108 protein-coding genes (1 of these 108 cut by a window edge) are annotated in these 112276 nt (G+C 62.7%); 60 read left to right on the forward strand and 48 right to left on the reverse strand.

The window, feature by feature from the left end; translation table 11 throughout:
• Positions 1-301 precede the first annotated feature (301 nt).
• Positions 302-1522 carry a CaiB/BaiF CoA transferase family protein gene (locus tag AC19YX_RS29565; RefSeq protein WP_421548109.1) on the reverse strand — a complete coding sequence of 407 codons (1221 nt, stop codon included), beginning with the start codon at positions 1520-1522 and terminating at the stop codon, positions 302-304.
• 13 nt (positions 1523-1535) lie between these two features.
• Positions 1536-2717, reverse strand: coding sequence for an acyl-CoA dehydrogenase (locus AC19YX_RS29570; RefSeq protein ID WP_020296247.1), 1182 nt, complete (start codon positions 2715-2717; stop codon positions 1536-1538).
• A gap of 158 nt (positions 2718-2875) precedes the next feature.
• Between AC19YX_RS29570 and AC19YX_RS29575 the strand changes: the two genes are divergently transcribed.
• The 17 genes from AC19YX_RS29575 to AC19YX_RS29655 all read left to right on the forward strand — a co-directional run bounded on the left by AC19YX_RS29575 (position 2876) and on the right by AC19YX_RS29655 (position 24380).
• Complete coding sequence (locus AC19YX_RS29575; RefSeq protein WP_078470235.1) at positions 2876-3775, forward strand: LysR family transcriptional regulator; 900 nt, start codon at positions 2876-2878, stop codon at positions 3773-3775.
• Positions 3776-4226: 451 nt separating this feature from the next.
• The gene (locus AC19YX_RS29580; protein ID WP_500607667.1) at positions 4227-5348 is read left to right on the forward strand and encodes a Re/Si-specific NAD(P)(+) transhydrogenase subunit alpha; all 1122 of its coding nucleotides are present in this window, start codon (positions 4227-4229) and stop codon (positions 5346-5348) included.
• A gap of 15 nt (positions 5349-5363) precedes the next feature.
• Positions 5364-5684, forward strand: a complete 321-nt coding sequence (locus tag AC19YX_RS29585) for an NAD(P) transhydrogenase subunit alpha part 2 (protein ID WP_003187417.1) — start codon at positions 5364-5366, stop codon at positions 5682-5684.
• On the forward strand, positions 5684-7120 hold the full coding sequence (locus tag AC19YX_RS29590; RefSeq protein WP_201128819.1) for an NAD(P)(+) transhydrogenase (Re/Si-specific) subunit beta: 1437 nt from the start codon (positions 5684-5686) through the stop codon (positions 7118-7120). Before AC19YX_RS29585 ends, AC19YX_RS29590 begins: the two co-directional genes overlap by 1 nt.
• Positions 7121-7300: 180 nt before the next feature.
• Positions 7301-8794 carry a succinyl-CoA:acetate CoA-transferase ScpC gene (gene scpC / locus AC19YX_RS29595; RefSeq protein ID WP_078470238.1) on the forward strand — a complete coding sequence of 498 codons (1494 nt, stop codon included), beginning with the start codon at positions 7301-7303 and terminating at the stop codon, positions 8792-8794.
• A gap of 319 nt (positions 8795-9113) precedes the next feature.
• Positions 9114-9329, forward strand: a complete 216-nt coding sequence (locus AC19YX_RS29600; RefSeq protein WP_020296242.1) for a DUF1127 domain-containing protein — start codon at positions 9114-9116, stop codon at positions 9327-9329.
• 455 nt (positions 9330-9784) lie between these two features.
• The gene (locus tag AC19YX_RS29605; protein WP_421548110.1) at positions 9785-10102 is read left to right on the forward strand and encodes a DUF2388 domain-containing protein; all 318 of its coding nucleotides are present in this window, start codon (positions 9785-9787) and stop codon (positions 10100-10102) included.
• A 122-nt stretch (positions 10103-10224) separates the two neighbouring features.
• Positions 10225-10518 carry a DUF2388 domain-containing protein gene (locus tag AC19YX_RS29610; RefSeq protein ID WP_274522637.1) on the forward strand — a complete coding sequence of 98 codons (294 nt, stop codon included), beginning with the start codon at positions 10225-10227 and terminating at the stop codon, positions 10516-10518.
• Between the two features lie 28 nt (positions 10519-10546).
• Positions 10547-10867, forward strand: coding sequence for a DUF2388 domain-containing protein (locus AC19YX_RS29615; protein ID WP_020296239.1), 321 nt, complete (start codon positions 10547-10549; stop codon positions 10865-10867).
• A complete protein-coding gene (locus AC19YX_RS29620) occupies positions 10864-12825 on the forward strand; it encodes a DUF7844 domain-containing protein (protein WP_500607668.1) in 1962 nt (653 codons plus the stop codon). Before AC19YX_RS29615 ends, AC19YX_RS29620 begins: the two co-directional genes overlap by 4 nt.
• 215 nt (positions 12826-13040) lie before the next feature.
• Positions 13041-14498 (forward strand): hypothetical protein, encoded by a 1458-nt coding sequence (locus AC19YX_RS29625; protein ID WP_500607669.1) that lies wholly within the window; start codon positions 13041-13043, stop codon positions 14496-14498.
• Positions 14486-15961 (forward strand): hypothetical protein, encoded by a 1476-nt coding sequence (locus AC19YX_RS29630; protein ID WP_500607670.1) that lies wholly within the window; start codon positions 14486-14488, stop codon positions 15959-15961. Before AC19YX_RS29625 ends, AC19YX_RS29630 begins: the two co-directional genes overlap by 13 nt.
• A gap of 32 nt (positions 15962-15993) precedes the next feature.
• Positions 15994-16410, forward strand: coding sequence for a hypothetical protein (locus AC19YX_RS29635; RefSeq protein ID WP_078470245.1), 417 nt, complete (start codon positions 15994-15996; stop codon positions 16408-16410).
• Between the two features lie 113 nt (positions 16411-16523).
• A complete protein-coding gene (locus AC19YX_RS29640; RefSeq protein WP_500607671.1) occupies positions 16524-20201 on the forward strand; it encodes a tubulin-like doman-containing protein in 3678 nt (1225 codons plus the stop codon).
• A gap of 22 nt (positions 20202-20223) precedes the next feature.
• Positions 20224-21195 carry a hypothetical protein gene (locus AC19YX_RS29645; RefSeq protein WP_500607672.1) on the forward strand — a complete coding sequence of 324 codons (972 nt, stop codon included), beginning with the start codon at positions 20224-20226 and terminating at the stop codon, positions 21193-21195.
• Between the two features lie 37 nt (positions 21196-21232).
• Positions 21233-21946, forward strand: a complete 714-nt coding sequence (locus AC19YX_RS29650; RefSeq protein ID WP_078470248.1) for a hypothetical protein — start codon at positions 21233-21235, stop codon at positions 21944-21946.
• 67 nt (positions 21947-22013) lie between these two features.
• On the forward strand, positions 22014-24380 hold the full coding sequence (locus AC19YX_RS29655) for a tubulin-like doman-containing protein (protein ID WP_500607673.1): 2367 nt from the start codon (positions 22014-22016) through the stop codon (positions 24378-24380).
• Here the strand turns inward: AC19YX_RS29655 and AC19YX_RS29660 are convergent.
• Positions 24377-24778: a GFA family protein gene (locus AC19YX_RS29660; protein WP_500607674.1), complete on the reverse strand. Its 402-nt coding sequence runs from the start codon at positions 24776-24778 to the stop codon at positions 24377-24379. The genes AC19YX_RS29655 and AC19YX_RS29660 overlap by 4 nt on opposite strands.
• 318 nt (positions 24779-25096) lie before the next feature.
• Here AC19YX_RS29660 and AC19YX_RS29665 point away from each other — a divergent pair, with 318 nt between their 5' ends.
• The 9 genes from AC19YX_RS29665 to AC19YX_RS29705 all read left to right on the forward strand — a co-directional run bounded on the left by AC19YX_RS29665 (position 25097) and on the right by AC19YX_RS29705 (position 35271).
• The gene (locus AC19YX_RS29665) at positions 25097-26404 is read left to right on the forward strand and encodes a CitMHS family transporter (RefSeq protein WP_020297740.1); all 1308 of its coding nucleotides are present in this window, start codon (positions 25097-25099) and stop codon (positions 26402-26404) included.
• A gap of 77 nt (positions 26405-26481) precedes the next feature.
• The gene (locus tag AC19YX_RS29670) at positions 26482-27249 is read left to right on the forward strand and encodes a TerC family protein (RefSeq protein ID WP_078470251.1); all 768 of its coding nucleotides are present in this window, start codon (positions 26482-26484) and stop codon (positions 27247-27249) included.
• A gap of 212 nt (positions 27250-27461) precedes the next feature.
• Positions 27462-29120: a Na/Pi cotransporter family protein gene (locus AC19YX_RS29675; protein WP_500607675.1), complete on the forward strand. Its 1659-nt coding sequence runs from the start codon at positions 27462-27464 to the stop codon at positions 29118-29120.
• 56 nt (positions 29121-29176) lie between these two features.
• Complete coding sequence (locus AC19YX_RS29680) at positions 29177-30550, forward strand: M16 family metallopeptidase (protein WP_500607676.1); 1374 nt, start codon at positions 29177-29179, stop codon at positions 30548-30550.
• Between the two features lie 108 nt (positions 30551-30658).
• Entirely contained in the window at positions 30659-31702 is a 1044-nt protein-coding gene (locus tag AC19YX_RS29685) for a DUF5924 family protein (RefSeq protein ID WP_078470254.1), read from the forward strand.
• A 54-nt stretch (positions 31703-31756) separates the two neighbouring features.
• Complete coding sequence (locus AC19YX_RS29690; RefSeq protein ID WP_078470255.1) at positions 31757-32905, forward strand: ABC transporter permease; 1149 nt, start codon at positions 31757-31759, stop codon at positions 32903-32905.
• Positions 32899-33705 carry an ABC transporter ATP-binding protein gene (locus AC19YX_RS29695; protein ID WP_178102930.1) on the forward strand — a complete coding sequence of 269 codons (807 nt, stop codon included), beginning with the start codon at positions 32899-32901 and terminating at the stop codon, positions 33703-33705. The genes AC19YX_RS29690 and AC19YX_RS29695 overlap by 7 nt, the downstream gene beginning before the upstream one ends.
• A 1-nt stretch (position 33706) precedes the next feature.
• Complete coding sequence (locus tag AC19YX_RS29700) at positions 33707-34645, forward strand: MlaD family protein (protein ID WP_020297733.1); 939 nt, start codon at positions 33707-33709, stop codon at positions 34643-34645.
• Positions 34642-35271, forward strand: coding sequence for an ABC-type transport auxiliary lipoprotein family protein (locus AC19YX_RS29705; protein ID WP_078470256.1), 630 nt, complete (start codon positions 34642-34644; stop codon positions 35269-35271). Before AC19YX_RS29700 ends, AC19YX_RS29705 begins: the two co-directional genes overlap by 4 nt.
• A gap of 48 nt (positions 35272-35319) precedes the next feature.
• On the opposite strand, the gene AC19YX_RS29710 is transcribed toward AC19YX_RS29705, so the two are convergent.
• The 5 genes from AC19YX_RS29710 to AC19YX_RS29730 form a co-directional block, all read right to left on the reverse strand.
• The gene (locus AC19YX_RS29710) at positions 35320-36549 is read right to left on the reverse strand and encodes a nucleoside recognition domain-containing protein (RefSeq protein WP_020297731.1); all 1230 of its coding nucleotides are present in this window, start codon (positions 36547-36549) and stop codon (positions 35320-35322) included.
• A 151-nt stretch (positions 36550-36700) separates the two neighbouring features.
• Entirely contained in the window at positions 36701-38029 is a 1329-nt protein-coding gene (gene gltP / locus AC19YX_RS29715) for a glutamate/aspartate:proton symporter GltP (RefSeq protein WP_500607677.1), read from the reverse strand.
• Between the two features lie 736 nt (positions 38030-38765).
• Positions 38766-39230: an inhibitor of vertebrate lysozyme family protein gene (locus AC19YX_RS29720; protein WP_500607678.1), complete on the reverse strand. Its 465-nt coding sequence runs from the start codon at positions 39228-39230 to the stop codon at positions 38766-38768.
• Between the two features lie 2 nt (positions 39231-39232).
• Positions 39233-39397 carry a DUF1328 domain-containing protein gene (locus AC19YX_RS29725; RefSeq protein WP_003170804.1) on the reverse strand — a complete coding sequence of 55 codons (165 nt, stop codon included), beginning with the start codon at positions 39395-39397 and terminating at the stop codon, positions 39233-39235.
• An 81-nt stretch (positions 39398-39478) separates the two neighbouring features.
• On the reverse strand, positions 39479-39766 hold the full coding sequence (locus AC19YX_RS29730) for a hypothetical protein (protein ID WP_078470259.1): 288 nt from the start codon (positions 39764-39766) through the stop codon (positions 39479-39481).
• Between the two features lie 428 nt (positions 39767-40194).
• Here AC19YX_RS29730 and algB point away from each other — a divergent pair, with 428 nt between their 5' ends.
• The gene (gene algB / locus AC19YX_RS29735; protein ID WP_201128799.1) at positions 40195-41541 is read left to right on the forward strand and encodes a sigma-54-dependent response regulator transcription factor AlgB; all 1347 of its coding nucleotides are present in this window, start codon (positions 40195-40197) and stop codon (positions 41539-41541) included.
• A 10-nt stretch (positions 41542-41551) separates the two neighbouring features.
• Positions 41552-43339, forward strand: coding sequence for an ATP-binding protein (locus AC19YX_RS29740; RefSeq protein ID WP_201128797.1), 1788 nt, complete (start codon positions 41552-41554; stop codon positions 43337-43339).
• 6 nt (positions 43340-43345) lie between these two features.
• On the opposite strand, the gene AC19YX_RS29745 is transcribed toward AC19YX_RS29740, so the two are convergent.
• From AC19YX_RS29745 to AC19YX_RS29775, 7 genes are all read right to left on the reverse strand, one after another.
• Entirely contained in the window at positions 43346-44965 is a 1620-nt protein-coding gene (locus AC19YX_RS29745; RefSeq protein ID WP_078470262.1) for an EAL domain-containing protein, read from the reverse strand.
• Between the two features lie 76 nt (positions 44966-45041).
• The gene (locus tag AC19YX_RS29750) at positions 45042-45821 is read right to left on the reverse strand and encodes an N-acetylmuramoyl-L-alanine amidase (protein ID WP_500607679.1); all 780 of its coding nucleotides are present in this window, start codon (positions 45819-45821) and stop codon (positions 45042-45044) included.
• Positions 45822-45926: 105 nt separating this feature from the next.
• Entirely contained in the window at positions 45927-48104 is a 2178-nt protein-coding gene (locus AC19YX_RS29755; RefSeq protein ID WP_500607680.1) for a GGDEF domain-containing protein, read from the reverse strand.
• The gene (locus tag AC19YX_RS29760; protein WP_078470265.1) at positions 48101-48979 is read right to left on the reverse strand and encodes an endonuclease/exonuclease/phosphatase family protein; all 879 of its coding nucleotides are present in this window, start codon (positions 48977-48979) and stop codon (positions 48101-48103) included. The genes AC19YX_RS29755 and AC19YX_RS29760 overlap by 4 nt, the downstream gene beginning before the upstream one ends.
• A 12-nt stretch (positions 48980-48991) precedes the next feature.
• Positions 48992-49621 carry a thiol:disulfide interchange protein DsbA/DsbL gene (locus AC19YX_RS29765; protein WP_500607681.1) on the reverse strand — a complete coding sequence of 210 codons (630 nt, stop codon included), beginning with the start codon at positions 49619-49621 and terminating at the stop codon, positions 48992-48994.
• A 197-nt stretch (positions 49622-49818) separates the two neighbouring features.
• Positions 49819-50424: a c-type cytochrome gene (locus tag AC19YX_RS29770; RefSeq protein WP_020295041.1), complete on the reverse strand. Its 606-nt coding sequence runs from the start codon at positions 50422-50424 to the stop codon at positions 49819-49821.
• A 46-nt stretch (positions 50425-50470) separates the two neighbouring features.
• Entirely contained in the window at positions 50471-50761 is a 291-nt protein-coding gene (locus AC19YX_RS29775; RefSeq protein ID WP_078470267.1) for a c-type cytochrome, read from the reverse strand.
• 191 nt (positions 50762-50952) lie between these two features.
• On the opposite strand from AC19YX_RS29775, the gene yihA reads away from it, so the two are divergent.
• The gene (gene yihA / locus AC19YX_RS29780; RefSeq protein ID WP_020295039.1) at positions 50953-51594 is read left to right on the forward strand and encodes a ribosome biogenesis GTP-binding protein YihA/YsxC; all 642 of its coding nucleotides are present in this window, start codon (positions 50953-50955) and stop codon (positions 51592-51594) included.
• Between the two features lie 326 nt (positions 51595-51920).
• Here yihA and polA read toward each other — a convergent pair whose 3' ends face one another.
• Positions 51921-54719 (reverse strand): DNA polymerase I, encoded by a 2799-nt coding sequence (polA, locus tag AC19YX_RS29785; RefSeq protein ID WP_500607682.1) that lies wholly within the window; start codon positions 54717-54719, stop codon positions 51921-51923.
• A gap of 74 nt (positions 54720-54793) precedes the next feature.
• Here polA and AC19YX_RS29790 point away from each other — a divergent pair, with 74 nt between their 5' ends.
• Positions 54794-55081: a DUF2782 domain-containing protein gene (locus AC19YX_RS29790; protein WP_020295037.1), complete on the forward strand. Its 288-nt coding sequence runs from the start codon at positions 54794-54796 to the stop codon at positions 55079-55081.
• Between the two features lie 61 nt (positions 55082-55142).
• Entirely contained in the window at positions 55143-56093 is a 951-nt protein-coding gene (locus tag AC19YX_RS29795) for a homoserine kinase (protein ID WP_078470269.1), read from the forward strand.
• Between the two features lie 102 nt (positions 56094-56195).
• Here AC19YX_RS29795 and AC19YX_RS29800 read toward each other — a convergent pair whose 3' ends face one another.
• Entirely contained in the window at positions 56196-57125 is a 930-nt protein-coding gene (locus AC19YX_RS29800) for a zinc ABC transporter substrate-binding protein (RefSeq protein WP_500607683.1), read from the reverse strand.
• A gap of 57 nt (positions 57126-57182) precedes the next feature.
• Between AC19YX_RS29800 and zur the strand changes: the two genes are divergently transcribed.
• From zur to AC19YX_RS29820, 4 genes are read left to right on the forward strand one after another with little or no spacing between them, the layout of a single operon-like run.
• The gene (gene zur / locus AC19YX_RS29805; RefSeq protein ID WP_020295034.1) at positions 57183-57665 is read left to right on the forward strand and encodes a zinc uptake transcriptional repressor Zur; all 483 of its coding nucleotides are present in this window, start codon (positions 57183-57185) and stop codon (positions 57663-57665) included.
• Positions 57665-58453, forward strand: a complete 789-nt coding sequence (gene znuC / locus AC19YX_RS29810; protein ID WP_500607684.1) for a zinc ABC transporter ATP-binding protein ZnuC — start codon at positions 57665-57667, stop codon at positions 58451-58453. The genes zur and znuC overlap by 1 nt, the downstream gene beginning before the upstream one ends.
• Positions 58446-59234: a zinc ABC transporter permease subunit ZnuB gene (znuB, locus tag AC19YX_RS29815; RefSeq protein ID WP_020295032.1), complete on the forward strand. Its 789-nt coding sequence runs from the start codon at positions 58446-58448 to the stop codon at positions 59232-59234. The genes znuC and znuB overlap by 8 nt, the downstream gene beginning before the upstream one ends.
• Before the next feature lie 37 nt (positions 59235-59271).
• Positions 59272-59991, forward strand: a complete 720-nt coding sequence (locus AC19YX_RS29820; RefSeq protein ID WP_500607685.1) for a PA5502 family lipoprotein — start codon at positions 59272-59274, stop codon at positions 59989-59991.
• Between the two features lie 77 nt (positions 59992-60068).
• On the opposite strand, the gene katE is transcribed toward AC19YX_RS29820, so the two are convergent.
• Positions 60069-62207: a catalase HPII gene (katE, locus tag AC19YX_RS29825; protein ID WP_500607686.1), complete on the reverse strand. Its 2139-nt coding sequence runs from the start codon at positions 62205-62207 to the stop codon at positions 60069-60071.
• 270 nt (positions 62208-62477) lie between these two features.
• On the opposite strand from katE, the gene AC19YX_RS29830 reads away from it, so the two are divergent.
• From AC19YX_RS29830 to AC19YX_RS29840, 3 genes are read left to right on the forward strand one after another with little or no spacing between them, the layout of a single operon-like run.
• Positions 62478-63485 (forward strand): methionine ABC transporter ATP-binding protein, encoded by a 1008-nt coding sequence (locus tag AC19YX_RS29830; protein WP_500607715.1) that lies wholly within the window; start codon positions 62478-62480, stop codon positions 63483-63485.
• A complete protein-coding gene (locus tag AC19YX_RS29835) occupies positions 63485-64150 on the forward strand; it encodes a methionine ABC transporter permease (protein ID WP_078470273.1) in 666 nt (221 codons plus the stop codon). The genes AC19YX_RS29830 and AC19YX_RS29835 overlap by 1 nt, the downstream gene beginning before the upstream one ends.
• Positions 64151-64197: 47 nt before the next feature.
• Positions 64198-64971, forward strand: a complete 774-nt coding sequence (locus tag AC19YX_RS29840) for a MetQ/NlpA family ABC transporter substrate-binding protein (protein ID WP_078470274.1) — start codon at positions 64198-64200, stop codon at positions 64969-64971.
• An 88-nt stretch (positions 64972-65059) separates the two neighbouring features.
• Here the strand turns inward: AC19YX_RS29840 and AC19YX_RS29845 are convergent, their stop codons facing one another.
• From AC19YX_RS29845 to AC19YX_RS29865, 5 genes are read right to left on the reverse strand one after another with little or no spacing between them, the layout of a single operon-like run.
• On the reverse strand, positions 65060-65692 hold the full coding sequence (locus AC19YX_RS29845; protein ID WP_020295026.1) for an SCO family protein: 633 nt from the start codon (positions 65690-65692) through the stop codon (positions 65060-65062).
• Complete coding sequence (gene cyoE / locus AC19YX_RS29850) at positions 65689-66588, reverse strand: heme o synthase (protein WP_020295025.1); 900 nt, start codon at positions 66586-66588, stop codon at positions 65689-65691. The genes AC19YX_RS29845 and cyoE overlap by 4 nt, the downstream gene beginning before the upstream one ends.
• Positions 66576-67655: a COX15/CtaA family protein gene (locus tag AC19YX_RS29855; RefSeq protein WP_421548124.1), complete on the reverse strand. Its 1080-nt coding sequence runs from the start codon at positions 67653-67655 to the stop codon at positions 66576-66578. The genes cyoE and AC19YX_RS29855 overlap by 13 nt, the downstream gene beginning before the upstream one ends.
• 10 nt (positions 67656-67665) lie before the next feature.
• On the reverse strand, positions 67666-68253 hold the full coding sequence (locus tag AC19YX_RS29860) for a PA_0111/PP_0108 family redox-active disulfide protein (RefSeq protein ID WP_078470276.1): 588 nt from the start codon (positions 68251-68253) through the stop codon (positions 67666-67668).
• A complete protein-coding gene (locus tag AC19YX_RS29865) occupies positions 68219-68959 on the reverse strand; it encodes an SURF1 family protein (protein WP_500607687.1) in 741 nt (246 codons plus the stop codon). The genes AC19YX_RS29860 and AC19YX_RS29865 overlap by 35 nt, the downstream gene beginning before the upstream one ends.
• Before the next feature lie 71 nt (positions 68960-69030).
• Here AC19YX_RS29865 and AC19YX_RS29870 point away from each other — a divergent pair, with 71 nt between their 5' ends.
• Positions 69031-69234, forward strand: a complete 204-nt coding sequence (locus tag AC19YX_RS29870) for a twin transmembrane helix small protein (protein ID WP_020295021.1) — start codon at positions 69031-69033, stop codon at positions 69232-69234.
• A 7-nt stretch (positions 69235-69241) separates the two neighbouring features.
• Here the strand turns inward: AC19YX_RS29870 and AC19YX_RS29875 are convergent, their stop codons facing one another.
• The 4 genes from AC19YX_RS29875 to coxB all read right to left on the reverse strand — a co-directional run bounded on the left by AC19YX_RS29875 (position 69242) and on the right by coxB (position 73611).
• Positions 69242-70129, reverse strand: coding sequence for a cytochrome c oxidase subunit 3 (locus AC19YX_RS29875; protein ID WP_020295020.1), 888 nt, complete (start codon positions 70127-70129; stop codon positions 69242-69244).
• Between the two features lie 34 nt (positions 70130-70163).
• A complete protein-coding gene (locus AC19YX_RS29880) occupies positions 70164-70721 on the reverse strand; it encodes a cytochrome c oxidase assembly protein (protein WP_020295019.1) in 558 nt (185 codons plus the stop codon).
• Positions 70722-70805: 84 nt separating this feature from the next.
• Complete coding sequence (ctaD, locus tag AC19YX_RS29885) at positions 70806-72401, reverse strand: cytochrome c oxidase subunit I (RefSeq protein WP_078470278.1); 1596 nt, start codon at positions 72399-72401, stop codon at positions 70806-70808.
• Positions 72402-72483: 82 nt separating this feature from the next.
• Entirely contained in the window at positions 72484-73611 is a 1128-nt protein-coding gene (coxB, locus tag AC19YX_RS29890; RefSeq protein ID WP_078470279.1) for a cytochrome c oxidase subunit II, read from the reverse strand.
• Positions 73612-73982: 371 nt separating this feature from the next.
• Here coxB and AC19YX_RS29895 point away from each other — a divergent pair, with 371 nt between their 5' ends.
• The gene (locus AC19YX_RS29895; RefSeq protein WP_500607688.1) at positions 73983-74633 is read left to right on the forward strand and encodes a hypothetical protein; all 651 of its coding nucleotides are present in this window, start codon (positions 73983-73985) and stop codon (positions 74631-74633) included.
• A gap of 46 nt (positions 74634-74679) precedes the next feature.
• Here AC19YX_RS29895 and AC19YX_RS29900 read toward each other — a convergent pair whose 3' ends face one another.
• The 3 genes from AC19YX_RS29900 to AC19YX_RS29910 form a co-directional block, all read right to left on the reverse strand.
• A complete protein-coding gene (locus tag AC19YX_RS29900) occupies positions 74680-76248 on the reverse strand; it encodes a SulP family inorganic anion transporter (RefSeq protein ID WP_500607689.1) in 1569 nt (522 codons plus the stop codon).
• Positions 76249-76337: 89 nt separating this feature from the next.
• Positions 76338-77066: a carbonic anhydrase gene (locus tag AC19YX_RS29905; RefSeq protein WP_078470282.1), complete on the reverse strand. Its 729-nt coding sequence runs from the start codon at positions 77064-77066 to the stop codon at positions 76338-76340.
• Positions 77067-77325: 259 nt separating this feature from the next.
• On the reverse strand, positions 77326-78384 hold the full coding sequence (locus AC19YX_RS29910; RefSeq protein WP_078470283.1) for a PA0069 family radical SAM protein: 1059 nt from the start codon (positions 78382-78384) through the stop codon (positions 77326-77328).
• 137 nt (positions 78385-78521) lie between these two features.
• Here AC19YX_RS29910 and AC19YX_RS29915 point away from each other — a divergent pair, with 137 nt between their 5' ends.
• Both AC19YX_RS29915 and AC19YX_RS29920 read left to right on the forward strand, forming a co-directional pair.
• Positions 78522-78950, forward strand: coding sequence for an SMI1/KNR4 family protein (locus AC19YX_RS29915; RefSeq protein ID WP_500607690.1), 429 nt, complete (start codon positions 78522-78524; stop codon positions 78948-78950).
• Positions 78951-78955: 5 nt separating this feature from the next.
• A complete protein-coding gene (locus AC19YX_RS29920) occupies positions 78956-79285 on the forward strand; it encodes a hypothetical protein (protein WP_201128755.1) in 330 nt (109 codons plus the stop codon).
• A gap of 50 nt (positions 79286-79335) precedes the next feature.
• Here the strand turns inward: AC19YX_RS29920 and AC19YX_RS29925 are convergent, their stop codons facing one another.
• The 3 genes from AC19YX_RS29925 to AC19YX_RS29935 are packed head-to-tail and all read right to left on the reverse strand — an operon-like array spanning position 79336 to position 83183.
• On the reverse strand, positions 79336-80640 hold the full coding sequence (locus AC19YX_RS29925) for a c-type cytochrome (protein ID WP_421548126.1): 1305 nt from the start codon (positions 80638-80640) through the stop codon (positions 79336-79338).
• Between the two features lie 12 nt (positions 80641-80652).
• Entirely contained in the window at positions 80653-82437 is a 1785-nt protein-coding gene (locus AC19YX_RS29930) for a GMC family oxidoreductase (protein WP_020295010.1), read from the reverse strand.
• 2 nt (positions 82438-82439) lie between these two features.
• The gene (locus tag AC19YX_RS29935) at positions 82440-83183 is read right to left on the reverse strand and encodes a gluconate 2-dehydrogenase subunit 3 family protein (RefSeq protein WP_500607691.1); all 744 of its coding nucleotides are present in this window, start codon (positions 83181-83183) and stop codon (positions 82440-82442) included.
• Between the two features lie 292 nt (positions 83184-83475).
• Here AC19YX_RS29935 and AC19YX_RS29940 point away from each other — a divergent pair, with 292 nt between their 5' ends.
• Entirely contained in the window at positions 83476-84132 is a 657-nt protein-coding gene (locus tag AC19YX_RS29940; RefSeq protein WP_500607692.1) for a phosphatase domain-containing protein, read from the forward strand.
• Between the two features lie 85 nt (positions 84133-84217).
• Here the strand turns inward: AC19YX_RS29940 and AC19YX_RS29945 are convergent, their stop codons facing one another.
• Both AC19YX_RS29945 and prlC read right to left on the reverse strand, forming a co-directional pair.
• Entirely contained in the window at positions 84218-84508 is a 291-nt protein-coding gene (locus tag AC19YX_RS29945; RefSeq protein ID WP_020295007.1) for a YheV family putative zinc ribbon protein, read from the reverse strand.
• Complete coding sequence (prlC, locus tag AC19YX_RS29950; RefSeq protein WP_078470288.1) at positions 84505-86556, reverse strand: oligopeptidase A; 2052 nt, start codon at positions 86554-86556, stop codon at positions 84505-84507. The genes AC19YX_RS29945 and prlC overlap by 4 nt, the downstream gene beginning before the upstream one ends.
• A 102-nt stretch (positions 86557-86658) precedes the next feature.
• Here prlC and AC19YX_RS29955 point away from each other — a divergent pair, with 102 nt between their 5' ends.
• Both AC19YX_RS29955 and AC19YX_RS29960 read left to right on the forward strand, forming a co-directional pair.
• Entirely contained in the window at positions 86659-87204 is a 546-nt protein-coding gene (locus tag AC19YX_RS29955; protein WP_500607693.1) for a gamma carbonic anhydrase family protein, read from the forward strand.
• A 31-nt stretch (positions 87205-87235) separates the two neighbouring features.
• On the forward strand, positions 87236-87886 hold the full coding sequence (locus AC19YX_RS29960) for an HAD family hydrolase (RefSeq protein ID WP_500607694.1): 651 nt from the start codon (positions 87236-87238) through the stop codon (positions 87884-87886).
• A 142-nt stretch (positions 87887-88028) separates the two neighbouring features.
• On the opposite strand, the gene AC19YX_RS29965 is transcribed toward AC19YX_RS29960, so the two are convergent.
• Entirely contained in the window at positions 88029-89105 is a 1077-nt protein-coding gene (locus AC19YX_RS29965) for an aminopeptidase (RefSeq protein WP_201128746.1), read from the reverse strand.
• A 59-nt stretch (positions 89106-89164) separates the two neighbouring features.
• Here AC19YX_RS29965 and AC19YX_RS29970 point away from each other — a divergent pair, with 59 nt between their 5' ends.
• Together AC19YX_RS29970 and AC19YX_RS29975 are read left to right on the forward strand one after the other, a co-directional pair.
• Positions 89165-89578 (forward strand): PA0061/PA0062 family lipoprotein, encoded by a 414-nt coding sequence (locus tag AC19YX_RS29970; protein WP_201128745.1) that lies wholly within the window; start codon positions 89165-89167, stop codon positions 89576-89578.
• A gap of 42 nt (positions 89579-89620) precedes the next feature.
• A complete protein-coding gene (locus tag AC19YX_RS29975) occupies positions 89621-90040 on the forward strand; it encodes a PA0061/PA0062 family lipoprotein (protein ID WP_078470293.1) in 420 nt (139 codons plus the stop codon).
• An 11-nt stretch (positions 90041-90051) separates the two neighbouring features.
• Here the strand turns inward: AC19YX_RS29975 and AC19YX_RS29980 are convergent, their stop codons facing one another.
• Together AC19YX_RS29980 and AC19YX_RS29985 are read right to left on the reverse strand one after the other, a co-directional pair.
• The gene (locus AC19YX_RS29980; RefSeq protein WP_020295000.1) at positions 90052-90285 is read right to left on the reverse strand and encodes a DUF1161 domain-containing protein; all 234 of its coding nucleotides are present in this window, start codon (positions 90283-90285) and stop codon (positions 90052-90054) included.
• 184 nt (positions 90286-90469) lie between these two features.
• A complete protein-coding gene (locus AC19YX_RS29985; RefSeq protein ID WP_078470294.1) occupies positions 90470-90901 on the reverse strand; it encodes an OsmC family protein in 432 nt (143 codons plus the stop codon).
• Positions 90902-91142: 241 nt separating this feature from the next.
• Between AC19YX_RS29985 and AC19YX_RS29990 the strand changes: the two genes are divergently transcribed.
• Positions 91143-92144: an LLM class flavin-dependent oxidoreductase gene (locus AC19YX_RS29990; protein ID WP_500607695.1), complete on the forward strand. Its 1002-nt coding sequence runs from the start codon at positions 91143-91145 to the stop codon at positions 92142-92144.
• Between the two features lie 165 nt (positions 92145-92309).
• On the opposite strand, the gene AC19YX_RS29995 is transcribed toward AC19YX_RS29990, so the two are convergent.
• Together AC19YX_RS29995 and AC19YX_RS30000 are read right to left on the reverse strand one after the other, a co-directional pair.
• Positions 92310-92534 (reverse strand): DUF1161 domain-containing protein, encoded by a 225-nt coding sequence (locus tag AC19YX_RS29995; protein WP_078470296.1) that lies wholly within the window; start codon positions 92532-92534, stop codon positions 92310-92312.
• A gap of 133 nt (positions 92535-92667) precedes the next feature.
• Positions 92668-92883 (reverse strand): dodecin, encoded by a 216-nt coding sequence (locus tag AC19YX_RS30000; RefSeq protein ID WP_078470297.1) that lies wholly within the window; start codon positions 92881-92883, stop codon positions 92668-92670.
• A 157-nt stretch (positions 92884-93040) separates the two neighbouring features.
• On the opposite strand from AC19YX_RS30000, the gene AC19YX_RS30005 reads away from it, so the two are divergent.
• Positions 93041-93367: an ElaB/YgaM/YqjD family protein gene (locus AC19YX_RS30005; RefSeq protein ID WP_020294995.1), complete on the forward strand. Its 327-nt coding sequence runs from the start codon at positions 93041-93043 to the stop codon at positions 93365-93367.
• Here AC19YX_RS30005 and AC19YX_RS30010 read toward each other — a convergent pair.
• Positions 93364-94257 carry a LysR family transcriptional regulator gene (locus tag AC19YX_RS30010; protein WP_201128740.1) on the reverse strand — a complete coding sequence of 298 codons (894 nt, stop codon included), beginning with the start codon at positions 94255-94257 and terminating at the stop codon, positions 93364-93366. The two genes, AC19YX_RS30005 and AC19YX_RS30010, sit on opposite strands and share 4 nt — an antisense overlap.
• Before the next feature lie 127 nt (positions 94258-94384).
• Between AC19YX_RS30010 and trpB the strand changes: the two genes are divergently transcribed.
• The 3 genes from trpB (at position 94385) to AC19YX_RS30025 (ending at position 97007) form a co-directional block, all read left to right on the forward strand.
• Complete coding sequence (gene trpB, locus AC19YX_RS30015; protein ID WP_421548132.1) at positions 94385-95620, forward strand: tryptophan synthase subunit beta; 1236 nt, start codon at positions 94385-94387, stop codon at positions 95618-95620.
• Positions 95620-96432, forward strand: a complete 813-nt coding sequence (trpA, locus tag AC19YX_RS30020) for a tryptophan synthase subunit alpha (RefSeq protein ID WP_078470300.1) — start codon at positions 95620-95622, stop codon at positions 96430-96432. Before trpB ends, trpA begins: the two co-directional genes overlap by 1 nt.
• A gap of 119 nt (positions 96433-96551) precedes the next feature.
• Entirely contained in the window at positions 96552-97007 is a 456-nt protein-coding gene (locus AC19YX_RS30025; protein WP_078470301.1) for an anti-virulence regulator CigR family protein, read from the forward strand.
• 79 nt (positions 97008-97086) lie between these two features.
• Here AC19YX_RS30025 and AC19YX_RS30030 read toward each other — a convergent pair whose 3' ends face one another.
• Complete coding sequence (locus tag AC19YX_RS30030; protein ID WP_078470302.1) at positions 97087-97413, reverse strand: DOPA 4,5-dioxygenase family protein; 327 nt, start codon at positions 97411-97413, stop codon at positions 97087-97089.
• A gap of 82 nt (positions 97414-97495) precedes the next feature.
• Here AC19YX_RS30030 and AC19YX_RS30035 point away from each other — a divergent pair, with 82 nt between their 5' ends.
• A complete protein-coding gene (locus tag AC19YX_RS30035; protein WP_201128735.1) occupies positions 97496-98149 on the forward strand; it encodes an NAD(P)-dependent oxidoreductase in 654 nt (217 codons plus the stop codon).
• Positions 98150-98169: 20 nt separating this feature from the next.
• Here the strand turns inward: AC19YX_RS30035 and AC19YX_RS30040 are convergent, their stop codons facing one another.
• Entirely contained in the window at positions 98170-99120 is a 951-nt protein-coding gene (locus tag AC19YX_RS30040; RefSeq protein ID WP_500607696.1) for a choline sulfate utilization transcriptional regulator, read from the reverse strand.
• A 114-nt stretch (positions 99121-99234) separates the two neighbouring features.
• On the opposite strand from AC19YX_RS30040, the gene betC reads away from it, so the two are divergent.
• The 3 genes from betC (at position 99235) to AC19YX_RS30055 (ending at position 103417) form a co-directional block, all read left to right on the forward strand.
• Complete coding sequence (betC, locus tag AC19YX_RS30045) at positions 99235-100749, forward strand: choline-sulfatase (protein WP_078470305.1); 1515 nt, start codon at positions 99235-99237, stop codon at positions 100747-100749.
• A gap of 15 nt (positions 100750-100764) precedes the next feature.
• Positions 100765-101694 carry a choline ABC transporter substrate-binding protein gene (gene choX, locus AC19YX_RS30050; RefSeq protein ID WP_500607697.1) on the forward strand — a complete coding sequence of 310 codons (930 nt, stop codon included), beginning with the start codon at positions 100765-100767 and terminating at the stop codon, positions 101692-101694.
• A gap of 154 nt (positions 101695-101848) precedes the next feature.
• Complete coding sequence (locus AC19YX_RS30055; RefSeq protein ID WP_078470307.1) at positions 101849-103417, forward strand: SulP family inorganic anion transporter; 1569 nt, start codon at positions 101849-101851, stop codon at positions 103415-103417.
• Positions 103418-103588: 171 nt separating this feature from the next.
• On the opposite strand, the gene aroE is transcribed toward AC19YX_RS30055, so the two are convergent.
• Entirely contained in the window at positions 103589-104410 is an 822-nt protein-coding gene (gene aroE / locus AC19YX_RS30060) for a shikimate dehydrogenase (RefSeq protein WP_078470308.1), read from the reverse strand.
• An 18-nt stretch (positions 104411-104428) separates the two neighbouring features.
• Positions 104429-105346, reverse strand: a complete 918-nt coding sequence (gene hemF / locus AC19YX_RS30065) for an oxygen-dependent coproporphyrinogen oxidase (protein ID WP_078470309.1) — start codon at positions 105344-105346, stop codon at positions 104429-104431.
• Between the two features lie 168 nt (positions 105347-105514).
• Between hemF and AC19YX_RS30070 the strand changes: the two genes are divergently transcribed.
• The gene (locus AC19YX_RS30070; protein ID WP_500607698.1) at positions 105515-106492 is read left to right on the forward strand and encodes a quinone oxidoreductase family protein; all 978 of its coding nucleotides are present in this window, start codon (positions 105515-105517) and stop codon (positions 106490-106492) included.
• Between the two features lie 609 nt (positions 106493-107101).
• Positions 107102-108139 (forward strand): fimbrial protein, encoded by a 1038-nt coding sequence (locus tag AC19YX_RS30075; protein ID WP_500607699.1) that lies wholly within the window; start codon positions 107102-107104, stop codon positions 108137-108139.
• Positions 108140-108247: 108 nt separating this feature from the next.
• On the opposite strand, the gene tsaC is transcribed toward AC19YX_RS30075, so the two are convergent.
• The 3 genes from tsaC to AC19YX_RS30090 all read right to left on the reverse strand — a co-directional run bounded on the left by tsaC (position 108248) and on the right by AC19YX_RS30090 (position 111084).
• Positions 108248-108805: an L-threonylcarbamoyladenylate synthase type 1 TsaC gene (gene tsaC / locus AC19YX_RS30080; protein ID WP_078470313.1), complete on the reverse strand. Its 558-nt coding sequence runs from the start codon at positions 108803-108805 to the stop codon at positions 108248-108250.
• A gap of 55 nt (positions 108806-108860) precedes the next feature.
• The gene (dprA, locus tag AC19YX_RS30085; RefSeq protein ID WP_500607700.1) at positions 108861-109967 is read right to left on the reverse strand and encodes a DNA-processing protein DprA; all 1107 of its coding nucleotides are present in this window, start codon (positions 109965-109967) and stop codon (positions 108861-108863) included.
• 88 nt (positions 109968-110055) lie between these two features.
• Positions 110056-111084, reverse strand: coding sequence for a LysM peptidoglycan-binding domain-containing protein (locus AC19YX_RS30090; protein ID WP_500607701.1), 1029 nt, complete (start codon positions 111082-111084; stop codon positions 110056-110058).
• A gap of 155 nt (positions 111085-111239) precedes the next feature.
• On the opposite strand from AC19YX_RS30090, the gene def reads away from it, so the two are divergent.
• Positions 111240-111746, forward strand: coding sequence for a peptide deformylase (def, locus tag AC19YX_RS30095; protein WP_020294974.1), 507 nt, complete (start codon positions 111240-111242; stop codon positions 111744-111746).
• Positions 111747-111815: 69 nt separating this feature from the next.
• Positions 111816-112276: the start of a methionyl-tRNA formyltransferase gene (gene fmt, locus AC19YX_RS30100; protein WP_500607702.1), read on the forward strand. The gene runs 499 nt beyond the window's last position; only the first 461 of its 960 coding nucleotides appear in the window; it begins with the start codon at positions 111816-111818; its stop codon lies beyond the right edge, outside the window.

Below are 112276 nucleotides of genomic sequence, written 5' to 3' on the forward strand. Positions count from 1 at the left end.
TTTCACCGCTTTCGACCGAGAAGATCGAACCGCTAATAGAGCCAAACAACACTGCTCTATCAACTCCTTCTGGGCTTCGATGATCTGAAGCAGCTCACTGTCGAAAACCGCGTAACTCTTTGTTTACCAAGGAGTTTTCCGTTTCGACTGCGCCGGAAGTGGGGCGAATTATAGACTTCCAGAATCTGCCGTCAACCCCTAATTTGCACTTTCTATGAATAAGCTCAAAAACACCCAAAACAGGGTGTTTTTCCCTTCTATATAGGAGGGCGCAAGCGCCCCTCTATATAGAAGAAGAAACTTACAGCACTCCAGCCTGCCGCAACGCACTGACAGCTTCGGCCTCAAGCCCCAGCACACGCTGTAACACCTGCTGCGTGTGCTCACCCAATAGAGGAGGGGCATTGCGGTACTCAACCGGGGTTTCAGAGAGCCGGATAGGGCTCGCCACCTGCGGCACCATGCCGGCCAGCGCGTGAGGCAGCTCGATCGCCAAACCGCGCGCCTGCACCTGGGGATCAGCAAACACCTGGGCCAGATCATTGATAGGCCCGCAAGGCACCCCAGCCTGCTCCAACTGCACCACCCACTCGGCAGTGGTCTTGAAAACCGTTGCCTGGCGGATCAGCGGAATCAGCAGCGCACGATTGGCCACCCGCAGCTTATTGGTGGCAAACCGCGGGTCGTCCGCCCACTGCGGCTGCCCAGCCACTTCGGCAAACTTGCGGAACTGCCCGTCATTGCCCACGGTAAGGATGAAGTCGCCATCCGCCGTAGGGAAATCCTGATAGGGCACGATATTCGGATGAGCATTGCCCAGACGCTTGGGGGCAACCCCCGTGGTCAGATAGTTCATCGCCTGGTTGGCCAGACAGGCCACCTGCACATCGAGCAACGCCATATCGATATGCTGCCCACCACCGTCATGATCCCTATGGGCCAACGCCGCCAGGATCGCTACCGTCGAGTACAACCCGGTAAGGATATCGGTCAGGGCCACGCCGACCTTGACCGGCCCGGCACCTTCATCCCCCTCGGGGCGGCCGGTCAGGCTCATCAGGCCACCCAGCCCCTGAATCATGAAGTCGTAACCCGCGCGCTTGGCATAAGGCCCGGTCTGACCGAAGCCGGTGATCGAGCAATAGATCAACTGCGGGTTCAGCGCCTTGAGCGATTCATAGTCCAAACCATAAGCCGCCAGACCACCGACCTTGAAGTTTTCGATCAGGATGTCGGACTTGGCCGCCAGCTCACGCACCAGACGCTGACCTTCAGGCTGGGTGAAGTCGATGGTCACCGATTGCTTGTTGCGATTGGCCGACAGGTAGTAGGCGGCCTCGCTGGTGTTCTCACCGTAGGCGTCCTTGAGGAAGGGCGGCCCCCAGGCGCGGGTATCGTCACCATTGCCCGGGCGCTCGACCTTGATCACTTCGGCGCCAAGGTCGGCGAGTATCTGCCCGGCCCAGGGCCCGGCCAACACACGCGATAAGTCCAGTACCCGCAGATGCGATAACGCGCCCATGGTCGTTCTCCTATTAATAGAACGCCTGGAGACCGGTCTGCGCACGACCCAGAATCAGCGCGTGCACGTCATGGGTCCCTTCATAGGTATTCACCACCTCAAGGTTGACCAGATGCCGGGCGACACCGAACTCATCCGAAATGCCGTTGCCGCCGAGCATGTCACGCGCCATACGGGCGATGTCCAGGGACTTGCCGCAGGAATTGCGCTTCATGATCGAGGTGATCTCCACCGCAGCCGTGCCTTCATCCTTCATCCGCCCCAGACGCAGGCAGCCTTGCAGGGCCAGGGTGATTTCGGTCTGCATGTCAGCGAGTTTTTTCTGGATCAGCTGGGTGGCAGCCAATGGGCGACCGAACTGATGGCGATCCAGGGTGTACTGGCGAGCGGTGTGCCAGCAGAACTCCGCTGCCCCCAGGGCGCCCCAGGAGATGCCGTAGCGCGCCGAGTTGAGGCAGGTGAACGGACCTTTCAGGCCACGCACATCCGGGAAGATGTTCTCTTCCGGCACAAATACGTTGTCCATGACGATTTCGCCGGTGATGGATGCACGCAACCCCACCTTGCCGTGAATCGCCGGAGCGCTCAGGCCTTTCCAGCCTTTTTCCAGAACGAAGCCACGAATGTCGCCGGCATCATCTTTGGCCCAGACCACAAACACATCGGCAATCGGGCTGTTGGTGATCCACATCTTGCTGCCGGTCAGGCTGTAGCCGCCGTCGACCTTGCGCGCGCGAGTGATCATCGCACCCGGGTCGGAGCCATGGTTCGGCTCGGTCAGGCCAAAGCAGCCGATCCACTCGCCGGAAGCCAGTTTTGGCAGGTATTTCTGTTTTTGCGCCTCGGTGCCAAATTCGTTGATCGGCACCATCACCAGCGAGGACTGCACACTCATCATCGAGCGATAGCCCGAATCCACGCGCTCGACTTCACGGGCGATCAGGCCGTAGCACACATAGTTCAGGCCGCTGCCACCGTACTGCTCAGGGATGGTCGCACCCAGCAGGCCGATCTCGCCCATTTCACGGAAAATCGCCGGGTCGGTCTTTTCATGGCGGAAAGCTTCAAGCACACGCGGCGCCAGCTTGCCCTGAGCGAACTGCTCGGCACTGTCGCGCACCATGCGCTCTTCTTCAGTGAGCTGTTGATCCAGCAGAAGGGGATCGATCCAGTTGAAGCTTGCTTTGCCGCCCATGAGTGAGTCCTCGTGAAGTAGGTCAACTATCGTGGGCTGATCCTAGGCCGGGTTGCCGTGAACGGCAAACGAGGATTCCGCATACTGTTGTGCTAATTTCTCACTCCGTAATCGCCATAAACGGCATCAGCAGGTTGCACTGAGTGAGGTAGCTGTACATGCGCAGAAAGATCCCCAGCACCGTCGCCCTGGTCAGCTTCGAGGCAGCCGCCCGCCATGAAAGCTTCACCAAGGCCGCCCAGGAGCTGTCGCTGACCCAGGGCGCGATTTGTAGGCAGATCGCCAGCCTGGAAGAGTTCCTCAGTGTCGAGTTGTTCCGGCGCTCACGGCGCGGGGTCAAGCTGACCGAGGCCGGGCTTTCCTACAGCCGCCGGGTGGCGACTCAATTGGATGCAGTTGAACGCGATACGCTGTCGGTCATGGGCCAGCAGGGCGCCAATGTGATCGAACTGGCCGTGGTGCCCACCTTCGGCACCCAGTGGCTGCTGCCACGGCTCAAGGACTTCCAGCAGCAGCACCCGGAAGTCACGGTCAACCTGACCAACCGCACGCGCCCCTTTCTGTTCGCCGACACCGACTTCGACGGCGCCATCTACTTTGGCGACGCCGACTGGTCCGGCACCCAGTCCCACCGCCTGATGGGCGAGAGTCCGCTTCCGGTGTGCAGCCCGGCCATGCTCGGCACCCAGGGGCAGTTAAGCGCCGCCCAAATTGCCGATCTGCCCCTGCTGCAGCAAACCACGCGGCCTTATGCATGGCGGCAATGGTTCAACGCCCAGCACATGAATATCCCTCGCGACATGACGGGCCCGCGTTACGAGCTATTCTCCATGCTCGCCCAGGCCGCCATGCATGACATGGGCATCGCCCTGATTCCGCCTTTCCTTATTCAGCGTGAACTCGCCGAGAAACGCCTGGTGATTGCCAACCCTCAGCGCCTCTCGAGCATCAAGGCTTATTACCTGATGATTCCCGAGCGCAAGGTCGAATCAGCGTCTTTACGAGCTTTTCGTGACTGGCTGATCCACCAGGCACACAGCTACAGCCTCGAAGAATAAAGGGATAGCGCCATTAGCTGACCTCGTAGTCAGCTTATTTAAAGCACTACAGATATAACTATTTGTCGCATTTAGACAGACTGTACCGACAAGCTGAACAATCGTCCTACAAGCGGCTAACCACGTGGCTTGTAGGGTTTAATTAACAGCGATAACCGAGCATTCACACCACCGATAGAAAAAATATCGTTTCCCCGGATAAATCCTTGAAAGGCACGGCCTGTAAGGGATCTAGCCGTACCATTGCGACATTCGGTCACGGGGTGACTTGTAGTTAATTTTCCGTCACGCATCAGAATCCCTTGAAGGGTGCAAAGTTCGCCTGCAAAATGCCGCGCCCCGCCGTGATTTCGGTGGGATCGTGCTGATCGGCCGCCCCAGTCGCACCTTCCGCAGTGCGCTGGCCTTCTAAGAAAGATCGAAAGCAATAAGATCAAGCAGGAGATTTGACGTGCACATTGGTGTTCCTCTCGAAACCCAAACGGGTGAAACACGGGTTGCTGCAACCCCGGAAACCATCAAGAAGCTGATCGGCCAGGGTCATAAGGTCACTGTTCAAAGCGGCGCCGGCATTAATGCCAGCGTTGTCGACAGCGCCTATGAAGCGGCAGGCGCAAGCATTGGCAGCGCCAATGACGCCTTTGGTGCAGAGCTGATTCTCAAGGTCGTGACCCCTAGCGACAGCGAGCTGACCCTGATCAAGAGCGGCACCGTGCTGGTGGGCATGCTCAACCCGTTCAGCAATGAAACCATTGCCAAACTGGCCGAGCACGGCATTACCGCTTTCGCCCTGGAAGCCGCGCCCCGGACCTCTCGAGCCCAGAGCCTGGATGTGCTGTCGTCCCAGGCCAACATCGCCGGTTACAAGGCAGTGCTGCTGGCAGCCCATCATTACCCACGCTTCATGCCCATGCTGATGACCGCCGCCGGTACGGTGAAAGCCGCCCGTGTGCTGATTCTCGGCGCCGGCGTTGCCGGCCTGCAGGCCATTGCCACGGCCAAGCGCCTGGGTGCGGTGATCGAGGCTTCGGACGTGCGTCCGGCGGTGAAGGAACAGATCGAATCCCTGGGCGCCAAGTTCGTCGACGTGCCCTACGAGACCGATGAAGAGCGTGAATGCGCGGTCGGTGTCGGCGGTTACGCCCGCCCCATGCCGAGCAGTTGGATGCAGCGCCAGGCCCTGGCGGTGCACGAACGCGCCAAGCAGGCCGATATCGTCATCACCACCGCGCTGATTCCGGGCCGCAAGGCTCCGACCCTACTGAGCGCCGAAACCGTCGCGCAGATGAAACCCGGCTCGGTGGTCATCGACCTCGCCGCAGCCCAGGGCGGCAACTGCCCGCTGACCGTGGCCGACCAGGTGGTGGTCGAGCATGGCGTTACCATCTGCGGCCCGACCAACCTGGCCGGCGCTGTCGCCGCCGACGCCTCGGCGCTGTATGCGCGCAACCTGCTGGACTTCCTGAAGCTTGTCTTCACCAAAGAAGGGCAGTTCGAAGTCAACCTTGAAGACGACATCGTCGCCGCGTGCCTGATGTGCCGCGACGGGCAAGTCATCCGTAAAAACGCCTAAGCAGGGATTCAGACGATGGAAGAGCTTATCTCCCCCGGTATCTACAACCTGATCATCTTCGTGCTGGCGATTTATGTCGGTTACCACGTGGTCTGGAACGTCACACCTGCACTGCACACCCCCTTGATGGCGGTGACCAACGCGATTTCAGCGATCGTGATCGTCGGCGCCATGCTGGCTGCGGCACTGACCGTGACCCCCCTGGGCAAGACCATGGGCACCCTGGCCGTGGCCCTGGCGGCGGTCAATGTGTTCGGCGGCTTCCTGGTGACGCGCCGCATGCTTGAGATGTTCAAGAAGAAAGCCCCGAAAGTAAAAGAAGAGGCGCCCAAGTAATGAGCATGAACCTGGTAACGACGCTCTACCTGATCGCGTCGATCTGCTTTATCCAGGCCCTCAAGGGCCTGTCGCACCCGACCACTTCGCGGCGCGGCAACCTGTTCGGCATGCTCGGCATGGCGCTGGCGGTGCTCACCACCGTGGGCCTCATCTATAAGCTGGGCGCTGAGCTGGCCACCGCCGGTATCGGTTATGTGATTGTCGGCCTGTTGATCGGCGGCAGCGCCGGCTCAATCATGGCCAAGCGCGTCGAGATGACCAAGATGCCGGAGCTGGTGGCTTTCATGCACAGCATGATCGGCCTGGCTGCGGTGTTCATCGCTATCGCCGCCGTGGTCGAGCCGCAGTCCCTGGGCATCGTCAAACAGCTGGGGGACGCGATCCCTGCCGGTAACCGCCTGGAGCTGTTCCTTGGCGCGGCCATCGGCGCCATCACCTTCTCCGGTTCGGTGATCGCCTTCGGCAAGCTGTCGGGCAAGTACAAGTTCCGCCTGTTCCAGGGCGCACCGGTACAGTTCGGCGGCCAGCACAAGATCAACCTGGTATTGGGCCTGGCGACCTTGGGCCTGGGCTTGGCGTTCATGTTCACCGGCAACCTCAGCGCCTTCGCGCTGATGCTGGCCCTGGCGTTTGTGCTAGGCGTGCTGATCATCATCCCCATCGGCGGCGCCGACATGCCGGTGGTGGTGTCGATGCTCAACAGCTACTCCGGCTGGGCAGCGGCGGGTATCGGCTTCTCGCTGAACAACTCGATGCTGATCATCGCCGGCTCCCTGGTGGGCTCCAGCGGCGCGATCCTCTCGTACATCATGTGCAAGGCGATGAACCGTTCCTTCTTTAATGTGCTGCTCGGTGGCTTCGGCAACACCGCGGATGCCGCCGGACCTGCCGGTTCGAAAGAAGCGCGTCCGGTGAAATCGGGTTCGGCTGATGATGCAACCTTCCTCCTGACCAACGCCGACACCGTGATTATCGTTCCCGGCTATGGCCTGGCAGTGGCCCGGGCGCAGCATGCGCTGAAGGAGCTGACCGAGAAGCTGACCCACCGCGGCGTGACTGTAAAGTACGCGATCCACCCGGTGGCGGGGCGCATGCCCGGTCATATGAACGTACTGCTGGCCGAGGCCGAAGTGCCGTATGACCAGGTGTTCGAGATGGAGGACATCAACTCCGAGTTCGGCCAGGCTGACGTGGTGCTGGTACTGGGCGCCAACGACGTGGTCAACCCGGCCGCCAAGAACGATCCGAAATCGCCGATTGCCGGCATGCCGATTCTGGAAGCGTTCAAGGCCAAGACCATCATCGTCAACAAGCGCTCCATGGCCAGCGGTTATGCCGGCCTGGACAACGAGCTGTTTTACCTCGACAAAACCATGATGGTCTTCGGCGACGCGAAGAAAGTCATCGAAGACATGGTGAAGGCTGTCGAGTAAAACCTGCGCCAAGGCAATACCCCAAACCTCAGCCTTTAGTAGGCTGGGGTTTTTTATTGGCTGCACAATCCCGACAAAAGGCTCTAAATCGCGGCGCTGCATTCGACCATGGTAGCGCGCCGAATTTGTTCGAAATCACTAGACTGCGCATCTTGCTTCCGTTGCCCGAGATAACAATCCATGTACCGTGATCGTATCCGCTTGCCTTCGTTGTTGGATAAGGTGATGAGCGCCGCCGACGCTGCCGCTCTGATTCAGGACGGCATGACCGTCGGCATGAGCGGCTTTACCCGCGCCGGCGAAGCCAAGGCCGTGCCCCACGCGCTGGCCGAGCGTGCCAAAGTGACCCCGCTGAAAATTACCCTGATGACCGGCGCCAGCCTGGGCAACGACCTCGACAAGCAGCTCACCGAAGCTGGCGTGCTGGCGCGGCGCATGCCGTTCCAGGTCGACAGCACCCTGCGCAAGGCGATCAACGCCGGCGAAGTCATGTTTATCGACCAGCATCTGTCGGAGACCGTGGAACAACTGCGCAACCAGCAGCTCAAGCTGCCGGACATCGCCGTGATCGAGGCCGTGGCGATCACCGAACAAGGCCATATCGTGCCGACCACCTCGGTGGGCAACTCCGCCAGCTTCGCGATTTTCGCCAAGCAGGTGATCGTCGAGATCAACCTGGCGCACAACCCGAACCTGGAAGGCCTGCACGACATCTATATCCCGACCTACCGGCCGACCCGCACGCCGATCCCGCTGACCAAGGTCGACGACCGCATCGGCAGCACCGCGATTCCGATTCCACCGGAAAAAATCGCCGCCATCGTCATCACCAACCAGCCTGACTCGGCTTCAACGGTGCTGGCGCCGGACAGCGAGACCCAGGGCATCGCCTACCACCTGATCAACTTCCTCAAGCAGGAAGTGGACGCCGGGCGCATGACCAACAAGCTCGGTCCGCTGCAGGCGGGCATCGGCAACATCGCCAACGCGGTGATGTGCGGCCTGATCGACTCGCCGTTCGAAGACCTGACCATGTACTCCGAAGTGCTGCAGGATTCGACCTTCGACCTGATCGATGCCGGCAAGCTGAGCTTCGCCTCGGGCAGCTCGATCACCCTGTCGAGCCGGCGCAATGCCGACGTGTTCGGCAACCTGGAGCGCTACAAGGACAAACTGGTGCTGCGCCCGCAGGAGATCTCCAACCACCCGGAAGTGGTGCGGCGCCTGGGCATCATCGCGGTCAACACCGCACTGGAGTTCGACATCTACGGCAACGTCAACTCCACCCACGTCTGCGGCACGCGGATGATGAACGGCATCGGCGGCTCCGGCGACTTCGCCCGCAACGCGCACCTGTCGGTCTTCGTCACCAAGTCGATTGCCAAGGGCGGGGCGATTTCCAGCGTGGTACCGATGGTCAGCCACGTCGACCACACCGAACATGACGTCGACATCCTGGTCACCGAGATCGGCCTGGCCGACCTGCGCGGCCTGGCACCGCGGGAACGCGCCCGGGTGATCATCGACAACTGCGTGCACCCGTCCTACCGCGCCGCCCTGAATGACTACTACACCGCCGCCTGCGCACTGGGCGGACACACCCCGCACATCCTGCGTGATGCCCTGAGCTGGCACATCAACCTGGAAGAGCACGGGCAGATGCTGGTGAAGTAAATGCAACAGTTGGCCGCTGACGCAAACACAGTTTCGTCAGCTGGTCAGCCGTCTGAATAGGACCGGTAAAAACTGTACTACTGTACCGGTGGTTTTCCCGCCTAAAAACCCCTCCAATCTCAGCAAACCTTACAAAACGCACTAAATAAGTGCGCATAGGTACAGTTTCCTCATTTCCGAGCAGTACAGCCCCTATAAACAGTTAACTGGTCCCTCACAATACAGGTGAACTGTATCTACAGAGTCTTGCGTCAGAGGAGGATCATTGGCATCAGTTAAACCACTACCTGATCCCGCCACAAGCGGAAGGATGTCAACCATGGAACGTACAATCAGTTCCGAACTGTTCTTCGAAGAGAAAGCTGCAAAATCCCAGGCTTCCATGCCTCTGCGCGTTATCGCCAACCTGATGCTGTGGCAGCGCCGCATCTCCAGCCGCCATCAACTGGCTCGTCTGGATTCGCGTTTGCTGGCTGACGCCGGTATCAGCGAAGCACAACGCTACGAAGAGCTGAGCAAGCCGTTCTGGCGCTAAGTTAGCGTCGCTGGCCCTGACCCACCGGGTCCACCGCCAGCACCCCAGATTAAGAAAACAAAACCCGTCGCGGGCAACCGCGACGGGTTTTGTCGTTTAAGGGGACTCAGTTCCAGTGTGCAAAAACGATTTGCGTTAGACAGGTACAGTTTTAATATTGTATATATTGAACCAATACAGTTTTAAGGTTTGGCTATCTGTATCGGTAGCTCTGTGCCGAGCACCAGCGCGCTGCAACCCCCGGGATTGAGCCCACGCAAGGCCCCTACACTCCCGCCACCCATTGGCTTGAAGGGTGCGGGGCAGGCTGTTCGAAGCCTTGGCGCAGGCCTAATATCTCTGGATTATGTGGCGAGCAATCCTGAAGGCTCGTCTGATTTATCTGAACACCTCCACCCAGGCTGTCCGGTGCCCACTCAGCGCCCCCTTATCTGCTATTTACAGGAGCTTCATCCATGATCCGTCTTCGCCTGCTCAGCGCTGCTGCCTTGCTGGCCGTGGCTGCCAACGCGCACGCCACCAGCCTTATCGTGACCACTGATGCAATTGTCGGCGCACTCAAGGCCACCACCGACGCCACGTCCGATGCCACCTCGTCGCTGCGCGACAACAAGATCGTGCGCGCAGCCCGGGACGACGCCGCCAGCTTCGTCGCCACCGATGGCGCCATTCGCGGCGTGAAACTGGAAAGCGCGTTCGAGCACATCCGCCAACAGGTTCCGCAGCTGGACGTCAGCGACGCACAGTTGGCCCAGGCCATTCTGGCGATCTGATCACAGACCGATTCCGGCTCTGCCTCGCGCACCCGGAATCCCCGGCGCTGGCCCTCGCCCGGGCATTGCGCTAGCCTTGGCGCTGTTTTTTTTCAGCTGTCGAGAGTCTGGTTTTGTTCCGAATACCGCTTAGTGTGTTGCTGTTATCCATGGTCTGTGGGGTGGGCTCGGCTCAGGCTTTTGACCTGACCACCGAAGGCCTGGTCGTCACCGGTTACGCCACCAGCAAGGTGACCAGTGCCCCCTTCGACAGAAAACTGATACTGGCGGCCCAGGATGACGCCGCGGCCTTCGTTGCCAGCGATGGCGTCATGCGAGGCGCACAGCTGGAATCGGCCCTGGAATACCTGCGGCGCAGCCAGCCAAAACTTCATGCAAGCGACCTTGAACTGGCGCAAGCAATTCTCGTCCAATAATCATCCCCTGTTATTCCGGAGTCGTTCCATGCGCAGCCCGCTGATTGCCGCCACCCTAGGCCTGTTGTTGTTGGCCGATGTGGCCCAGGCACACACCCTGGTGGCCACCAGTAACATCATCGTCCGCGCCTTTGGCCGCACGATCGATTTCACCTCGGACACCACCACCTCCATCCGCGACTCGAAAGTCGTGCGCGAAGCCCACGACGATGCCGCCAGCTTCGTCGCCAGCAACGGCGAAATCCGTGGCGCCCAACTGGAAGCCGCCTTCGACACCTTGCGCACCCGCGTGCCGCAAGCTCGCGACGCCAGTGACCAGGTACTCGCCGAAGCTATCCTCGCACTGTGAGGCCATCAGTCACCTGGCTGCTGGCCGGGGCCCTGTCGCTACTGTGCGGCACGGCCCAGGCCGACCTGCAACTGCGCCTCAAGACCGACGGCTTGACCCCGGCGCAACAGCAGGCCAGCCAGGCGCTGCTGGATGAAGCGATGCAGGCCCTGCCGCCGCGTTTCATCCAGCAACTGGATCGGCGCATCGATGTCGGCTGGACCGACAAGATGCCCGAAAACGCCTATGGCCAAGCGTCGCTGGTGTCCGAGCTGGACCTCAATCGCAACCTGCTCGCCAGCCTCACCGACGGCTCGGCCGCGACCCAGAAGACCTATCGCCCACACGGCACCGTGCGCCGGGAAATGCTCGCCACCGTGCTCCACGAGCTGACCCACATTTATGACCGCTCGCGCTTGTGGTCCGCCGCAGAGCGCCCGCTGATCCAGCGCTGCGCCAGACAGAACGCCAACAGCGGCCTGGTCGGCCTGCGGGATGAGTGCCGCGGCCAGACCGAGCGCCGCTTCACCCTGAGCGATGACCCGCGCCTGCTGGACCTCGCCGGCTGGCCGCAATACGTCGGCCGCCGTGGGGCGCGCGAGGAACACAACCGGCAAGTGGCACGCAGCCCGGACATCTACGAGACGACCAACCCCAAAGAGTTCGTCGCGGTGAACATGGAGTACTTCCTCCTCGATCCGAGCTACGCCTGCCGTCGCCCCGGGCTGTACCGCTATTACCAGGAACACTTCGGCTGGGCACCGCCGGCCAAGGACAGCTGCGCCAAGTCGTTCGCCTTCCTCAATGCCGGCAACGACTTTGCCAAGCAGCCCCTGGGCCAGGTCGACCCCGAGCGCGTGTATGCGGTCGACTACCTGCTGGCCGAAGCCAACCAGAACTGGGTCAGCCGCTGGGGCCACAGCATGCTGCGCCTGGTGATCTGTGCCCCGGGCCGCCCGCGCGGACCCGATTGCCGGTTGGACCTGGATCAGCACCTGGTGCTGTCGTATCGGGCCTTTGTCGGAGACGTGCAGCTGTCGAGCTGGGATGGCCTGGTGGGCAAATACCCGTCACGGCTGTTTGTCCTGCCCCTGGCCCAGGTCATCGACGAATACACCAAGACCGAGCTGCGCAGCCTGGCCTCGGTGCCGCTGAACCTGTCGCGCACCGAGATCGAGCAGGTGGTGGAACACGCCGCGGAAATGCACTGGAGCTACGACGGCAACTATTACTTTCTGTCCAATAACTGCGCGGTGGAGAGCCTCAAGCTGCTGCGCAGCGGCAGCAACAATCCGCAACTGATCGGCCTCGACAGCATCGTGCCCAATGGCCTGCTGGAGGTGCTCAAGGGCAGGGGGCTGGCCGACACCAGCGTGCTCGACGACCCCCGTGAAGCCCTGCGCCTGGGCTATCGCTTCGACTCGTTCCGCGATCGGTACCAGGCCATGTTCGAGGTCATCAAGAAGCACCTGCCGATCAAACAGACCAGCGTCGAAGACTGGCTGTCACTCAGCGCCGAGGAACGTCGCCAATGGTTCGCCCAGGCCGACCTGCGCACCAGCGCCGCCTTGCTGCTGCTGGAACAGGCCAGCTTTCGCCGGCAATTGCTGCTGGCCCAGGATGAGGTCAAGCAACGCTACCTGGGCGCCCGCGAACTGAAAAACGGCGGCATGGACAACGCCAACAAGACCCTGCAGGAAATCCTCGCCAACAGTGGCTTCCTCAGCCGCCCGGCGGAGCTGCTGGGCAGCAGCGGCTACGGCCTGCCACAGCCCAGTGAATGGCAGCGCCTGGAAGCGGAGAGCAGCCTGCGCCAGAAACACCTGCAAGCCCTGACCGGCGACCTGGATAAAGAAGTCCGCGCCTTGCTCGAACCTGCGCGGGCTGCCGAAATTGCCGCCAACGAAGCCAACCTGAAGCAGGTAGGGGAACATTTAAGGGCATTGCACAAGGCAGCAGGGGGGCTGGAGCTGCCTTGATCCTTTGGTATAAGCAGGACTTTTGACGCCATGGAATAGTTGACAACACCCATCAATATGCCACTATTCCGCGATCGAAAAAATGGTGCCATGCCAGGCTCTGCGCCGCGTTTTTCACGGTGATCGAGCGCCTCGTACGACAATAACCCCCCTTATCAGAAGTGCTTGCCGGAGAGATCGGGCGCGGACTTTTACGCAGGTATCAGCAGGATTATATGGAGATAGTCGGTAATCGCGGCGGGTACCAGTGGCAGCTTGGCGACCAGCAATGGCAACAAACAGCAGAAGGTGGTTTTTCGCTCTCCAGCGTCGGCGGGGTAAAACCGGCAGCGACCCTGGTCGATCTCGACTACCTGGTCGGTGCGCGGCTCACTGAATCCGATACCTATCTGCCATCATCTTTCGCGTTCTGCCCGAACAGCGGCACCGCCCTCACAGCCATCGGCTACCAGGCGCAAAATCGCTGGCTGCCGCCCTATGGCGATGGCAGCGGATCGCGGGTAGTCAATGACGCCTGCCACCTGGACGGCGCGCAACAGACCGTCAAACAACTCTTCGAACGCCTGCAGAACTCCGCCGAGCGCGATCTCAATGACAGCAAGCAGATCATTGAGCTGCCGCGCAAGAATGGCCTGAGCTTCTTCGCTGCCAACCTCGGCGGCCACCGTGAGGCGCTGTTCGCCCTGGGCCGTGAAGGCAGCCTGTTTCTCTGGCAGCGCGGTTCCGAGAAGTGGCTGGAACTGCGCCCCGAAGGCCATCCGATCGGCCGCAACCGCCTGGAGAACTGGGCCAACTCGGTCAGCCTGTGCCCCGCCGAACATGGCCAGCACCTGCTGTTGGCCGGCGATGAAGGCGCGGTGCTGGTCAAGGTCGATCCGCTGAACCTCAAATACCGCTGCCAACGCCGCGACGGCCGAGCGCTGGCCGGCCCCGGCGACCTTGAGGAGCAGTCGTTCCTGCCCCTGGTGCTGGAAGACGGCAGCGTCTGCCTGGTCAGCCCCAGCGCCAATGGCTGGGAGCGCTACCCGGTAGAAGGTGCCGACGCCGCGCAGATGACCCGCCTGTCGGCGCCGATTCGTGACCACGCATCCCGCCGCCTGCTGTGGATTGGCGAGCATGGTTACCTGAGCATGCGCCAGGGCCAGGCCCTGCAAGCGCAGTGGCACCCGTGGCCCAACGGCGCCACCGCCATGCCCGAGCAGGGGCCGCCCTTCCAGGACGGCTACGGCCTGTGGCAACTGATCTTTACCGCCGAGGGCCAGAGCTATCTGCAACTGGACCCGGGGGCTACCGACCAGCCCAAGCCGATCAAGGGCTATCGCCTGGGCACCGGGCACCTGAGCTTCAAGTACAACATTCGCCTGGAACGTCCCTGGGACACCCACGACGAAAGCATCACCCCGACCACCCGTGAGGTGGTGTACCCGTTTATCGAGTTCAGCAGCGACAAGCTCCTGCTCTCGATGCGCGTGGAGCAGAACAGCACCCTTGACGATTTCTTCAAAAGCGAACAGCCGGTGGATGCGCAGTACCGCCTCGAGCAGGTCGGTGGCCGCGGTTTCGGGCTCAAGGCCCACGTCAGCCGACCGTGGAATGCCCAGTGGTTCTTTTTCGATAACGCGCTGTGGCTGTATATCGATTCTTCCGGAGCGCTTTACCGATGGAACGCCTGACCCTGATGCTACGCCGTGGCTTGTTGCTGATTCTGGCCCTGGGCAGCGCGGGCGTTGTCGCCGAGCCGATGCGCCAGGTGTTCCTGGTGCAGAACTCCGGCTGGATGGAGCCCTTCTATCTGGACCCGGCGTCGTCGTTCAAACCGCTGGTGATCAAGCTGGCCGCCGCGGCGGCGGGCAATTCGGAAGTGGTGATTGGCGGTTTCAACCAGGCCGATGCCCAGCACCCGTCGCCGGAGTGGACTTATCGCGGTCCCGGCACCCACGACAAGCTCGCCGCCAGCGTCAATCAGCTGAACCTGGTGCGCAAGGCCGGCGGCGCCTATGCCGACACCGACTTCAAGGAAGCGTTGCTGGCGGCCATCAAGACCGGGCTCGAGGGCCGGGAAGGGATTGTCTGGATCCTCACCAACAACAAGAACAGCCCCAACAACAGCAGCGAAACCTCGCTCAAGAACCGCGAGTTCTATGACCTGCTGCATAACGAAGCCAGCATCACCCGGATCGCCGCATTCCCGCAGAAAATGCCGGTGGCAGGCCCCAACTACCAAGCCAACGGCCTGATGATTTATGCGCTGGCCTACGGCGATAACGCCGGCAAGGCCCTGGAGCAGGTCCTGGCCCAGCCGGCCCTGGCGACCCTGCTCAAGGACAACCGGGTCCGGCTCAAGCCCCTGACCCAGTCGGCGGTACGCTTTATCCCCACCGGCGTGCAGGACACCCCGGACGTCAGTGCCGAACTGGCCCCGGACCAGCAGACCCTGATCCTCAATATCAACGTCGACAGCTCGCCCAAAACCGCGGTGCTGCTGGGCAAGTTCGAAAACCAGTTCAACCCGTACCAGATCCACGACGCGAAGATCGAGATGAACCTGGACATGCCGGGCGAAGCCCTGCAATCGAGCATCTCCCTCGACCGCCTGACGGACCTGGAACCCGGTGCGCGCTCCAGCGAAGCCGCGATCAGCCTGCAACTGCCGCCCCTGCCGTCCCAATGGTCGAGCGAGGTGATCCTCTCCAGCGGTTACCAACGCGCCGGGACCATCGAGGTGCGCCTGAGCGAGCAGCAACTGCGTATCTCCCAGGACTTCATCGCGAAGATGAACGAACTGTTCCCTGGCGATGCGCTGCCGGACGTGTTTATCCCGTCCAGCGAAGCCAGCACTTCTTCGACCGTTCTGCCGATCGTGCTGCGCATCAGCTACCCGCTGGGGCCGGTGCTGTTGCTGTTCGGGCTGTTCCTGCTGCTGTTGATCGCGGCCCTGGTGGGCAAAAGCATGATCGCCGGCAAGAAAGCCGTGACCGTGATGGTGGAGGGCGTGGCCCAGCACTATCCGCTCAAACCCTTTAGCAGTGCCAACGTCTACGACGCCCAGCAGAACAAGGTCGCGACCATCAAGCGCGGCCTGTTCGGGGTCAAGCTCCTGGACAAGGCTCCCGACACTGCTGTGCGTCTCAAGTAACCCTCACTCAAGAATCCCCAAGGAAGTTGAACATGGCCCAGACCAGCACACTGCCAGCCCCGATTGAAAGCGAAGCACCGGCAGCACCGGCCAGCACCACCAGCAGCACCTTGAGCGTGCCATCGCCGATCGGTCTGGACCTGGGTCCGAAAAAAGTCGACAGCCGCGACGCCCTGATCGGGGTGGCGGTGCTGGTGGTCCTGGCGATCATCTTCTTCGTGATCAAGAACGCCTACGCCAACTGGCGCGTACGTGAGCGTGTGGCACCGAGCCGCGCCAATGCTTCCGGCTGGTTCCTGTTCCTCGGCCTGCTGATGGTTGCGACCATGGCGGTGCTGGCGGTGATCAACTCCGGCCAGTTCCTGGCTCCGCTGTACCTGGCGCCGCTGGGCGGCGTTGCAGCCATCTCCCTGGTTGCCTGGCTGATGACCTTCTCGGCCAAGCGCTGAGTCATCGCTGCCTGATGGCCGGGGGTGCGCTGCGCACCCGGCCCGTCTCACCCCAATAGCGGATCAATTGCCAAGTTCACTTGGCCAGCCCACCCGGGCTCATGGAGTTTCTGATGAACGAGAGTGCACAACCTTCCGGCCAGGCAGCAGCCCCGCAGGTCAGTGAAAAGATCCACCCAACCTTGTTCATCGCCCTCGGCGGCACCGGCATGAAGGTCAACATCCGCCTGCGCCGGCGCATCCTCAATGCCATTTGGGGTGGCAACAACCAGGTGCAGCAGATTTCCGACTTCCCCCTGGTGCAGTTCGTCAACTTCGACCTCGATTCGGGTGAAGTGACCCAGGACGGCAAGTCGATCAAGACCGACGTGCTGGCCGAGCAGGTGGCCTTCACCTCCGAAGAAAAGATCATCGAGCCGCTCAACCTGAGCAAGTACACGCACTCCATCGATGAGCTCAACCGCCATCGCGAAGTGGCCGAGTGGTTCCCCCTGACCCCGGAAAAGATCAAGAGCCTGGGCATCGATCCGTCCAAGGGCGCCGGGCAGATCCGCGCCCTGTCTCGGCTGTACTTCTTCGACAAATACCCGAGCATCCGCGACAAGCTGCGCAGCAAGGTCGGGCGCCTGCTGAGCAACATCGGCGCCCAGGCCGACAAGTTGAAAAAGCTCGGCCTGGAAATCGACCCGGGCAAGATCCGCGTGGTGATCACCGGCTCTGCGGCCGGCGGCACCGGTTCGGGTTCGTTCCTGGACATGGGGTTCCTGGCCAAGGCCATCCTCAAGGAAAACAACATCGCCGGTAAGGTCGACCTGTTCCTGGTGCTGCCGGGCGGCTTCGGCTCGTACAACGCCGAGCGGGTCCAGGCCAACGGCTATGCGGCGCTGATGGAGCTGGAGACCTGCATGCGCGGCAACCCGCTGCTCAAGCACTGGGACGCCACCGACAACCTGTTTATCGACAACCGTCCCTACGACGACGTGTACATCATCGATAACAGCAACGTCGCCCAGGCCAAGACCAGCGACCAGGAAGACATCTACGAGATGCTCTCGGATGCGCTGTTCACCGACTTCACCTCCCAGGATTTCGCCAACAAGAAGCGCTCGATCGCGGTCAACCAGAACCAGCACAAGATCCGCTCCTACAGCGTGAGCCTGCCCCAGGACTACGGCAGCGACACCAAGCTGCACTTTCCGCGCTCGTACTCGTCCCTGGGCCAGGCGGTGCTCGACACCCAGGTCGACGCGCGCCAGCACGTTCGCCTCAATCGCCAGGTGCAGCAGATGCTCAAGGCGTTCTTCGGGGTGGCCAACGCCAATAACGCGGTCAACGACAATCGCCCGACCGACAAGGAACGCGACGAGTTCCTGCGCGAGCAACTGAACGTCACCCCACGGACCTTCACCGAGCTGCCGGACTTCCTGTCCCGCGTCGAGTTGACCCTGGCCACGGGCGAGTTCACCCACTACCAGATCGCCGACGACCTGTTGCAGGTCGAGGGCGACAACAGCATCACCGCGCAGATCGAGCAGAAAACCGAGAGCCTGTTCGAACGCCTGCAAAACGGCGGGGCAGACAAGGACCAGTGGCTGACCCACGTGCGGGAAATCCAGCAACAGCTGGAGCGCGACACCAAGGGCAGTTCGGTGGATAGCGCCGAGCGCAACCACGAAGTGCGGATCAAGGAAAACCGCAAGAAGCGCATCGCCGAACTGGTGCGTGAAGACGCCTTGCCCGAGAAGCTGTTCCGACGCCTGGACGATGACGAGCGCGGCGGCCTGGATTACACCCTGGCGCTGGTGGAAATGCTCAAGGACCGCCTGGAAAACGAAGGCACCGGGATCATCCCGGCCCTGGAAAAGAACGCCGCGCGCTTCAAGGAACTGTCGGAAAAACTCGAGTCCTCGGAGCTGGCCCGCGAGTTCGAACGCCTCAAGGAAACCACCGGTTCAGGCCTGCTGGCGCGCCTGAGCGGCAAGGACAAGCAAGCCGACACGGTGCTGGTCCAGGTCAAGGACACCCTGCGCGAAAGCCTGCTGTTCTACGTGCGCCATGTCGCCGCCCGTGAAGCCGCACAACTGCTGCGCGAGATCTCCGAGTGGCTGGGCCGCAAGGAATCGGTGGACCAGAACGGTCGCGCGATCTGGAACGGCTTTGTCGGCCGCCTGCAGGATGGCCGCAACGCGGTCGACAGCCTGCTCAAGCGCATCGACACCGACATCACCAAGATCGACGCCAGCATCAAGGAAAAACACGCCACCCTGATTCCCCTGGCGCCAGTGCAAGGCAACGAAGAGCCGGCCGCCAATGGCGCGGATGTGCGCGAGTGGGCCAAGGACGCGTTCAAGGATTTCGGCGGCTCGAAAGTGCTGTTCGGCAAGTTGCAGACCGAAGAGGGCCAGGAAGAGCTGCTGCTCAAGCTGCGCAATAAATCCGTGCAGCAACTGCCGAAGAACGCGCAGCGCATCGACCCGCTGATGAGCGCCCTGGCGGCCCTGAACCCGGAAGAGCAGCGCGAGAAATTCCGCCAGTTGCTGCAACGGGCCATGCCGTGGGTGCCGCTGAACCTCACTGGCGGTTTCGATATCGGCCAGAAGCTCTACACCTGCCTGATCGGCGTGCATGACCATGCCGAGTTCAAGCGCGTATACGGCGCGACCCTCGGCCAATGCCTGCCACAGGGTACGGCTATCAACGCCAGCGATATCCAGTTCGTGGAGTCGGGGATCCCCGGCAAACTGATCTGCTTCACCGAATTGAGCGGCTTCCCGCTGCCGGCGCTGACCCCGCTGTCGACCTACCTGGCCAGCTACCGCAAGGAAAGCGCGGCGATCCCGCTGCATGTGCACAAGCGCATCAGCCAGTTCGTGCAGCCGATCCAGTTCACCCAGGAGCAGTACCGCCAGTTCGCCGAGGACTTCAAACTCTACCTGCACGCGATTGCCCTGGGCGTGCTCAAGCGCCTGGACAACGGCCTGTACGAGTTCTTTATCGACAAGGAAGACTTCACCATCGGCGACGAATTCTCCATTCGTCAAAGCGGCCTGAAGCCGGTGCATCGCAGTGACATCGAAGCCCAGGTGCGTGACCGCACCCTGAGCCTCAACGAAGTCCAGATCGCGGCGCTGATCGCGCTGTTCGATGACATGAGCCGCAGCGCCTACAAGGCGCAGAAACGCATCGACGAGCAAGGCGCTTCGGAACCGTTCCAGGCCTTCCCGTACAAGATTGCCGAGCTGCTGAAAAAAGAGTACCTGGCCCGCCTCAAGCGTCAGGCCGGTGACCGCGACCAGGAGCTGGTGAAGTTGGCCGAAAGCTACCTGGGGCGCTTCAGCCAGCGCGTGATCGGCTCCCGGGCCGACGTCTACGCCGATGAAGTGCACGCCGACCACGAAGAAAAACTCAGCGTCGCCAAGGAGTTTTTCGCCGAGGGCTGGCTGGAGAACCTGCTCAAGCCGGCGGCGGCGCCGTTTGCCGGCCAAGCGCCTGCGGCCCCAGGCTTTGCCGCGCCACCGCCGATTGCCGGCGGCGCGCTACCACCGCCGGTGGCGGCGGTGCAGTACAGCTATCACCTGAACGTCGCCGGGACCAATTACGGCCCCTACACCTCGGCGCAGTTGCAGCAGTACGTGCAGACCGGGCAAGTGACCCGCGACAGCATGCTGTGGCGTGAAGGCATGGCCGCCTGGCTCAGCGCCGGGCAGATCCAGGAGCTGGCCCACCTGTTCGCCCCGGCGGCAGGCAGTCCACCGCCACTGGGCGGCCCAGCCATGCCGCCACCGCTCTGAACCAAGCGAAGACGAGAACCCTATGTCAGCGTCAGTCAAAGCCGCCGAGTTTCCCGCTACCTGCGCCAACAGCGCCTGTGGCCGGACACTCTGCGGGCCGGTGAAACACTGCCCGTACTGTGGCGTCGCCGTGCAACCGCCGATCTCCGCCAAGGCCCCCGTGGCCGTGGCCGCCAAGGAGCCCGCCAGCCCGCCGCCGGTGGTCGAACCCAAGGCCGCCGCGCTGAAGTTCGAGCTGCCGGCTGCCCCTGCGCCAGCCGCGCCGCAGCCCGTGGCACCCGCACCGGCCGCTCCGGCAGCCGCGCCGACCCCACCCGTGGCACCGCCTGCGGATAAACCCAAGGGCCTGCTGAAAAAAATCGTGATCGGTGCGCTGGTCCTGGCACTGCTGGCGTTCTATGGCATGAACCAGCTCGGCTCGCGCAACAGTCAGCGCGACCTGGAGCAAGTGCTGCTCGCTGGTCAGCAATGCCTGCGCCAGAGCGACTACAACTGCGCGCTGGATAAAGCCGAACAGGTCCTGCAGAAAAACAGCAAGGACCCGGCGGCCCTGAGCCTGTTGAATCGGGCCAAAGACGGCTTGAAGCAGGTTCAGCGCGACAAGGACCTGGCGGACCAGGCACGGCAGAAGGAGCAGGACCGCAAGGCTCAGCAAGACGCTGCCGACCAGCGCAAACGCGCCGAAGAGCAGGCCCGGCGCGAGCAGGAAGCCAAGGCCGCGGCGCAGGTCCAGTCGATCCCGGTACCCGCACCGCAGCCCAGCACGCCACCGCATTCCACCACGCGCATCGAGCAGAACAACGGCGCCGCCAGCATGGTCGGCCGCTCGCTGAACGAGGCACGCAAGGCCTTGATCCGTCGCGACTACCAGAGCGCGATCACCGTCGCCCGGTTGGTGCTCAACATGGACCCGGGCAACCGCGAGGCGCAGAACATCATCAACCAGGCCACCCGCCAGCAATCCCAGGCCCTGAACCGGACCACCATCGAATGATGACGCCGGCCTCCCTTCGAACACTTGGAAGTCATCCATGACCCAGCACCCGCGTTCCCCCAATAAGCGTTTGCTTGCCCTGGGCCTCGTATCGATCTTCGGCCTGCAGAGCTGCGCCAACATCGACTCCAAGAGCATGAACCCGACCGGCTGGAGCGGCGGCGACTGGCTCAAGTGCGGCCTGGCCATCGCGGCAGGGGCGGCAGCAGGGGCAGCGGTCAGCGGCAAGAAGGATCGCGGGGTCGGCGTCGTAGCCGGCACGGCCGCAGGTATCGCCGTGTGCTTCGTGATCAACGCCAAGTCGGTGCAGACCCAGTCGCCCCAGGAAGTCGAGGCGCAGTACCGCAAAGGCGGCAAGAAGGCTCCTGCCGAGCCGCAAGTGGTCAGCTACCAGACCAGCATCCAGCCCGGCAGCACCATCAAGCGCGGCCAGCCGATCAAAGTGGTGTCCAACATCGTGGCCATCGATGGCAGCCGCCAGGCCGTCAACGAGATCAAGGAAGAAGTGCGCCTGTATGAGCCGGGCGCCACCACCGCGTTCAAGGAAGGCACCAAGGTCGCCAACGAGAAGCCCGGCAGCGGCGGTTACGAAAACACCTTCACCATCACCCTGGACAACCAGGTGCCGCAAGGCGTGTACCGCGTCGACACCTCGGTGCTGCTCAACGGCAAGCCGGTCAACACCCGCAGCAACAACGTGCAACTGGTGATGATCGACGCCGACACCTATCAGATCGCCTACCTCGACTGAAATGCCTGATGGGGGGCGCCCGTCGGGCGCCCCTGGGCAAACCGCATGGATCGCTGGAGACACACCCATGACCGAATCCGGGTATGAGGTTCGCCCCACGCTTTTTATCGCGCTGGGCAACACCGGCCGCCGGGTCGGCCTGCACCTGCGCAAGCGCCTGCTGGCCACCTCCTGGCGCGAGGGGCAACGCATCGAGCGCCTCGCCGACTTCCCCCTGGCGCGCTTTATTCGGTTCCACCCGAGTGACTTCCAGGTCTGGGAGCGGGGCCTGGAGCCCGCACAGCCCGAAGCCTGTTTTCGGGTCGATGAAATCATCAGTGGCCCGTTCGACCCCGAGGCCGAGCTGGACTCGCCCGACGTCGCCAAATGGTCGCCCCTGACCTCGCAGACCATGAAGCACTGGGGAATCGAGCCGATGAAATACCATCGGCTTCGCGGTTTTTCCCGCCTGTACTGCCTGACCCAGGCCGACCAGATCCGCGCCAGGGTGCGTCAGGCCCTGCACCACCTGCACACCTGCGACCCCACGCAAGACGCCGAGGCCCAGCGCCTTGGCCTCAAGGTAAGCCGGGACTGCGTCAATATCGTGATAACCGCTTCGGCGGCGGGCAGCTACGGTTCGGGGTCGTTTCTGCAGATCGGCGATCTGGTCCGGCAAACACTTGCCGAACAGAACATCCCCGGGCGTGTCGCCTTGCATCTGGTATTGGCCGGCGGGGCGATGCACATCGAACCGGAGCGGGCACAGGCCCACAGCTACGCCGCACTGATGGAGCTGGAAACTCGCGGGCGTGGTTATACGACCGCGCAGGACGACAACCCGGTGGGGCCGTTCGACGACCTCTATGTGTTCGACACCTGCAACCTCGCGCAACGTCGCTGTGAGGAGCCTGAAGACCTGCCGTTGATGCTCGGCGACATGCTGTTCAACGATCTGGCCAATCCGCCGCTGAGCGAAAAAAAATGGATCATGAGCAGCATCCATCGCCAGTACACCATCCGTAGTCATAGAGTGGAACTGCCGGAAGAATTCGAAAATACCCCCGCCCTGCGGAACCCCATGAGCTATTCCAGCCAGGGGCATGCCGAGCTGTACGCGACGTACCGGCCCGACGGCCTGGCCGACCTGCACCTGAGCGGCCACACCCAGCCGCTGCTCAGCGGGTTGATGGCGCCACAGGAGGGCGAAGACCCACTGCTCGCCCTGTTGGCCGGCCTGACTGCGCAAGACCTGCGCCGGGTATTGAGCCTGTGGCTGGAACAGGCCATGCCCTGGGCCAACCTGGAGCTTGAACCCGGCCGCGGAACCAACCCCGACGCTTACCTGTGTCTGCTCAGCGTGCCGCAACCTGCCGAGTTCAGGCGCCTGTACGGTGAGTTGCTGAGTCAATGCCTACCCGCACTGCCAGGCCTGCGCCCGAATGACCTGCAATTCATCGATTGTCAGGTCCCTGGGCGGCTGGTCGCCTCCATGCGCTTGAGCGGCTTTGCCCTGAATGCCTTGCGCGACCTGCCCGTCTACCTGGCCAACTACCGCAAGCAGGCACAGCAGCGTCCCTTGCACGTGAACAAGCACGCCAACTGCCATCCGCTGATCTTCGACCAGGCGCACTACCTGGCCTTGGCGCGCGACCTGCGCCTGTATCTGCAAGCCATTGCCCTGGGCGAATTGACCCGCAACCCGGGGCAGGCCTACGAACTCATCGACGAAGGCGAGGCCTTTGGCATCGGCACCGAGCCGGCCATTCGCCAATACGGGCTGCGGGCCCCTCATCGGCAGCTGCTCTCGACGCGGGTGCAGGCGCGTTTGAGCCAGCCGCGCCCGGCACTGCTTGCCGCGCTGTGCGCGCTGTTCGAGCACTTAAGGCACGACGCTTACAAAAGCCTGAGAGTGGTCGATGAAAAAGGGATAGCCGAGCCGGCGTGCTCATTGCCCAGGGAGCTCAGCGCCATCCTCCGCAGCGAATCCTTCAGGCTCTTGCACGAGCAGGCGCCTGAACACGCCGAAGCCCTGATCGAGCAGGCGCGAAATCACTTGCCGGCGTTCACCCGTTCGATCAGCGGCTCCAAAGGCGATGTCTATGTCTCTGAAGTCGTCCCGCACCACGGCGAGAAACTCCAGCTGCGCCCGGAGTGCTTCGACCCTGGCTGGCTGGAGGCCTTGTTCAACCCAGGCATTCAGGCAGCACAGACCACGGCGCAGCATGCCAGGGACAGTCAGGCGCGCTATCACCTCAACGTTGGCGGCGTCGAATACGGCCCTTACAGCTTTCTTGAGCTGCAACACTACGTCAGCACCGGGCAAATCACGCGCCAGAGCTTGCTGTGGCGTCCGGGCTTGAGCCAGTGGTTTGTCGCCGAGACCCAGGCGGAGCTGGCGGGCCTGTTCACACCGCCTGCGGCGCCCCCCAGCGAGCCGCCGATGCCGGGCTAGAGCTGTTCTTGCGGCTCTTGCGGCAGTTGCTCATCCAGGTGCAGCCAGGGCAGGCGGCTGTCGGTCCAGATATGCCGGTCGGCCGGGGCCTGTTCCGGGTGGTCGAGGGTGGCGATGGTCACGTCGATGCTGCCCGGGCTCAGTTGGGTCTCCAGCGCCAACTGCGCACCGCAGTTGCCACAGAACAGGCGGGTGCAACTGGGGGAGGACTCGTAACGCGCAGGCGTGCCTTGGGTCCATTGGAAGGCCGGGGCGGGCAGGGTGATCCAGGTGGTCACCAGGCCGCCGCTGACCCGGCGGCAGGTCGAGCAATGGCAATGGGCAATATCCCGCAGCGGGCCACTGAATTGATAACGCAGCCGGCCACAATGACAGCCTCCGGTGTGCAATTCGCCCATGTGCCTTTCTCCCTTGCTGTGATGGCGGTCACTGTATGCCGCTCATCGGTTGCTTGAACATCCACCCATTCCTTTCACCGGCGAAAGGTAGCTGAAAGCTTCCCCGATTAGGATCGCCTCCACTTCCGGCAATAGACCGGTTGGCCACAGTGAGCGTTGCGACGCTTCCCGGCCCAATTAACAACAACAATGGTGATTCTGATGTTTGCTCCTACCCGCCTCGCTGCACCTACTCCACCCGTACGCCTCGCGCTTCCCGTTCTGCGCTGACCCCACCGGTTCGCCATTCCCTAGCCGCGCTACGCCTGGAGTATTCCCATGCTGACTTTCCTTGGCTTTGCCATGGTCATCACCTTCATGTTCCTGATCATGACCAAGCGCCTGTCCGCGCTGATTGCCCTGATCATCGTGCCCATCCTCTTCGCCCTGTTCGGCGGCTTTGCGCCGAAGATCGGCCCGATGATGCTCGAAGGCATCACCAAGCTGGCGCCCACCGGCGTGATGCTGATGTTCGCCATCCTGTATTTCGCCCTGATGATCGACTCGGGCCTGTTCGACCCGGCGGTGCGCAAGATCCTCAAACTGGTCAAGGGTGACCCGCTGAAGGTCTCGGTCGGCACGGCGGTGCTGGCCCTGGTGGTGTCCCTGGACGGTGACGGCGCCACCACCTACATGATCTGCGTGGCCGCCATGCTGCCGCTGTACAGCCGCATCGGCATGAGCCCGCGGATCATGGCCGGCCTGATCATCCTCGCCGGCGGGGTGATGAACATGACCCCCTGGGGCGGCCCCACCGCACGCGCCGCCAGTGCGCTGCACGTGGACCCTTCGGACATTTTCGTACCCATGATCCCGGCCATGCTGGCGGGCGTGGTGGCGATCCTGGCGATTGCCTATATGTACGGCAAGCGCGAGCGGGCGCGCCTGGGTGAACTGCACCTGGTGGGCGACGAGATCGACCACAGCGAAATCAGCGTCTCGCAATTCCCTGATGCCCGCCGTCCGAAGCTGATCTGGTTCAACGGCGCGCTGACCCTGGCCCTGATGTGCACCTTGATCGCCGGCTTGCTGCCGCTGCCGGTGCTGTTCATGGTGGCCTTCAGTATCGCGATGATCGTCAACTACCCGTGCCTGCAACAGCAGAAGGACCGCGTCGCCGCCCACGCCGGCAGCGTACTGGCGGTGGTCGGGCTGATCTTCGCCGCCGGTATCTTCACCGGGATCCTGTCCGGCACCGGCATGGTCGACGCCATGTCCAAGAGCCTGCTGGCGGTCATCCCCGACGCACTGGGGCCGTACCTGGCGGTGATTACCGCGCTGGTGAGCATGCCGTTCACCTTCTTCATGTCCAACGATGCCTTCTATTACGGCGTGTTGCCGGTACTGGCCGAGGCGGCCAGCCACTACGGCATCACCGCGGTGGAGATGGCCCGTGCCTCGATCGTCGGCCAACCCGTGCATTTGCTGAGCCCGCTGGTACCCTCGACCTACTTGCTGGTGGCCCTGGCCGGGATCGAGTTCGGCGATCACCAGCGCTTCACCCTCAAGTGGGCAGTACTGGTCTGCCTGTGCATAATGTTCGCAGCCTTGCTGATGGGGATCTTTCCACTGTTCAGCACTCTATAACTGCAATGACTCTTCGCCCGGGCCGGTTGGCTGATCAACCGCCCCGGGCGATCTAACACTCGCTCAAAGGAATACACATGGAATGGCTGACCAACCCGGAAATCTGGGTTGCCTTCTTTACCCTGACCGCCCTGGAAATCGTCCTGGGCATCGATAACATCATCATGATTTCGATCCTGGTCAGCCGCATGCCCAAGCATATGCAGGCCCGGACCCGGCTGTTCGGCCTGGCGCTGGCCATGGTCACGCGCATCCTGCTGCTGTTGTCGATCACCTGGGTCATGCGCCTGACCGCCGACCTGTTCGTGGTCTTCGGCCAGGGTATTTCCGGGCGTGACCTGATCCTGTTCTTCGGCGGCCTGTTCCTGCTCTGGAAAAGCTCCCAGGAGATGTACCACGCCCTGGAAGGCGAGGACGAGACGGCGGACGAACCCACCGGCAAGGGCGGCAACTTCCTCTACACCATCATCCAGATCGCGATCATCGACATCGTGTTCTCCCTGGACTCGGTGATCACCGCCGTCGGCATGGTGTCCCATGTGCCGGTGATGGTCGCGGCGATCGTGGTCGCGGTGCTGGTGATGATGCTCGCCGCAGGCACCATCAGCGACTTCATCGACAAGCACCCGTCGCTGAAGATGCTGGCGCTGTCGTTCCTGCTGGTGGTGGGTACCGTGCTGATCGCCGAAGCCTTCGAAGTGCACGTGCCAAAAGGCTACGTCTACTTCGCCATGGCGTTCTCCCTGGCGGTGGAAGCGGTCAACATCAAGATGCGCACCGCCATCGCGAAAAAGAAAAAACAGAGCGATCCAGTGAAACTGCGCAAGGATATTCCGGGTCAATAACCCGAGCGCGGACTGAAATAAAGGGGCTCACGGGCCCCTTTTTCACGTCTGCAGAAAGCTGTTTTCATGACAGTTTTATTTCAATGCGCACTTTAGCTATGCGATGCTGGCGCCCAGACCGTTAGCCAACTACAGCTTAAGTACAGAACGTAGATCGTCGCGCGGCACCGTCAACTTGCCCCTTTGGGGCGATTCACCCCAGGGGACCCTTTATGCTGACCCTGCTCAATCTGCTGTCCGCCGTGACCCTGTTGATCTGGGGCACGCATATCGTGCGTACCGGGATCCTGCGGGTCTATGGCTCGAACCTGCGTCACGTCATCGGCCAGAACATGGCCAGCCGCCCGCTGGCCTTTGTCGCCGGGATCCTGGTCACCGCCATGGTCCAGAGCAGCAACGCCACGGCGATGCTGGTCACCTCGTTCGTAGGCCAGGGCCTGATGGCGCTGACCCCGGCCCTGGCGACCATGCTCGGGGCCGACGTCGGCACCGCGCTGATGGCACGGGTGCTGACCTTTGATTTGTCGTGGCTGTCGCCGCTGCTGATCTTCCTCGGGGTCATCTTCTTCCTCTCGCGCAAACAGACCCGTGCCGGCCAGTTGGGTCGGGTCGGTATCGGCCTGGGCCTGATCATTCTGGCGTTGCAGCTGATTGTCGAAGCCGCCGCGCCGATCACCCATGCCCAGGGCGTGAAGGTCCTGTTCGCCTCCCTGACCGGCGACTTCCTGCTCGACGCCCTGATGGGCGCGGTGTTCGCCATGGTGTCCTATTCCAGTCTGGCGGCCGTGCTGCTGACCGCGACCCTGGCCGGCGCCGGCGTGATCAGCCTGCCGGTGGCCATCGGCCTGGTGATCGGCGCCAACATCGGCAGCGGCGTGCTGGCCTTCCTCAGTACCAGCATGCAGAACGCCGCCGGGCGCCAGGTGGCCCTGGGCAGCCTGTTGTACAAATTGTTCGGCCTGCTGTTGATCATCCCGGTGCTCGACCCCCTGGCGCACTGGATGGACAGCCTGGATTTCAGCCCGCAAGAGGTGGTGATCGGCTTCCACCTGCTCTACAACACCTTGCGCTGCCTGCTGCTCCTGCCCACGGTCGGGCCTATGGCCAAGCTCTGCGCCTGGCTGTTGCCCGAGCGCCCGCAAGACAGCGGCCGGGCCAAACCGCGACACCTGGACCCCACGGCCCTGGTCACCCCGAGCCTGGCCCTGGCCAACGCGGCGCGGGAAACCCTGCGCCTGGGCGACCTGATCGACAACATGCTCGAAGCCATGCTCGACGTGCTGCGCGGCAAACAGACCGCCGTCACCCAGGAAATGCGCAGCCTGAGCGACGATGTCGAAGCGCTCTATAGCGCAATCAAACTCTACCTGGCGCAAATGCCCCGGGAAGACCTCAGCGACCAGGACAGCCGGCGCTGGGCCGAGATCATCGAGCTGGCAATCAACCTCAAGCTTGCCGGCGACCTGATCGAACGCATGCTGCGCAAGGTGCAGCAGCAGAAAACCTCGCAACGCCGCCAGTTCTCCGAAGTCGGCCTGGAAGAGCTGGCCGGGTTGCACGCCCAATTGATCGCCAACCTGCGCCTGGGGCTGTCGGTCTTTCTCAGTGCCGATCCGGAAAGCGCGCGCCAGCTGCTGCGCGAGAAGCGTCGCTTCCGCGCACAGGAACGACGCCTGGCGCACGCCCACGTCAGCCGCCTTCAACGTAAAATCGTCCAGAGCATCGAGACCAGTTCGCTGCACCTAGAGCTGATCGCCGACATGAAGCGCTTGAACTCGCTGTTCTGCAGCAGCGCCTATGTGGTCCTGGAAACCTCCGAAACCGGTGCCCTGGCGGCGGAAGATCTCGCTGACATCACCCATTCACCCTGAACGTCCATGGTTGACTGAAGTCTGTAGAACTTACGCACGCCGTAAGGAAGCTCGCTATGCGTTGTCTGTTGTTCGCCTGTCTGTTGTTGAGTTGCGCTCATGTGTCGGCCCTGGACCGCTTTCAGGTCGAGGGCTACATGCTGCCCAACGGCCTGCAGCTGTTGCTCAAGCCCGGGACCGAGCGCGGCCATGTGGCCATCCGCCTGGTGGTCGGGGTCGGCCTGGATGACTTCGACTGTGCCGACAAGGAGCTGCCGCACCTGCTGGAACACCTGCTGTTCAGCGGTATCGATGGCAGCGGCGAAGGCGGCCTGGAAGAACGCATGCAGGCCTTGGGCGGGGAGTGGAATGCCTTCACCAGCAATGCCGACACCACCTTCGTCATCGAGGCCCCGGCCAAAAACCAGCGCAAGGTCCTCGACCTGCTGCTGGCCCTGCTGACCCGCACCCAGATCGACGACAACGCCATCACCGCCGCGAAACAGGTGGTGGAGCGCGAGGACGGCGGCCATTACTCGCACCTGCAGCGCTGGCTCGATCGTCAGGACCTGGGCCACAAGGCCGGCAATCAACTGGCGGTGGAACTGGGCCTGAAATGCGCCGAGCGCGCCGAAGTCGAACACCTCACGGCCGAGCAGCTGGATCAGGTGCGCAAGCACTGGTATGCCCCGAACAACATGACCCTGATCATCGTCGGCGACCTCGACCGCCTGCTCCCGGCCTACCTGGAGCGCACTTACGGCCAGCTCGAACCGGTGGAGCCCAGCGAACACCTGGCGCTGCCGGATATCCAGCAGCCGGCAGCGGCCGAGCGCAGCCTGATCAAGGGCTGGGTCGGCAACGGCGCAACCTTGCACTGGCTGTTTGCCGAGCCGGTGCTGGACGACGAGCACGACGCCACCTTCGACCTGCTCAAGGAGTACCTGGACTGGGCGCTCTACAGCCGGCTGCGGCTCGACCACGAATTGTCATACGGCCCCTGGAGCGACCGCGAGGTGTTCGGCGGTCAGGGCTTCCTCAGCCTCAACGCCGACCTGGCGCGCGATGACCTGGAGCAGGCGCAGCAAGTGATTCGCGAGCTCAAGGCGCAGTTGCTCAAGGACGGACTGGATGCCGCCACTTTCGAGCGCCTCAAGCAGGCCGCCATTGCCCGCCAGGCCTGGGCCGTGCAGGGCAACAGTGCCCTGGCCGACTACTACTGGAGCGCCCTGGGCGATTACGCCGATGGCCGTTTCAACGACCCGGCCAAGCGCCTGAGGGCCGTGAGCCTGGAGCAGACCAACCAGGCCATGCGCCAATTGCTGGCGGAGCCGGGCTACCTGCGCATCGAAAAACCGCTGCTCAGTGACGAGCAGGTGGTGTGGCTGCTGTGCGGGCTGCTGGCGCTGGTGCTCTTGATCGCCCTGGGCTGGCGCCTGCGGCGACGATGAAGCGGGGTCGCAGGCGCACGCGGTTTAATTGCCCGGGCGCCTCGCCACACCTGCGCGGCGACGCTATCCTGTCGCCGATTTTCCCCGCCATGACTGTGAACCCGCCCAATGCCTAACTGGACTCACCATATACAGCGCATCCTCGAACTGATGAAGCGCTACCCAGGGGTGATCGCCCTCGGCGGGTTCATTTCCGGGGTCGGCAGTTTCATCCTGGTGGACCGCCAGCAAGGCCTGGCCACCTGGATCGCGGTGATCATGCTGGTGAGCTGGGTCTGGCTGATGCTGGAAAACACCCTGACCCAACTCTTCACCCGGGTCTTCAAGCGCGAAATTCCCCAGCCGCTGTTGCGCTACGCGACGCAGATGATCCACCAGGAAAGCCTGTTCTTCGTCCTGCCGTTCTTCTTTATCACCACCGCCTGGAACAGCGGCCAACTGGCCTTTACCGGGCTGCTGGGGGCCGCGGCGCTGGTCTCGATCACCGACCCGCTGTACTACAAGTGGCTGGCACCGCGGCGCTGGCTGTTCCTGGCGCTGCACACCCTGACCCTGTTCGCGGTGCTGCTCACGGCGCTGCCGATCATCCTGCACCTGACCACCTCGCAGAGCTTCAAGCTGGCGCTGGGTATCGCCATGCTGCTGTCGTTTCCGAGCCTGGCCTCGATCTTCCCGATCCGCAGCCTGCGCAGCGGCCTGGCGGTGTTGAGCATCACCCTGGCGATTGGCGGCACCGGCTGGCTGCTGCGTTCCTGGGTGCCGCCGGCGACCCTGTGGATCACCGAAGAGGCCATCAGCACCCAGTTGCAGGACCGCACGCCCGGCGACAGCCTGGAAGACATCAGCGTCGCCCAGGTGCGCAGCAACGGCCTGTACGCCTACACCGCGATCAACGCCCCGCGCGGGCTCGACGAGCGGATTTATCACGTCTGGCAATTCAATGGCAAAGAGCTCGACCGCATTGCCCTGGATATCCATGGCGGGCGCAAGGAGGGATACCGCGCCTGGAGCCACAAGCAGAATTTCCCCGGCGACCCGGTGGGCCGCTGGCAGGTCAGGGTCCTGACCGAGGACGGGCAGGTGATCGGTGTGCTGCGCTTCAATGTCACCGGCACAGATCAAGCCGCCCCGGCTCAGGGCGAGGCAAAATAACCGGGATCGTGCTATTACGTAGCACTGCGTAATAGCCAGACAAGCACGGAGCTTATGACCAGCAGCGCAACGGCCGGCAGTGCCCAACTCGATACTTCCCAGACCCCGCCCCAGCTGCGCATCAGCGGGGACTGGACGCTTGCCCACTACACCGCACTCAAGCACCTCACCCAGCAGCTGGCCAGCCAGTACGACGCCAACACCCCTGTCGACCTCAACGCCCTGGGCGCCCTGGACACCGCCGGCGCTTCGCTGCTGGTGGAGCTGCTGGGGGCCGAGCGCCTGGGGCATAGCGCCGAGCACCAGGATTGCACCCTGTCGACCGCCGACCGCGCGCTGCTGCGCACCGTCTACTGCTCCCTGAGCGACTTCTGCATCCCGGTCAAGGAGCCGGAAGTCTCGGTCGGCATCCAACTGCTGTCGCGCATCGGCCGGGCGGTGGATGCGATCTGGCAGGACACCCTGCAACTGCTGGGCTTTGTCGGGCTGATTCTGGAAACCATCACCCGTGGCCTGCTGCGCCCCAAGCGCTGGCGCATCACGCCGATGGTGGCCCATATCGAACAGACCGGCCTCGACGCAGCGCCCATCGTGGCCCTGCTGACCTTTCTGGTGGGCGCAGTGGTGGCGTTCCTCGGGGCCACGGTGCTCGCCAGTTTCGGCGCCAGCATCTTTACCGTGGACCTGGTGGCGTTCTCCTTCCTGCGGGAATTCGGCGTGCTGCTGACCGCGATCCTGATGGCCGGGCGCACGGCCAGTGCCTTTACCGCGCAGATCGGCTCGATGAAGGCCAACGAGGAAATCGACGCGATCCGCACCCTCGGTCTCGACCCCATGGAGCTGCTGGTGGTGCCCAGGGTCCTGGCGCTGCTGGTGGCCCTGCCGATGCTGACGTTCCTGGCGATGCTTTCCGGGATCATCGGTGGCGGGGTGGTTTGTGCTTTGTCGTTGGGGATTTCGCCGGCGATGTTCCTGTCCCTGCTGCAAACCGATATCGGCGTACAACACTTCCTGGTGGGCATGGTCAAGGCGCCGATCTTCGCCTTCCTGATCGCTGCGATCGGCTGCCTGGAAGGCTTCAAGGTCAGCGGCAGTGCCGAATCGGTGGGCGCCCACACCACGTCCAGCGTGGTGCAGTCGATTTTCGTGGTGATTGTGCTGGACGCCGTGGCCGCGCTGTTTTTCATGGAGATGGGATGGTGAGTCGTCTACCTCGCGCCCCCGCCGAGGCGGTGATTGAAGTCCGTGGGCTGTGCAACCGCTTCGGCAAGCAGAGCGTGCACGAGAACCTCGACCTGGACCTGTACAAGGGCGAGATCCTCGCCGTGGTCGGTGGGTCGGGCAGCGGCAAGTCGGTGCTGCTGCGTAGCATCATCGGCCTGCGCCAGCCCAGCGAAGGTTCGGTGCGGGTCTTTGGGCAGAACCTGCCCAGCCTCTCCGAGCATGAACGCTCGATGGTCGAGCGACGTTTCGGCGTGCTGTTTCAGAAAGGCGCGCTGTTTTCATCGCTGACCGTCACCGAGAACGTCGCCTTGCCGCTGATCGAACACGCCGGCCTGAGCCGCGCCGACGCCGAACACCTGGCTGCGGTCAAGCTGGCCCTGGCCGGGCTGCCGCTGTCGGCTGCCGACAAATACCCGGCCTCGCTGTCGGGCGGCATGATCAAGCGCGCGGCACTGGCCCGGGCACTGGCCCTGGACCCGGACATCCTGTTTCTCGACGAACCCACCGCCGGCCTCGACCCGATCGGCGCCGCGGCGTTCGACCAACTGATCCTGACCCTGCGCGATGCCCTGGGCCTGAGTGTGTTCCTGGTCACCCACGACCTGGACACGCTGTACACCATCACCGACCGGGTGGCGGTGCTGGCGCAGAAGAAGGTGCTGGTGGCGGACGCCATCGACAAGGTCGCCGAGACCGACGACGCGTGGATACACGAATACTTCCATGGCCCTCGCGGCCGCGCGGCGCTTCTGGCCGCTACACAGCTCAACGAGGTATGACATGGAAACCCGAGCCCATCACGTATTGATCGGCCTGTTCACCGTGCTAGTGGTGGTCGGCGCCCTGCTGTTTGGCCTGTGGCTGGCCAAGTCCAGCGTGGACAAGGAGTTCAAGGACTACGAGATCGTCTTCAACGAGGCGGTCAGCGGCCTGTCCAAAGGCAGCGCGGTGCAATACAGCGGAATCAAGGTCGGCGACGTGGTCAGCCTGCGCCTGGACCCGAAAGACCCGCGCCGGGTCCTGGCGCGGATCCGCCTGAGCGGCGAAACCCCAATCAAGGAAGACACCCAGGCCAAGCTGGCCCTGACCGGGATCACCGGCACCTCCATCATCCAGCTCAGTGGCGGCACCCCGCAAAGCGAGCCGCTGCGGGGCAAGGACGGCAAGCTGCCGATCATTGTCGCCTCGCCATCTCCCATCGCCCGCCTGCTGAACAACAGCAATGACCTGATGACCAGCATCAACCTGCTGCTGCACAACGCCAACCGCATGTTCTCCCGGGAGAACGTCGAACACATCAACAACACCCTGGCCAATCTCGAACAGACCACCAGTGCCATTGCCGAGCAACGGGGCGACCTGCGCCTGGCCATGCAGCAGGTGGCCAACCTCGGCAAGCAGGCCAGCGGCACCCTGGAGCAGACCACCGCGCTGATGCGCACCGCCAACGGCCTGCTCAACGACCAGGGCAAGCAGATGTTCGGCAGCGCCGAGCAGGCCATGCGCTCACTGGAACAAAGCAGCGCCACCATCAACAGCTTGCTGAGCAACAACAAAGACTCGCTGAACAACGGCATCCAGGGCCTCAACGGCCTGGCGCCGGCGGTGCGGGAACTGCGCGATACCCTGAGTTCGCTGCGGGCCATCACCCGCCGCCTGGAAGCCAATCCCGGCGGCTACCTCCTGGGTAACGACACGAACAAGGAATTTACGCCATGACGCCTATTTGCCGAGCCTTTGGCCACCTCGCCCTGATCGGCGGTTTTGCCCTGAGCAGCGCCTGCTCGATCCTGCCCAAGGGCGAGCCGGTGGATGTCTATCGGCTGCCAGTGGCCCAGACCGCAGCGAAGGGCACAGGGCAGGTCCAGCACTGGTCGCTGCGGGTGGCCAAGCCGGTGGCGGGGGATGCACTGAACAATGCGCGCATCGCCGTGTTGCCCGAGGGCAACCTGATCAGCAGCTACAAGAACTCGCGCTGGAGCGATCCGGCGCCGATCCTGCTGCGCAATCGCCTGCTCGACGGCTTTCAGCGCGACGGTCGGGTGCCGTTGCTGAGCACCGACGACAGCAACCTGCAGGCGGACTTCGAACTGGGCGGCGAATTGCAGGCGTTCCAGAGCCAGTACCAGGGCAGCGCGGTGGAGGTGGTGATTGGGCTGGATGCGCGGCTGGTGCGCGGTTACGACCAGAAGATCCTCGCCAGCAAACGCTTTGAAGTGCGTCAGCCGTTGAACGACCCGAAAGTCCCGGCGGTGGTGGCAGGCTTTGGCCAGGCCGGGGATACCCTCAGCCGCCAGGTGGTGGACTGGGCCGTGGCCCAGGGCAGCGCCCTGTACAAACCCTAGTCTGATGACGCTGCAGGGGCGTTCACCCTTGCAGCGTCTTGCCCGGACTCAGCCAAAGAACCAGTAGCACACCCCGATGGCCGCCACGACCCCGGCAAACTCTGCCAGCAGGGCACAGCCCACGGCGTGCCGCGCACGCTGGATACCCACCGCGCCGAAATACACCGCCAGCACGTAGAAGGTGGTCTCGGTGCTGCCCTGGATAGTCGCCGCCACCAGGGCCGGGAAGCTGTCCACGCCCTGGGTCTGCATGGTTTCGATCAGCATCGCCCGTGCCGCACTGCCGGAGAACGGCTTGACCATGGCAGTCGGCAGGGCGTCGACGAAACGCGTGTCCCAACCTGCCCATTCCACCAGGTAGCGAATGCCGTCCAGGCCGAAGTCCAGGGCCCCGGAAGCCCGCAGCACACCCACCGCACACAGCATCGCCACCAGGTACGGCAGCAGGTTCTTGGCGACGTCGAAGCCTTCTTTGGCGCCCTCGACGAAGGCCTCGTAGACCTTGACCTTGCGCAGCGCGCCAATCACCAGGAACAGCATGATCAAGCCGAACAGGGTGAGGTTGCCGAGGATCGACGACAGGCTGGCCAGGGCGGTGGCCGAAAGGGTCGCCAGCAGGGCCATGAAGCCGCCCAGGACCAAGGCGCCGGGAATCAGGTACGCCAGCACCACCGGGTCCCACAGACGCAGGCGCTGCATCACGGCCACCGAGAGCAGCCCGACCAGGGTCGACGCGCTGGTCGCCAGGAGGATCGGGAGGAACACCAGGGTCGGATCGGCGGCGCCTTGCTGGGCGCGGTACATGAAGATGGTCACCGGCAGCAGGGTCAGGGAGGAGGCGTTGAGCACCAGAAACAGGATCTGCGCGTTACTGGCCACGGTCTGGCTGGGGTTGAGCTCCTGCAGCGCACGCATGGCCTTGAGCCCGATGGGGGTGGCCGCGTTGTCCAGGCCCAGGCCGTTGGCGGCGAAGTTGAGGGTGATCAGGCCGATGGCCGGGTGGCCGGCGGGCACCTCCGGCATCAAGCGGCGGAACAGCGGGCCCAGGACCTTGGCCAGCCAGTCGACGATCCCGGCTTTTTCGGCGATGCGCAGAAAACCCAGCCACAGGGTCAGGGTGCCGAACAGCAGCACCATCACTTCCACCGACAACTTGGCCATGGCGAAGATGCTTTCCACCATCGCCGCAAAGATCCCGGCGTTGCCGCCGATCAGCCACTGCGCCAGTGCCGAAACGGCCGCGACGATGAAAAAGCCAAGCCACAGGCCATTGAGCATCAGTTAATCCCCCGGAAGATGCGGCGAATGATAGCGGGGCGGGCAGAAACGACAAACCCCGGATTGACCGGGGTTTGTCGAACAACGCAGTGGCCGGGCTGAAGCAGCGCGCCGGACGTGAGGACCGGTGCCGCCTGCGACAGCGGCTAGATCAGCGGCTGGTTTCGCGGCTTGGCAGCGGTTCCTTGCTGCGCCAGTGCGGCAGGGAATTCCAGTAGCGCTGGCCCTTGGCGTCGTCGTACATGCCTTCCCAGCGGGAGATGACCAGCACGGCCAGGGCGTTGCCGATCACGTTCAGGGCGGTACGCGCCATGTCCATGATGCGGTCGACACCGGCGATGAAGGCCAGGCCTTCCAGCGGGATGCCAACACTGCCCAGGGTCGCCAGCAGCACCACGAAGGACACGCCCGGTACACCGGCGATGCCTTTGGAGGTGACCATCAGCGTCAGAACCAGCAGCAGTTGCTGGCTGATGGACAGGTCGATGCCATACAGCTGGGCGATAAAGATCGCGGCGATGCTCTGGTACAGGGTCGAACCGTCGAGGTTGAACGAGTAGCCGGTCGGCACCACGAAGCTGCAAATGGCTTTCGGCGCGCCGTAGGCTTCCATCTTCTCGATCACACGCGGCAGTACGGTTTCCGAACTGGCGGTGGAATAGGCGAGCACCAGCTCATCCTTGAAGATGCGCATCAGCTTGATCACCGAGAAGCCGAACAGGCGTGCGATCAGGCCCAGGACCACGAAGGCGAAGAAGACGATGGCCACGTAAACCAGGATCACCAGCTTGGCCAGCGGCAGCAGGGAGGCGAAGCCGAAGTTGGCGACGGTCACCGCGATCAGGGCGAATACGCCGATCGGGGCGTAGTTCATGATCATGTGGGTGACTTTGAACATGCTTTCCGAAACGCCCTGGAACATCTTCACCAAGGGTTCGCGCAGGTCCGATTGCAGGCTCGACAGACCGAGGCCGAACAGCACCGAGAAGAAGATGATCGGCAGCATTTCGCCGCGAGCCATGGCCGCGAAGATGTTCGACGGGATCAGGTTGAGGATGGTCTCGATGAACGCGTGTTCATGCTGCACTTCGGCGGCGGTCGCCTGGTACTTGGAGATATCCACCGTGCCCAGGGTGCTCATGTCGATGCCGGTGCCCGGGTGGAACACGTTCGCCAGGACCAGGCCAACGAGGATCGCGATGGTGGTGACGATTTCGAAGTAGACGATGGTCTTGAGGCCGATGCGCCCCAGTTTTTTCGCGTCGCCGACACCGGCGATACCGACGATCAGCGAAGAGATCACGATAGGAATCACGATCATTTTGATCAGACGGATAAAGATATCGCCCGCAGGTTGCAGGACGTTGCTGATCCACCAGGCTTTTTCCGCACTGAAGTGGTTGAGCAGCGCACCAATTGCTATCCCCAGAACCAGACCGATGAGGATCTGCCAGGCGAGGCTAAGCTTTGCCTTCTTCATATCATTACCCTTACTTGCGTTGGACTCGGGCTGATGCGCGAACTGGAACGCTCAATGGCGGAAAAGTCTGTGCATCGGCCCCCGTATAAGGTCACCCCGAGCGCGGATTCAGGGCTCTCGGCAGGCGAAAAAAGGCGCAACTATTCCGATGCAAGGGAAGCGCGTCTAATGCCGTAAACGCCTACCCTATGCCGAATCGGCATGAGATTTTCCAAACGAAACGAACGTCCCAACCGGTTCGAATACGCCATTTCGGCAGGCAATAATGCCGCGAAACGGCCATTTCAGGCGGTGTGCAGGGCTGTCGGGAAGGTCAGGAAAGAGCCTTGGAAACTTCTGGAATGCGCTGATTAAACAGCCTAAGACTGATCCGTATTTTTTGAGAAGTTTCTGGATATACGGTCGCAGAGAAACACCGTGAAACGTTTGATCGACGTCAACGGATGTTTTATCCCAAGGGCGATGCTGTCGAATTGAAGCCCATGGCCTCAGCGCGCGACGCGGCGCGTTCAAGCACGCCGCAAGTCCGTCAAGCCACGATTGGCTTGGGAACTTGCGCCGCCGCTCTTTCCTGACCCGGCCCTTGCGGAGGCACTCCCTGTACCCCTAGGTCACTCCGATCCTGAAACAATCAGAACGTCCCGGCCCCTTGGTCATGCCCAAGCCTTCCTCAGGCCGGGGCAAGAGTCAGAAGCGCCTGGGCCGGCGCCTCTGCCTGTCAGCAAAACCTCTGAACTCAGTACCAGTTCGGGTCTTTCTTGAGTTGCTCTTTCAACAGCGCCTGCATGCCTTCGTCCGGCTTGCCGAGGAAACGGTACTCGGCATGGCGGGTGGGCGACTTGTCTGCGGGCAGGCCCGCCGGCACTTCGACCAGCATCGCGTAGGCGTGTTTCTTGTCGAAGCTGACGGCGACGATCAAGCGCTTGTTCAGGCAGGTCTGCGCGGTTTCGCACAGCGGCCCGACCAGGTACTTGTCGCCGTCTTCTGCAACGGCGTTCATTTGCTGCGCATCACCCGAGAGGTTCATCACCCACTCCGGCAACCGCTCTTCCTTGTGCACAACCCCTTGCCAGGTCTCACGGTACTGCGGGTCCGAGCTGAGCAGCTCATTGACCCGCGCCTGGCCATCGTTGGCCGCCATTGCCAGGGTGCTGCTACCCAGCAACAGCGCGGCCGTCAATGTCTTGAACGAAAAGCTCATGGTCAGCCTCGGCCGCGACGGCCAAAGAAGAAGGAAGCGATAAACATCACCAGGAACACGACAAAGAGAATTTTGGCGATACCCGTGGCGGTGCCCGCGATACCACCGAAGCCCAGTACGGCAGCGACAATGGCGATGATCAGGAATGTGATTGCCCAGCTCAACATGGTGATTCTCCTTACTCTTCTATTGGGGATGCCGCTTGTGTTGCCAGCGCCGGTGCGCTGAATGCGCGCCGGGCCTTTTGCCTAGAACACCCAGCGCTGCTGAGCGGGCGCCTCGAGCGCAGGCTGAGCCTGGTCGACTGCCATCATCTGCATCGGCGCCGAGGCGGCAGATGCGCTGCCCGCCTGGCTGAAATGGGTCTGGGTGAATTGATGAGCCGGCACACGCAGCGCTTGCTGCTGCTGGGCGTGCTGCCACTGCTGAAACTGCTGGCCGCCAATCAGGGTCACCAGCAACGCGAGGCTGGCGAACAGACCCTGCTGCAAGTGCAGAGGCGAAATGCGCAATTGGGCAAGGCTTTGGCGGCTCATCCTGAAACTCCTCCCACACTGTGGTGATGTTATTAGCGGGGCCGTGCAAATCGCCCCTTGATAGTGACTACGTTGCAGCCCCCATGCCAGCTTCGAAAATGATTAAATAACCAATAAAATCAATAGGTTATGAAATACAAAAACACCTTGTTCGCACGCATCCTGCACGATGGCCCCCGGCACGCCGTGCGAAATGCACGATTCGTCGGGTTCTGGGCGCCGCCAATCACCCCCGGGGAACTTTGCTGGCCTTGGGCCAGACTGAACAACACCCCGGCAAAACCGCGAAAAATCCGCCAATTCAGGTCATTAGCTATTAGGTCGGGAGATAACTAACCTGCATGTCCTGGAATGGATCAGAATTAACATTGCAACTTGCCCGATTTTTCCGGGACTAAATAAGACAGTTCATTTAAGGAGAGTGGGAAATGGCATCAACGCCGGAAAAACAAGGTCGTATCCTTCTGGTGGATGATGAGTCCGCGATCCTTCGCACCTTCCGCTACTGCCTGGAAGATGAGGGCTATACCGTCGCCACCGCCAACAGCGCGGCCCAGGCCGACGCCCTGTTGCAACGCCAGGTGTTCGACCTGTGCTTCCTCGACCTGCGCCTGGGGGAAGACAACGGCCTGGATGTACTGGCGCAAATGCGCACCCAGGCGCCGTGGATGCGCGTGGTGATCGTGACCGCGCATTCGGCAGTCGACACTGCGGTGGATGCGATCCAGGCCGGCGCCGCCGATTACCTGGTCAAGCCCTGCAGCCCCGACCAACTGCGCCTGGCCACCGCCAAGCAACTGGAAGTGCGCCAGCTCTCGGCGCGCCTGGAAGCCCTTGAAGGTGAAGTGCGCAAACCCAAGGACGGCCTGGACTCCCACAGCCCGGCGATGAAGGTGGTACTGGAAACCGCGCGCCAGGTGGCCAGCACCGATGCCAACATTTTGATCCTGGGCGAGTCCGGTACCGGTAAAGGCGAGCTGGCCCGGGCCATTCACGGCTGGAGCAAGCGCGCGAAAAAGTCCTGCGTCACCATCAACTGCCCGTCCCTGACCGCCGAGTTGATGGAGAGCGAGCTCTTCGGCCACAGCCGCGGCGCCTTTACCGGGGCCAGCGAAAGCACCCTGGGCCGGGTCAACCAGGCCGATGGCGGCACCTTGTTTCTGGACGAGATCGGCGACTTCCCCCTGACCCTGCAACCCAAGCTGCTGCGCTTTATCCAGGACAAGGAATACGAGCGCGTGGGCGACCCGGTGACCCGCCGCGCCGACGTGCGGATCCTCGCCGCCACCAACCTCAACCTCGAGGACATGGTGCGTGACGGACGCTTCCGTGAAGACCTGCTGTACCGCCTGAACGTGATCACCCTGCACCTGCCGCCCCTGCGCGAGCGCAGTGAGGACATCCTGACCCTGGCCGATCGTTTCCTGGCGCGCTTCGTCAAGGAATATGCGCGCCCGGCCCGGGGCTTCAGCGACGAGGCGCGGGAAGCGCTGCTCAACTACCGCTGGCCCGGCAATATCCGCGAGCTGCGCAACGTGGTGGAGCGCGCGAGCATCATCTGCCCTCAGGAACGGGTGGAAATCAGCCACCTGGGCATGGCCGAACAACCCACCAACAACGCCCCGCGCATCGGCGCAGCGCTAAGCCTGGACGAGTTGGAAAAAGCCCACATCGGCGCAGTGCTGGCTACCAGCGACACCCTCGACCAGGCGGCCAAGACGCTCGGCATCGATGCTTCGACCCTGTATCGCAAACGTAAACAGTACAACCTGTGAGCTGCATTTCATGAAGTTAGCGATGAAACTGCGCACGCGGCTGTTCCTGAGCATTTCCGCGTTGATCACCGTGGCCCTGCTGGGGCTGCTGCTGGGACTGGTCAGCGTGATGCAGATGGCCAAGAACCAGGAATCGCTGATCCGCAGCAACTTCATCACCCTGGACCTGGGCCTCAAGCTGCGCCAGACCCTGGGTGATCAACTCATCATCATGCTCGGCGACAACCCCGACCTGACCGCCCTGGAAGCGTCCAAGCAGCACTACCTGGAACTGCTCGACCAGGGCATCGAGTATCAGCGCCAGGGCGATGCGAACGGCAACTTCCACCAGGCCCGCAGCGATTACCTGGGCTTTATGGAGGCCTACCAGAATGCCGAGCACGCAACCCTGGGGATCAAAGGCAATCAGCAACTGACCGACCGCTTCAATGCATTGCGCAGTGGTTTGATCAATGAACACAAGCAAGCCCTGGACAACATCAACCACATCGAGAGCAAGGCCCGTGATCGGGCGCTGCTGATCGCCGGCCTGCTGGGGCTGGTGGGCGTGGCGGTGCTGATCATCGGCTTTATCACCGCCCATGGCATTGCCCGGCGCTTCGGTGCACCGATCGAGGCCCTGGCCAAAGCGGCCGACAATATCGGACAGGGCAATTTCGAAGTGACCCTGCCGATCTCCTCGGCGGCGGAGATGAACCTGCTGACCCGCCGCTTCGGGATCATGGCCGAGGCCCTGCGCCAGCATCAGGCGACCAATATCGACGAACTGCTGGCCGGCCAGCAGCGCTTGCAGGCGGTACTCGACAGCATCGACGACGGCCTGCTGATGATCGACCGCCAAGGCCGCCTGGAGCACCTCAACCCGGTAGCGCAGCGCCAGCTGGGCTGGGACGAGGAACGCCTCGGCCAAGGCCTGGGCAGCGCCCTGGAACGCCCGGAGCTCGACGAACAACTGCAACTGGTGCTGCGCGGCGGCAACCTGGAGCGCGCGCCAGAGGACCTGGCCATTGAAGTGGACGGGGAATCGCGCCTGCTGACCTACAGCCTGACCCCGGTCAGCCATACCCAGGGGCATATTCTCGGGGCGGTGATGGTGCTGCACGACGTGACCGAACAACGGGCCTTCGAGCGGGTTCGCAGCGAGTTCGTGCTGCGTGCCTCCCACGAATTGCGCACCCCGGTCACCGGCATGCACATGGCCTTCGGCCTGTTGCAGGAGCGGGTGCATTTCGCCGAGGACTCCCGCGAGGCGGACCTGCTCAATACCGTCAACGAAGAAATGCAGCGCCTGATGCAACTGATCAACGACCTGCTGAATTTCTCCCGTTATCAGAACGGCCTGCAAAAACTCACCCTGGCGCCCTGCACCATCGAGAACCTGCTGGAACAGGCGCAACAGCGCTTCGCCGGCGAGGCCCGGGACAAGGACATCGAGCTGCTGGTGGAGATCCAGGCACCGCTGCCGCGCCTGAACGCCGACCAGCAACAGCTGGAGCGGGTGCTGGACAACCTGATCGACAATGCCTTGCGGCACACTGGCCCTGGCGGGCAGATCCGCCTGCAGGCCAGGCGCCATGGCGAACGGGTGATCATCAGCGTCGAAGACAATGGCGAAGGCATTGCCTATGGGCAGCAAGGGCGGATTTTCGAGCCCTTCGTCCAGGTCGGCCGCAAGAAAGGCGGCGCCGGCCTGGGCCTGGCGCTGTGCAAGGAGATTGTCCAACTGCACGGCGGGCGCATGGGCGTCTACTCAAGGCCGGGGCAGGGCACCCAGTTCTATCTGGCGTTGCCGCTCTAGCAGGCTTCAGGCTTCGTCGTCGATACGCCTTGGCGCCAGGCGCCGGCCGCGGGTGACCAACTCGATAAACTGCATGGCCGTCAGGGCGTGGGCGAACAGCCAGCCCTGGCCGTAGCTCACCCCCTCGCTGCTCAGCAGCAACGCCTGATCTTCATACTCGATACCCTCGGCAATCACCTTGAGTTGCAGGGCATGGGCCATGCGAATGATATGCGGGGCCACGCCACTGCTGGCGGCGTCGTGGCCCAGAGCGTCGATAAACGCCTTGTCGATCTTCAGGCAGTCCACCGGCAGGGTCTGCAAGTACGCCAGGCTGCAATAACCGGTGCCGAAATCGTCGATCAATACCTGATGCCCGACATCGCGCAATGCCTGCAAGTTGTCGCGGGCCACCACCACATCGATCAGCCCACGCTCGGTCACCTCGAACGCAATCTGCCGCGCCGCCACGTGATGCAAGGCCAGCAGCCGGGCCATTACCTGGCCAATGCGCGGCACCATCACATCGCAGGCCGCCAGGTTGACGGAGATGTACAGCTGCGGATTGGCCCGCAGCAGGTGCCCCAACTGCTCCAACAGGCGCTGCAGGACAAAGTCGGTGATCTGGCGGATCTGCCCGGTGTTTTCCGCCAGGGGGATGAACAGGTCGGGGCTGGTCAGGGTGCCATCCGGGCGGCGCCAGCGCAGCAGGGCTTCGGCACCGACGCAGCGGCGGGTATTGAGGTCGAAGATTGGCTGGTACAGCACCTGCAATTCATCGCGGCGCAGGGCTCCGTGCAACTCCCCACCCAACGATTGGCTCTGGCGCGCCAGTTGATAGACCAGGCCGCCGATAAAGGTCGATAACAGCAGGCTGATGGGCAGCAGCCACCACCAGTCCTCCAGCATCTCGGCCTGCATGCTCGCGCGCGGGGTGACCAGCACCAACTGATACTCGGGTGTGCGGGTGGGCATGCGATAGATCAGGCGGGTCGGGGTCACCTGCAGGGCATCGTGATTGCCCGGCGGCACCGGTTCGGCCACCGGCCATGGCAGGGCCTGGCCAAGCACCGGGATGGCGCGGGTGCCATGGTCCACTACCACCATCAGGCTGCTGTTGGCCGGCAGGTCCACGACATCGGTCAGATGCCCACGGGAGGTGGCGACTCGGAAGTTGCCACGCCCCAGCATCAGCGCCGCGAGGTTTTCGTTGGGTTGGGTCGAGGTGTTGAGCCAGTAGCTGTAGGTCGGGCCCCTGATATCCGGGGCACGGATCGCCGCCAGGCTGTCCTGGCGCGGCCAATTGGAGCAGGCCTGGGTGGCATCGATGTAGGCCGCCTCATAAATGAAGCGGTAGTTGAAGCTCACCTGCTGCAGCGCGGCGACCATATCGCCGCTGCATTCACGTAGGGGCTGCGCCTCCAGCACATCCAGGCCTTCGCGCAACTGGCCAAACAGTTGCTCCAGACGCTCCAGGAAGCGCTCGCCCTGGGCATTCATCTGCTCGCTTTCGCGCTGCTCGACCTGATGCATGGCCACCCCGGCGCTTCCGAGCAGCAGCAACCCCGCGCTCAACCCAGCCGCCAGCACCGCCAATAACCACGGGCGATGGAACCAGGTGCGCAAGAGCTCGCGAGCAGCGGGCATGATTGGATATCCGAAGGATTACCAATGAGTTATAGCAACTGATTGAGAAAACGCCCGGACCGTCTGGCGGGCGTCATTATTTTGTCTGGTTGAGTACCTGCAGGATTGCCGCGCTTTCGGCATCGGCGATGCCATCAAAGCGGCCCGGGCGGAAATGCATCTGGAATGCCGTCAATACGTGCCGGGTCGCCACGTCGAACTCGCCGGTCTGGGGGGTGGTGTAGCCCAGGCGAGCCAATTCCTGCTGGAACCAGGTCGCGCTGGGCAACGCCTGGGCATACATCGCCTGCTGTCGCGCGACCGACTGGGCATTGGGCCATTGGCCGAGGCCGGCATCCGCCAGGCGCTTCCAGGGGAACAGCGGGCCCGGGTCGAGCTTGCGCAGGGGGGCGATGTCACTGTGCCCGATGATATGGCGGGGCGAAATGTTGTTGCGCTTGCTGATGTCTTTGAGCAGCACGATCAGGTTCTGGATCTGCGCTTCGCTGTAGGGGTACCAGACGCGGCCGGTGGGAGTATCGCGAAAGCCCGGGTTGACGATTTCAATGCCGATGGAGCTGGAGTTGAGCCAGGTACGGCCTTGCCACTCGCTTTCTCCGGCGTGCCAGGCGCGGTAATTTTCGTCCACCAGCTTGAAGATGGTGCCCGCCTTGTCGTCGCCGATCAGGTAATGGCTACTGACCTGGCCATGGGTCAGCAGTGCCAGCGAACGTTCCAGGGAGGCCGAGGTGTAATGCACGACAATGAACTGCGCGCGATTGTCGAAGTTGACCGAAGGGTGGCTGGTGTCGATTCGTGGACCACTGGCGCAACCGGCCAGCAGTAAAAAGGAGAGGGCAAACACAAGAGATTTCATGGCAGAGAGCAGTACGCGGCAGACAATAATGCAACAGTGTAACGTACTGCTCCGGGCCGGGCCGGCGAAAGCCGGCGTTTTACACAAAAATAGGACAAATCCGGTTTAACCGATCTCCACCCGGTTGCGTCCGGCATCTTTCGCCCGATACAGCGCCTGATCGGCTCTTTTCAACACCTGCTCGCTGCGTTCGCCGCTTTTGAACGCACTCATGCCGATGGACACGGTAATGGTCACGCGCTCGCCCTTGAAGTGGAACGGGCAGGCTTCGATGGCGGCGCGCAGAGCTTCCACCAGCCGCGCACCGACCGCGACGGTGGTATCGGGCATCATCAGGACAAACTCTTCACCGCCGAAGCGGGCGATGAAATCACTGCCACGCAGGCGCTTGCGCAGCACGGTAGCAATGATTTTCAGCACTTTGTCACCGGCCAGATGGCCGTAGTTGTCGTTGATGCGCTTGAAGTGATCAAGGTCGAGCATTGCCAGCAACAGGGTGTTGCCATGCTGCTGCCATTGGGCGATTTCATGCTCCAGCCGCTCGCTCCAGGCCGCGCGGTTAGGCAGGCCGGTCAAAGGATCGATCAGCGCCTTCTGCCGCTGTTCTTCCAAGTGCTCGCGATAGCCCTGGGCTTCCTGCTCCATGCTTGAGACGCGCTCGGCCAGGCTTTGCAGGCGCGCGGCCACTTCCTTCTCGCGTTCGTCCCGTTGCTTCTGGTGATGGTCCATGGTCCCCAGCAGCCCCTCGAGGTGGCTTTCCAGCACCTGCTTGAGGTCTTCCAGATCGGCTGCTTCCTGAACGCTGCTCTGCAAGCCGTCGACCTGCTCGCGGATCTGCGTATCCATGGCCCGCGCTGCGGAGTGGCTGTCGGCATGCCCATCGCTGGCGGCCTGCAGGTTGCTCTGGAACGATTCCAGGCGCTCGTTCAACTGCTTGAGGTACACCTCGAACTCATGCTGACCGCTGTCGGTGATCGCCAGCATCAACACCGCCAGATCGTCGAGGATCGGCAGCAATTCATACCAGTTGAGCCCATGTTGCAGGCGATCACGCATGGCTTCGGCCTGGGGCCGATGGCGCTCGGGCAGGCTCAGGTCGTCCAGCAGACCAAGCAGCGTGTGTTCGATGTGCTTGGCCACCGAGCTGTAGGACGGCTCGGGGGAATCAGGCAGGGCGTAGAGCACGTCCTCTTCGGGCTGCTCGGGGTCGATCGCGGCCAGGGCTTCGGCCATCACGGCCGGCAGGGGCAGGCTGTCGATCAGCGGTACGCTCGGCACGCTGTCTTCGAGCATCACGGTCGGGGTCAATTCGTCCGGGTTGTCGAGCTCAGGGCTGGGCACCTCTGCGGCTTCAGGCGCCACAGCGCTCGGCGCTGGCGCCTCAACCACAGGCTCGACGGGCAACTCGGCTGCGGCTGCGGCAGGCTCGCCAGGGGAGGCCAGCACCGGTGGCACGAACGCCACGACTTGCGCGGCGGGCGGCAACTGCGACGGTTCCGGCTCTTCCGGGGTCTTGGTGACGTCGGGCTCCAGGGCCGCAACGGGCGGAGCGATTTCAGCTGCGGCGACCGGTGCCACTGTCGGAGCTGGCGCCGGCTCAGGGGCTGCAGGCACCTCGACAGCAGCCGGCAGCGCCTGGCGCGGGGCTTCAGCCGCTGGCGCAGGCGACGCGCGCTCGACCTCGCTGACCACCGGACCCGCTTCGGGTGCCGCCAGTGCCAGGCTTTGCGGCGCGGGCTCTGCGCCCTCTGGCTGGGCATCGCGATGGCCAAACAGGCGTTGCAGCAGGCCCGGCCGCTCCGGCTCGGCCGGCGCATCCAACTGGCTCAGTGCCTTGCCCTGCAAATTGCTCAGCTCGCTGAGCAGCAATGGAATTTCCCGTGCCTGCCCAACCCGACCATCCAATTGCTTGGCGAACGCCTTCAGCGGTCGGCGAACCTCTCGGGGCAGTGGCAGAGTCTGGAGTTGAGCGACCAAAGCCGTCAGCGCGCTGCTCATCTGCTCAACGCGGGTCTCGCGCCGCTGCTCGGAGTCGAGCACGGCTTTTTCCAGGCGCGGTAACAGGGCGGCCAGGGCCGCGTCCATATCGTCGCTGCGCACCACGTCGCGCATTTCCTTCATGCACTGATCGACCGCGCGATCCGTACCCTCCGCCGCCAGGGTGCTGCGCACCAGCCCACGGCGTAGCAAGTCGAGGCGGGCATCCCAGCGTCGCTCGAGCTTTTCCTGTTGTTCAATGCTTTTGAGGTACTTCTCTTTCCAGCGCTGGGCGTCGTCGCTCATTCATGGGATCCGCGAGGGGCAGGACTCAACGCGGGCAATGCATCAGCCGTGAGCGAACCCGGCAGACGAATCTCTACCGCGACCGGCAGGTGATCGGAAATCGGTTGGGCCAGGACCTCGACACGCTCCAGAGTGAGGCTGGGGCTGAGCAGAATATGGTCAAGGCAGCGTTGCGGGCGCCAGCTGGGAAAGGTCGCTTGCAGTTGCGGGGCCAGCAGGCCCAGGTCGCGCAGCGGAGAACTTTCCAGCAGATCGCTGGCGTGGGTGTTCATGTCGCCCATCAGCACCTGATGGCGATAGCCGCCGATCAACTCGCGGATATAGGCCAATTGCCGGGTACGGGCACGAGCCCCCAGAGCCAGGTGCATCATCACCACCACCAACGCCTCGGGACCCTCGCCAAAACGCACGAGAATCGCGCCGCGCCCCTTGGGCCCCGGCAACGGGTGGTCTTCAATCGCCCAGGGTTTCAAGCGGCTGAGCACACCATTGCTGTGCTGGCCGAGACGCCCCAGGTTGCGGTTGAGCTGTTGATACCAGTAAGGGAACGCGCCCAGCTGAGCCAGGTGTTCGACCTGGTTGACATAGCCGGATCGCAGGCTGCCGCCATCGGCTTCCTGCAGCGCCACCAGGTCGAAGTCCCCCAGCAGGTTACCGATCTTTTGCAGATTGTCGGCACGCCCGGTGTGCGGCAGCAGGTGCTGCCAGCCACGGGTCAGGTAATGCCGGTAACGTTCGGTGCTGATACCGACCTGGATATTGAAACTGAGTAAACGCAGGCGACTGTCGGCCGGCAGGCCGGTCGCTGCCAGATGGTCTTCGTTGACCTGCGGGTCGTGCAGGCCAACGATGCGTTCAGTGCCCCAGCGCGCCATGGCAGGCGCCGCTTACTTGGCCGCTCGCTCTTTGGCGATCAGCTGGTCAGCGACGTTCAAGGCACCTTCTGGACCTTCGGCGCTGCCCAGGTCAAAGCGATACTTGCCGTTGACGACCATGGTCGGTACGCCGGAGATCTGGTAGGCCTGGGCCTTCTTCTTGGCGTCTTCAACCTTGCCTTTGACGGCGAACGAGTTGTAGGTGCTCAGGAACTTGTCCTTGTCGACACCTTCGCCGGCCAGGAACTCGGCCATTTCTTCAGGGGTCGCCAGTTTCTTGCCGCTATGGATGGCTTCGAACACGGCTTTATGGACGCTGTGCTCGACACCCATGGCTTCCAGTGTGATGAACAGCTGGCCGTGGACGTTCCAGATACCGCCGAACATGGCGGGAATGCGTACGAAATTGACATCGGCCGGCAGCTTCTCAACCCATGGGTTGATGGTCGGCTCGAAGGCGTAGCAGTGTGGGCAGCCGTACCAGAACAGCTCGACCACTTCGATCTTTCCAGGCACCGCAACCGGAACCGCGTTGCTCAGCTCGACATATTGTTTACCGGCAACAATCGGCTCGGCGGCTTGAGCGGTCATGCCAAACAGGCTGGCGGTGACGAGAGCGGCGCTCAGAATCAGATTACGCATGCTTTACTCCTGAACAAATAAGGGCGCCTCGCGCGACCTGAGTTCAGACAGGCCATGGCGGGCTTGAGTTCGCTAGTGTAGCGGCAGACGCCATAAAAAAGGGCGGCCTGAGCCACCCTTTATCTTTGCACCGACAGATTAATCGATCATTAACGCTGCCAACGCAACCGCCCGGGCATCGTTCGATCGCGCCGGCCTTAGTGCAGGCCTTGAATGTAGCTGGACACCGCTTCGATGTCTTTGTTGCTGAGCTTGGCCGCAATGCTGCGCATGACCATGGTGTCGCCGTCGTTGGTGCGATTGCCTTCACGGAAGTCGGTCAGCTGCTTGGTCACGTATTGAGCGTGCTGACCACCCAGGTGCGGGAAGCCGGCAGCTGCGTTGCCCGTGCCGTTTGGCGAGTGGCAACCGGTGCAGGCTGGCATGCCCTGGTCCAGCTTGCCGCCGCGGAACAGTTCTTCGCCGCGAGCCACGACCTTGGGATCTGCCGCACCCACGCTGCCTTTCTGGCTGGCAAAGTAGGCGGCGATGTCAGCCAGGTCCTGATCGCTCAGGTTGGTCAGCAGGCCAGTCATTTCCAGCACCTGCCGCTTTCCGGACTTGATGTCGTGCAACTGCTTGTTCAGGTAACGCTCACCCTGACCCGCCAGTTTTGGAAAGTTAGGCGCCATGCTGTTCCCATCCGGACCATGGCAAGCACCACATACAGCGGCTTTTGCCTGGCCTGCAGCAGCGTCGCCCGCAGCATGGGCCACGCCCGTGATGCCCAAGGTCAACAGCAGACTCACGATCAATTTGTTCATCAGCTAATCCAACTACGGCTAAGGGTTAAAGAGTTATGGACCGGGATCACTCGCTCATCCAAAGGATGATGACTCGGTAATCCTCGGCACTGCATTCCATGCACAAACCACGCGGCGGCATCGCCTTGAAACCCTGGGTCACGTGTTGCACCAGCGTCTCCATACCTTGCGCCAACCTCGGCGCCCAAGCTGCCTTGTCACCCTTTTGGGGAGCGTTTGGCAGCTGTCCGGCATGGCAGGCACCACAAGCACGGTTGTACATGGCTTCCGGATCCTGTGTAGCCTGAGCGCTGTAAAGCGGCATCAAGACACCGGCAGCTAGCAGCCACTTCGTCATAAAACGACCTTTTCAGGGTTTGAGAGCGTTCTGCGTTCTAATGCGCAATCAAGGTCTATCGCTCTCGTGAACTTCATCCTACGCCGGGACAAAGCACACACAAAATCTGCGACATTATATACTGGCGCTACTGAAACGGAAATGAACTGCTTGCCGCACCCATTCTCGGCACCGCCCCTATCGGAAATCCCATGCAACTGAAAAACCCCATTCTCGGCCTGTGCCAACAGTCCACCTTCATGCTCAGCGCCGCCAAAGTCGATCAATGCCCCGACGACGAAGGCTTTGAAGTGGCCTTTGCCGGGCGTTCCAACGCCGGCAAATCCAGCGCCCTGAACACCCTGACCCACGCCAGCCTGGCGCGCACCTCGAAAACCCCGGGGCGCACACAGCTGTTGAACTTCTTCAAGCTAGACGATGAACGCCGTCTGGTCGACCTGCCGGGCTACGGTTATGCCAAGGTGCCGATCCCGCTCAAGCTGCACTGGCAGCGCCACCTGGAAGCCTACCTGGGCAGCCGCGAGAGCTTGAAGGGCTTGATTCTGATGATGGACATCCGTCATCCAATGACCGACTTCGACCTGCTGATGCTCGACTGGACCATGGCCAGCGGCATGCCGATGCACATTCTGCTGACCAAGGCCGACAAGCTGACCTACGGCGCAGCCAAGAACACCCTGCTCAAGGTCCAGGCCGATATCCGCAAAGGCTGGGGCGACAGCATCAGCATCCAACTCTTCTCGGCGCCCAAGCGCATGGGCCTGGAAGAGGCCTACACCGTACTGGCGGACTGGATGGAACTGGCCGACAAAGGCGCTGAAGTCGAGGCCTGAAAGGCCGGTGGGGGCTGCCTGTGAGGTAGACGGGCAGTTTCCTGCAGGCAAAAAAAACCCCGGACTTCGTATGGGGAGGGGGAAGTTCGGGGTCTAAGGTCCGGACCGTTAGGGCGGGGTCCAGATATCTGCCAACACTTAACACAACATAGGAGCATTGAAGGGCTTCACCAGCCATTCAGTAACTCTGAGTAGCGTTTCACTGAAATAGTTCCGGGAAGGCCAAAAAACTCTTGGCGATAACCGATGAAATTTTCGGCGCTAATAGCCCTTCGCCAGCCTTTGCCGCGACACTATGCCGCGGCAAAGCCCTCGAAAAACGCCCCTTAGTGGGCCTCATCCCAGTTGTTTCCCACCCCCACTTCCACCAGAAGCGGCACATCCAGGACCGCGGCACCGCTCATGTGCACCCGGATTTCCTGGCTGACCTGTTCCACCAGGTCCTCGCGCACTTCCAGCACCAGTTCATCGTGTACCTGCAGGATCACCCGGGCATCCAGCCCCGAGTCGGCAAGCCAATTGTCCACCGCCACCATGGCTTTCTTGATGATGTCCGCCGCCGTGCCCTGCATCGGCGCGTTGATTGCGGTGCGCTCGGCAGCAGCACGTTCCTGAGGCTTGTTGGAGTTGATCTCCGGCAGGTACAGGCGGCGACCGAAGAAGGTTTCGACGTAGCCTTGATCCGCAGCCTGGGCGCGGGTGCGGTCCATGTATTCGCGCACCCCGGGATAACGGGCGAAGTAGGTATCGATATAAGCCTTGGCCTGCTTGGTATCGACGCCGATGTCCTTGCCCAGCTTCTGCGCACCCATGCCGTAGATCAGGCCGAAGTTGATGGCCTTGGCGCTGCGCCGCTGATCCGAGGACACATCCGTCAGCTCAACCCGGAACACTTCGGCAGCCGTGGCCGTGTGCACATCGAGGTTGTTGCGGAAGGCGTTGAGCAAACCTTCGTCCTTGGACAGGTGAGCCATGATCCGCAGTTCGATCTGCGAATAGTCCGCCGCCAGCAGTTTGTAGCCCGCCGGGGCGACGAAGGCCTGGCGGATTCGTCGACCCTCGGCCGTACGCACCGGGATGTTCTGCAGGTTCGGATCGCTGGACGACAAACGACCGGTAGACGCCACCGCCTGGTGATAAGACGTGTGAATCCGCCCGGTACGCGGGTTGATCTGCTCCGGCAGGCGGTCGGTGTAGGTGCTTTTCAGCTTGCTCATGGAACGGTACTGGGTCAGCACCTTGGGCAGCGGGTAGTCATCTTCGGCCAGTTTGGCCAGCACCTCTTCGGCGGTCGAAGGCTGGCCCTTGGCGGTCTTCTTCAGCACCGGCAGACCCAGTTTTTCGTAGAGGATCGCGCCCAACTGTTTGGGCGAACCCAGGTTGAACTCTTCACCGGCAATCTCGAAGGCTTCACGCTCCAGCGCGATCATCTTCTCGCCCAGCTCGATGCTCTGCACACCCAGCAGGGCGGCATCGACCAAAGCGCCCTGGCGCTCTATGCGGGCCAGGACCGGCACCAGCGGCATTTCGATATCGGTCAAGACACTGGCCAGACTCGGGATCGCGGCCAGCTTCTGATGCAGGGCCTGGTGCAGGCGCAGGGTCACATCGGCGTCTTCGGCGGCGTAAGGGCCGGCCTGTTCGAGGGCGATCTGATCGAAGGTCAGTTGCTTGGCGCCTTTGCCGGCGATGTCCTGGAAGCTCACGGTGCTGTGGTCCAGGTACTTCTGGGCCAGGCTGTCCATGTCGTGCCGGGTGGCGGTGGAATTGAGCACGTAGGACTCAAGCATGGTGTCGAAGGCGACGCCGCGCACCGTGATGCCGTTGGCCTGATCGCCGCCGATGGCGCAATTGGCCAGGATGTTCATGTCGAACTTGGCATGTTGGCCGACCTTGAGTTTGGCCGGATCTTCCAGAATCGGCTTCAAGGCCAGCAGCACGCTGTCGCGATCCAACTGCTCTGGCACGCCAATGTAGGTATGGGTCAACGGAATGTAGGCCGCTTCATTGGCCTTCACCGCGAACGACAATCCCACCAGCTGCGCTTGCTGCGCGTCGATACCGGTGGTTTCGGTATCAAAGGCGATCAGCTCGGCATTGCGCAGTTTCTCCAGCCAGACATCGAATCGAGCCTGGTCGAGGATGGTTTCGTACTGCGCCTCGACGGTAACCGCAGCTTCGACTTCGGCAACCGGCGCATCGGTCAGCAGGTCCGTCTGGGCTGCGGCGCTGAGCTCGGTGCGCTTGGCATCGCGTTGCAGCTCATCGAGCCAGCTCTTGAATTCCAGCAGGCTGTAGAGCTCGGCCAGTTTTTCGCGGTCCGGCTCACCCAGGTGCAGGTCGTCCAGGCCGATATCCAGCGGCACGTCGATCTTGATGGTCGCCAGCTGGTAGGACAGGAACGCCATTTCCTTGTGCTCTTCGAGCTTGGCCGGCAGGGTCTTGGCCCCCCGAATCGGCAGAGTCGGCACAATATCCAACTGCTCGTAGAGCTCTTTGAGCCCGCCATTGACCCCCACCAACAGCCCCGAAGCGGTCTTGGGGCCGATACCCGGAACGCCCGGAATGTTGTCGGAAGAGTCGCCCATCAGCGCCAGGTAATCGATGATCTGCTCGGGAGCGACACCGAATTTCTCCTTCACGCCCTCCACGTCCATGCTGCTACCGGTCATGGTGTTGACCAGAGTAATGTGCCCGTCCACCAGCTGTGCCATGTCTTTGTCGCCAGTGGAGATCACCACCGGGCGGTCGGCTGCCGCGCTGCTGCGGGCCAGGGTGCCGATCACATCGTCGGCCTCGACCCCTTCGACGCACAACAGCGGGAACCCCAGGGCAATCACGCTGGCATGCAAGGGCTCGATCTGCACCCGCATGTCGTCGGGCATGCTTGGGCGGTTGGCCTTGTACTCGGCGTACATGTCATCGCGAAATGTCCCACCCTTGGCGTCGAACACCACCGCGAACGGGCTGTTTGGGTACTGCTTGCGCAGACTTTTGAGCATGTTCAACACGCCCTTGACCGCGCCAGTCGGCAGGCCTTTGGACGTAGTCAGCGGGGGCAGGGCGTGGAACGCGCGGTACAGGTAAGACGAACCGTCCACCAGGACGAGGGGGGCTTGGCTCATGAGCAGGATCAACCTTTTCGGCGGGTCCGGCGCTAGAATAGCGGGACCGTTGACGACAAAGGGACAAGGTTATCATGCGCACACTAAATCGCTTGCTGCTGGCCAGCTTGATTGCAGTGACACCATTGGCAGTAATCGCGGCAGAGGACGCGCCATCAGCGGATCCGGACGTCACCATTCGCACGGAAGGCGACAAGACCATTCAGGAATACCGCCAAAACGGTTTCCTGTACGCCATCAAGATCACGCCAAAGGGCGGCAAACCGTACTTTCTGGTACGTGCCGATGGCTCGGATGGCAACTTCATCCGCTCGGATCAGCCGGATATGCTGATCCCGGCGTGGAAAATTTTCGAGTGGTAAAACGCTCTCAACTTTAATCGGCGCTGGCTGCCCAGCCGCGCCCGTACTGGCAGTTTTAACCATGTCTGTGTTCACCCCCCTGGCTCGGCCCGAGCTGGAAACCTTTCTCGCCCCTTACGGGCTCGGCCGTCTGCTTGATTTCCAGGGAATCGCCGCTGGTAGCGAAAACACCAATTTCTTCATCAGCCTGGAGCAGGGCGAGTTTGTCCTGACCCTGGTCGAGCGCGGTCCTGTCCAGGAAATGCCGTTCTTCATCGAACTGCTGGACGTCCTGCACAACGCCGATTTGCCAGTGCCGTACGCGCTGCGCACCACCGACGGCCAGGCCCTGCGCGAGCTGGCCGGCAAACCTGCACTGCTGCAGCCGCGCCTGGCCGGCAAGCACATCAAGCAGGCCAACGCCCAGCACTGCGCACAAGTCGGCGAACTGCTGGGGCATCTGCACCTGGCCACCAAAGACAACATGATCAAGCGCAAGACCGATCGTGGGCTGGACTGGATGCAGGAGCATGGCAACCAGCTGCTGTCCCATCTGCCGGACGATGCACGTGAACTGCTGCAGCGGGCGCTGGATGAAATCACCGAGCAGAAGGTAAAGATCCTGGCGCTGCCCCGGGCGAACATCCATGCCGACCTGTTTCGCGACAATGCGATGTTCGAAGGCACGCACCTGACCGGGCTGATCGACTTCTACAACGCCTGCTCAGGCCCGATGCTGTATGACGTGGCAATTGCCCTGAACGATTGGTGTTCGGACGACGAAGGCGTGATCGATGGCCCTCGCGCCCGGGCCCTGCTCGGGGCCTATGCTGCCCTGCGCCCGTTCAGCGCTGCCGAGGCTCAACTGTGGCCGACCCTGTTGCGCGTAGCCTGCGTGCGGTTCTGGCTGTCACGGTTGATCGCCGCCGAATCGTTTGCCGGGCAGGACGTGCTGATTCACGACCCGATGGAGTTTCAGCAACGCCTGGCGCAGCGCCAGAGCGTCGATACCCCTCTGCCTTTCGCGTTCTGAAGGCTGGTGGCACCGGGGCCCGCTCGGGCTCCAGTGCCGCGTGGCCTGGGCATGGGACTGCTCGGTCCAACAGGAGCAAGCTCCCTCGCCACAGGCCCGGCTTTACAGCGACTCCAGGCAACCCGCCAGGTCATTGCCGAGCTTTTCCAGCACCTGCTCATAACCCTGAGCCGTAGCCGGCGTGTAGCCGCCCAAGGCATCTAGCTCGGCCAGCTTCACCGGCAGCCCGGCGATCAGGGTTTCCGCCAGCCGCGGGCGTAGCGGCGGCTCGCTGAATACGCAAGTCTTGCCGACTTCCTGCAAGCGCGTGCGCATCGCCGCGACGTGCTGCGCACCGGGCTGGACTTCCGCCGCGACGCTGAACACGCCTGTGTGCTTGAGGCCGTAGGCGTCTTCGAAATAATCGAACGCTTCGTGGAACACGAAATAGGGTTTGCCGGCGATACCCGCCAGGCGCTGCTTCAGACGTGCGTCCAGGGCGTCCAGGCGGCCTTCGAAGGCGCTGAGGTTGCTCTGGTAGAGCGCGGCATTGGCAGGGTCGGCAGCGCTCAGGTCGGCGGCCATGCGTGCAGCGATCACGCGGGCGTTGACCGGGGAAAGCCAGAGGTGGGCATCCAGGCTGCCGGGGCGATGATCGTGGTCGTGTTCGTCGGCATCTTCGGCGTGGGAGTGGCTATCTTCGGCAAAACGGCGAAGCTTGAGCCCGGGAATGTCCTGAAGCGCCACGGACGGCAGGGTCCGGCCCTTGAGCACCCGAGGCAGGAACCCCTCCATGTCCGGGCCAATCCAGTACAGCAGGTCGACCGACTGCACCTTGCGCACATCCGAAGGGCGCAACGCATAGTTGTGCGGCGAGGCGCCAGGCGGCAGCAGTACCTCGGGAACGGCAACGCCGTCCTGTACCGCAGCGGCAATCAGCTGCAAGGGTTTGATGCTGGTCAGCACCTGAACTTCGGCCTGGGCAGCGCCGATCACGAACAGGTTGACGGTAAAAGCGACAAAAAGGGCAAAAAGTCGGGACACGATGACCACTCGAGGAGGCGAGAACAGGTAACATAATAACGTCTCTCACAACTATCGTCGCCGCTCATGCCTAAAACACCGCTCGCCAGCCGTCCCCACGACCACTCTCATTGCGTGCACAGCGCACTGTCTGAGGCTGACGCCCTGTGCGCCCGGCAAGGCCTGCGCCTGACCGCCCTGCGCCGGCGGGTGCTGGAACTGGTGTGGCAAAGCCACAAGCCGTTGGGCGCCTACGACATCCTCGCCGTACTCAGCGAGCAGGACGGCCGCCGCGCCGCGCCACCGACGGTGTACCGCGCCCTGGATTTCCTTCTGGAAAACGGCCTGGTACACCGCATCGCATCGCTCAATGCCTTTGTCGGCTGCAACCATCCGGAGCATGCGCATCAGGGCCAGTTTCTGATTTGCCGTGAATGCCACGCTGCCATCGAACTTGAACAAGCCAGCATCAGCGACGCGATCGTCAGCAGTGCCCGCGATGTCGGCTTTATCGTCGAAGGCCAGACCGTCGAAGTCGTCGGTCTGTGCTCGGGCTGCCAGGGGGCTTGATGAGCACTGCGCTGATTCGCCTCGATCAGGTCGCCGTGACCTTTGCCGGGCAGAACGTACTGGACAATATCCAGCTCAGCGTCGAGCCGGGACAGATCGTGACCCTGATCGGCCCCAACGGCGCCGGCAAGACCACCCTGGTGCGGGCCGTGCTCGGCCTGCTCAAGCCCGACAGGGGCACGGTCTGGCGCAAGCCCAAGCTGCGCGTGGGCTACATGCCGCAAAAACTCCATGTCGACCCGACCTTGCCGCTGTCGGTCCTGCGCTTCTTGCGCCTGGTACCGGGGGTGGACCGCCCTCGGGCCCTGGCCGCGCTCAAGGAAGTCGGCGCCGAACACGTGATCGACAGCCCGGTGCAGAGCGTGTCCGGCGGCGAGATGCAGCGCGTGCTGCTGGCCCGAGCCCTGCTGCGCGAGCCTGAACTGCTGGTGCTCGACGAGCCGGTGCAGGGCGTCGATGTCGCTGGCCAGGCCGAGCTGTACAGCCTGATCACCCGCCTGCGCGACCGCCACGGCTGCGGGGTGCTGATGGTCTCCCACGACCTGCACCTGGTGATGAGCACCACTGACCAGGTGGTGTGCCTCAACCGTCACGTCTGCTGCTCCGGGCACCCCGAGCAAGTCAGCGGCGACCCGGCCTTCGTCGAACTGTTTGGCAAGAACGCGCAAAGCCTGGCGATCTATCACCACCACCACGACCACGCCCATGACCTGCACGGGTCGGTGGTCACCACCGAGGCCGCCGCAGGCCACGTTCATGTCCATGGAGAAAGCTGCAAGCATGGCTGATTTTCTGCTCTACGCCCTGCTTGCAGGTCTTGCTCTGGCACTGGTCGCAGGCCCCCTGGGTTCGTTCGTGGTCTGGCGCCGCATGGCGTATTTCGGCGACACCCTGTCCCACGCCGCCCTGCTTGGCGTGGCCCTGGGCTTTCTGCTGGATGTCAGCCCGACCGTCGCGGTGACCGTCGGCTGCCTGCTGCTGGCCGTGCTGCTGGTCACGCTGCAACAGCGCCAGCCACTGGCGTCCGACACCCTGCTGGGGATTCTCGCGCCCAGCACCCTGTCCCTGGGGCTGGTGGTACTAAGCTTCATGCATGAGGTGCGGATCGACCTGATGGCCTATTTGTTCGGCGACCTGTTGGCGATCAGCCCCGGTGACCTGGGCTGGATCCTCGGCGGCAGCGCCCTGGTATTGCTGTTGCTGGTCGCCCTGTGGCGACCGCTGCTGGCGGTGACCGTGCACGAAGAGCTGGCACGGGTCGAAGGCTTGCCGGTAGCCGCGTTGCGCCTGGTGCTGATGCTGCTGATCGCCGTGGTGATCGCGGTCGCGATGAAGATTGTCGGGGTTTTGCTGATCACCTCGCTGTTGATCATCCCGGCCGCCGCCGCCCAGCGCCACGCCCGCTCGCCGGAGCAGATGGCCCTCGGCGCCAGCCTGCTGGGCATGCTCGCGGTGTGCGGCGGGCTGGCGTTGTCCTGGTTCAAGGACACCCCGGCCGGACCCTCGATTGTGGTCACTGCCGCCGCGCTGTTTCTGCTGAGTTTTGTCCTGCCCCGTCGAGGGGTGTAGACTTGCTCGTTTTTTGCGCAATTAGAGAGTCGCAGGAATGAAGCCGTTCGCCTCCCGTTATCTGCTCCTTGTCGCATTTTCCCTGCTACTGGGCGCCTGCCAAAGCACGCCGCCGGCGGCCACCGAGGTCCCCGACGCACGGGCCACGGCGATCGCGCAGCTGCAACAAAACATCGCCAGCAGCGAGCTGGCCACCGCCGAGGATCAACTTGCCGCGTTGCAGGCCCAGTCGCCCAACGACCCGCAGTTGGAACCCTATCAACGGCAATTGGCCGAAGCCTATCTGCAGCGCAGCCAGATCGTGCTGCAAAAGGGTGATGTCAACGCCGCCGCCACCGCGCTGAGCCGCGCCCGGGCGCTGATGCCGAAGGCACCGGCCCTCACCGGCGGCGTCAACAACGCCATCGCCCACGCCCGCAAGGCCGAACTCGAGCAGGCCGAAGCTGCGCTGAAAGCCGCCGAAGCCAAACCTGCGGCCAAGGTGATCGACCCGACAGCCGAAAGCACCACCGTTGCGCTGAACTTGAAGGATATTCGGCAAATGCGGCGCCAACTCGACGCGATCGCCAGCGATGTGGTGAATTATCAGTGTGACGTGAGCATCCAGGCCCCGCGCACCGAAGATTACCCCTGGCTGGCGACGTTGCTGAGCAAACGGGTGAAGAAACTCGATGCCGGTTTCGATCTGAAGATCGAACGGCAGATCCTGCGCCACATCCCCGCGCAGATCGTCTTGAGCCCACGCAAGGCCCAATAACCTCAGGCGCCGACCTCGAGCGCCGGCCCGGCGTCTCCTGCTGGAGTCGTCGGGCCGGCGATAGCGCTGCAGTCAGCTCACGCCGGAATTGCCTTGGCCTTGGGCTCCCGCGCCCAGACCCGGTGCTGGGCAATCGCCGCGAAAAACGCCTTGATCGCCTTGGCATCACCGCCGACGATCAAGCCCGCATCCGCCTCCAGCTTCAGCACATCCAGCAACTGCTTGGCCTCGCCACTCAGGGCAATCGCCTTGAGGTGCTTGTAGGCTTCCAGCAGGTAATGCAGGGCCACGCCATCGCCACTCAGGGCCTGGATCGACTTGGCGCCGCCGGGCACGAATACGGCGTCAAAGGCCACTGACGGCAAGCCTTCCATCGACGCGTCCACCGCCAGGCTCTTGCCATCGGCCGTGGTCACCGGCGCCGACGTCGGGCCGAGCAATTTGGCGTGGGCACCGGCAGCCTCGAGGGCTTTCTTAATGGCGGCGATCGCCGCACCGTCGACGCCATTGGCCGCCAGAATCGCGACTTTCCGGGTTTTGATATCCCCTGACAGCAGGTTGGCCTGACTCAGGGCCGGCGAGCGATCCAGGGCTGGCTCGGGCACGCCGACGGTGCCGGCTTTAGGTGCCGGCAGGCCGAGGTTCTCGGCGACCCGTGCAGCCAGGCCCAGGTCGATATTGGCCAGGATCTCGTTGACCTGGCGCTCGCGGATCCACTGGCGCTCGACCTTGCCCAGTTCGAAGCTGTAGGCCGCAATGATGTGCTCCTGCTCGTGGGCGCTCATGCTCTTGAAGAACAGCCGCGCCTGAGAGAAGTGATCGCTGAAGGATTCGCTGCGTTCGCGGATCTTGTGCGCATCGATGCGCTCGTTATAGCTCTCGAAACCGCCATCCTGGGCCGCAGGTGGCGTCTCCCTCGGCCAGCCGCCGTCGATCGAGTTCGGCTCGTAGGAGGCGCGACCCTTGTCGATGGTGGTGCGGTGCATGGCATCGCGCTGGCCGTTATGAAACGGCGTGACCGGACGGTTGATCGGCAGCTCGTGAAAATTCGGGCCACCCAGGCGGCTGATCTGGGTATCGGTGTAGGAAAACAGCCGACCCTGCAGTAGCGGGTCATTGGAGAAGTCGATGCCCGGCACGATATGCCCGGGACAGAACGCCACCTGCTCGGTCTCGGCAAAGTAGTTATCCGGGTTGCGGTTGAGCACCATCTTGCCCAGGGGCGTGATGGGCACCAGCTCTTCGGGAATCAGCTTGGTCGGGTCGAGGATGTCGAAGTCGAAGTTGTGCTCGTCTTCCTCGGCAATGATCTGTACGCCGAACTCCCATTCCGGGTAGTCGCCGCCTTCGATCGACTCCCAGAGGTCACGCCGGTGGAAGTCGGTGTCCTTGCCTGCCAGCTTCTGCGCCTCGTCCCACACCAGGGAGCACGTGCCCGCAGTCGGACGCCAGTGGAACTTGACGAAGTTGGACTTGCCCTCGGCATTCACCAGGCGAAAGGTGTGCACGCCAAAGCCTTGCATGGTGCGCAGGCTTTTCGGAATGGCGCGGTCGGACATGGCCCAGATCACCATGTGCGCCGACTCCGGCTGCAACGAGACGAAATCCCAGAACGTATCGTGGGCCGAAGCGCCAGTGGGTATTTCGTTGTGCGGCTCGGGTTTTACCGCGTGCACGAAGTCCGGAAACTTGATCGCATCCTGGATAAAGAACACCGGCATATTGTTGCCCACCAGGTCGAAGTTGCCCTCGTCGGTGAAGAACTTCACGGCAAAGCCACGCACGTCACGCACGGTATCACCCGAGCCACGGGGGCCCTGCACCGTGGAGAAACGGACGAAGACCGGGGTTTTCTTCCCCGGGTCCCGCAGGAAACCGGCCTTGGTCAGGGCCGAATGGTTGTCGTAGGTCTGAAAGTAGCCATGGGCGCCGACGCCGCGGGCGTGGACGATGCGCTCCGGAATGCGCTCATGGTCAAAATGCGTGATTTTCTCACGCATGATGAAGTCTTCCAGCAGCGAAGGCCCGCGGGCACCGGCCTTCAGGGTGTTCTGGTTATCGGCGACCTTGACCCCCTGGTTGGTGCGCAGGGCTTGCTCGGTGGCGTCCGAGCGAAAGGGTTCCAGGCTTTGCAGCTTGCTGTTGGTGTTGCCCCGATCCAGGGTGTCGGTCCCGGCCAGCTGGCTTTTTGCTGGGTTTGGCTTCTTGGTACTCATCAGACAAAAACTCCTCGTTTTGCGAATCCCCAGCAGGCCTGGGTTTCATGAGCAAGGTCCCCAGGCACGGCACCTGGGAGCTTTCGAGTTGCTTAAGTAGTGACTGGCGAGCCGCTGTGGCCGTTCCTTTTTTATGACCTTTGATCGCGTTATTGCCAAATCGAAGGATGAATAAGAAATAAATGCTAAGAACCTCTATACGGACAGGCTAAAATGCGCGCCCGGCTAACCGCTGACCCTTTTTCCAACGCGCCCCACAAGGTTCGCTACGTGATCGAGTTTCAAGACGTCCATAAAACCTACCGGGTCGCCGGTAAGGATATTCCCGCCCTGCATTCGACCAATCTGCGTGTCGAGGAAGGCCAGGTGTTCGGCATCATCGGCCATTCCGGCGCGGGCAAAAGTACCCTGCTGCGCCTGATCAACCGCCTGGAAGACCCCAGCGGCGGCGAGATCATCGTCGACGGCGAGGCTGTCACCCTGCTCAACGCCTATGGCCTGCGGCGCTTCCGCCAGCAGGTCGGGATGATTTTCCAGCACTTCAACCTGCTGGCGTCCAAGACCGTGGCCGACAACGTGGCCTTGCCCCTGACCCTGGCCGGCGAAATGCCCCGCAGCGAGATCGACAAACGGGTCGCCGAGCTGCTGGATCGCGTCGGCCTCGCCGATCACGCCAAGAAATACCCGGCCCAGCTTTCCGGAGGCCAGAAGCAGCGCGTCGGCATTGCCCGCGCCCTGGCCACCAAGCCGAAAATCCTGCTCTGCGACGAAGCCACCAGTGCCCTGGACCCGCAAACCACTGCGTCGGTCCTGCAACTGCTGGCCGAGATCAACCGCGAGCTGAACCTGACCATCGTGCTGATCACCCATGAAATGGACGTGATCCGCCGCGTCTGCGACCAGGTGGCGGTGATGGATGCCGGCGTGATCGTCGAGCAAGGTGCAGTGGCCGATGTGTTCCTGCACCCCAAGCACCCGACCACCAAGCGTTTCGTCCAGGAAAACGAGCAGATCGACGAAAACGAACAGCGCGACGATTTCGCTCACGTGCCGGGGCGCATCGTGCGTCTGACGTTCCAGGGCGACGCCACCTACGCGCCGCTGCTGGGCACCGTGGCCCGCGAGACCGGGGTCGACTACAGCATTCTCGCCGGACGCATCGACCGCATCAAAGACACCCCTTATGGGCAACTGACCCTGGCCGTGACCGGCGGTGACATGGAAGCGGCCTTCGCCCGCTTCACCGCGGCCGATGTGCATATGGAGGTGCTGCGCTGATGGATGCTTTCTTCGCCAATATCGACTGGATTGAAATCTGGCTGGCCACCGGCGACACCCTGATGATGCTCGGCGGCTCGCTGCTGTTCACCGTGCTGCTCGGCCTGCCCCTGGGCGTGCTGCTGTTTCTGTGCAGCCCACGGCAGCTGCTGGAGCAGAAGTCGGTGTATGCCTTGCTGTCGCTGATCGTGAATATCCTGCGCTCGCTGCCTTTCATCATTTTGCTGATCGTGATGATCCCGTTCACCGTCCTGATCACCGGCACTTCCCTGGGTGTCGGCGGCGCCATCCCGCCCCTGGTAGTCGGGGCCACGCCGTTCTTTGCGCGGCTGGTGGAGACGGCCCTGCGTGAAGTCGACCGCGGCATCATCGAGGCCACCCAGGCCATGGGCGCCACCACCCGACAGATCATTACCAATGCCTTGCTGCCCGAAGCGCGTCCCGGCATCTTTGCCGCCATTACCGTGACCGCGATTACCCTGGTGTCCTACACGGCCATGGCCGGGGTGGTGGGTGCCGGCGGTTTGGGCGACCTGGCGATCCGCTTTGGTTACCAGCGCTTCCAGACCGATGTGATGGTGGTCACGGTGATCCTGTTGCTGGTGCTGGTTCAAGTTCTGCAGACCGTCGGCGATAAGCTGGTGGTGCATTTTTCCCGAAAATAACGCATGGCCGACGCCCGGCGACGGGCGCCTCACAAGGAGTTTGCTGGATGAAAAAACTACTCGTCGCTTTCGCAGCCGTTGCCGCGTTCTCCGCGCACGCTGCCGAAACCCTGACCGTGGCCGCCTCCCCGGTGCCCCACGCCGAGATCCTGGAATTCGTCAAACCGGCACTGGCCAAAGAAGGCGTGGACCTCAAGGTCAAAGTCTTCACCGACTACATCCAGCCCAACGTGCAAGTGGCCGAAAAGCGCCTGGACGCCAACTTCTTCCAGCACCAGCCGTACCTGGATGAGTTCAACAAGGCCAAGGGCACGCAACTGGTGAGCGTGGCCGGCGTGCACCTGGAACCCCTGGGCGCCTACTCCAACAAGTTCAAGAAGCTCGACGAACTGCCAGGCGGCGCCAACGTGGTGATCCCCAACGACGCTACCAACGGTGGCCGCGCCCTGTTGCTGCTGGATAAAGCCGGCCTGATCAAGCTCAAGGACTCGACCAACATCCTGTCGACGATCAAGGACATCAGCGAGAACCCCAAGGACCTGAAATTCCGCGAACTGGAAGCCGCCACCATCCCGCGCGTGCTGACCCAGGTCGACCTGGCGCTGATCAACACCAACTACGCCCTGGAAGCCAAGCTGGATCCGTCCAAGGACGCCCTGGTGATCGAAGGCAAGGACTCGCCTTACGTGAACATCCTGGTGGCCCGTCCTGACAACAAGGACTCGGTTGCCCTGCAGAAACTGGTTGCCGCCCTGCACAGCCCGGAAGTGAAGCAATTCATTCTCGAGAAGTACAAAGGCGCAGTACTGCCAGCGTTCTGATTGCTACCGATACAAAAACGGGGCGCCTTAGGGCGCCCCGTTTTGTTTTGGCCTCGGCAGATGCTACAGGGCCTCGGCGATCGAATGGCTAGCGCTTCAACATCACCGGCAGTTGGACCACGAGTTTCTGGTTGTTCAGGGGCGCGCGGATGAAGCCGCGCTGGGTGCCGTCCGGGCCGATCACGGCCAGGTTGCCGCTGTGGTCGACGGTGTAGTTGGGCTTGCTGGTATCCGCCGGGATAAAGGGGATGCTCACCGCGTTGGCCAGCTTCTGCAGGTCTTCCACCGAAGCGGCGGTCAGGCCCTTGAACTCCGGGTCGAAGTAACCCAGATACTGCTTGAGCTGCTTGGGGTTATCGCGGTTCGGGTCGACGCTGACCAGAATGATTTGCAGGTTGGCCACCGCCTCCTTGGGCAGCTCGCTTTTGATCTGGCGCAGCTGGGCGAGGGTGGTCGGGCAGATATCGGGGCAGAAGGTATAGCCGAAGAACAGGAGGCTCCACTTGCCCTTCAATTGGTTGACCACCACCGGTTGGCCGTCCTGATCGATCATCTGCACATCCGGCAGGTTGCGGCTCTGTGGCAGCAGGATGATCCCGGCGTCGATCAGCGCAGTCGGATCACCCTGGCCCTTGCCGGACAGCACTTTATTGACGGTGAGCCCCAGGACCAGGGCCACCAGGGCAACGAGAATAAAGACGGTTTTTTGAGTTCGAGTCATAGGTTCAACACTAGGTAGTGGTCTACGAGAAGGGCGATAAACAGCAGGAACAAGTAGTAAATAGAGTACTTGAAGGTGTTGATCGCCGCGTGCGGCCGAGTGCCACGGTACAGCACCCAGGCCCATTGCAGAAACCGCGCGCCCAATCCGAGGGCGCACACCAGGTACAGCACGCCGCTCATGTGGATGACGAAAGGCAGCAGGCTCACGGCCAGCAGGGCAAAGGTGTAGAGCAGGATATGCACCTTGGTGTAATGCTCGCCGTGGGTCACCGGCAGCATCGGGATATCGGCCTTGGCGTATTCCTCCTTGCGATGGATCGCCAGGGCCCAGAAGTGCGGCGGGGTCCAGGCGAAGATAATCAGCACCAGCAGCAGGGGTTCGGCGCTGACATGCCCGGTGGCCGCCACCCAGCCCAGCAGCGGCGGTGCGGCCCCGGCCAGGCCGCCGATCACGATGTTCTGCGGCGTGGCGCGCTTGAGAAAGCCGGTATAGATCACCGCGTAACCCAAGAGCGATGCCAGGGTCAGCCAGGCCGTCAGCGGGTTGGTAAAGGTCAGCAGCAAGGCCTGACCGGCCAGGGCAAGAGCAAGGGCAAAGGTCAGCGCCGCCGCCGGCGACACCCGGCCTTCAGCCAGCGGCCGCTTGTGGGTGCGGGCCATCACTGCATCGATGCGTCGGTCCACCACGTGATTGACCGCCGCCGCACCGCCCGCGCACAGGCCAATCCCCAGGTTGCCGAACACCAGTACCGTCCACGGCACGCCGGCGCGGGTGGCGAGGAACATGCCCACCAGCGAGGTGATCAGCATCAGCACCACCACCTTGGGCTTGGTCAGCTCCAGGTAGTCGCGCCAGATCGCCTGGCTGTGACGCTCGCCGATCAAAGTCGCCATGGCATCTCTCCTTTTATGGTTATGGGCCCAACCGGCTGTTTACGCGGGCTGAGGCGCCAGCCCAGGGGCCATTGGCGCCGAGCCCGGACCAGGCTGGTACGGGCGTGATAGTTGACCAGCACCAGGCTCAGCAGCAGCGCCGCGCCGCCGGCGTTGTGGGCCACGGCCACCAGCAGCGGCAGGTGGAACAACACGTTGCTGATGCCCAGGCCGACCTGCGCCGCCAGCGCCACCAGCACCAGCCCGGCGAGGCGAGTCATGCCCACCTGCTTGAGTTGCCAGGCCAGACCCAGCAACACCAGGGTCACCAGCAGCGCGCCGATGCGGTGGGTCAGGTGAATGGCGGTGCGGGCATCGCTGTCCAGCTGCCCACCCAGGTAGTTGGGGCCGATGTGCTGGGTCAGATGGAAGCCATTGGCGAAGTCCGCATTCGGCCACCACTGGCCGTGGCAGGTCGGCAGGTCGATACAGGCCACCGCCGCATAGTTGGAGCTGACCCAGCCGCCCAGCGCGATCTGCCCGATAACCAGCACCAGCCCCGCCGTGGCCCAATACTGCAGGCGACGCGGCACGATCAGCGCCGGCAGGACCCCGGACAGGCGCAGAGTCAGCAAAAACAGCAGGCTCAAGGTGGCGAAACCGCCCAGCAGGTGCGCCGTCACCACCTGCGGCCAGAGCTTGAGGGTCACCGTCCACATGCCGAAGGCCGCCTGGGCGAAGACCACGAACAACAGGAACAGCGGCAGCTTCAACGGCTGCCCCGGATGGCGGCGATGGGTCCAGGCGCGGGCGGCCAGGGCCACGATCAGCAGGCCCAGGGTCCCGGCGAAGTAGCGATGGACCATCTCGTTCCAGCCCTTGTGGGCCTCCACTGGCGCATCGGGAAAGTGCAGTTCGGCATGGGCCAGCTGGGCCTCGCTTTTGGGCACGCTGATAAAGCCGTAGCAGCCTGGCCAATCCGGGCAGCCCAGGCCGGCGTGGGTCAGCCGGGTGTAGGCGCCGAGCAACACCACGATCAGTGCGAGCAGGGTGGCAAACAGCGCGAGGCGAAATCCAGGTTTGGCCATGACGGTGCCCTTATCCGATGTTCGACAGTTTCAACAGGTGGCGCAGGTCGTTGAGCAGGTCCTTGCCCTTGACCCGGGCGTCGTAGCGCAGCACCAGGTTGCTGTGCGGGTCGACGATCCACAGCTGCGGCGCGCCCTGGTCATTGGCGTTGCGGCTGAAGGTCGAGAGGTCCAGCGGGTAGCGTTGCAGTTGCGGGTATTCACGTTGCAGCTTGGCGCTGTACTCGGCGCTCAGGGGCTGGGCACTGGCCAACGCATGGCTGGCCCGGGAGGCATCACGGCCGAGGGCGACCTGGATCTGCCGCGCCAGGTACACCAGTTGCTGGCAATCCACGGCGCATTCTTTGGGCGCGGTGACCAGGATCTGCCAGCGCTCTTCGTCGGCCTGCACCCCGATATCGGCCCGGGTCTGGCCATTGCCGATCAGTTCGCCATGGTAGCTGCGGCTTTCCGGCACCCAGAACTGCAACTTGTACATGCCGGTGGCGAGGATCATGGGGCCGATGACCATGGCCACGATCAGGATCAGTTGCCAGCGCCCGCGGCTTTTCGTGCGCGGTGCGTCAGATGTGTTGGGTGGATTCATGGCCGTTCCCATGGTTTTTCTCCCTTGCGTTGTGCCATCCGAGGTAGAGGTACAGAGCCAGCAGCGCCAGGGCCATGGCGAACCACTGCACGGCGTAGGCCAGGTGTTTTTCCGGGCCCATGGCCACCACCGGCCATTCGGTGACGTAGGTGCCGGGGCCGCCTTCTGCGCGCAGTTCATAGCTAAAGCCGCCACGCCCCAGCTCGCTCCAGAGCCTGGCCGGATCGACCGCGGTGACCAGGCGCGGCCAGCTCGCGCCTGTCGGGTCGGCATGCAGCTGGAAGGTCGCACCGGGGCTGACGTAGACCCAGGCCTCCAGGCTCAGGCTTGAGTCAGGGGTGCTGAACACCGGCGGGGTGCGGCGGTCGGGCCAGGGCAGCCAGCCGCGATTGAGCAGCAGCCAGAGCCCGCTGGCCTGGTCGAGAAAGGGTTGCAGCAGCTCCACGCCGACCTTGCCGTCATGCATGCGGTTATCCAGCAGGAGGCTGTGGGCGGCATCGAAATGCCCGTGCAGGCGCACCCGGCGAAACGCCGGATCCTCGGTGCCATGCAGTTCATAGAGCGACATCGGCTCGGCCACCCGGCGCTCGGCGTAGCTGGCCAGCAGCTCGCGTTTCTGTTCGCCGCGCGACAGCTGCCAGAAGCCCAGGCCCACCAGCACAGGCAGCAACGCCAGCACCACCAGGGTCGGCAGGATGCCCGGGCGAAAGCGCCTCATGCTTGCGCCACAGGGTCGAGAAATCGGCTAGCTATACTCAAGCGCATCGCAGTTCCCCCCGGAGTCCGACCATGCTCAAAGCAGCGATCGTCCTGATGCTGATAGCCACGGTAATCAGCCTGTTCAGCGGCCTGTTCTTTCTGGTCAGGGACGACAGTCACTCCAACCGCGTGCTCACCAGCCTGACCATTCGCGTGTGCCTGGCCGCGATCACCGTCGGCTTGATTGCCTGGGGTTTCTTCAGCGGCCAGTTGGTGTCCCACGCGCCCTGGTAGGCGCGCCTCAGAGCACGTAGACGAAAACGAACAGACCGATCCACACCACATCGACGAAGTGCCAGTACCAACTGGCCGCCTCGAAGCCGAACTGGTGCTCGGCATCGAAATGCCCCTTCATCACCCGCATCAGCATCACAAACAGGATCAGGGTGCCGATGGTGACGTGGGCCCCGTGAAAGCCGGTGAGCATGAAGAAGGTCGCGCCGTACACGCCGGACCCCAGGGTCAGGCCCAACTCGTGATAGGCGTGGATGTACTCCTCGGCCTGGAAGCCAAGGAAGGCACAACCGAGCAGCACGGTCAGCGCCAGCCAGATTTTCAGCGCGCCGCGATGGCCTTTTTTCAACGCGTGGTGGGCGATGGTCACGGTGACGCTGGAGCTGACCAGCAGCACCGTGTTCAGCAGGGGCAGGCCCCAGGGGCTGATGGTGCCTTTGGGCGCCGGGAACAGTTTGGGGTCGGGGTTGTTCAGCAGCGGCCAGACGAACTCGAAGTTCGGCCACAGCATATGGGCGATGCCTTTGTGCCCCTCGCCGCCGAGCCACGGCCCGGACATATGCCGCACGTAAAACAGCGCGCCGAAGAAGGCGATGAAGAACATCACTTCGGAAAAGATGAACCAGCTCATGCCCCAGCGGAACGAGCGGTCGAGCTGGGCGCTGTAGAGCCCGGCGCGGCTTTCCTTGATCACCGCGCCGAACCAGCCGAAGAGCATGTAGGCCAGCAGCAGGCCACCGACGAAAAAGATCAGCGGGCCATGGGATTCCGGGCGCGCGGCCTTGAGGTCGTTGAACCAGGTGGCCAGGCCGAACACGGTGACAAACATGCCCACCGTGGCAATGATCGGCCATTTGCTCTGGGCGGGAACGTAATAGTGCTCATGAGTCGCCATTTATTGTTCTCCTTATCGGGCACGCTAGATCGTCTTAACCGCCGGAGGGGGTGGTTACCGCGACCGGTGGATGACGCGCGGTGATATCGAACAGCGTGTAAGCCAGCGTCAGGTGCTTCACATCCTTGGGCATGTCACGGTCCACGATGAAACGGACCGGCATCTCGATCTGTTCGCCGGGCTGCAGCACCTGCTGGGTAAAGCAGAAGCACTCGGTCTTGTGGAAATACATCGCCGCGCTGCTCGGTGAAATACTCGGCACCGCCTGCGCACTCATCGGGTGATTGCTCGGGTTGCGGGCGATGAAAATCATCTCGTTGACCGCCCCCGGGTGGACCACGATGTCATCGGACTTGGGGTAGAAATCCCAGACCATGTCGATGGCATTGGTCGACAGGAACTGCACCCGGACCTGGCGCGACGCATCCACCTGCAGTTCGCCCTGCTGGTACTGGCCACCGGTCTTGCCGTTGATGCCCAGGGCCTTGCACATCACGTCGTAGATCGGCACCAGGGCAAAGCCGAAGGCAAACATCGCCAGCACCACCAGCAGCAGCCGGGTGACCAGTTTTTTCAGCGAGACCTCAGCCATGACGGCAACCTCCCGCAGCCGGCGGGCTCACGCCGGCAGTGTGCTTGAGCCACGCACGAGCGCCGGGCCCCGCGGCCATGGCTTTCATTTGACTTCCGGGGGCGTGGTGAAGGTGTGGTAAGGCGCCGGCGACGGCACGCTCCACTCCAGCCCTTCGGCACCGTCCCAGGGTTTGGCCGGTGCCGCCGGACCACCACGAATGGTCTTGATGACGATGAACAGGAAGAAGATCTGCGTTGCGCCAAAGGTGAAGGCGCCGATGGACGACACCATGTTGAAGTCGGCGAACTGCAGGTTGTAGTCCGGGATCCGGCGCGGCATGCCCGCCAGCCCGACGAAGTGCATCGGGAAGAAGGCCATGTTCATGCCGACGAAGGACAGCCAGAAATGCAGCTTGCCCAGGGTTTCGTCGTACATGTGCCCGGTCCACTTCGGCAGCCAGTAATAGGCCGAGGCGAAGATGCCGAAGATCGCTCCCGGCACCAGCACGTAGTGGAAGTGCGCCACCACGAAGTAGGTGTCCTGGTACTGGAAGTCCGCCGGGGCAATGGCCAGCATCAGCCCGGAGAAGCCGCCGATGGTGAACAGGATCACGAAGGCCACGGCGAACAGCATCGGCGTCTCGAAGGTCAGCGAGCCCTGCCACATGGTGCTGACCCAGTTGAACACCTTGACCCCGGTGGGCACCGCGATCAGCAGGGTCGCGTACATGAAGAACAGTTCGCCCACCAGCGGGATGCCGACCACGAACATGTGGTGCGCCCAGACGATGAACGACAGGAAAGCGATGCTCGCCGTGGCGTAGACCATCGAGGTGTAGCCGAACAGCGGCTTGCGCGAGAAGGTGGGGATGATCGAACTGACGGCGCCGAAGGCCGGCAGGATCATGATGTACACCTCGGGGTGGCCGAAGAACCAGAACACGTGCTGGAACAACACCGGGTCGCCGCCACCGGCCGCACTGAAGAAGCTGGTGCCGAAATGGATGTCCATCAGCATCATGGTCACGCAACCGGCCAGCACCGGCATGACCGCAATCAGCAGGAACGCGGTGATCAGCCAGGTCCACACGAACAGCGGCATCTTCATCAGGGTCATGCCCGGGGCACGCAGGTTGAGGATGGTGGCGATCACGTTGATCGCGCCCATGATCGAGCTGATGCCCATCAGGTGGATGGCAAAGATAAAGAAGGTCACGCTTTCCGGGGCGTAAGTGGTGGAGAGCGGGGCGTAGAAGGTCCAACCGAAGTTGGGCCCGCCACCGGGCATGAACAGGGTCGAGACCAGCAGCAGGAACGCCGCCGGCAGCAGCCAGAAACTGAAGTTGTTCATGCGCGGCAGGGCCATGTCCGGCGCGCCGATCATCAGCGGGATCATCCAGTTGGCGAGGCCGACGAAGGCCGGCATCACCGCACCGAAGACCATCACCAGGCCGTGCATGGTGGTCATCTGGTTGAAGAACGCCGGCTCGACGATCTGCAACCCGGGCTGGAACAGCTCGGCGCGGATCACCATGGCGAACGAACCGCCCAGGAGGAACATGCAGAAGCTGAACCACAGGTAGAGGGTGCCGATGTCCTTGTGGTTGGTGGTCAGTACCCAGCGCATCAGGCCCTTGGCCGGGCCATGGGCGTGGTCATCATGGCCGGCGTGGCCGTGGTCATCGATAACAGCACTCATGCCCTGTCTCCTGCAAACGGGTGGGCTGGACGATCAGGGGCGATGCCCCGTGACCGGTTCCGGGAATACGCAATAGACCGGCTCATTTGCTCTCCGCCTGTTTCAGAGCCAAAACCTCTTTTGGCGTGACCATGTCGCCCTTGTTGTTGCCCCAGGCGTTGCGTTCGTAGGTCACGACCGCGGCGATATCGACTTCCGACAGCTGCTTGCCGAACGCAGCCATGGCAGTACCTGGTTTGCCGTGGAACACCAGGCTCAGGTGACCTTCCTTGGGCCCGGTGGCGATTTTCGAGCCCTTGAGTGCCGGGAACATCGGCGGCAGGCCCTGGCCTTCGGCCTGGTGACAGGCGACGCAAGTGGTGTGGTAGATCTTGTCGCCGCGCTCCTTGAGCTCGTCGAGTGTCCATTCCTTGCTGGTCAGCTCCTTGAGCTTGGCGGCCTCGGCTTTGCGCTCGCCGAGCCAGGTGTCGTAGTCGGCCTGAGTCTTGACCTCGACCACGATCGGCATGAAGCCGTGGTCCTTGCCGCACAGCTCGGCGCACTGGCCACGGTAGATGCCGGGCTTGTCGACCCGGGTCCAGGCTTCGTTGACGAACCCGGGGATGGCATCGCGCTTGACCGCAAACGCCGGCACCCACCAGGAGTGAATCACGTCCGCCGCCGTCACCAGAAAACGCACCTTGGCGCCCACCGGCAGCACCAGCGGCTGGTCCACCTCCAGCAGGTAATGCTCGCCTTTGACGGCCTGGTTATGGATCTGCTCGGCCGGGGTGGCCAGGTTGCTGAAGAACTCGACGTCCTGGCCCAGGTACTTGTAGTGCCACTTCCACTGATAGCCGGTGATCTGGATGTCCACATCCGGCTCACTGGTGTCGTACATCTTGATCAGGGTCGCGGTCGCCGGCACCGCCATGGCCACCAGGATCAGGAAGGGGATCACCGTCCAGAGAATCTCGACGGTCGTGCTTTCATGGAATTTGGCAGCCACCTGGCCGGTGGAACGGCGGTGAACCATCATCGACCAGAACATGGCGCCGAAGACGATGACGCCGATCACCACACAGATCCAGAAAATGGTCATGTGCAGGTCGAATACCGCGTGACTGATTTCAGTAGCTCCAGGCGCCATATTCACGGTCCAGGCAGCGTTTGCCTGGCTGAATATCGACCACAACAGGAGGCCCATCCAGACTTGTGGATGTCGCATCATTGCGGGTTCCCCTTATCGTTCTTGTTATCCCGCCGGCTTTCACCTGCGGCAAGGGAGCGGCTGCCTAGACTACGAACTTAAACCGCCGGGCCTCGCTGCATTTGCAGTCGGGCGTCATCAGCTAACTTCATACAAGGCCGAGTATAGACAGGGCCTGTGACCTCGCAACGCGACGGGGCAAATCAGCGAAAACACTTCGGCTCAGCCGCGAAGGCCCCGGAGGGAAAGGGGTTGCGGGATCAGTGATGGCAAATCGATATAACCTGGACGACTAAGCATGAAATAATTATGACAAATGCGTCTTAGCTGGTTTCTCAAGCAGGCTAACTTATGTCTTCCCTATTTAATTGCCCTTGTTCCCTGGAGTTTTCATGAACACCGCCGCATTGCGCGAGCAGATTCACCTTGCCCATCAACATGAAGCCAGCACTGGCCAACTGACGAGCCAGCTGGAGATCCAACTGCCCCATCTTCACCCCGCTATTTCGCTGCCTGACGTCGACGCCAAGGGCGTGATGACCCGTTTCGTCACAGCCTACATCGACCAGGTTCCCGACCTGCTGGACGCCGCCAACGCCGTTGCGCGTGAAGCCGGCATCGAATCCCAGATCAAACCGGTGCTGAAAATCGCCGAACACTTCTTCATCCAGCCGCCAGCAATCATGGAAGGCCATGTCGGCCTCGACAGCCTGCTGGACGAAGCCTACCTGGCCCACCGTCTGGTGGAGGAGGTCAACGATCTCTATATCAAGCACTTCAACCAGCCCCTGATCCCGCTGGACATGACTGTCGCCAACCTGATCGCGCACCAGCTGATCGGCGAAACCTTCGCCAACCAACTGGATGAGGCCGTGCACCATGCGGTGGACTCCATGCTCGATGAGGAAAGCTTTGCCCTGGAGTCGGTCGAGGCCTACCGCGAAAAACTCGCCAGCCCCGACACCGAAGCTGCCTGGAAACGCTGGCCGTGCCTGTCGCGCCAACTGGGGGTCGAGCTGGAGCTGGACCAACCCGCCGCCTGACCTGATAAGCAAAAGCCCTCGCTAGAGGGCTTTTTTCATAGCGCGCCTACCCTCGGTCGTGACCCGCCGCAACCAGGCTGCGCGCACTGCCCACCCCGCTCGCGGTGTGCAAGCGTCCCTCCAGTCGCCGCCTGAGGCCGCGCGCCTCGATCACCAGTCGCGAGCCTTTCGCTGCATTGGCCCGGTCCCATTCTTCCAGCAGTTCAAGACACGCATGGTCGATATAGCCCAGGTTGCTCAGGGGCACATGGACCGTGGTTCCGGGGGGGATGCTGCCCAGGGCCTGGGTCAGCGCCGGCACCTTGAGGAAAGTCGCCGAGCCCACCAGGCGTAGTTCCATCTCGCCTTCAGCCGGCAGGTCCACCAGGCTGATCTTCAGGCGCGACGCGCCCCACGCCAGCTTCACCAGGGTCAGGCCAAAACCGATCAAGACCCCAGTCAGCAAGTCAGTGAAGACGATGGCCAGCGCCGTCACCCCATAGATCAGCATCGGCATGGGCCCATAGCGCCCCAGCTTGCGCAGCGACTTGAGGTCCACCAGCTTGAAGCCGGTGTACACCAGCACGCCCGCCAGGCTGGCCACGGGGATGCTCTGCAACACGCTGGACAGCAACATCACGAAAGCCAGCAGCCACAGGCCATGGAAAATTGCCGACAGGCGTGTGGTGGCGCCGGCCTGCACATTGGCCGAACTGCGCACGATCACCCCGGTCATCGGCAACGCTCCCAGCAGGCCGCAGAGCATATTGCCCACACCCTGGGCCGACAGTTCACGATCGAAATTCGAGCGCTGGCCGCTGTGCATGCGATCCACTGCGGCCGCCGAAAGCAGGGTTTCGGCGCTGGCGATAAAGGCCACGGCGAAGGCTGCGATCAGCAAGGTCGGATCCGCCAGGTTGAGCAGGTCGGCGGGGCGCAGCCAGTCGATGGCCTCGGCCAGGTTGGCCGGCACCTCGACCCGTTTCACCTGCAACGCCAGCGCCAGGCTGATGCCCGTGGCCAGGCCCACCCCCAGCAGCGCGCCGGGAATGAAACGCAAACGATGGGGCCGCACTTTGTCCCACAGGTACATCACGCCGATGGTCAGCAGCCCGAGCAGGCCTGCCTGCCAGCCCAACCCACCGCCCAGGGTCGGCCAGGCTTCGACCACGGCCTGGGGGAAGCCCGCCAGGTTATCCAGGCCCGACGCCTGGGGCTTGGCATCGAGCATCACATGCACCTGGGAAAGCACGATCAACACCCCGATCCCGGCCAGCATGCCGTACACCACCGCTGGCGCGGTGACCCGAAACCAGCAGCCCAGGCGCAAGCGGCCGGCCACCAATTGCAGAAACCCCGCCAACAACAGGATCGGCCCCAGCATGGCGATACCGTGCTGGCGCACCAGTTCGAACACCAGCACCGCCAGGCCCGCGGCGGGGCCACTGACCTGCAACGGCGAGCCGGCCAGCCAGCCCACCACCAGGCCACCGATAATCCCGGTAATCAGGCCCTTGGCCGGCGGCAGGCCCGAGGCAATGGCGATCCCCATGCACAAGGGCAGGGCGACCAGAAACACCACCACGGAGGCCAGCAGCTCCCGTGGCAAAACAGCTTTGAGTTGCGCTGCACGCATGATGACTCTCCCGCGACTTTCTTCAGGCGTGGCAAAGCCCGGCCGTATAAACGGCCGTCAGGGCAGAGCCAGGCTGGGATTAGGAGGTTTTAGAAGCGCGCTTTAGGCGTCGCGACAGGCACCGGGTGTTTGCCGTCCAGTGGCAGGAAGATGCCCTGGTCGGCGTCGTAGGCCTTGATCTCGCAACTTTCGATGTCGTAGACCCAGCCATGGATAAACAACTGGCCGTTGGCCATGCGCGAAGCCACGGAGGGGTGGGTGCGCAAATGCTGGAGCTGGGCGATGACGTTCTCTTCGGTCAGCACATGCATGCTGGCGTTTTCGTCGGCGCAATCGCAGTTCTCGTGGACCATGGTCTTGGCCACTTCGGCGTGGCGCAGCCAGGCTTTGACCGTGGGCATTTTTTCCAGGCTTTGCGGGTTGAGTACCGCACGCATGGCGCCGCAATCGGAATGCCCGCAAACGATGATGTGGTGCACACCCAGCGCCAGCACCGCGTACTCGATGGCGGTCGACACGCCGCCGTTCATTTGCCCGTAGGGCGGCACCACGTTGCCCACGTTGCGGGTGACAAACAGATCGCCGGGGGCACTTTGGGTAATCAATTCGGGAACGATCCGCGAATCGGCGCAGGCAATGAACATCGCCCGGGGCCGCTGGGCGGTGGCCAGCTTCTTGAACAACTCTTCCTGCTGCGGAAAGACTTCATGTTGAAAATGCAAAAAGCCATCAACGATATGCTGCAGCGCTGCATCGGCGCTTTCAGTGGATTGGGCTGAAGCCGACGCAGCTAGCGGCTGTTTATCCTTGTCACTCATGATTCATTCTCTCTGACGGATTAGGCAAAATTTTCCAGTTTTATCCGGCGCGAAGCCAGCACTTGATCAATAAACAACCAGCACACTGACTGCGACCCATCGGTCACTCGATGAACACGGTAGCCATGGAAACTTAACTCAAACTGAATGGAGCGCTCTAGAACGCCACTATAGGCACGGCAAAACGTGACTATGTTAGCGAACGACCTCTCGCGGTACTACGCAACCATAGGCCAATTCAACCATAGGCCCGTTGCCCTTACAGCAACGACATCTGACCGCCCGGCGGACAAAACGCACTGCAGTCGAGGTTGTAGCCCTCCCGCCGATCAAGCCCCAGACGCTTGATGGCCTTGGTAAAACGCTGCGCCAGCAGGTCGGCAAACGGACCTTCGCCGCGCATGCGCGCGCCAAAACGGCTGTCGTACAGTTCGCCGCCACGGCTCTGGCGAATCAGGCTCAGCACATGGGCCGCTCGCTGCGGGTAGTGCGCCGCCAACCATTCCTCGAACAGCGGCGCCACTTCCAACGGCAGGCGCAACATCATGTAGGCCGCGCTCTGCGCCCCGGCCTCAAAGGCTTCGGTGAGCAGGCTTTCCAGCTCGCTGTCGTTGATCATCGGGATCATCGGCGAACACAGCACCCCCACCGGGATTCCCGCTTCGCGCATCACCCGGATCGCCCGCAAGCGCGCCTTGGGCGCCGCCGCGCGGGGTTCGAGAATGCGCTTGAGCTCGTCGTCCAGGGTGGTCAGGCTGATCATCACCGCCACCAGCCGCTGCTCGGCCAACTGCACCAGCAGGTCGAGGTCGCGCAAAATCAGCGAGCCCTTGGTGACGATGGTCACCGGATGCCGGTAACGCAGCAGCACTTCGAGGGTGCGCCGGGTCAACTGGTGCTCGCGCTCGATCGGCTGGTAGGGGTCGGTATTGGAGCCCAGGTTGATCGGCGCACAGACGTAGCCGGGTTTGGACAACTGCTGTTCGAGCACCGACGCAGCGTTGGTCTTGGCGATCAGCTTGGTTTCAAAATCAAGCCCCGGGGACAGGTCCCAGTACGCATGGCTGGGCCGGGCGTAGCAGTAGATGCAGCCGTGCTCGCAGCCGCGATAGGGGTTGATCGAGCGGTCGAAGGGCAGGTCCGGCGAGGTATTGCGGGAAATAATGGTCTTGGCCGTTTCAAACATCACCTCGGTGCCCTGGGTCAGCGGCGCTTCCTGATACCAGCCATCGTCCTCGGCCACTGAACGGCTGGGGGCGAAACGGTTGTGGGGGTTGCTCGCGGTGCCACGACCGCGAGGCGGCAAGGGGGTGAACATGAAAGGCACTCCATAACTGTATGCACATACAGTAATGGAGCCTGCGCCCGACGCCTAGCGCCGCCGAGCCGAAAACCCGGCCCCCGGCGGACGCAGATCGCGGTATAAGGTCGCCCTGAATCCGAAGGAGCACAGGAATGCCCGCAATCCCCAGCGCGCTGGTGCGCTTGATCGAGCGCCAGCCAGGCAGCATCCACAGAACCCACGAGGGGCCGGTGATCGAGGAGCTCCAGGCCCTGGGCGTACCCCTGGACAGTGAGTTCGGGGTGTTTTTCCTCAACTACGCCATCACTTGCTACCGCGGCCACGCCAGCGATGTAGAGCTGGTCGACATCGATGACGGCGCCATCCGGTTCGGCACCGAATTCGTGCATGAGGTGTGGGAGTTGCCGCAGCACCTGATATGCCTCACCAGTTGCCAGGGCGAAGGCTGCTACCTGTATGACCGCAACAGCGGCGCGGTGCTGGACTTCAGCCTGGCCGACCGGGAGTTGTTTCTAGCGGGCAGCATTGCGCTGAAGTGGGATGGTTTTTTCCAGTTTTTAACCTGGTACCTGGCGGAGTAAGCGACATGGAGAAAATTTTCTACGCAGCCGATGCCTACCTGCCGAGCTACGACCAGGGCGCCGACATGATCATGGTCAAGAGCAGCGCCGGAGCGCTGTGGGGCGTGTCGTTGGAGTTTGACATCTGCACCCGGGATATCGCCCTGGCGACGGTGCCACGCAACGCCACCTTCGATGAACACGACCCGCGCTTCGCCCAGGCGCACTGGGTCGAGTACAGCGACGCGATCGGCCTTGTCCCCGCCGGTTGGGAGGACCTGATGCACGCCGGGCTATCGGACCACGTGTGCGGCTACCAGTTGGGCAGCGAACTGGGCATCCGCCGCTTCAAATAAGCCCCAAGCACCCCGCCAACCAGCGCTGGCGGGGGTGCCGCAGCTGATCCTCAGTGGCTGGTCACTTGCCCCAGGTCGTCACCGGACGTGCTCTGCATATCGTCCTTGCGCAGGTCGGCCACGTCCCCGGCCTTGACCTTGGAACCCTGGTTGCCCCAGCTGGTGCGGATGAAATTCACCACATCCGCCACTTCCTGGTCCGACAGGCGCCAGGCGAAGGCCGGCATGGTGAAGGTCGACGGCGCGGTATGGGTCGCCGGCAAGGTGCCGCCCTTGAGCACGATGTGAATCAGCGAGGTGGCATCGTCCGACTGCAACACCGGATTGCCCGCCAACGCCGGGAACACCCGGGTGTAGCCATGGCCGTCGGTGCGGTGGCAAGCCGCGCAATTGTCGATGTACACCGCGGCCCCCGGCTTGCTGTCGTCGCCTTTCCACAGGGCTTCGGCCACCTGCTTGTCGTACTGGTGCGGCTGATCCGCGGGGTCGTTGGCCGGCAAGGATTTGAGGTAGCGGGCAATCGCGGTCAGGTCGTCCTCGGACATGTACTGCATGCTGTGCACCACCACATCGCTCATGCCGCCGAAGACCGCGCTGCGATCACTGCGCCCGGTCTTGAGGAACTGCACCAGTTGCTCTTCGCTCCAGCTGCCGAGACCGTCCTTGTGGTCACCGCGCAGGCTCTTGGCGATCCAGCCCTCCAGGGGCGCACTGCCGGACAGAAAGCGGCTGCCATCGTTGGCGCTCAGGGCCTTCTCCTGCATGGTCAGGGCCCGTGGCGTATGGCAGGCGCCGCAATGCCCCAGGCCTTCCACCAGATAAGCACCGCGACTGACCACCGGGTCGGCACCGATGTTCGGCTGCTGGGCTTCGACCTTGGGCGCGAACATCCAGCGCCAGGCGGTCAACGGCCAGCGCATGCTCAGCGGCCAGGGGATGTCGCTGTCCTTGTTGTCCTGGGCCACCGGCGCCACGCCTTGCATGAAGTAGGCATAGAGCGCCTGCATGTCGGCATCGCTGACCCGCGCATAGGACGGGAAGGGCATGGCCGGGTACAGGGTGCTGCCGCTCTTGGCCACGCCATGGCGCACGGCCTGGTCGAAGTCTTCGAAGCTGTAGTCGCCAATCCCGGTCTTGTCCGGGGTGATGTTGGTCGAGTAGATCACCCCGATCGGGGTTTCCATCGCCAGCCCACCGGCGAACGGCTTGCCGCCCTTGGCGGTGTGGCAGGCCACGCAGTCACCGGCGCGGGCCAGGTACTCACCTTGTTTGACCAGGGCCGGCTGATCGACTTCGGCCGCCTGGAGGGAGGCGCTGCCGAGCAGGGCCAGGGTCGCGATAACGAGTGCTTTCATGGTCATCGCTCCTTAAGCCTGAACCAGCGGGCCGGGGTTTTTCAGGTACTGCTCGCGAATCGCCCGCGCCGACCAGTAGGTCAGGGCCGCCACCAGGCCGGTGGGGTTGTAGCCCAGGCCCTGGGGGAATGCCGACGCGCCGGGGACAAACACGTTGTGCACGTCCCAGCTTTGCAGGTAACGGTTCAGGGCACTGGTCTTGGGGTCGGTGCCCATGATCGCGCCACCGTTGAGGTGGGTGGTCTGGTAGGACGCGGTGTTGAAGTGCTCGCCGACCTTCTTGCCCAGCAGGGCGATGGCCTTGGGGTTCATGGCTTCGGCGATCTTGCTCATTTTCTCGACCATGAAGCGGTTCATCTTGATGTCGTTTTCCTGCCAGTCGAAGGTCATCCGCAGCAGGGGAAGGCCGTAGGCATCGCGGTACACCGGGTCCAGATCGAGGTAGTTGCCCCGGTAGGACTGATGCGCGCCGTGGGCGTCCATCGATACCTGGTGGGTGTAGTAATCGGCCGTGGCCTTCTTCCAGGCGCTGCCCCAGGCCGGGGTGCCGGGTGGGTTGGAGGTGCCCGCAATCGGCCGGCTGCCGGCCTGGTTGACCCACATCGGCGAACCACCGACGAAACCGTGGGGGCCGTGGTCGAAGTTGTCGGCGTTGAAGTCGTCCACCGCCACGCCGTTGCCGCCAGCGCCGATGAAGTTGTTGGTGTGCACATCCTTGTCGAAGTAGGCCTTGATGGTGGCCATGTTCTGGTAGGCGAAGTTCTTGCCCACCACGCCTTCACCGCTGATCGGGTCGTAAGGCTTGCCAATGCCGGACAGCAGCATCAGGCGCACGTTGTGGAACTGGAACGCGCCGAGAATCACCAGGTCGGCCGGTTGCTCGATCTCGCGGCCCTGGCCGTCGACATAGGTCACGCCGGTGGCACGGGTCTTGGTGCTGTCGAGGTTGACCTTGAGCACGTGGGAATTGGGCCGCAACTCGAAATTCGGCAGCGGCTTGAGGGCCGGCAGGATGTTCACGTTGGGCGAGGCCTTGGAATACATGTAGCAGACGTAACCGCTGCAGAAGCCGCAGAAGTTGCACGGGCCCATCTGCGCGCCGTAGGGGTTGGTGTAAGGCCCCGAGGTATTGGCCGACGGCAGATTGTAGGGTTTGTACCCGACATCCCCGGCCGCCTTCTGAAACAGCTGTGCGGAATAGGTGTTTTTCTGCGACTCCAGCGGGAATGGGTTCGAGCGATCCGGGGCGTAAGGGTTGCCGCCCTTGCCCTCGCCGACCAGTTGACCTTTCACGGTCCAGGCCTGACCCGAAGTACCGAAGACTTTTTCGGCATAGTCGAAGAACGGCTCCAGCTCTTCGTAGCTGACGCCGAAGTCCTGGATGGTCATGTCCTTGGGAATGAAATTTTTGCCGTAGCGTTCTTCGTAGTGGCTGCGCATGCGCAACTCGATAGGATCCACCCGAAAATGCACGCCCGACCAGTGCAGACCGGCGCCGCCGACGCCATTGCCAGGCAGGAACGCGCCCAGCTGGCGGTTGGGCAGGGCGATGTCGTTAACGCTGTGGCGAATGGTCACCGTCTCTTTGGAGATGTCCTGGAAAAGTTTCTTACGCACGCTGTAGGTGAGTTCGTCGATCACCTGGGGATAGTTGCCGTCGGGGTAGGTGTCCTGCATCGGCCCGCGCTCCAGCGCCAGCACGTTGAGGCCCGCCTCGGTCAGCTCCTTGGCCATGATCGCGCCGGTCCAGCCAAACCCGACGATCACTGCATCGACCTTCTTCATTACCGTTGCCATGCTCAAGCCCTCTCGCCGCGAATCGACACTGCCGGGAAGGGGTATTGCTCGTTGCGTTCCACCCAATCCATGAAATCGGCGCGGGCGCCGGGAAAGCCAATCAGGGTCCAGCCGACCATGCCTTTATTGCCGCCGTGGATCGGGTCGCAGAAGAACCCTTCCTTGGTGTTTTGCAGCAGCAGGTTGAAGAAAATCTTCGCTGGAACGCTATCGAACTGCGGTTTGCCGGCTTCGAGCTGCTTGAGCAGGTCGTCCCGGGTAGCGCTGTCTTGCTCGGCAAATAATTTGCCGTTGAAGGCTTTGGACCAGGCATCCGTGGCGGCTATGCCCAGACGGTAGATGTCCTTGGGCACCAGCTTGCTCTGCCAGCCCATTTCCGGCGCGGCGTCGGCGTTGAACGGCCCTTGCATGTACCACAGGGCGCCAGCGGCGTAGGGGGTGTTCATCTGCCGGTCGATGTATTCCGGGACACCGGCTTCCAGGGCGCCAGGGCCTTGCTCGTCGGCCGGGATCAGGCGCTCGACGGCGGCCTTGATAAAGGCCCATTCCTCGGCAGTGAAGTAACTCGGCTCATAGTCCTGGCCGGCAGGTGCCGCCCTGGCGGGTTCGACCGGCTTGGCCGGCTCCGACGCCGCCATCAGCACGGAACTGCCCAGGCCGGTACTGGCGACGGTGACCACCGGGATCAAGGTCAGGGATTTGCGCAAAAACTCACGCCGCGGGTTGTCTCGATCTTGATCAGACATGGGGGGCACCTCATCAGGCATTGATGGATTGATCAGCGGCGTCATGGCGCAGCTTGTCGTTCTGGTCGCGGTACAGGCCGGGGCATCCCCCCAACCTCAGCAAAATTTGGTTACAACTGGGCAAATGGTAGCAGGCTAAGCATCCAGATAAGTCGCTTCAAGGTGGAAAAAACAGTTTTTTTAGCCAACAGCCGATGCTTCACGATTCTTTGACAAAGGCCTCACGGGGCTTTGACGCCCGCCAGAACAGGCTGTGCAGCATCATCCCTCCTTCCTGAGCGTCGGCCTGCGCATGTCAAACACTCGCCTCTTTCCCGCCCTCTGCCTGTCGCTGCTGACCCTGCTCGCATGGCCCCAGGCCTGGGCCGCCGATGCGCCCAGCAGCCGCCCGAGCCAATGGGCGCAGCCGGTAGATGCGCACTACAACCTGTACCAGATGTCGCCGACCCTCTATCGCAGCGCATTGCCCGACAGCCGAGCCTTGCCCCTGCTGCAACAGTTGCAAGTGGGCACCGTGATCAACTTCCTGCCCGAGGCCGACTCCCGCTGGCTATCGGCCCCGGGGATCAAGCAGGTGCAACTGCCGTACCGAACCAATCATGTGGACGACGCCGATGTGCTGAGTGCGCTGCGGGCCATCCAGAGCGCAGAGAGCCAGGGCCCGGTGCTGATGCATTGCAAGCACGGCTCGGACCGTACCGGGCTGATTTCAGCGATGTACCGGGTGGTGATCCAGGGCTGGAGCAAAGAGGACGCCCTGAATGAAATGACCCAGGGCGGGTTCGGCGACAGTTCCCACTTCAAGGACGGCATTCGCTACATGATGCAGGCCGATGTCGACAAACTGCGTACCGCCCTGGCCAATGGCGATTGCAGTACCAGCGTGTTTGATACCTGCTCGATGAAGAGCTGGCTCGAAACCGTGAGCAGCAACAAACCCGCCATCTGACCGCAGCAGCGGGCCGAGCGAGCTGTTTTATTGACGATGGGGAAAACAGGCCGGCTCCTTGCGGAGCCGGTGGTATGGCGGGGAGTTATTGCGGGTCGTCGGTTTTTTTCTTCAACTTGGGGTTGGGGAAAAACTGCACCGACTGCACCTTGGCATCCTGCACTTTCAACGCCGTGGTATTGACCCGGGTCCCCAATTCCTTGGGCACCGACAGCCCCTGTTCATTCAGGGTGTCGGAATAGCCGCAGGCCACGCACTCGCGATGGGGCACGTCGCCCTCGCTCCACATCATCAGCCGGTCCGGCTCGCTGCACGCCGGGCAGACGGCCCCGGCGATAAAGCGCTTCTTGGTGATCTTCACGGAACCCTCACTCATGCCGCCGCGTCCTCACTCAGGCCGCTGTGGCGCAAGAGTGCGTCAATCGAAGGGGCACGTCCGCGGAAATCGACGAACAGCACCATCGGCGCCTGGGAGCCGCCACGGGCCAGGATCGCCTCGCGGAACGCACGCCCGGTGGCCGGGTTGAGCACGCCTTCCTCTTCGAACCTGGAGAACGCATCCGCCGACAGCACTTCCGCCCACTTGTAGCTGTAGTAACCCGCGGCGTAACCGCCGGCGAAGATGTGCGCGAAGCTGTTGGGGAAGCGGTTGTAGGCCGGCGGACGCATGACCGAGACCTCGTCGCGTATCCCTTCGAGCACTTGCAGCACGCTGCGCCCGTCGCCGTGGGTGGCGTGCAGCTCGAAGTCGAACAGCGAGAATTCCAGTTGGCGCACCATCATCAGTCCGGACTGGAAGTTCTTCGCCGCGAGCATCTTCTGCAACAGGTCCTCGGGCAGCGGCTCGCCGCTCTCATAGTGGCCGGAGATCAGCGCCAGGCCTTCCGGCTCCCAGCACCAGTTCTCCATGAACTGGCTCGGCAGCTCGACCGCATCCCAGGCCACGCCGTTGATCCCGGATACGCCGGCATGTTCAACCCGGGTCAGCAGGTGGTGCAGGCCGTGGCCGAATTCGTGGAACAGGGTGGTGACTTCATCGTGGGTCAGCAGCGCAGGCTTGCCGCTGTCGGCCGGGGTGAAGTTGCACACCAGATTGGCCACCGGGCTCTGCAACACGCCGTCCAGGGTGCGGCGACGGTCACGGGCGCCATCCATCCAGGCCCCGCCACGCTTGTTGGCGCGGGCATACAGGTCGAAGAAGAAACGGCCGACGTGCTGGCCGTTCTCCTTGATTTCGAACAGGCGTACATCCGGGTGCCAGGTGTCGAAGCCTTTCTGCTCGGCGATCTCGATGCCATACAGACGCTGCACGATGGCGAACAGGCCGCCCAGCACCTTGTCGATCGGGAAGTAGGCGCGCAGGGCTTCCTGGGCCACGCTGTAACGCTGCTCACGGAGTTTTTCACCGTAGAAGCCGCTGTCCCAGCTTTGCAGGTCCGGGCAGCCCTGTTCGGCGGCGTAAGCCTTGAGCTGCTGCAGGTCCTGGGCGGCAAACGGCTTGCTGCGCTTGGCCAGGTCGCGCAGGAAACTCAGCACCTGGTCGCTGGATTCGGCCATCTTGGTGGCCAGGCTCAATTCGGAGAAGCTGGCAAAGCCCAGAAGCTTGGCCAGTTCCTGACGCAGGTCGAGGATCTGTTCCATCACCGGGCCGTTGTCGTTCTGCCCGGCATTCGGGCCCTGGTCCGAGGCACGGGTGCAGTAAGCGGCGTAGATCTCTTCACGCAGGGCACGGTCCTGGGCGTAGGTCATCACCGCGTAGTAGCTGGGGAATTCCAGGGTAATCAGCCAGCCGTCGAGCTCTTTGGCCTGGGCGGCGGCCGCCATCTGCGCCTTGGCCGAGTCGGTCAGGCCGGCCAGGGCCGCTTCGTCGGTGACGTGCTTGGTCCAGGCCTGGGTGGCGTCGAGCAACTGGTTGGAGAAGCGACTGCCCAGCTCCGACAGTTTGCTCTGCACCTCGGCGTAGCGCTTCTGCTGCTCCGGCGGCAGGTCGATACCCGACAGACGGAAGTCACGCAGGGAATGTTCGAGGATAGTCTTCTGCGCCACATCGAAACCGGCGGCTTCGGGGCTGTTGGCCAGGGCTTCGAAGGCCTGGAACAACTCGCGGTTCTGGCCCATCTCGGTAGAGTAGGCGCTCAGGGCAGGCAGGCACGCCTCATAGGCTTCACGCAGTTCGGCGCTGTTGCACACGGCGTTGAGGTGGCTGACCGGGCTCCAGGCGGCGCCCAGGCGATCATTGAGTTCGTCCATGGCCAGCACCAGGCCGGCCCAGGTCGGCTGCTGGCCTTGAGTCTTGAGGATCTGCGCGATGGCAACCCGGTTATCCGCCAGGATCTGTTCGATGGCCGGTTGCACATGCTCGGCACGGATCGCCGAGAACGGCGGCAGGTCGTAGGACTGCAGAAGAGGGTTGTTCAGGCTCACGGTTGGCACCTTGGCTGGAAGAAACGTAGCGCCATCTTAATTACAATCGATGCCCACCGCAGCTATCGACCCCATTAATAAATGTCAGAGAGGCAACCCCACGTGGCCATTCGCACCTATCAACAGCACACGCCGAGCCTCGGTGAACGGGCCTTCGTCGACCACTCGGCGGTGGTGATCGGCGACGTCGAGATCGGCAGCGACAGCTCGATCTGGCCACTGACCGTGATCCGCGGCGACATGCACCGCATCCGCATCGGCCAACGCACCAGCGTGCAGGACGGCTGCGTGCTGCACATCACCCATGCCGGCCCGTTCAACCCCGACGGCTTCCCGCTGCTGATCGGCGATGACGTGACCATCGCCCACAAAGTGATGCTGCACGGCTGCACCGTCGGCAGCCGGGTACTGATCGGCATGGGCAGCATTGTCATGGACGGCGCCCGGGTGGCCGACGATGTGATCATCGGCGCCGGCAGCCTGGTGCCCCCGGGCAAGCAGCTGGACAGCGGCTTCCTGTATGTCGGTAGCCCGGTGAAACAAGTGCGGGCCCTGACCGACAAGGAGCGCGCCTTCTTCACCTACAGCGCCGCCAATTACGTAAAACTCAAGGACCTGCACCTGGCCGAAGGCTACCACCTGCCTTGAATGCCCTCTGACCCCTTGCCCAGGAAACCCCATGCATTACCAGACCGTTCTATTTGACCTCGATGGCACCCTGACCGACCCACGTGAAGGCATCACCCGTTCGATCCAGTTCGCCCTGAGCAAATTGGGCATCGACGAACCTGACCTGACCCGACTCGAACACTTCATCGGCCCGCCGCTGTTGCAGGCCTTCATGCAGTTCTACGACTTCGACGAGGCCCGGGCCTGGGAGGCGGTGAACTTCTATCGCGAACGTTTCAAGGTCAGCGGCCTGTATGAGAACCGCGTGTTCGACGGCGTTACACCTTTGCTCGAAACCTTGAGCGGCCAGGGCCGGCAGCTGTATATCGCGACCTCCAAGCCTTGGGTATTCGCCCGGGAAATCGCCCGCCATTTCGATTTCGCCAAGCACTTCAAGGTGATCTACGGCAGCGAGCTGGACGGCACCCGCACCGACAAAGTCGAGTTGATCGCCCATTTGCTGGAACAGGAGCGCCTGGACCCGGCGAGCAGCTTGATGATTGGCGACCGCAAGCACGACCTGATCGGCGCCCGACGCAACGGCCTGGACGCGGCGGCAGTGGGCTACGGTTTTGGCAGCCACGAAGAACTGACTGCCGAAGCGCCAACCTATCACTTCCAGACCCTGGACCAATTGCACCAGGCGTTTTTGCGCAGCTAAGGCCATACCGCCACTTGGCCTGACACACCGCAGTGGCCAGATGACGGCCGCTGCGCAGCCGAACGGGAGCAAGCGCCCTCGCCACAAAAAGCCCAGGTGCGGACCACAGAATGCCGCCCCTCGGCGCAAAGCCTCTGGCGCCTTAGAGTTGGGCCAAGCGCCGCAGCTCTGCCTTGCGCTCGGCCGGCGGGCGTTTACCCAGGGTTTGCACCGCATCGTAGAAGGCCGGCCAGTCGCCGCCCACCTGTTTGAACAGGGCGGCAAACGCTGGCACCCACTGGTCGTAAAGGCCGAAAGGCAGCAACCGGGCGTTGTTGATCGGGGCGTTGATCCAGGCGTCGTAGCGCTTGTCGCCGTGCCATTGGCTGTCGCGCAGTTGCCGATAGTCCTGACGCAGTTGCTCGAATTGCGCCGCCTTGCGCTCACGCATCTGCTCGGCAGGCAACGCCTGGGCGTACAGATGCTCCAGGCGTTGCCGGGTATCGAGGAGCAACTGGATAAATTGGTCGCGCTGCTGCACCTGGGCTTCGCTGGCCGGGGGCAAGCCGCGATAGGCGCGCCACTGCCGGGTGCCCTGCTGCTCGACGAAGGTGGCGAAGGACTCATTGAACTCGGTGTCGTCCTGCACGTAAAACCGCTGGTGCGCCAGCTCGTGGAAGATCAGGGTCGCCAGGCGCTCGTCGCCCCAATGCATCATCGAACTGATGATCGGGTCGTTGAACCAGCCCAGGGTCGAATACGCCTCGACCCCACTCACCGCCACATCCATGCCTTGCTGTTGCAACAGGGCCGCCGCACCGCGAGCAGCACCCTGGTTGTAGTAGCCGCGATAGGCCACGCACCCGGCAATCGGGAAGCAATGGGTTTGCGCCTGCAGGGAAAACTCCGGGGTGGCGAACACGTTCCACACCACATAGGGCCGGCCGATATCGGCATACAGGCGGTAACTCTGGTTGTCCGGCAGGTGCAGGTGCTCGCTGGCGAAGGCCCGGGCCTGCTGCGATTGCTCCAGGTGCGCCCGCAGTTGCGGGTCGCGGGCCGGGTCGGCGACCACCTCGGCCACCGGGGTGCGGGCCCGCAACAACTGCCATTGGCCGCTGGCGAGCTGGCTGTAATAACCGACGCTGGCGCAACCGTTGAGCAACAAAAGCATCAGGGCCGGAAACAAAAGGCGCAAAAGAGGATCAAGTAACCCATGGCTTGAACGCGGCCTAATCAAATCGAATCATCCGTCGAGAATCGGTTCGCAAGACTATCTCGCCTGCCTGGAGTTTCGCTATGCGCGTATTGCTGTTGACCACTGGCCTGCTCGCCCTGGGTGGCTGCGCCAGCCTGCCCGACCCGGATCCGGCACAAGCCTGGATCGACCTCAATCCCCACCGCGACACCACCCTGCAGGCCCTGGAGGTCGACGAAAAGGCCGCCGGTGACAAACGCTACTTCGAGGTGGCGCCCGGCAGCCATGAGCTGACCCTGCGTTATCAGTTCGCGGTGCAGCCGACCAATATCGGGCCGGACGCAGAACCGCTGTGGCGCGACTGCCAACTGAGTCTGAAATTCAAGGACTTCAACGCCGGCCAGCGTTATCAGGTGCAAGCCGGGAATATCGGCTTCCGGCCCTGGGCCAAGCTGTATGACGAACAACGCAAAGTCGTCGGCATGGGCCAACCGGCGGGCTGCCAGCGAACCTGATCGGCGCTATGCTTCAGGTCTTTCGCTGATGTGGCCACCCTCATGCGCCAACCTTTGCTCGCTCTCTCCCTGGCCAGCCTTTGTGCCTGTTCCAGCCCCTTGCCCAACGTCGACCCGCAACAGGCCTGGGTCGACCTGGCCGCCCCCGCGCCGGGCGGCAAGCTGGTGATGGCCGAGCGCCTGGACCAGCAGCGTTTGCCCGACGGGCGCTACTTCCAGGTCACCCCGGGCAGTCACGAGCTGACGGTACGTTTCGATTTCGAGATCTATTCCGGCGGCATGGGCATGATGACCGGCACCTCGGAGCGCCTGTGCTACCTGACGGTGCGCTACGACCATTTCCAGGCCGGCCAGCGCTACCGGCTGGAGGCGCGCTCCCTGGGCTTCAACGCCAGCGCGCGGCTATACGACGCCCAGCGTCAGCTCGTCGCCGAAGACCGCATGGTCAACTGCGTGCCCTGAGCCTGAATGCTTCAGCGATCGTTCTTTTGATAGATGATCTTGCGGGTGCCGTTTTCACAGCTGCCGACCACCATGTTGTTGTCGTGGACTTCGTCATTGGTGACGATTTCCAGGGTGTAGGACGCCACCCCCTGGGCCTGGATCTTGGCCTCGATCTCGGCCTTGAGCTCATCGCAGGGCTTGGGTGCCGCCAGGGCCGATGTGGCCAGCGCGCAACAAACAACCGCCAAGGCAAAACGTTTCATGATGTGGAGCTCCCTTGCTGCAGCGCCCATGGTCATGGACTGAAGCCGCAGTCACTCATTCGACCACATTTCGCAGAACCGAGTTCTGACGCGGCGCACCTGCGGATCACTGCGCTGGCTGGCCAGGCCCGCCCCGGGGAGCGGCGCCGAGCATGCCGGCGCGCGACCCCGGGCGCGGCACAGGTCAGCTGATCAGCGTGGCGTCCAGGCTGATCTTGGCATTGAGCACCTTGGACACCGGGCACCCTTCCTTGGCCTTGCGGCTCAGTTCATCGAACTGCTGCTGGCTCGCGCCCGGGATCTTGGCCTTGAGAATCAGGTGCACTGCAGTGATCGCAAAACCACCATCAACCTGGTCCAGGGTCACCTCGGCGGTGGTGTCGATGGCATCCGCCTTGAGCCCGGCATCGCCGAGGATCATGGAAAAGGCCATGGAGAAGCAGCCGGCATGGGCCGCGCCGATCAGTTCTTCCGGGTTGGTGCCTTTGCCCCCTTCAAAACGCGCCTTGAAGCCGTAGGGCGCTTCACGCAAGACGCCGGTTTCGGTCGAAATAGAACCGATGCCGGTTTTCAGATCACCTTCCCAATGAGCCGAGGCTTTCTTTTTGATACTCATCTCTGTCTCCTCAAGATCGAGCGCGAGAATTCACGCCCAACGGGTTTGCGCTACACAGGGTTCTGAGGATAGAAGGCCGGACAAAGTTCATCCTGTCTGAATTCACCACCGATCAGAGCGGCAAATTCAAGCTGGCTATTGAAACTCGGGTATATGCCCACATTGCATAGACCTGGCTTATTAAATTCGGCAGGTTTTGGTTCATGACAAAAGCCTGCACGCCCTTTGGAGAAGCAGGCTTATGAAACCACTGTCCGACGTCAAGTTTTCCACCCTCGACCTGGTACCGGTACGCGCCGACGGCAGCCCCGCGCAGTCCCTGCGAAACTCCCTGGATCTGGCGCAACATGTCGAGAAGTTCGGCTATAACCGCTTCTGGGTGGCGGAACACCACAACATGGACGGCATCGCCAGTTCCGCGACCTCGGTGCTGCTCGGTTACCTGGCCGGCGGTACTTCGACCATCCGCGTCGGTTCCGGCGGGGTGATGCTGCCCAACCATGCGCCGCTGGTGATTGCCGAGCAGTTCGGCACCCTGGAAAGCCTGTACCCCGGCCGTATTGACCTGGGCCTGGGCCGCGCCCCCGGTTCCGACCAGATGACCGCCCGCGCCCTGCGCCGCGAGCGCTCAGGCAGCGCCGACGACTTCCCCGAGGATGTGGCCGAGCTGATGGCCTACCTCGGCCCACGCACCCCGGAGCAACGGGTGATCGCGGTGCCGGGCACTGGCACCCAGGTCCCGGTCTGGCTGCTGGGCTCCAGCCTGTTCAGTGCGCAACTGGCCGGCGAACGCGGCCTGCCTTATGCCTTCGCTTCGCATTTCGCACCGCGCTACATGCATGAAGCGATTCGCGTGTACCGCAACCACTTCAAACCTTCGGCCGTGCTCGACAAGCCCTACGTGATGCTCGGCGTGCCCCTGGTGGCGGCCGATACCGACGAGCAGGCCGATTACCTGGCGACCTCGGTGTACCAGCGCATCCTCGCGCTGATGCGCGGGCAGAGCCTGGTGCAGCGCGCCCCGGTGAAAACCATGGACGGCCTGTGGCTGCCCCACGAGAAAGAAGCGGTGGCGAGCTTCCTCGGCCTGGCCATGGTCGGCAGCCCGGCGAAAATCCGCGCCAAGCTCGAAGTGCTGATCGAACAGACTGGGGCCGATGAGCTGATCTTCACCAGCGACCTGTATGAACACGCCGATCGCCTGCACTCCTATGAACTGCTGGCGCAGGTGATGAAGGGCTGAAGGGTCTTTTCAGGTAATGCGGCGGTGGTGCGCAAGGCCAGCGCTGCCTTCGGCAGTGGCTCCAGCAGGCGGCTGCGCTGACGCGACCCCGCCCCGCCCCTATCTCCCAGGCATAAAAAAACCGACGCCATGGCGTCGGTTTTCTCAATCTGCATCTACAACGTCTCAACCACGTTTGTAGACGATTTCCTTGGTCCCGGCTTCGCACGAGCCCACGACTTTGCCGTCAGCGGCTGCGCCCTTGTCCACCACTTCCAGCGAGTAATGCGTGGCGCCGTTGGCGTCGATCTTCGCGGCGATTTCGCTTTTCAGCTCTTCGCACGGCTTGCCTGCGGCAAGGGCTGTTCCCGCGAGGCTGAACAATGCTGCTGCCAATATTAGTTTCTTCATCGGTCACATTCCCTGGTCGGATCAAAAGGTAAGCATCTGCGCCAGCCTTTTTCAGGCTCAAGACAGCTGTAGCGCTTTGCCATTTCCTATGGCAATCGGCCAGCGCACAAGTTCAAGAGCCTAGTCCAAGCCCTCAACTGTTGGCAATACGAAAGCCAACCTTGAGCGTGACCTGGAAATGCGCCGCCTTGCCGTCCTTGATATGGCCCCGGGTTTCAATCACTTCGAACCACTCCAGGTGCTTGATGCTTTTGCTGGCCTCGGCCAACGCGTTATTGATGGCGTCTTCGATGCTGGAGGGGGACGAACCGACGAGTTCGACTTTTTTGTACGTGTGGTGGTCAGTCATGGCGTGCTCCTTAAGGTTTGAATACAGCCTAGCAGTGATTTTTTCATACCCCTTTTCGGTGCGTCGCATACAGCAAAGTTCAGATTAACTGCACTTTCGCCAAGCGCTGGAGTCGGAACCTACACATGCCACTCATCAACCATGCAGGAGAGCCGACATGGCTAACAACTCGTTACGTAAAGCCTCACTGGAAAGTATGGAAGCGGAGATCTCGAGCCTGCTCAAGTCTCTGGAAAGCCTCAAGGACGACGCGTCTGACGAGTCGCGTAAAACCCTCAAGGCCCTGAAAACCAACGCCGAGAGCGCGCTGAAACATTCCCGCAGCCTGCTCAGCGATGCCTATGAAGAAGTCAAAGTGAAGACCCGCGAAACCGGGATCGCCACCCGCGATTACGCCCAGGAACACCCTTGGACCACGGCCGGTGTCGCGGTCGGCGCCCTGGGCTTGCTGGCGGCTTATCTGTTGTGCAAACGCGGCGATTAAGTTGCCTGGCGCAGCTCATTCCTGAGCCACTGCGCCAGTTGCCGGGCGCGCCCATCCGCGGCGCGCTTGGGTAGCCACAACGCCAGTTGCCCCGAGGTTTCACCAAAACCCCACGGGGCAACCAGGCGACCCGCCCGCAAGTCTTCGGCCACCAGCGGCTCTGGCGCAATCGCCACCCCCAGCCCGGCCACCGCTGCCTCCAGCAAATAATACAAATGCTCGAACCCCTGTCCGAACTTCAATGCCTGGGCATCGAGGCCGTTTTGCCGTGCCCAACTGGGCCACGCCTGGGGCCGCGACGTGGTTTGCAGCAAGGCCTGGTCAAGCAATGCGGCGGGCGGCTGTCGACGCAGCTGCTCGTAGCCGGCAAAACGTGGGCTCATGACTGGACCGATGCGCTCGCTTGCCAGTTCGTAGACCTGCATGTCCGCCGGCCACGGTGGCTCGGCGAACACCAGCAGCGCATCCAGCCCCGGGCGCCGCGGGTCGAGATCGCCTTCGCCAGCTGACAGGTGCAGACGCAGGTCCGGCAGGTCGGCGTTCAGCCGCCCCAGGCGCGGGATCAGCCAGCGCGCCAACAGGCTGCCGGAGCACCCAAGGACAAACGGCGCGTCGGCGCCACCCTGGGTCAGTTCGGCGCAGACCGTGCGCAGCCGCTCAAAGGCATCGCTGCTGGCATCGCGCAGGCGCACCCCGGAATCTGTGAGTTTAAGGCCACGCCCGTCCTTGACGAAAAGGCTCACCCCGAGGTGCTCTTCCAGCACTTTCAACTGCCGGCTGACCGCGCCATGGGTGACGTGCAGCTGCTCGGCTGCCTGGCTGACGCTGCCGAGGCGGGCGGTCGCTTCAAAGGCCCTGAGGGCATTCAGCGGAGGAAGGTCGTGGCTCATGGTATCTGTGAGTTTTCCTGACAGGTTGCGGCGATCTTATCGGTTTTCAGCCTGCCCTGTCAGGGGTAGAGTGAACGCCATTGTCTTCGCATCAATTCACTCTTTTGACCTTCACCGGGAGCTTCCGATGACCCAGACCCCTTTGCGCAACGGTCCTGACACCAACGGCATGTTTGGCTCGTTCGGCGGCCGCTACGTGGCAGAAACCTTGATGCCGCTGATCCTCGACCTGGCCCGCGAGTATGAAATCGCCAAGGAAGATCCGGCCTTCCTCAAGGAACTGGCCTACTTCCAGCGCGATTACGTCGGCCGTCCGAGCCCGCTGTACTTCGCCGAACGCCTGACCGAGCACTGCGGCGGCGCCAAGATCTACCTCAAGCGCGAAGAGCTGAACCACACCGGCGCGCACAAGATCAACAACTGCATCGGCCAGATCCTCCTGGCCCGGCGCATGGGCAAGAAACGCATCATCGCCGAGACCGGCGCCGGCATGCACGGCGTGGCCACTGCCACCGTCGCCGCGCGCTTCGGACTGGACTGCGTGATCTACATGGGCACCACCGACATCGAGCGCCAGCAGGCCAACGTGTTCCGCATGAAGCTGCTGGGGGCCGAGGTGATCCCGGTCGTCGCCGGTACCGGCACCCTGAAGGACGCGATGAACGAAGCCCTGCGTGACTGGGTCACCAATGTCGACAGCACCTTCTACCTGATCGGCACCGTGGCCGGCCCGCACCCGTACCCGGCGATGGTCCGCGACTTCCAGGCCGTGATCGGCAAGGAAACCCGTGAACAGCTGCAAGCCCAGGAAGGCCGCCTGCCGGACAGCCTGGTGGCGTGCATCGGTGGCGGTTCCAACGCCATGGGCCTGTTTCACCCGTTCCTCGACGACAAGAGCGTCGAAATCATCGGCGTCGAAGCCGCCGGCTACGGCATTGAAACCGGCAAGCACGCCGCCAGCCTGAACGGCGGGGTGCCGGGCGTGCTGCACGGCAACCGCACCTTCCTGCTGCAGGACGACGATGGCCAGATCATCGACGCCCACTCGATTTCCGCCGGCCTCGACTACCCGGGCATCGGCCCCGAGCACGCCTGGTTGCACGACATCGGCCGCGTCCAGTACACCTCGGTGACCGATGACGAAGCCCTGGCCGCCTTCCACCAGTGCTGCCGCCTGGAAGGCATCATCCCGGCCCTGGAAAGCGCCCACGCCCTGGCTGAAGTATTCAAACGCGCGCCGACCCTGCCCAAGGATCACCTGATGGTGGTCAACCTGTCGGGCCGTGGCGACAAAGACATGCAGACCGTGATGCACCATATGGAAAGCTCTCAACAAGAAAAATCCCAGCAGGAGAAACACTGATGAGCCGCCTGCAAACGCGCTTTGCCGAGCTTAAGCAACAAAACCGCGCCGCCCTGGTGACCTTCATCACCGCCGGCGACCCGGGCTACGACACCTCGCTGGCGATCCTCAAGGGCTTGCCCGCCGCCGGTGCCGACGTGATCGAGCTGGGCATGCCCTTCACCGACCCGATGGCCGACGGCCCGGCGATCCAGCTGGCCAATATCCGCGCCCTGGACGCCAAGCAAAACCTGGCGAAAACCCTACAGATGGTTCGCGAGTTCCGCGAAGGCAACAGTGAAACCCCGCTGGTGCTGATGGGTTATTTCAACCCGATCCACCACTACGGCGTGCCGCGTTTCATCAGCGACGCCAAGGCCGCCGGGGTCGATGGCCTGATCGTGGTCGACATGCCGCCGGAACATAACAGCGAGCTGTGCGACCCGGCCCAGGCTGCGGGCATCGACTTCATCCGCCTGACCACGCCGACCACCGACGATGCGCGCCTGCCGAAGGTGCTCAACGGCAGTTCCGGCTTCGTCTACTACGTCTCGGTGGCCGGCGTGACCGGGGCCGGTGCTGCGACCCTGGAGCACGTCGAAGAAGCCGTGACCCGTCTGCGTCGCCACACCGATTTGCCGATCAGCATCGGTTTCGGCATCCGCACCCCGGAGCAGGCCGCGGCCATCGCGCGCCTCGCCGACGGCGTGGTGGTGGGGTCGGCACTGATCGACCAGATCGCCAACGCCACCACCCCCGAGCAGGCCGTCGATGGCGTGCTCAGCCTGTGCGCCTCCCTGGCCGAAGGCATAGGTAAAGCGCGGGTCAGCTGAAGGTAAAGTTCCTGATACAGAGGAATTAGCACCCGAAGTCACAGACTAAATAGCAAGACCCAGGGGTAGGCAGCTCAGGTTGCCTACCCCTTTTTGTTGCTCGCTGTGAGGAAGACCTGATGAAAATGCCCAAACGCCTGATTGCCGGTCTCGGTGTGCTGATGCTCAGTGCCGGCCCGATGCTGAATGTCATGGCCGATCAACGGGGTGACAATGATCGCGGCGGTGATCGCGGCGGCCCACAACAGGGCCAGCGGGACAATCGTGGCGAAGAGCATCGCGGTCCGCAGAATGATCATCGCGGCGCGCCACCCAGGGATTTCGGCCCGGTGCGCCAGACCATCCGCGATAACCACGGTTACTTCGTGCGGGGTGCGCCACCGCCACCGGGTGTGCACCTGGTGCGTGGCCAGCCGTTGCCACGGGGCTACTACGGCGAGCGCCTGGACAACCGCGCCCTGGCCCACCTGCCGTACTACCAGGGCTACGAATGGCGGCGCATGGGCGGTGACGTGGTGTTGATTGCCATTGGCTCAGGCATCGTCTACGAGATTCTCGATGGCGTACTCAACTGATCGTTTTTTGTCCAATCGCTGACGTCCATCCCCTGACGAGTACCTGCAAGCCGATGAGCGGCTTGCAGGCCTGCTGCGCCTAAAACCCCGACAGATCCAGCGGCCGCACCGCGCCCATCCAGATGGCATGGTCGGTGTGGTCGACCAGGTCATCGCCGGTGTCCGGGTGCAAAAACACCACCAGCCCCTTGCGGTTCAACGCCAGCCACGGCAGCACCACGCCCAGGTACTGCGGTTCGAAGGCCAACTGGCAGCTCCAGTCCGGGTGCGGACCCACCGGACGTTCATGAACCCGGCCCATCTTCAATGAAAACAACTGCGCCGCCTGTTCGCACAAGCTGCGCGCCTGATCGATGGTGCTGGCGTCAAAATAGACGTGGGCGTGATAGCCCTTGATTCGTTGCATCAAAACCCCTCGCGACAAAGTCGAACCCTTGCGACCCGCCACAGGTCACACCTCATACCTGTGGAAAGAAGGAAGCTGCGCCATGAAAAATGCCGAAACCCCGGTGATCAAACTGGTGCTCTATGGTGCCATGAGTAGCCTGGGCAGTGCGCTGATGGCCGAATTCCTGCGCCGCCAGCATGAAGTCATTGCCATCCTCGACGACCTCACCGCCCTCGCACCGCGCCCCGGGCTGCGGACCAAGAGCGGCGACCTGTTCGACGCCGAACGGGTCAAGCAAAGTGTTGCCGGCGGCGATCTGGTGGTGTGCCTGCTGGACGCGCCCGGCCTGCCTATGGGCAGTGAGCAGGTGGAAAAGCTGCGAATCTGCGATTCCCTGGAGCAGGTCCGGGCCATCGATGCCTTGATCGCCGGGATGCAGGCGACCCAGGTGCAGCGCCTGTTCGTGGTCGGCGACTTCGAGGTGCTCGACAGCACTCAACCCCGCGACCCATTGCAGCATCACGCCGCCCAGGAAATCCTCGATGCATTGCAGACCAGTACCTTGCGCTGGACCCTGGTCAACGCTCCACGCGGCGTGCCGGGCCTTGGTATCGAGCATTTCAGCCAGGTCAGCAGCAGCCTGGAGCCGGGGCTCGCAGAACCCCTGCAGCGACTCAACAGCGTGGCGATCGGGATCGCCGATGAACTGCGGCTGAATCTGCACCTGCGTGAGCATGTGCAATTTGTCAGCTAGGGCAGGGCGCACGCCGGGCCTTACACCGCGATTGACGGCAGCGCCATACCGGTCAGTGACTGGGCGCTGCTGGCCTGCTCGAACATCAGCCAGTCGACGAAGCGCTGGATCAGGGCCGCGCGCCGTTTGCGTTGCGGCAACACCACGTAATAGCCGTAGCGGGACATCACCGTTTCGCTGATGGGCCGACAGAGCAGGCCCTGGGCCAGCAAGTTATCCACAAGGTGCCGCCAACCGATGGCCACGCCCTGACCGCCGATCGCCGCCTGGATCAGCAGGGTGTAGTTATCGAAACGCAACTGCCCGGGAGCCGGAGGCGTGGCGATCCCCAGTTCGCGAAACACCCCGCTCCAGTCGAACCAGTGGCTGCTGTTTTCCCCGCGCAGATGCAGCAGGGGCATCTCCAGCAACGCCGCCAGGGGCAAGGGCGCGGCCTGCTCCTTGAGCAGCAGCGGGCTGCACACCGGGAACACTTCCTCGCTGAACAGCCAATGGCTGGTGCCTTGTTTGAAACGCCCGTCGCCAAACAGCACCGCGACGTCGATATCGCTGCGCAGCATGGTGTGGCTGCGCTCGCTGGTCACCAGGCTGACATCGACCTGGGGGTTGGCCTGGTGGAACCGATGCAGGCGCGGCATCAGCCAGTAGGCGGCGAAGGCAAAGTCGGTGGCCACCTGCAGCACCTCATGCTGATGCTGGGTGCTGATCGCGCTCAAGCCGGCGTCGATGCTTTGCAAGCCTTCCTGCACCTGCTCGAACAGCGTCGCCCCGGCCTCGGTCAGCTCGATGCCACGGTAGATGCGGTCGAACAGCCGGGTGCCCAGTTGCTCTTCCAGGCGCTTGATCTGTTGGCTGATGGCCGGCTGGGTGGTGCCCAGCTCCACCGCCGCCGCGGTAAAGCTGCGCAGGCGGGCTGCGGTTTCAAAGGCGCGAAACAGATCAAGGGACAGGTCCCCGAGCGCTTCATACATAAGCTGTACTTATCCTAGTCATTGCCCGGCATGGGCTTTACCGCAAAATGCATGGGCTACATGCTCGATCGCAGCACTTTCGCATAACTGCTTACTATGGAATGCCGCGAATACATGAAGCGCAAGAACATTCTTTTCATCATGGCCGATCAAATGGCCGCGCCAATGTTGCCGTTCTACGGTTCCTCGCCCATCAAGCTGCCCAATCTCAGTCGCCTCGCCGCCCAGGGCGTGGTGTTCGACGCCGCGTACTGCAACAGCCCGCTGTGCGCGCCATCGCGTTTCACCCTGGTCAGCGGCCAGTTGCCGAGCAAGATCGGCGCCTACGACAACGCTGCGGACTTTCCCGCGGATGTCCCGACTTACGCCCACTATCTGCGCCGCCTCGGCTACCGCACCGCGCTGTCGGGCAAGATGCACTTCTGCGGCCCGGACCAGTTGCACGGTTATGAAGAGCGCCTGACCAGCGATATCTACCCCGCCGACTATGGCTGGGCGGTGAACTGGGATGAGCCCGATGTGCGGCCCAGCTGGTACCACAACATGTCCTCGGTGCTGCAGGCCGGGCCCTGCGTGCGCACCAACCAGCTGGATTTCGATGAAGAGGTGGTGTTCAAGGCCCAGCAGTACCTGTTCGACCATATCCGCGAAGACGGCGACCAGCCGTTCTGCCTCACCGTGTCCATGACCCACCCCCACGACCCGTACACCATTCCCAAGGCCTTCTGGGACCTGTACCGCGACGACGACATTCCGCTGCCGGAAACGCCACCACAGAGCAGCCAGGATCCCCATTCCCGGCGCCTGCTCAAGGTCTACGACCTGTGGGACAAGCCGCTGCCTGTGGATAAGATCCGCGACGCCCGCCGCGCCTACTTCGGCGCGTGCAGTTATATCGACAGCAACGTCGGCAAACTCCTGCAGACCCTGGAGGACACGGGGCTGATCGACGACACCATCATTGTGTTCTCCGGCGACCATGGCGACATGCTCGGCGAGCGCGGGCTCTGGTACAAAATGCACTGGTTCGAGATGGCCGCGCGGGTGCCACTGCTGGTCAGCGCCCCCGGTCTGTTCGCCGCCGGGCGGGTCAGCGCGGCGGTCTCGACCGCCGACCTGCTGCCGACCCTGGTGGAACTCGCCGGCGGCGAGCTGGAACCGGGCCTGCCCCTCGACGGACGCTCGCTGGTGCCCCACCTGCAAGGGCAGGGCGGGCACGACGAGGTCTTTGGCGAATACATGGCCGAAGGCACCATCAGCCCGCTGATGATGATCCGCCGCGGCGCCTATAAATTCATCTACAGCGAAGACGACCCGTGCCTACTCTTCGATGTAGCCAACGATCCCCGCGAGCTCGAAGAACTCAGCCAGTCGCCGCAGCATCGGCCGCTGTTCGAGGCCTTCCTCGCCGAAGCCCGGGCCAAGTGGGATATCCCGCTGATCCGGCAACAGGTACTCGCCAGCCAGCGGCGTCGGCGTTTCGTCGCCAGCGCGCTGACCGTGGGCAAGCTGAAGAGCTGGGACCACCAGCCACTGGTCGATGCCAGCCAGCAATACATGCGTAACCACATCGACCTCGACGATCTGGAGCGCAAGGCTCGTTATCCACAACCCTGCCAAAACCAATAACGTAAGGGGAAGAGCATGCAAAGGTTATCCACAGCAGTCGCCATCGGCCTCCTGGCCCTGGGCAGTGCGTCGGCCCGGGCCGATCAGTGCGAAACGGTGAAAATGGCCGATCCGGGCTGGAGCGACATCGCCGCGACCAACGCCATCACCGGTTTCCTGTTGAGCGGCATGGGCTACAAGGCCAAGGTCGATACCCTGGCGGTGCCGATCACCTTTGGCGGTCTCAAGGACGGCCAGGTGGATGTGTTCCTCGGCAACTGGATGCCGGCGCAGCAGGGCTTCTACGACAAGTTCGTGGCCACCGGCGATGTCACCCAGCTGGCGAAGAACCTCGACGGCACCGAGTTCACCCTGGCCGTGCCGGATTACGTGTGGGATGCAGGAGTGCACGATTTTGCCGACCTGAACACCTACGCCGAGGCGCACCCCAAGGACGTCGAGAAGAAGATCTACGGCATCGGCTCCGGCGCGCCGGCCAATATCTCGTTGCAGGAGATCATCAAGAAGAATGACTTCAACCTCGGCCAGTGGAAGCTGGTGGAGTCCAGCGAGCAGGCGATGCTGGCGGAAGTGTCGCGGGCCGTGAAGAAACAGAAGTTCGTGACCTTCCTCGGCTGGACCCCGCACCCGATGAACGTGCAGCTGAAAATGCACTACCTCAAAGGTGGCGAGAAGTATTTCGGCGACACCGGCAGCGTCTACACCCTGACCCGCAAGGGTTATGCACAGGCCTGCCCGAACGTCGGCAAGTTGCTGACCAACCTGAGCTTCACCCAGGAAATGGAGAACAGCATCATGTCCGAGGTGGCCAACAAGAAGGTCAGCAATGCGGATGCGGCCAAGGCCTGGATCAAGGCCAATCCGGGGATGCTGGACACCTGGCTGGAAGGGGTGAAGACCCTCGATGGCAAGGATGCGCTGGCGGCGGTGAAGGCCAAGCTGTAGTGGGCTGGATGGGGACGCTGCACCCTGAAGCGCCAGCGTCCCCATCCCAGCTTTTGAAAGCTGGGCTGAAGCCCGGCGCGCGCGCCATCCTTGGGCAAGCGCCTGGGCAATGCTTTAACCTGACGCCCTTGAATCAATCCACCCGCGAGGAACCATGGCCTGGCCCAACCGCCATTCACTCTTTCCCTTCCTGAGCTGGCTGCCTCGGCAAACCCGCGCCAGCGTCGGACGTGATCTGTTGGTGGGGCTGAGCGGCGCCATCCTGGCCCTGCCGCAATCCATTGCCTACGCCCTGATCGCCGGGCTGCCGCCGGAGTACGGCCTGTATGCCGCGATAGTGCCGGTGCTGATCGCCTGCCTCTGGGGCTCTTCCTGGCACCTGATCTGCGGCCCGACGGCGGCCATTTCCATCGTGCTCTATGCCAGTGTCAGCCCCCTGGCCGTGCCCGCGTCCCAGGACTACATCACCCTGATCCTGTTGCTGACCCTGCTGGCCGGGGTGTTCCAGTGGTTGCTGGGCATGCTGCGCTTTGGCGCCCTGGTGAACTTCGTCTCGCACTCGGTGGTGCTGGGGTTCACCCTCGGCGCCGCCGTGGTAATCGCCCTCGGCCAATTGCCCAACCTGCTGGGGCTGGACCTGCCGAACCAGGCCACCGCCCTCAACAGCCTGCTCTCACTGCTGGGCCACCTCGACGCTGTGGATAAACCCTCCTTGCTGCTCGGCCTGGGCACCTTGTTGTTGGGGGTGGCGCTGAAACTGCTGCTGCCCCGCTGGCCGAGCCTGTTGATAACCTTGGTACTCAGCGCCCTGGTGGTGTGGATGTGGCCCGCGCTGTTCGGCCATGTGCAACTGGTCAGCGCCTTTGTCGGCCAACTGCCACCCCTCAGCCCCCTGCCGCTGGACCTGGAAATGATCCTGCGCCTGCTGCCCAGCGCCGTGGCGGTGGGGATGCTGGGGCTGGTCACCAGTTTGTCGATTGCCCGCTCACTGTCGGCCCGCTCCGAACAATTGCTCGATGCCAACCAGGAAGTGCGTGCACAGGGTCTGTCGAATATCGTCGGCGCGTTTTTTTCCGGCTATCTGTCGTCCGGCTCTTTTACCCGCTCCGGCCTGAGCTACGAAGCCGGCGCGCATTCACCGCTGGCCGGGGTATTTTCCGCACTGTGGGTGGCGCTGTTTGCCGTGAGTGGCGCGTCGCTGATCGCCCATATTCCGATCCCGGCCATGGCGGGCAGCATCCTGCTGATCTGCTGGGGGCTGGTGGACCATCGCGGCATCCGCGCGTTGTTCCGGGTCAGTCGCGCCGAGTTCGTGGTGATGAGTCTGACCTGCATCGCCACCTTGCTCCTAGAGCTGCAAACGGCGATTTATGCCGGGGTCCTGGCGTCGCTGTTTTTCTACCTCAAGCGCACCTCGCAACCGCGGGTGCAGCAATGGCGCGAGGGTGACGAGGACATCCTGCGGGTTGGCGGCTCGATCTTCTTCGGCGCCAGCCACTACCTGCAAGTGCGCATGCAACGCTGCCACGCGCCACGCCTGGTGATCGAGGCCCAGCACATCAATTTCATCGATTACTCGGGGGTGGAAATGCTGCACCAGGAGGCCAGGCGTCTGCGGCGCCAGGATCGCAGCCTGATCCTGCGCCGGGCGCGCCAGGCGGTGAAGGAGGAGTTGATCAAGCTCGAAGGACCGCAGCATTGCCCGATCCACTTCGAAGACTGACCCCAAGGTTTGACGGGGGCGCTCCCTGTGGCGAGCGAGCTTGCTCGCGCTGGACTGCGCAGCAGGCCCAAAGCCGGGCACCGTCGTCCGTCTGACAGACTTCGAAAGCCGGTTCTACCACCGCTGCGCGGCCGAGCGCGAGCAAGCTCCTCGCCACACTGTTGCAGCCCGTTACTGCGCCAATTGCCGCCGCAACTCAGCCAGCACCGGCGCGCTGTCCGGGCGCACGCCACGCCAGAGGTAGAAGGCTTCCGCCGCCTGCTCGGCGAGCATGCCCAGGCCATCCATCACCTGCGTCGCCCCGTGCTCCCTGGCCCAACGGCAGAACGGCGTAGGTTCCTTGCCGTACATCATGTCGTAGCACAGGGTGTGGCCGGGCTCGATCAGGCTCCCGGCAATCGGCGGCACATCGCCGGAGAGGCTGGCCGAGGTCGCGTTGATGATCAGGTCCACCGACTCTTGCAACCAGTCGAAACCGCTGGCCGACACCGGCCCCAGGTCGGCGAACAACTCCGCCAGCAGCTCGGCCTTTTCCACTGTGCGGTTGGCGATGATGACCGAGGCCGGCTGTTCCGCCAGCAGCGGTTCCAGGGCACCGCGCACCGCGCCACCGGCCCCCAGCAGCAGGATGCGCTTGCCCTTGAGGCTGAACCCGGCATTGACCGTCAGGTCCCGGACCAGGCCGGCACCGTCGGTGTTGTCCCCCAGCAGGCGGCCGTCGGCGAGCTTGCTCAAGGTGTTCACCGCACCGGCCCGTTGCGCGCGCTCGGTCAGGCTGTCGGCCAGGCGATAGGCTTCTTCCTTGAACGGCACGGTGACGTTGGCGCCACGGCCCTCGGCGAAGAACGCCCGGGCGCTGCCGGTGAAGTCGTCCAGAGGTGCCAGCAGGGTGTTGTAGTCCAGTTGCTGAGCCGTCTGCTCGGCGAACAGGCGATGGATCAGCGGCGATTTGCTGTGGCCGATCGGGTTACCAAAAACGACGTACTGATCCATCTGCTAAAGCCCTTTTGTTCAAGCGGAACCGGCCAGCCAGTCACGGTCTTGCAGGAAGTATTCGGTCAGGCGTGCTTCTTCGCTGCCGGGCTCGGCTTTCCAGTCATAGCCCCAACGCACCTGCGGCGGCAGCGACATCAGGATCGATTCGGTGCGCCCGCCCGATTGCAGGCCGAACAGGGTGCCACGGTCGTAGACCAGATTGAACTCGACGTAGCGGCCCCGGCGGAATTCCTGGAACTCGCGTTGCTGGGCGGTGTAGGCCGCAGCCTTGCGGCGCTGGACGATCGGCAGGTAAGCCTCGATGTAGGCGTCACCGATGGCGCGCATAAAGGCGAAGCTGGTGTCGAAGTCCCACTCGTTCAGATCGTCGAAGAACAGGCCGCCAATGCCCCGTGGCTCGCTGCGATGCTTGATGTGGAAGTAGCTGTCGCACCAGGCCTTGTAGCGTGGATAAACATCGGCGCCGAACGGTGCGCAGGCCTTTTCGGCGACCCGGTGCCAGTGCACGCAGTCCGCTTCATTGCCGTAATAGGGGGTCAGGTCAAAACCGCCACCGAACCACCAGACCGGCTCTTCGCCTTCTTTCTCGGCGATGAAGAAGCGCACGTTGGCGTGGGATGTCGGCACGTGAGGGTTGTGCGGGTGGATCACCAGCGACACGCCCAGGGCCTCGAAACCGCGACCGGCCAGCTCCGGCCGGTGGGCACTGGCCGAAGGGGGCAAACCGCTGCCGAACACGTGGGAAAAGTTGACGCCGCCTTTTTCGATCACCGCTCCGTCGCCAATCACTCGGGTGCGTCCGCCACCGCCGGCCGGGCGGGTCCAGGCGTCCTCGATGAAGCGTGCGCCGCCGTCTTCGGTTTCCAGCGCAGCGCAAATGCGGTCTTGCAGGTCGAGCAGGTAGGCTTTTACGGCCTCGGTGCGGGTAGTCATGGCATCACCTTGAATCGGGGCAAAGCTACGCGGCGCTAGGGATGAAGCAGGGGCCGGCGCAAATGGGCGCGTAGCATAACACTGCACCCCGGCCTGCCGCAGTTGACGAAGGTCAAGCAGAGGAGTCCGATAGAACACTTTCGCGACACGACCGAGGAGAGAATGCAGATGGCCAAACGTATCCAGTTCCGTGCCCATGGCGGCCCCGAAGTACTTGAATATGCGGACTACCAGCCCGCCGAGCCGGGCCCGCAACAAGTCCGTGTCAGCAACAAGGCCATCGGCCTGAATTTTATCGACACCTATTTCCGCAGTGGCCTGTATGCGCCGCCGAGCCTGCCATCAGGCCTGGGCGCCGAAGGCGCGGGCGTGGTCGACGCAGTGGGCAGCGAGGTCACCCAGTTCAAGGTTGGCGACCGTGTGGCCTATGGCAGCGGCCCCCTAGGCGCCTACAGCGATGTGCATGTGCTGCCGGCGGCGAACCTGGTGCACCTGCCGGACTCCATCAGCTTCGAACAGGCGGCGGGCGTCATGCTCAAGGGCCTGACCGTGCAATACCTGTTGCGCCAGACCTACGAGCTCAAGGGCGGCGAAACCGTGTTGTTCCACGCGGCGGCCGGTGGCGTCGGCTCCCTGGCCTGCCAATGGGCCAAGGCCCTGGGGGTAAAACTGATCGGCACCGTCAGTTCGCCGGAAAAAGCCGCCATCGCCAAGGCATTGGGCGCCTGGGAGACCATCGACTACAGCCATGAAGACGTGGCCAAGCGCGTGCTGGAACTGACCGACGGCAAAAAGTGCCCGGTGGTCTACGACGGCGTGGGCAAGGACACCTGGCTGACCTCCCTGGACTGCCTGGCGCCACGCGGGCTGATGGTCAGCTTCGGCAATGCCTCGGGCGCAGTGGAGGGGGTCAACCTGGGAATCCTATCGGCCAAGGGCTCGCTGTACGTCACCCGGCCGACCCTGGCGAGCTACGCCAACAACGCGCAAAACCTGCAACTGATGGCTGATGACCTGTTCGCGATGATTGCCAGCGGCAAGCTGAAGATTGAGATCGGCCAGCGTTATCCACTGTCCGACGCCGCCAAGGCCCACACCGAATTGTCGGCGCGTCGTACCACCGGCTCGACCATTTTGCTGCCCTAAACCCGGCAGGTGCGTGGCGCGAAACAACCACGGCAGGCGTATGAATCCATACATGACCTGGCTAAGTGCGGAGCGCTGCGCACTCAATACAGAGACTCACCACACCGTGGAATATCCATTGATGGAGCCCATATAAAAGCCGATTAGAAGACAAGTCTTGCTCCTCGGCCGTATTACTTTAGCCTCGCCCTGCACAATAGACTTTTACCCTAGTGGTCAGGGCGAACGACCGGGGCCCTTGGGGGTAAAGTAAATTTATTACGAACTCCCGATTGCCGCTCATTCCTCGTTACTTCATTACCGTCCGGGGCGACGTCAAGATTTAAAGTGTATCTCCAAATATTATCAAGACCTCAAACACCACGGACGGGAAAACCAACGCCACGCTCACTGTCTGCATCGACATTCTGTGAATGGACGCAAGGCGCGCCAGGCACGGTTTTACATGCCTGCACCCTAGTTCTACCAACAGGACTTGTCTGAAAAAAATCCAGAAACATAAGTCGCACACCATTCAAAAATCAAAACCTGTTAGGATTTTACCTCCTAATAACTGTAATTAGAAATGCAGAAGACAGATGATGATTTTTCATAAAAAAAGATATTCCCATGCAGTATAAAAGAATACTGATCGCTGCTTTCCTGCCCACACTTTTTCTACCCAGCCTCGCTTATTCCAATCCGCTCAACGCTCTGTGCCGCAGCAGCCCGAACGCCTCTGCAGGTAACAATCAAGCTGAAATACGTTTGACGAGCCTGAAACCGTTCAATGCAGTACCTGTCAATGGCGTATTAGGTACTGCCAACATGACCGGTTCTCTTATATGCGGCGGTAGCAACGGTAGCAGCATGTGGGGCAAAACCTTTGTCATACAAGGTTTCCCCAATAGCGGAGAAAGTGGATACGTCTGCAAGACACAACTAGACGGTGTTGGTATTCGTTATAGAAATGCTGACGGCGGTGGATATACACCCTGTAGCCGTTGGGGGGAATTTTTCAAAATAACAAACGTGGTCAATGGCCAAATATACACCATGAATACTCCACTCGTAGCCGAGCTTATAAAGACCAAGGAAAATACAACCCTACCCCCTGGTACTCATGATGTATTGATTGATCCAAAAAACTCACTCACTTCCTTCTGGCCAGGGACAACTAACAGTAGTGCCTGGGGCAAAATTGTGTTTGTGGCAAATACCAAGTTGCTGGTCAACCCGTGTCACTTCAGCAGTGCGCAAACTAACGTCAGATTTGGAACTGTGCAGGTAGATGATGTGGCAAGAGGGGCTGTAGAAAGGCCGTTCAAGCTTGAGTTCAGTGGTTGTGGCATCCAGAGTAACGCGGAATACTTCAACAACGTTGCATCACTCCGTTTCCTTTCAGCAAACATACGTGCTGATGGCAACCTCGATACCATCCCCTGCGAGAAAGGGTGTGCGAAGGGCACCGTCATTGAAGTGAAGCCTGAAGGGGGCGTAGCTATCAACCTAAATGAAAAGTTCAGACTGAAGAATGGAAACTACAGTATTGGCAATGACACGATCACCCATCAGTTCGTCGCCAAACTTAAACCTGCGACTGCGTCGTCAGTCATTACGCCCGGGCGCACGGACGCCATACTCACCCTAATCATCGATTCTCTCTAGACCGCGCTCGCCTGCATCACAGGGCAAGCAGCACCCAGCATTGCCTGATGTGCCTGCCTGCATGAGCTGGAGCCAGTGACTGTCCTCACAGGAAACTGGCCCGGCTCATCACGCTGAGCGAATGACCTTCCCGCTGGCCAGGTCACGGATAACACTCGGATTCTTGCGCCCACCCAAGCTGCCACCCAGCACCAGATCCAGCTGCCCGCGAAAGTACTGCTCCACGCGGATTCGCGTGCGTGCCGCGGGACGCCCCTGGGGATTGGCCGAAGTGGAAATCAACGGACCGACCAAGGCACACAGCTCACGCACCTGCGGATGGTCGCTGACCCGCAATGCCACGGTGTCGTGGACCCCGGTAATCCATTCCGGCAACAGGTCCTGATGGGGCACCAACCAGGTGTTGGGCCCGGGCCAGGTGCTGGACATGCGCTCGATCCAGGTGTCCGGGAAGTCTTCGAAGAGAAAGTCGAACTGGCGGATGTTATCGGCGATCAGGATCAGGCCCTTGTCCACCGAACGCGACTTGATCGCCAGCAGACGATCCACTGCCTCCTCGTTCCATGGATCGCACCCCAGGCCCCAGACCGCTTCGGTTGGGTAGGCAATTACCGCTCCTGCGCGAATTTCTCGTGCGGCTTGTTGCACGCGCCAACTGCTGACCATTACTGATTCTCCGGGATTAAGGCTGTGCGCAGTTTACCGATCTTGTCTGTAAAACCTAGCTCACCCGCGCAAACCAGCGACCGGACTCACAGACGGCGCGCCCTGCCAATTCCAGCTCCGTAAGTTCACCCAACACCTTGGGCAACGCCCAGCCGCTGGCCGTGGCCAGAGCCTCGCTGGTCTGCGGCGCCGCGTGCAGCAGCTGCAGCAACGGATGCTCGGCGACAGCCGGCGGTGACTCTGTGGATAACCCCAGGTGCTGCCAACCGCGCAGGGCTTCGAGAATGTGTTCGATGGTCTCCACCAGCACCGCGCCATCGCGAATCAATTGATGACAGCCACGGGCCCCGGGGTGATGAATCGACCCCGGAATGGCGTAGACCTCACGCCCCTGTTCCCCCGCCAGGCGCGCGGTGATCAACGACCCGCTGGCGACACTGGCCTCGACCACCAGCACCCCCAGGGACAAACCACTGATGATCCGGTTGCGCCGTGGGAAGTGGCTGGCCTGGGGCCCGGTCTCCAGCGGGAACTCGGAAACTACCGCGCTGCCGCCCTCAATCATCGCCTCGGCCAGGGCCCGGTGGCGCTGTGGATAAAAATTTTCCAGGCCGGTGCCGAGCACGCCCACGGTTTGCCCGCCAACATCCAGTGCAGCCTGATGCGCCGCACCATCGATGCCCAAAGCCAAGCCGCTGGTGATGACAAAGCCGGCCCCGGCGAGGCTGCGGGAAAAAGCCCTTGCCGTGTCCATCCCGGGCTTGGACGCACGGCGGCTGCCGACCATCGCCAACTGCGGTTTTTCCAGAATCCGTGGGTCACCCGCGACAAACAACAGGGGTGGAGCGTCAGGCAATTGCGCGAGCAACGCCGGGTAGCCCGGCTCGCCCAACAGCAGCAAATGCTGGCCCGGACACTCAAGCCAGGCCAATGCACGGCTGGCGCCATCCCGTACTTCGGCACTGCGCCGGGCCTCGGTACAAGCCTGAGGCAACCCCAGGGCACGCCACGCACTGGCCGGCGCGCTGATGGCCTTGGAGGCCGAACCAAAGGCGTCGAGCAAGCGCTGAAAACGCCTCGGACCTAGCTCCGGCAGGCGATGCAAACGTAAACGCGCTTCCAGTTCCGCGGGGGAAACCTGGGCAGTGACAGGCTGGGTCATAGGATCATCCTTGATCGTTATAAGCCCCGCTGTGGCGGGAATAAGCTGTGGATAACTCTGTTGGTAACTTGTTGAGGAATGGGCTGCTTCAAGGGTTGCGCAGCTTGTCCTGCACTGCCAGCGAACGCGAGGCGCTGAGCACCAATCCATAGCTGAGCCGGTCATAGGTTCGAAACACCATCAGCAGTCCGGCACGTTCGTCGGGAATCTTCACCTGTTCACCGGCGACCCGGTCACGCACGGTTTCGCCGGTCTTCATCACCGCCAGCACGTTGCCGGGTGTCAGGCCGTCCAGCCGGCCCTTGTCCAGGGTCACCACATCCATGGCCCCGACCTGGGTCACCCCACGCGGCACATCGATGATCAGGCCGTCGACGGGGCGATCCGGCGCGCTGGGCACGAAGTTCTCTGCCGCGGGCGGGGCCTGGCTGGGGAACAGGCGATCCCCCGGGCGCACCTCCTGAGTGGTGCGTTGCAGGGCCAAGGTCGCCAGGTCACCGTCGAGCGCCAGCACCTCGCCGCCGCCGATATCGTCGGCATTGATCCCCAATACCTCCTGGCTTTGCGGATCGCGGTAGACCTTGCCCTGACGGAAGATGCCATAGGCCGCGGGCAGCGCCACGTCGAAATGCCCGCGCGCGAACACACGGTCGCCGCTGCCGGCCAGGACCCGCTCGGCATCGCCGGCAACGATATAGGGCGCCTGCCGGAAATCCTCTTCGCGCTCGATCATGCGATTGCCCAGCAGGAAGCTGTCGATGGCGTGCAGTGGCAGAGCCGGTATCGCGTCCACCAGGGGCGTGCGCCGTACTTGCGGGGATAACTTGAGGGTGCCGCGTGAGGTGCCGCGCTCGAGGTTGAGCTGCGGCTGTCCGGAAGCCTGGACCAGGGTCAGGACATCGCCCGGATACAGCAGGTCGGGATCACCGACCTGGGCATTGGCTTTCCACAATGCCGGCCATTGCCAGGGATCACGCAGGAATTGGCCGGCGATGCTCCACAGCGTATCGCCCGCAGCCACCGTATAGCGCTGTGGATAACCCTCCCGAAGTGGCACCTGCGCCTGGGCGATCGCGGCCCAGCCCAACAGCAGCAAGGCGAGTAGTGATTTCCTCATGCGGTGAATCCCTTTATTATGTGCGTTCGCGTGAAACGCCAGAGCCTGCGCGGCTCGCTCCTCCTGCTGGAGCACGTTTTGCAACGGTAGCCCGGGTCCAGCACCTGCAAGGCCACCGACTCCGCCCTTACTTCACACGTGTAGCAATTACGCCTATGGCCATTTTAAACATCCTCGAATTCCCCGATTCGCGCCTGCGCACTATCGCCAAACCGGTGGACGTAGTGGACGACGAAGTGCGTCAGTTGGTCGACGACATGTTTGAAACAATGTATGAAGCGCCCGGCATCGGCCTGGCTGCGACTCAAGTCAACGTACACAAGCGCATCGTGGTCATGGACCTCTCCGAAGACCGCAGCGAACCACGGGTGTTCATCAACCCCGAGTTCGAAGTCCTCACCGACGAGATGGAGCAGTACCAGGAAGGCTGCCTGTCGGTGCCGGGTTTCTACGAAAACGTCGATCGCCCGCAACGCGTCAAGATCAAGGCCCTGGACCGCGACGGCAAGCCGTATGAGCTGATCGCCGAAGGCCTGCTCGCGGTTTGCATCCAGCATGAATGCGACCACCTCAACGGCAAGTTGTTCGTTGACTACCTGTCCACGCTCAAACGTGACCGGATCAAGAAGAAGCTGGAAAAACAGCATCGCCAGAACGCTTGATGCCCTTCTTCCAAAGGCTTGCAGCAGCAAGCCTTTTTCTTTTCCGCATGTTTACCACCGAGAATTCCCATGACTGAGCCACTGCGCATCGTCTTTGCCGGCACCCCGGAATTTGCCGCCGAACACCTCAAGGCCCTGCTCGAAAGCCCGTACGAGATCGTTGCGGTCTACACCCAGCCGGACCGCCCGGCGGGGCGCGGGCAAAAACTGATGCCGAGCCCGGTCAAGCAGCTGGCCCTGGAACACGACATCGTGGTGCTGCAACCGCCGACCCTGCGTGCTCCCGAAGCCCAGGCCGAATTGGCGGCGCTCAAGCCCGACCTGATGGTGGTGGTGGCTTACGGCCTGATCCTGCCGCAGGTGGTGCTGGATATTCCGCGCCTGGGCTGCATCAACAGCCACGCTTCGCTGCTGCCACGCTGGCGTGGTGCGGCGCCGATCCAGCGCGCGGTGCAAGCCGGCGACGCGATGAGCGGCGTGACCGTGATGCGCATGGAAGCCGGCCTGGACACCGGGCCGATGCTGCTCAA

The sequence above is a fragment of the Pseudomonas sp. MF09150 genome, from assembly GCF_059862355.1.

What these genes read in the sequence shown, in the direction of transcription:
- AC19YX_RS29685 (WP_078470254.1), top strand. Translation starts at nt 30,659, where the DNA reads ATGCCTAACTGGACTCACCATATACAGCGCATCCTCGAACTGATGAAG.
- AC19YX_RS29770 (WP_020295041.1), bottom strand. Translation starts at nt 50,424, where the DNA reads ATGAACAAATTGATCGTGAGTCTGCTGTTGACCTTGGGCATCACGGGC.
- AC19YX_RS29690 (WP_078470255.1), top strand. Translation starts at nt 31,757, where the DNA reads ATGACCAGCAGCGCAACGGCCGGCAGTGCCCAACTCGATACTTCCCAG.
- trpA (WP_078470300.1), top strand. Translation starts at nt 95,620, where the DNA reads ATGAGCCGCCTGCAAACGCGCTTTGCCGAGCTTAAGCAACAAAACCGC.
- AC19YX_RS30030 (WP_078470302.1), bottom strand. Translation starts at nt 97,413, where the DNA reads ATGCAACGAATCAAGGGCTATCACGCCCACGTCTATTTTGACGCCAGC.
- AC19YX_RS29700 (WP_020297733.1), top strand. Translation starts at nt 33,707, where the DNA reads ATGGAAACCCGAGCCCATCACGTATTGATCGGCCTGTTCACCGTGCTA.
- AC19YX_RS29695 (WP_178102930.1), top strand. Translation starts at nt 32,899, where the DNA reads ATGGTGAGTCGTCTACCTCGCGCCCCCGCCGAGGCGGTGATTGAAGTC.
- AC19YX_RS29930 (WP_020295010.1), bottom strand. Translation starts at nt 82,437, where the DNA reads ATGGCAACGGTAATGAAGAAGGTCGATGCAGTGATCGTCGGGTTTGGC.
- algB (WP_201128799.1), top strand. Translation starts at nt 40,195, where the DNA reads ATGGCATCAACGCCGGAAAAACAAGGTCGTATCCTTCTGGTGGATGAT.
- ctaD (WP_078470278.1), bottom strand. Translation starts at nt 72,401, where the DNA reads ATGAGTGCTGTTATCGATGACCACGGCCACGCCGGCCATGATGACCAC.
- AC19YX_RS29900 (WP_500607689.1), bottom strand. Translation starts at nt 76,248, where the DNA reads ATGCGTGCAGCGCAACTCAAAGCTGTTTTGCCACGGGAGCTGCTGGCC.
- AC19YX_RS29905 (WP_078470282.1), bottom strand. Translation starts at nt 77,066, where the DNA reads ATGAGTGACAAGGATAAACAGCCGCTAGCTGCGTCGGCTTCAGCCCAA.
- AC19YX_RS29640 (WP_500607671.1), top strand. Translation starts at nt 16,524, where the DNA reads ATGAACGAGAGTGCACAACCTTCCGGCCAGGCAGCAGCCCCGCAGGTC.
- AC19YX_RS29980 (WP_020295000.1), bottom strand. Translation starts at nt 90,285, where the DNA reads ATGAAACGTTTTGCCTTGGCGGTTGTTTGTTGCGCGCTGGCCACATCG.
- AC19YX_RS29720 (WP_500607678.1), bottom strand. Translation starts at nt 39,230, where the DNA reads ATGAGCTTTTCGTTCAAGACATTGACGGCCGCGCTGTTGCTGGGTAGC.
- AC19YX_RS29940 (WP_500607692.1), top strand. Translation starts at nt 83,476, where the DNA reads ATGTCAAACACTCGCCTCTTTCCCGCCCTCTGCCTGTCGCTGCTGACC.
- AC19YX_RS29855 (WP_421548124.1), bottom strand. Translation starts at nt 67,655, where the DNA reads ATGGCCAAACCTGGATTTCGCCTCGCGCTGTTTGCCACCCTGCTCGCA.
- AC19YX_RS30055 (WP_078470307.1), top strand. Translation starts at nt 101,849, where the DNA reads ATGGCCTGGCCCAACCGCCATTCACTCTTTCCCTTCCTGAGCTGGCTG.
- AC19YX_RS29910 (WP_078470283.1), bottom strand. Translation starts at nt 78,384, where the DNA reads ATGTTCACCCCCTTGCCGCCTCGCGGTCGTGGCACCGCGAGCAACCCC.
- AC19YX_RS29600 (WP_020296242.1), top strand. Translation starts at nt 9,114, where the DNA reads ATGGAACGTACAATCAGTTCCGAACTGTTCTTCGAAGAGAAAGCTGCA.
- AC19YX_RS29630 (WP_500607670.1), top strand. Translation starts at nt 14,486, where the DNA reads ATGGAACGCCTGACCCTGATGCTACGCCGTGGCTTGTTGCTGATTCTG.
- AC19YX_RS29670 (WP_078470251.1), top strand. Translation starts at nt 26,482, where the DNA reads ATGGAATGGCTGACCAACCCGGAAATCTGGGTTGCCTTCTTTACCCTG.
- AC19YX_RS29745 (WP_078470262.1), bottom strand. Translation starts at nt 44,965, where the DNA reads ATGCCCGCTGCTCGCGAGCTCTTGCGCACCTGGTTCCATCGCCCGTGG.
- AC19YX_RS29895 (WP_500607688.1), top strand. Translation starts at nt 73,983, where the DNA reads ATGAACACCGCCGCATTGCGCGAGCAGATTCACCTTGCCCATCAACAT.
- AC19YX_RS29875 (WP_020295020.1), bottom strand. Translation starts at nt 70,129, where the DNA reads ATGGCGACTCATGAGCACTATTACGTTCCCGCCCAGAGCAAATGGCCG.
- AC19YX_RS29775 (WP_078470267.1), bottom strand. Translation starts at nt 50,761, where the DNA reads ATGACGAAGTGGCTGCTAGCTGCCGGTGTCTTGATGCCGCTTTACAGC.
- AC19YX_RS29975 (WP_078470293.1), top strand. Translation starts at nt 89,621, where the DNA reads ATGCGCCAACCTTTGCTCGCTCTCTCCCTGGCCAGCCTTTGTGCCTGT.
- AC19YX_RS29960 (WP_500607694.1), top strand. Translation starts at nt 87,236, where the DNA reads ATGCATTACCAGACCGTTCTATTTGACCTCGATGGCACCCTGACCGAC.
- AC19YX_RS29570 (WP_020296247.1), bottom strand. Translation starts at nt 2,717, where the DNA reads ATGGGCGGCAAAGCAAGCTTCAACTGGATCGATCCCCTTCTGCTGGAT.
- trpB (WP_421548132.1), top strand. Translation starts at nt 94,385, where the DNA reads ATGACCCAGACCCCTTTGCGCAACGGTCCTGACACCAACGGCATGTTT.
- AC19YX_RS29945 (WP_020295007.1), bottom strand. Translation starts at nt 84,508, where the DNA reads ATGAGTGAGGGTTCCGTGAAGATCACCAAGAAGCGCTTTATCGCCGGG.
- AC19YX_RS29655 (WP_500607673.1), top strand. Translation starts at nt 22,014, where the DNA reads ATGACCGAATCCGGGTATGAGGTTCGCCCCACGCTTTTTATCGCGCTG.
- AC19YX_RS29790 (WP_020295037.1), top strand. Translation starts at nt 54,794, where the DNA reads ATGCGCACACTAAATCGCTTGCTGCTGGCCAGCTTGATTGCAGTGACA.
- AC19YX_RS30005 (WP_020294995.1), top strand. Translation starts at nt 93,041, where the DNA reads ATGGCTAACAACTCGTTACGTAAAGCCTCACTGGAAAGTATGGAAGCG.
- betC (WP_078470305.1), top strand. Translation starts at nt 99,235, where the DNA reads ATGAAGCGCAAGAACATTCTTTTCATCATGGCCGATCAAATGGCCGCG.
- AC19YX_RS29650 (WP_078470248.1), top strand. Translation starts at nt 21,233, where the DNA reads ATGACCCAGCACCCGCGTTCCCCCAATAAGCGTTTGCTTGCCCTGGGC.
- AC19YX_RS29870 (WP_020295021.1), top strand. Translation starts at nt 69,031, where the DNA reads ATGCTCAAAGCAGCGATCGTCCTGATGCTGATAGCCACGGTAATCAGC.
- AC19YX_RS29970 (WP_201128745.1), top strand. Translation starts at nt 89,165, where the DNA reads ATGCGCGTATTGCTGTTGACCACTGGCCTGCTCGCCCTGGGTGGCTGC.
- AC19YX_RS29625 (WP_500607669.1), top strand. Translation starts at nt 13,041, where the DNA reads ATGGAGATAGTCGGTAATCGCGGCGGGTACCAGTGGCAGCTTGGCGAC.
- AC19YX_RS29835 (WP_078470273.1), top strand. Translation starts at nt 63,485, where the DNA reads ATGGATGCTTTCTTCGCCAATATCGACTGGATTGAAATCTGGCTGGCC.
- AC19YX_RS30075 (WP_500607699.1), top strand. Translation starts at nt 107,102, where the DNA reads ATGCAGTATAAAAGAATACTGATCGCTGCTTTCCTGCCCACACTTTTT.
- AC19YX_RS29705 (WP_078470256.1), top strand. Translation starts at nt 34,642, where the DNA reads ATGACGCCTATTTGCCGAGCCTTTGGCCACCTCGCCCTGATCGGCGGT.
- AC19YX_RS30090 (WP_500607701.1), bottom strand. Translation starts at nt 111,084, where the DNA reads ATGAGGAAATCACTACTCGCCTTGCTGCTGTTGGGCTGGGCCGCGATC.
- AC19YX_RS29935 (WP_500607691.1), bottom strand. Translation starts at nt 83,183, where the DNA reads ATGTCTGATCAAGATCGAGACAACCCGCGGCGTGAGTTTTTGCGCAAA.
- AC19YX_RS29605 (WP_421548110.1), top strand. Translation starts at nt 9,785, where the DNA reads ATGATCCGTCTTCGCCTGCTCAGCGCTGCTGCCTTGCTGGCCGTGGCT.
- AC19YX_RS29920 (WP_201128755.1), top strand. Translation starts at nt 78,956, where the DNA reads ATGGAGAAAATTTTCTACGCAGCCGATGCCTACCTGCCGAGCTACGAC.
- AC19YX_RS29760 (WP_078470265.1), bottom strand. Translation starts at nt 48,979, where the DNA reads ATGGCGCGCTGGGGCACTGAACGCATCGTTGGCCTGCACGACCCGCAG.
- AC19YX_RS29585 (WP_003187417.1), top strand. Translation starts at nt 5,364, where the DNA reads ATGGAAGAGCTTATCTCCCCCGGTATCTACAACCTGATCATCTTCGTG.
- AC19YX_RS29795 (WP_078470269.1), top strand. Translation starts at nt 55,143, where the DNA reads ATGTCTGTGTTCACCCCCCTGGCTCGGCCCGAGCTGGAAACCTTTCTC.
- AC19YX_RS29590 (WP_201128819.1), top strand. Translation starts at nt 5,684, where the DNA reads ATGAGCATGAACCTGGTAACGACGCTCTACCTGATCGCGTCGATCTGC.
- dprA (WP_500607700.1), bottom strand. Translation starts at nt 109,967, where the DNA reads ATGACCCAGCCTGTCACTGCCCAGGTTTCCCCCGCGGAACTGGAAGCG.
- tsaC (WP_078470313.1), bottom strand. Translation starts at nt 108,805, where the DNA reads ATGGTCAGCAGTTGGCGCGTGCAACAAGCCGCACGAGAAATTCGCGCA.
- AC19YX_RS29575 (WP_078470235.1), top strand. Translation starts at nt 2,876, where the DNA reads ATGCGCAGAAAGATCCCCAGCACCGTCGCCCTGGTCAGCTTCGAGGCA.
- AC19YX_RS29865 (WP_500607687.1), bottom strand. Translation starts at nt 68,959, where the DNA reads ATGAGGCGCTTTCGCCCGGGCATCCTGCCGACCCTGGTGGTGCTGGCG.
- polA (WP_500607682.1), bottom strand. Translation starts at nt 54,719, where the DNA reads ATGAGCCAAGCCCCCCTCGTCCTGGTGGACGGTTCGTCTTACCTGTAC.
- AC19YX_RS29765 (WP_500607681.1), bottom strand. Translation starts at nt 49,621, where the DNA reads ATGCGTAATCTGATTCTGAGCGCCGCTCTCGTCACCGCCAGCCTGTTT.
- AC19YX_RS29665 (WP_020297740.1), top strand. Translation starts at nt 25,097, where the DNA reads ATGCTGACTTTCCTTGGCTTTGCCATGGTCATCACCTTCATGTTCCTG.
- zur (WP_020295034.1), top strand. Translation starts at nt 57,183, where the DNA reads ATGCCTAAAACACCGCTCGCCAGCCGTCCCCACGACCACTCTCATTGC.
- AC19YX_RS29755 (WP_500607680.1), bottom strand. Translation starts at nt 48,104, where the DNA reads ATGAGCGACGACGCCCAGCGCTGGAAAGAGAAGTACCTCAAAAGCATT.
- aroE (WP_078470308.1), bottom strand. Translation starts at nt 104,410, where the DNA reads ATGGATCAGTACGTCGTTTTTGGTAACCCGATCGGCCACAGCAAATCG.
- AC19YX_RS29995 (WP_078470296.1), bottom strand. Translation starts at nt 92,534, where the DNA reads ATGAAGAAACTAATATTGGCAGCAGCATTGTTCAGCCTCGCGGGAACA.
- AC19YX_RS29820 (WP_500607685.1), top strand. Translation starts at nt 59,272, where the DNA reads ATGAAGCCGTTCGCCTCCCGTTATCTGCTCCTTGTCGCATTTTCCCTG.
- choX (WP_500607697.1), top strand. Translation starts at nt 100,765, where the DNA reads ATGCAAAGGTTATCCACAGCAGTCGCCATCGGCCTCCTGGCCCTGGGC.
- AC19YX_RS30070 (WP_500607698.1), top strand. Translation starts at nt 105,515, where the DNA reads ATGGCCAAACGTATCCAGTTCCGTGCCCATGGCGGCCCCGAAGTACTT.
- gltP (WP_500607677.1), bottom strand. Translation starts at nt 38,029, where the DNA reads ATGAAGAAGGCAAAGCTTAGCCTCGCCTGGCAGATCCTCATCGGTCTG.
- AC19YX_RS29740 (WP_201128797.1), top strand. Translation starts at nt 41,552, where the DNA reads ATGAAGTTAGCGATGAAACTGCGCACGCGGCTGTTCCTGAGCATTTCC.
- AC19YX_RS29840 (WP_078470274.1), top strand. Translation starts at nt 64,198, where the DNA reads ATGAAAAAACTACTCGTCGCTTTCGCAGCCGTTGCCGCGTTCTCCGCG.
- AC19YX_RS29645 (WP_500607672.1), top strand. Translation starts at nt 20,224, where the DNA reads ATGTCAGCGTCAGTCAAAGCCGCCGAGTTTCCCGCTACCTGCGCCAAC.
- AC19YX_RS29750 (WP_500607679.1), bottom strand. Translation starts at nt 45,821, where the DNA reads ATGAAATCTCTTGTGTTTGCCCTCTCCTTTTTACTGCTGGCCGGTTGC.
- AC19YX_RS30000 (WP_078470297.1), bottom strand. Translation starts at nt 92,883, where the DNA reads ATGACTGACCACCACACGTACAAAAAAGTCGAACTCGTCGGTTCGTCC.
- AC19YX_RS29990 (WP_500607695.1), top strand. Translation starts at nt 91,143, where the DNA reads ATGAAACCACTGTCCGACGTCAAGTTTTCCACCCTCGACCTGGTACCG.
- AC19YX_RS29725 (WP_003170804.1), bottom strand. Translation starts at nt 39,397, where the DNA reads ATGTTGAGCTGGGCAATCACATTCCTGATCATCGCCATTGTCGCTGCC.
- AC19YX_RS29675 (WP_500607675.1), top strand. Translation starts at nt 27,462, where the DNA reads ATGCTGACCCTGCTCAATCTGCTGTCCGCCGTGACCCTGTTGATCTGG.
- AC19YX_RS29660 (WP_500607674.1), bottom strand. Translation starts at nt 24,778, where the DNA reads ATGGGCGAATTGCACACCGGAGGCTGTCATTGTGGCCGGCTGCGTTAT.
- AC19YX_RS29880 (WP_020295019.1), bottom strand. Translation starts at nt 70,721, where the DNA reads ATGGCTGAGGTCTCGCTGAAAAAACTGGTCACCCGGCTGCTGCTGGTG.
- AC19YX_RS30025 (WP_078470301.1), top strand. Translation starts at nt 96,552, where the DNA reads ATGAAAATGCCCAAACGCCTGATTGCCGGTCTCGGTGTGCTGATGCTC.
- coxB (WP_078470279.1), bottom strand. Translation starts at nt 73,611, where the DNA reads ATGATGCGACATCCACAAGTCTGGATGGGCCTCCTGTTGTGGTCGATA.
- AC19YX_RS29565 (WP_421548109.1), bottom strand. Translation starts at nt 1,522, where the DNA reads ATGGGCGCGTTATCGCATCTGCGGGTACTGGACTTATCGCGTGTGTTG.
- znuB (WP_020295032.1), top strand. Translation starts at nt 58,446, where the DNA reads ATGGCTGATTTTCTGCTCTACGCCCTGCTTGCAGGTCTTGCTCTGGCA.
- AC19YX_RS29615 (WP_020296239.1), top strand. Translation starts at nt 10,547, where the DNA reads ATGCGCAGCCCGCTGATTGCCGCCACCCTAGGCCTGTTGTTGTTGGCC.
- AC19YX_RS29915 (WP_500607690.1), top strand. Translation starts at nt 78,522, where the DNA reads ATGCCCGCAATCCCCAGCGCGCTGGTGCGCTTGATCGAGCGCCAGCCA.
- znuC (WP_500607684.1), top strand. Translation starts at nt 57,665, where the DNA reads ATGAGCACTGCGCTGATTCGCCTCGATCAGGTCGCCGTGACCTTTGCC.
- AC19YX_RS29680 (WP_500607676.1), top strand. Translation starts at nt 29,177, where the DNA reads ATGCGTTGTCTGTTGTTCGCCTGTCTGTTGTTGAGTTGCGCTCATGTG.
- def (WP_020294974.1), top strand. Translation starts at nt 111,240, where the DNA reads ATGGCCATTTTAAACATCCTCGAATTCCCCGATTCGCGCCTGCGCACT.
- AC19YX_RS29730 (WP_078470259.1), bottom strand. Translation starts at nt 39,766, where the DNA reads ATGAGCCGCCAAAGCCTTGCCCAATTGCGCATTTCGCCTCTGCACTTG.
- cyoE (WP_020295025.1), bottom strand. Translation starts at nt 66,588, where the DNA reads ATGGCGACTTTGATCGGCGAGCGTCACAGCCAGGCGATCTGGCGCGAC.
- hemF (WP_078470309.1), bottom strand. Translation starts at nt 105,346, where the DNA reads ATGACTACCCGCACCGAGGCCGTAAAAGCCTACCTGCTCGACCTGCAA.
- AC19YX_RS29925 (WP_421548126.1), bottom strand. Translation starts at nt 80,640, where the DNA reads ATGAAAGCACTCGTTATCGCGACCCTGGCCCTGCTCGGCAGCGCCTCC.
- scpC (WP_078470238.1), top strand. Translation starts at nt 7,301, where the DNA reads ATGTACCGTGATCGTATCCGCTTGCCTTCGTTGTTGGATAAGGTGATG.
- AC19YX_RS29710 (WP_020297731.1), bottom strand. Translation starts at nt 36,549, where the DNA reads ATGCTCAATGGCCTGTGGCTTGGCTTTTTCATCGTCGCGGCCGTTTCG.
- AC19YX_RS29985 (WP_078470294.1), bottom strand. Translation starts at nt 90,901, where the DNA reads ATGAGTATCAAAAAGAAAGCCTCGGCTCATTGGGAAGGTGATCTGAAA.
- AC19YX_RS29860 (WP_078470276.1), bottom strand. Translation starts at nt 68,253, where the DNA reads ATGGGAACGGCCATGAATCCACCCAACACATCTGACGCACCGCGCACG.
- AC19YX_RS29635 (WP_078470245.1), top strand. Translation starts at nt 15,994, where the DNA reads ATGGCCCAGACCAGCACACTGCCAGCCCCGATTGAAAGCGAAGCACCG.
- AC19YX_RS29845 (WP_020295026.1), bottom strand. Translation starts at nt 65,692, where the DNA reads ATGACTCGAACTCAAAAAACCGTCTTTATTCTCGTTGCCCTGGTGGCC.
- yihA (WP_020295039.1), top strand. Translation starts at nt 50,953, where the DNA reads ATGCAACTGAAAAACCCCATTCTCGGCCTGTGCCAACAGTCCACCTTC.
- AC19YX_RS30040 (WP_500607696.1), bottom strand. Translation starts at nt 99,120, where the DNA reads ATGTATGAAGCGCTCGGGGACCTGTCCCTTGATCTGTTTCGCGCCTTT.
- AC19YX_RS30035 (WP_201128735.1), top strand. Translation starts at nt 97,496, where the DNA reads ATGAAAAATGCCGAAACCCCGGTGATCAAACTGGTGCTCTATGGTGCC.
- katE (WP_500607686.1), bottom strand. Translation starts at nt 62,207, where the DNA reads ATGAGTACCAAGAAGCCAAACCCAGCAAAAAGCCAGCTGGCCGGGACC.
- AC19YX_RS30010 (WP_201128740.1), bottom strand. Translation starts at nt 94,257, where the DNA reads ATGAGCCACGACCTTCCTCCGCTGAATGCCCTCAGGGCCTTTGAAGCG.